Consider the following 115343-nt stretch of genomic DNA (forward strand, 5'->3'; position numbering starts at 1 on the left):
GCATTTTGTTTGTACCTTCCTGGGGAAACAAAGTGGGTCGAGGTTCGGGGTCAGTGCGTGTCGGTGAGCTGCAGGTCGCCGGCGGTGGAGACCGTGAGAGTCCAGCCGAGCGGCACTCGCGCGGTGAAGAATGGGCCCTCGACGATGGCCGGGCCGGCTGCGGTGGCACCCGGCTTCTGGTCGTCGAGCTGGTAGACGGCCACGCTGTCGATCTGTGTGGGAGCCGAACGCACCTGCCGCGTTCCGGCGGCCACTGCGGCGCTCGCCGCTGCCGGTGCTCCGTTGGCAATGGTCGGGTGCGGCAGCCGGTAGGTGGCCTTGAGGGCGAGAATCTCCTCGCCGTTTTCGACCAAAGTCGACCAGTCGAGTTCGCACTCGCTCAGGTCGTGCCCTTCCTGGAACATGTCCTTGCCGGCATCCGCTTGCATGGCGGTGCGTACCGCCGTGATTTCTGCGGGCGAGAAACCGGTGACGCTGGTTTCATACGATTGGGCGATGTCCGAGAAGCTGATGCCGTACGCCGAGAACACCGCGGCGAGGCGCGGCACGAGCACCCGGTTCACCCCGGCGATGCGGGCGGCGCTGCAGGCGTTCATCGGTCCGCCGCCACCGAACGCCGCGACCGTGGTGTCGCCGGTCGGGCTTAGGAGGTCGGCGAAGGAGCGCGCCAGGTGGCTGGAATAGCTGGCCTCCATGCGAATCAGCGCTTCCTCGAGGGTGATTCCGAGCGGGTCGGCAACGGTCTTCATGATGACCGCGCGAGAACGCCCGGCATCGAGGGCCATCTCACCGTTGAGATAGGTGGTCGGGTCGAGAACGCCGAGCAGCAGGTTGACGTCTGTGATGGTCGCCGAGGTGCCGCCGAAACCGAAGCAGGCCGGCCCGGGCGCGGCACCGACGCTGTCCGGTCCAACGGTGATCTCGCCGTTGTGCACGGCGATGATCGAGCTGCCGCCCACTCCGGTGGAACGCACGTCACTCATCTCATAGGAGATGTCGACGCCCTGGATCGATCCGCGCCGGTCGACGGCGATCGCCTTGTTGGAGACGGCGCCGACATCCGTTGTGGTGCCGCCGACATCGATCATGAGCACGTTGTCGAGACCATAGGCCTCGGCGAGAGCGCGTGTGCCCTCGAGTCCGCCGCGGGGTCCGGAGGAGTAAGTCTTGAGCGCGACCGACTTGGCGACGCGCGAGGAGGCACCGTCGTTGCGGTAGATCAACAGCGGGTTCTTCACCTTGTAGGCGCGCAGCCGGTGTTCGGCGCTGTACAGAAAACGCTCGACCGTGGGGTGCAGGAAGGAGTTGAGAATGCCGGACCAGACCTGACGCGGCCGCGACGTGTCGGCGGCGAACTCACGGGAGAACAGGATCGGTACCGAGCCGAGCAGGTGCCGGGGAAAGTTCTTGAGCATGGTGCGCTTGAACAGGTGCTCGCGTTCCGAACTCAGGCCGGCGACGACGAGACGTTCGGCACCGGCGGTGGTCAGCCGGTTGATCTCGGCGACGAGCTGCTGGGAGAGTTCCTCCGGGGTGCCGTCGGCCGAGATGATCCCGATACGGCCACCGATCAGGTCCGTGAACAGCGCCGCCGTCTCGTCCGAGGTTCCGAGCGCCTCTGGCAGGGCGGGATCGTCGGTGATCAGCCCGATCAGCGGGCCCTTGCGCTGCACCAGTGCGTTGGTGCCCTGGGTAGATGAATAGCGGATGTGCTGGGTCGAGTGCAGCAGGTCGGCCAGGTTGGCCTCACCGTAGATCTGCGCCGACGCCTTCGTCATGGCGTCGAAGAGACACTGGGACAGGTCGACCGGGGTGGTCAGGGTCTTGGTGAACGTGAAATCGGTGCCGCTGGCGACGACAATGTCGGTGAGTGTTCCACCATTGTCAATGTTGATCAATCGTTCCATGAGCGCTCCTTTGCGATGCAGTTGTGAGTGATCGACGCTCCCGGAAGAGCCTCTCCAGTAAGAGTGACCCCGCACCCGCACCGTGGCGTGTCCCAGATTGGGACACTGCACGGCTGGCGCTCGCGGGTCGCAGAGGGCATGCTTGCAGAGTCCACAAGGGAGTAGATATGCACAGAGTCGCTGATCGGCGAATCAAGATTGCCGCTGCTCGCGCCGATTTTCTGCGCTTCGGCCACGCCGAGACCCAATCTGTTCCCGGCCTGGTGGCGGCCTCCTGGCAGCGATCCTTCTCGGCCGGCGTCGATGCCGTCTCATCTCAGGCGGCATTCCACAGCGACCTGGATCTCACCGGTCGGCTGATGCGCTGCTCCGAACCGGTCATTGCCCGGCTGAGCGACGAGATGGCCCAGATGCCGCTGTCGATCGTGCTGACCGACTATCGGGCGAGAATTCTGAGTCGGTCAGAGACCGACAAGACGATCGGAACCCTGCTCGACGAGGTGTCGTTGGCCCCGGGATTCAATTATGCCGAGGCGAGTGTCGGCACCAACGGCATCGGCACCGTTCTCGAGTCCGGCCAGCCGCTGTACATCGTGGGTCCCGAGCATTTTCTGGAGCACCTGCAGCCGTTCGCCTGCGCTGGCAGTCCCATTCGTGACCCGCTCACCGGGCGGGTGGAGGGTGTGCTCGACATCAGCTGTCTGAGCGAGGATGCCAGCCCGCTCATGCATTCCCTGGTGCGGTCGGCCGCCCACGAGATTGAGCGCAACCTGCTCGTTGATCGCAGCCAGCGGCAGCAGGCCCTGTTCGAGGCGTACGTGCGGGTGGATGCCCGCACCCGCGGCGCCGTCATGGCGATCGGCGGCACGGTCGTGATGGGCAACGCCGTCGCGCAGAGCCTGTTCGCCCCCGATGAACAGTGGACCATTCATGAGCACGCCCGCTACCTGATGATCTCGCCGGGGCAGCCGATCGACCAGATCGAGCTCTCGTCCGGCAAGATCGTGCAGATTCGTGGCAAACGGGTCGTGGTCGGCCCCGACGTCGCCGGTATCGTCGTCGTCGTCGACATCAAGTCTGAGCCGGTGCTCGTGACGGGGCAGGAACGGCCGGCCGCCGCCGATTTGACCGTCACGCAGCCGATCCCGGCCGCTGCGGAATCGGCAATCCTCAGCGACGCCTCGTCGCTCCTCGGTAAACGGGCCTCGAGCAGCCTGGTCGCGGCGTTTGACGTCGGCGCCGCCCTGCTCGTTCTGGGCGAAGCCGGCGGCGGCAAAGTATCGCTCCTGGCCGAGCTGTATCGTCACGTCGTGCCCGCTGGCCGCACCGTCGTGCACTGTGCCGACGACGTGAATGATCACGGTCTGGGCAATCAGCTCCAGGACGAGCGGTCGACGGCGTCGATTCAGCCCACGCTCTATGTCTTTCGCAATATCGATCGGCTCACCCCGGCAGCGGTCGCCGAACTCGATGCCTTCCTCCGTGAGCGCGCAACGAGCGGCCGGCCGCGGGACGGGGTCGCCGTCACAGTGTCGCAACCCGACCTTCATGCAGATCTGCTTGCGGCTCGGCCCTACACGAGGCTGCTGCACCACTTCGAAACCTCAGTTACCGTCGCACCGCTGCGCCATCGCATCGACGACCTGCCCGATATCGTCACCCGGGTGCTCGCACGGCGGGCTGGCCTCCGCCCCGCCACCGTGAGCGCGGGAGCGATGCGGGTGATTTCCCGGTATCCCTGGCCCGGCAACATCCGCCAGCTTGAACAAGCCCTCGACACCGCCCTGCTCACCCGACCAGTCGGCGCGATTCAAGCCGAAGACCTGCCCGCGTACTGCCATGGCGGCGCCCCGCGGCTTCTGTCGGCGCTGGAAGCGGGGGAACGGGACCTCATCGTCGGTGCGCTGCACAAAGCCGAAGGCAACCGGATGCGCGCGGCCGAGTCCCTGGGGATCGCCCGCTCGTCCCTCTACCGCAAGCTCAAAAGCTTCGGCATTACGGTCACGGAGTCGTAGGCGGAACCGACGGCATCCGCTCGTTTAGGGTCGCGGTACGACCGCTGCCTTGCGAGCACGCGGCGGCGGCGTGTAGTTGCAGGTGTCGCCGGGGCACAGCGTCGGTTTCGTCCTGGAGAAAACACGGGAGAGTTCGCAGCCCACGCAGATACCGAAGGCGGTCTCCAGAAAGAGCAGGGTGAGGCATACGCTGCACAGGGCGAGGGTGACCAGCGGGTCGAGGCCCAGCAATCCCATGGCCAGGCACGACACGAAGGCCATTCCGAGCCCGAGACCCCAGGCGAGCTTCTTCGGTTCGGCACTGACCCATTCCGGCCGTTGGCGGCGTACCAGGAGGGAGGCCAGCATCAGGCTCGGGGTATACCGGGCGCTCACGAACAAGCGCAGCATCATGTCGACCATAAACAGTAATCCGAAGGCGCGCAGTGGCTGGAAGTAGCCGGTGAGCGCTGCGGTCATGAACGCGATGATGCCGAGCAGAAAGAGCAGACCGGCGGCGGCGCGAATCGCACGCTCGTTGAAGACGGGAATGTCGATGCCGTCCACGAGCTCGCCGAAGATTGGGTTCTGGGCTGCCATCGCGTCAGCGGGCAGCCATGCTCGCCCGCACCTCGGCCATGTCGAGGGCCTGCACGCCACGGATCACGTCGTCCAGGCCCGCGGCGTTGAGAGCCCCGGGCTGCGAGAACACCAGTATTTTGTCGCGAAAGGCCATCAGGGTCGGAATGGAGCGGATGCCCGCGGCCGACGCGAGCGCCTGCTCGGCCTCGGTGTCCACCTTGGCGAAGATGACCTCGGGGTACTTCACCGATGCTGCAGTGAAGGTCGGGGCGAAATTGCGGCACGGGCCGCACCATCCGGCCCAGAAATCGACGAGCACGATGGCATTGTCGGTGATGGTCGCGTCGAACGTTTTCTCGGTGATGTCTATGGTGGCCATGGTGTGATTATATACCCATGGGGGTATCTTGTGATGGTGGTCAGGCGTGCGTCCCGCGCAGTCGTACGACCGACCACACAACGACGACGGCAACGAGCACCATGGCGGCGAGGCCGAGTCCGGCGTATCCGGCCAGCGCCAGAATCGGTCCGGCGATCGCGCCGCCGAGCGCGCCGGCCGCGTTCATGGAGAGGTCGGAGAACCCCTGCAGCGACGAGCGATCCTCAATGTCGACGGCCTCGGAAACCAGGGCCGAACCCGCCACGACGGATGCCGACCAGCCCAGTCCCAGAAAGATCAGGCTCAGCGTCATCGTGCCCTGCGACCCGTCACTGAGCCAGGCCACGGTCAGGGCAACCAGCAACATCGACTGCCCGCCGAGGATGACCGGAAGTCGTCCCATTTTGTCGGACAGTGCGCCGAACACGGGGGAGAGGGCGTACATGCCGGCCACGTGCAGGCTGATGGTGAGCCCGACGATCGTGAGGGTCGCTCCGTGGTCGCGCAGGTGCACCGGTGCCATGGACATCAGCGCCACCATGGTGGCGTGGCTGAGCGCGATGACGACAACGGCATACCGAGCCGCCGTATTGCCGCGCAGAATGGTCAGGCCTCCGCTGGCCCGACGGATGCCGGCGCTCGTCGTGCGTGCTGCCAGCGCGGTCAGTAGGGGGTCGGGTCGCAGTCCGAGCGCGTAGACGAACGCCGCGGCGACCGTGGCGGCGAGGGAAAAGGCGAACGCCCCGGTCATCGCCGGAAGTCCGAGGGCCGCGCCGAGTGCTTCGCCCGGTCCGAACAGGTTCGGGCCGAGTACGGCACCGATCGTCGTGGACCAGACCACGATCGACAGATCACGGGCGCGAAAGCGCGAGGTGGCCAGGTCGGTTGCCGCGAAGCGGGCCTGCAGATTCGTCGCGGAGCCGGCCCCGAGCAGCATCAGAGCAAGCAGCAGCAGGGCGAAGGTGTCGACGGAGACCGCGGTGATCGCGAGCACTGCGCCCGCGCCGGCCACGAGCGAACCGGTCGCGAGGGACACGCGACGTCCGCGAGCCTGCGCCAGCCGGGCGAGCGGCACGGCCACGATCGCGGCCCCCAGGGTGCTCATGGTCGCGGCCATGCCCGACCAGGCGCTCGACCCCGACAGCTCGGCCGCGAGCAGCGCACCGAGCGACAGGGTCGCTCCCATGCCGATGCCGCCCAGAATCTGGCCGGTGATGAGTACCCGCACCACGCGCTTCTGCAGGGTGGTGTGCGCAGCCGGTGGCGCCGCCGCGTCGACGTGTGTCGTGTCCTTGTTCACAATCGTTCCCCTTGTTTACGGCCGATACGGACCGGCCCGACCGGTGGCGAGCGCCTGAAAACACTCTAGCGAGCCTTCGCAAACCCGGACTTGCCTCAACGCAGCATACCCCCTAGGGTATAAATGAGTCAGGCCCCAAGCCGCACCGCCCACCGAAAGCAGCTCATGAAGAAGACCCTCGCCGCCCTGGCCATCGCCGTCACCATCGCGCTCGGTCTGGCGGCGTGCTCGGCCGCCATCGAACCGACCCCGCTGGCCGCGGGCACCGTCATCATCGACGTACGCACGCCGAGCGAATACGCGGCCGGTCACCTCGACGGCGCCGTCAACATCGACGTGCAGTCGGCGACGTTTGATGCGGAGCTGTCCGCGCTGCCGGCCGACGGTGACTATGTCGTCTACTGCGCTTCCGGCAATCGGTCGGCCTCGGCCGTCGCCCGCATGACCGACCTCGGCTTCACCGGCCTGACCGACGCCCACGGAATGTCGGACGCCGCGGCATCCACTGGCCTGGAGATCGTCACCGCCCCTTAATTCTCACCCCACCACACCCACCATTGATCAAGGAGACACCATGTGCAGTCCCATTCGTTGCGAAAACTGTTCGAAAATCGGTTGGACCGGCTGCGGCCAGCACGTTGACGAGGTCATGGCCGGCATCCCGGCCAGCGAGCAGTGCACCTGCCGCTAAAGCAGCGGGCGGTCGCCGGCCGCGTCGCCGCAATGAGAATATGGAGTAATGACCGGAACACTCGTGGCCAAGGGCCTGGCCGGCGGCTACGCACACCGCACCCTGTTTGAATCGCTCGACCTCACGGTCGCCCCCGGCGACGTCATTGGTGTGGTCGGTGCCAACGGCGCGGGCAAATCCACGCTGTTGAACCTGCTGGCAGGCCTCGCAGAACCGCAAGCCGGTACCATCTCGCTCAGCCCAGCGGATGCCTTCGTCGGCACGCTCCCGCAGGAACACGAACGCGTTCTTGGCGAGACCATCGCCGGCTACATCGCTCGGCGCACCGGTTGTGCCGAGGCGACCCTGGAAATGGATGCCGCGGCATCCGCTCTCAGTGACACCCAGCCGCGGGCAGACGGACGCGACCCGGCCGACACCTATTCGACCGCCCTCGACCGCTGGCTGGCCAGCGGAGCCGCCGACCTCGACGAGCGGCTGCCCATCGTGCTGGCCGATCTCGGACTTGCGCTCGGCACGACGCTCACCGCCGACAGCCTGATGACCGCGCTCTCCGGCGGCCAGGCCGCCCGCGTCGGACTCGCCGCGCTGTTGCTCTCCCGCTTCGATATCGTGCTGCTCGACGAGCCGACCAACGACCTGGACCTCGACGGACTTGAACGCCTCGAAGCCTTCGTCAGGGCCTTGCGCGGCGGCATCGTCCTGGTCAGCCACGACCGCGAATTCCTCGCCCGCTGCGTCACCCGAGTGCTCGAACTCGACCTCGCTCAGGGCGCGAACCGAGTCTTCGGAGGCGGCTACGAGTCCTACCTTGAGGAACGCGAAACCGCCCGCCGGCATATCCGGGAGAACTACGACGAGTTCGCCGCCAAGAAAGCCGATTTGGTCGGGCGGGCCAGAACCCAGCGCGAATGGTCGAGCCAGGGGGTGCGCAACGCCATGAAGAAGGCACCGGACAACGACAAGATCCGCCGCAAGGCCTCGGCTGAATCAAGCGAGAAGCAGGCGCAGAAGGTGCGGCAGATGGAGAGCCGCATTGCGCGCCTCGACGAGGTCGACGAACCGCGCAAGGAATGGCAGCTCGAATTCACGATCGGGTCAGCCCCGCGCTCGAGCGCCGTCGTCGCGACCCTGAGCAACGCCGAGTTTCACCAGGGCGACTTCGTGCTCGGTCCGCTGTCGCTGCAGGTCAACGGCGGCGAACGCATCGGCATCACCGGCCCCAACGGCGCTGGTAAGTCCACCCTGTTGCGGGCCCTGCTCGGCCGCCAGAAAGCGGATGCCGGCAGCGCTCACCTCGGCCCCAGCGTCTCGATCGGCGAAATCGACCAGGCCCGGGCGCTGCTGGCCGGTACGCGACCGCTCGCCGAGAGCTTCGAACTGCTCGTGCCGGCGCTCTCACCCGCCGAGGTACGCACCCTGCTGGCCAAGTTCGGGCTGAAGGCCGACCACGTGAACCGCCCGGTCGACGAACTGTCACCGGGGGAGCGAACCCGCGCCGGTCTGGCGCTGCTTCAGGCTCGCGGTGTCAACCTGCTGGTGCTCGACGAACCCACCAACCACCTCGATCTCGCGGCGATCGAGCAACTCGAACAGGCGCTCGACAGCTACGAGGGCACACTGTTGCTGGTCACCCACGACCGGCGCATGCTCGCCAACGTGAACACCGACCGGCACTGGCAGGTCGACGCCGGCCAGGTCACCGAGCTCTGATTCTGTAAATCTGAAGACCGAACGGGTTGGCTGCGATGGCGAACGGGCCCATCCACTGAACGACGGCAAAGAAGCACGAGCCGTCACAGCAAATTTGGACTAGGTTATCTGATGTAACTAGCTTAGTTACCTAGTTGTGAGATTCAACTCCCGTATCTTCAGCGTTTCTTCGAGCATCAGAGGCTATTTTGATACCTGATTCACTAACCCAAATCCAATACGACACCATCTACAACGTGTTCTCCCTTGTAATTGCATCGCAACTTTTCACCTCTATTTTTCTGGTCATCAGCCTGCCGCGCGTTTTGCCGCGGTACCGTCAGGCGTTGACAGTCGCAGCCATCGTCTGCGGTATCGCGGCGTACCACTACTTCCGGATATTCAATTCCTTCACCGAAGCATTCGTGACCGAGGCTGTCGGCGGTCGCGGTGATTACGTTCAGGTCGCAGGAGCATCGTTCAACGAGGGATATCGCTACGTCGACTGGCTGCTTACGGTTCCGCTGCTTCTTCTCGAGCTTGTGGCTGTTCTGGCACTGGCTCGCAAAGTGCAAAGCAGTCTGCTCAAGCGTCTCATTCCTGCTGCCGCCCTCATGATCGCTTTGGGATACCCAGGCGAGATGGCGTCGGACAACCTAACTCGGGGCATCTTCGGTCTACTGTCCTCAGTTCCCTTCGCCTACATCCTTTACGTGCTTTTCGTGGAACTGACGAGATCGCTCGCTCGCCAGCCTGCCACAGTGCGCAAGACCATCAGCTTGCTCCGACTGCTTCTGTTGGCAACCTGGGGCGTCTACCCGATTGCCTATCTGCTGCCCGGACTGGGTATCGATGGGTCTGACGCCTGGGTTGGGTTGCAGATCGGCTATTCCGTGGCAGATATCCTGGCAAAGTGCCTGTATGCCCTGATCATCTTCCGCATCGCACGGATGAAGTCATTCTCTGACGATCACGCCTTTGCCGAGGTCGAACTTTCGTTGGAGGAGGCGACGAGCCTGAAGCTGCCTGTCGTTCAGGAGCGGAAGAAATAGTCGAGAGAACCTGCGAAGTCACCGCGCCTGCGCGACTGGCAATCGGTCGTGTGGGCGCGTTTTCGTTGTGTCACACAGCGAGCGTGGGTGCGACCCGGCACTGATCGCTCGTCGAGCGTGCTCGGATCAGCGCGATTGGCGCTTCTTGCCGAGCTTCGGCTGGCCCTTCACCGCGGGGGCGCGGCCCTTGCCCTTGTTCGCCTTCGCCTTGCCGCCACCTGAACCACCTGCACCGCCGCCGGCTTGCCCACCGCGACCGGCAGCTTGTGCCAGCTCGAGCCGCGCGTCGTCGAGAAAGGCAACCCCGATCTCAGTGAGGGTCGTGCTTTTTGCGGCACGATCGAACAGCGCATAACCGAGTTCGGCCTCAACTCGCTTCATCGACGCGCTTAGGGCGTCACGCGAGACACCGAGCGACTGCGCGGCGTGGGTGAAGTCCGGTGCCTCAGCGGCCGCCACGAAATATGCCAGCAGGGTGATGTCCACGTGGTGCCTCTCGTCGGTTGCGCGGGGTGCGCGCCGCCCTCCTAGGCTACGCGGCGAAACCGGCCGACCCCACCGCCGACCCCACGGATGTCCCCATCGATTCACCCCGGGCGAAGCCGCCCGTGCTCAGTACGGTATCGCTGCCGTGGCGCAAACCCGAGCCCGTGCGGCGGAGTCACCCATCGGCGGGGCACCGCGGTCCTCGCCCCAGCGAATCAGCGAACACCCGGCGGGGGCTAGGTGCGGCGCTGCCGACGTGGTTCGCTGGAGACATGACGACCCTGCCGATGTTTCCCCTGGGATCCGTGCTGTTCCCTTATATGCCGTTGCAACTGCGCGTGTTCGAGGAACGCTACTTGATCATGCTGGCCCGGGTGCTTGACTCCGCGCCCGCCGAATTCGGCATCGTTCTCATCGAACGTGGTCAGGAGGTCGGCGGCGGTGAACGGCGCTTCGGTGTCGGCACCGTCGCCCGGGTCACCCAACTGGAGGCGCCGGAGGGCTACCTCAGCCTGGTCCTGCAGGGCGAGCGCAGATTCGAGGTGACCGAGTGGATGCCGGAGGACCCGCATCCGCTCGCCCGCGTGCGGGAGCTGCCCGACCTGGAGTGGGACGACTCGTTGCTACCGCGCCGCAAACAGGCTGAGCATCTTGTTCGTCGCACCCTGTCGCTCGCCAGCGAGTTCGTCGACCAGGAGTGGTCGCCCGATGTCGAGCTCTCCCACGACCCGATCGCGGCTGCCTGGCAGCTCGCCGCAATTGCCCCGGTCGGACCGCTTGACCAGATCGTGCTGCTGCGCTCCGACACCATGGCTGACCTGCTCGAAAACATTATTGAACTCACCGAGGCTGCGGCCGAGTCGTTAGCCTGGTGACCGCCACCGAGGTGTGAGTTTCGCGCCGAAAAGTCGAGGAATGTGCCCCGAACTCACACCTCGTCGGCGAACCTAGACGCCGATGTCGCGCTGGCGCAACGCCAGCGCGGCGAAAGCGGCCAGCACCAGGGAGATCGCGTAGAACGTGACGATCGTCGTCACATTCGCCCCCGAACTCAGCGGGCTGTTGCCGAAAGCCCAGTAGTACGGGCTGAGGTTGTACAGCCAGTGCAGGCTCGCGCTTTGGTTGCCGAGCGCATTGAAAACATAGCCGAGCACCGCCACCCCGGCACCGCTCGCGATGCCGCCGATGCGCCGCCCGGTGAGCGCACCGCCGAGCAGCGCAACGGATGCCGTCAGGAGCGACACCCCGCCGAACAACAGGCTCGTACCGAGCAGGTTCCCCACCTCGATCTGCAGCTCCGCGGAATCGTTGAGCAAGAGAACGACCGCGAACAGCAACGCGGAGAGTGCGAGGATTTTCACCGCGATGGCGCAGAACCGGGCCACCGCCACCTGCACTCGGGTGACCGCGTGCGCCAGGGTGAGCTCGAGCCGCCCCGATTCTTCATCGCCACCGAGCGCGGCGGCACCCCAACCGGTTGCCGCTATGGTCAGCAGCACAAACCCGAGCAGGCCGAACAGGGTGGCCTGGGCGTACCCGGCACCCGTGCCGATCTGGTCGTAGTTGAGGGTTTTGATCAGCTCCGGCGGCAGCTGGTCGATGAGCGCCTGCATGCCCGATGCGCCGCGCATGCTCGGGTAAATCGGCAGGTACAGAAACGCGGCGGCAGCCAGGCCGATGCCCCAACCGACCAGTCCGCGCCAGGAATCGGTGAACACCTTGCCGAACAGGGGCAGCGGCGCGCGGCGCACGTTCAGCGCACGGTCTTGCACGATGCTCACTGCGGCACCAAGGCGGGAGTCGAGTACAGTTTCAACACGGATTCCTCCAGGTCGGGTTCTTCCAACACCAGGTCCCGCAGCTGCAGGACCGAAATGGCTTGAACGAACGACGCGATCTCGCCGCTCAGAGTCGCGACGGCTTCGGCATCATTGGTCGGTGTCAGGGAACAATTGAGGGTCGTCACTCCTTCAAGCCCGCCGAGAAGCGCGGCCAGATCAGTCGGCCGAACACCGCTGGCCACCAGGCGCAGGTGCCGCACTGCGGTGCTGCGCAGTTCCTCCACGCTGTTGATCGTGACGATCCGGCCGTCCCGCAGAATGGCCACCTCGTCGGCGGCCTGCTGAATTTCACTGATCACGTGGGACGACAGAAACACGGTCTGACCGCGGTCGCGAGCCTCGCGTATCATCTTCAAAAATTCCTGCTGCATGAGCGGGTCGAGGCCACTCGTGGGTTCGTCGAGCACGAGCAGCTCCGGCCGGTGCATGAACGCCTGCACGATGCCGAGTTTCTGCTTGTTGCCCTTTGACAACTTGCGCACCGGACGGTCGAGGTCGAGCCCCAGCCGCTCGGCCAACTCCTGCACGTGGCCGGCCGGTACCGGCCCCGAGATGTCGGCGTAGTGGGCCAGCAGGCGTCGACCGCTCGTGCGCCCCTCCAGAATCAACTCACCGGGCAGGTAGCCGATACGCCTCCGCAACTGCGGGCCCGCATTCCGCGAGGGGGTGCCGAGCACCGTGGCTTGGCCGCCGGAAGGGCGAATGATGTCGAGGAGCGCCCGCATGATCGTGGTCTTGCCGGCACCGTTTGGCCCGATCACCCCGAATACCGTGCCGCGGGCAACTTGAAAGGTCACGCCGTTCAGTGCGCGGTTGTGGCCGAACTGCTTCACCAGGTCGACCACGTCGATGGCAGCGTCCGGCGTGTGGCCGGGGCCGCGAACGTCGGTGGTTTGGGTGATTGCAACATGACTCATGACGGCTCCTTGGCTGTGGCTGCGATTTTAGTCCTCGCGTGCACACCAGCCGGTGTCCAAGGGGGTGTTTAATGGTCTGAATGACCGAAATCACGCCAGCGGATGCGCCGCTCCCCGCCTCCGACGCGATCCAGGGCCCCGACGGCCTGGCACGGCCGCGCTGGGCCTCGGTTGATCCGATGCTGCGCGACTACTACGACACCGAGTGGGGCGTTCCGGTTCGGGAGGAACACGCCCTGTTCGAGCGCATCAGTCTCGAGGCGTTCCAGTCCGGATTGTCCTGGGCCATCATCCTGCGGAAGCGTCCCGGATTTCGGGCGGCATTCGCCGACTTCGACCCCGACCGGGTCGCCGCCTTCGACGAGAACGATGTGGCCCGACTGCTGGACGACGAGAAGATCGTACGCAACCGCCTGAAGGTGCGCGCCACGATCACCAACGCGCGGGCCACCGTCGCCCTGCGGGAGCACGGCGGACTGGTCGACTTCGTCTGGTCGTTCCAACCCGACGACACTCCCCGGCCCAAGACGCAGGCCGACGTGCCGACGAGCTCCGCCGCATCCGCTGCGCTGTCGAAAGCCCTCAAGAAGGTTGGTTTCGTCTTCGTCGGCCCGACCACCATGTTCGCGCTCATGGAGGCGATCGGCATTATCGATACCCACCTGCTCGACAGTCATCGTCGCGGCAGCAGCGGGGTGTGGGGCTAGGCTGGGCAAAACTGAATATCGGGCTATATGCACGATGCGGGAGAGTTCGACGCGACAGCGCACGGACACCGAAGGAGCAATCCTCCCCGACAATCTCTCAGGTACTCGTACCGCATCGAACTGGCCACTCTGAAAAGAAGACCGGGCGCGCTTGCCGGTCTCGCCCACGGTGAAAGTCAGTGCTCACGCGCTGGTGAAGCTCTCAGGCACGAGCGACAGAGGGGGAGTTCCCACGCGGCTCAATCGAGCCGCGCACACGCGGCCTGTTCGGCCCTGTCACCCGGAGAACTCATGACCTCGGCCGATTCCACTACCCCAGCCTCCAGCACCGAACGGTTCTCGCCCCTGCACCAGGCACACGTCGATGCCGGCGCGAGCTTCACCGATTTCGCCGGCTGGCAGATGCCGGTGCGCTATTCGAGCGACCTCGCCGAGCATCACGCCGTGCGCAACCAGGCCGGTCTGTTCGACCTCTCGCACATGGCCGAGATCCTGGTCGACGGCCCGGATGCCGGTGCCTACCTTGACTATGCGCTCGCCGGCAAGCTCTCCGTCATCGAGCTCTGGCAGGCCAAATACAGCCTGCTCCTGAACGAGAACGGCGGCATCATCGACGACCTCGTCGTTTACCGCCTCGACGAAACCCGGTTCCTCGTCGTCGCGAACGCCGGCAACCGGTTCGCCGCCTTCGATGCGCTGCTCGCGCGCGCCGTCGACTTCGATGTCGCTGTCGTCGACCAGAGCGACGACTACGCGCTCATCGCAGTGCAGGGCCCGAACGCCCTCGCCATTCTCGACGCTACCGCGGGCGTGACCGACCTGGGTTATGACCTGCGCTTCATGAAGTACTACCGCATCACGGATGCCCTCTTCCGCGGCCACACCCTGCTGGTCGCCCGCACCGGGTACACCGGCGAAGACGGATTCGAGCTCTACCTCGCGGCCGAGCACGCCCGCGAACTCTGGGATGCACTGATGAGTGCCGGCGACGAACACGGGCTGGTTTCCGCCGGGTTGGCCAGCCGCGACACCCTCCGGCTCGAAGCCGGCATGCCGCTCTACGGCCACGAACTCACCCTCACCACCTTCCCGGCCCAGGCCGGCCTCGGCAAGGTGGTCAACCTGAACAAGGAAAACGACTTCGTCGGCCGGGCCGCGAGCGTTGCGGGGCCGGCAGCGGGGGCATCCGTTTTGGTGGGTCTGATCGCCGCCGGCAAACGAGCTGGGCGGGCCGACTATGCCATCTTCCGCAGCCTTGACGCTGAAACCGCCGACGGCGTGATCACGAGCGGCGCCCTCTCGCCGACCCTCGGCTACCCGATCGCTATGGCCTACGTCACCCCCGACCTGGCCCGCCTCGGCACCGAGGTGTACGTCGACGTGCGGGGCACCCGCCTTCCCGCGACCGTCACGTCTCTCCCCTTCTATAAGCGTGTCAAGTAGTCCCGTTCTTCCTCTGCAATCCGTGCAACCTGCGAAAGGCAACACCATGACAGACACATCAACGCTCCAGTACACCGCTGAACATGAATGGGTCCTGGTCGAGGGCAGCATCGCGACCGTCGGCATCACCGCCTACGCCGCTGAGAAGCTCGGCGACGTCGTCTTCGTCGAACTGCCCGAGGTGGGCAGCACGGTCACCGGCGGCACGGTCGTCGGCGAGATCGAATCGACCAAGTCGGTCGGGGAACTGTTCGCGCCGGTCAACGGCACCGTCACGGCCACCAACGACCAGGTGATCGAGAGCCCCGAACTGGTCAACAGCGACCCGTTCGGCGCGGGCTGGCTGATCAAGGTCGAGTTCGAGGCTCTGCCCGCCCTGCTCACCTTTGCCGAGTATTCCGCCCTGATCGGGGAGTAAGCACCAGATGACCCAGGCTTTCGCGCAGCGTCACATCGGAACCGATGACGACGCCCAGTCCCACATGCTCGCTACGCTCGGCTATGACTCGGTCGACGACCTCGTCTCCGCCGCCATGCCCGCGTCGATCCACGCCGACCTGTTCCGGCAGGACGGCGACAGCGCCCTGCCGCCCGCCGCGACCGAGAACGAGGCCGTCGCCGAACTGCGCGCCCTCGCCGGCCGCAACACGGTCAAACGCTCGATGATCGGCCAGGGCTACTACGACACGTTCACGCCCGCCGTGATCAAACGCAACGTGTTCGAAAATCCCAGTTGGTACACCGCCTATACCCCGTATCAGCCGGAGATCTCCCAGGGGCGGCTGGAAGCGCTCATCAACTTTCAGACCATGATTGCCGATCTCACCGGGCTGACCACGGCCAACGCGTCGATGCTCGACGAGTCGACGGCGGTGGTCGAGGGCATGTTGCTCGCCCTGCGCGCCTCCAAATCCGGGTCGCGTCGGTTCATCGTCGACGTGGATGCCTTTTCCCAGACCCACGCGTTACTCACCAACCGCGCCGCCGCCCTCGGCATCGAACTCGCCCAGGTTGCTCTGAACGAGCAGACCACCGCCGAGGACCTCGGCGACTATTTCGGCGTCTTCGTGCAGTATCCGTCCGGCTCCGGTCGCATCTGGAACCCGCAGAACGTGATTGATCTCGCCCACGAACACAAGGCGCTCGCCGTCGTGGCCGCCGACCTACTCGCCCTCACGCTGCTGAAGTCGCCCGGCGACCTCGGCGCCGATGTCGCCGTCGGCACCAGCCAACGTTTCGGCGTGCCGATGGGCTTCGGCGGACCGCACGCCGGCTACATGGCCGTACGCAAGGGCCTCGAACGCCAACTGCCCGGCCGCCTGGTCGGCGTGAGCGTCGACGCGGCGGGACACCCGGCCTACCGCCTGGCCCTGCAGGTGCGCGAGCAGCACATTCGCCGCGACAAGGCCACCTCCAACATCTGCACCGCCCAGGTACTGCTCGCCGTCATGGCCGGCATGTACGCGGTCTACCACGGGCCCGAGGGCCTGAAAAAGATCGCGACCCGGGTGCACGAGCGGGCCGGAGCGCTCGTCGCCGCCCTGCGCGCGATCGACGTCGACGTGCGGAGCGACGCGTTCTTCGACACGATCCAGATCAACGTGCCGGCCGGCGCCGACGAAGTCGTCGCGAAGGCCGCCGCAAGCGGCTACAACCTGCACCAGATCGATGCGAACACCATCAGCGTGTCGGTCGATGAGACCACCACGCTCGCCGACCTCTCGTACATCGTCGGAGCGTTCGGTGGCCGCGACGCGTTCGGCCACGTCGACTTCGACGCCGTGCAGCACGGACTGCCGGGCGACCTCGACCGTGAGAGTGAGTTCCTCACCCACCCGGTGTTCAACACGCACCGTTCCGAGACCAGCATGATGCGCTACCTCAAGCGCCTCGCCGATTACGACTACGCGCTCGACCGCGGCATGATCCCGCTCGGCTCCTGCACCATGAAACTCAACGCGGCCAGCGAGATGGAGGCCGTCAGCTGGCCCGAATTCGCCGGAATCCACCCCTTCGCCCCCAAAGCGGATGTTGAGGGTTACCTGCACCTCGTGCGCCAGCTGGAAACCTGGCTCTCCGACGTCACCGGGTACGACTCCGTCTCGCTTCAGCCGAACGCCGGCAGTCAGGGCGAACTGGCCGGCCTCCTCGCCATCCGCGGGTTCCACCAGTCCAACGGTGACACAGGTCGCACGGTCTGCCTGATCCCGTCGAGCGCACACGGCACCAACGCGGCATCCGCTGCCCTGGCCGGCATGCGCGTCGTGGTCGTGGCCTGCGACGAACTCGGCAACGTCGACCTGGCCGACCTGCACGCCAAGATCGCCGAGCACGCCGCCGATCTGGCCGCGCTCATGATCACCTACCCGTCCACCCACGGTGTCTACGAGCACGAGGTCGCCACCATCTGTGCGGCCGTGCACGACGCCGGCGGCCAGGTCTACGTCGACGGCGCCAACCTCAACGCCCTGCTCGGATTCGCCCGCTACGGCGATTTCGGCGGCGACGTCTCGCACCTCAACCTGCACAAGACTTTCTGCATCCCGCACGGCGGCGGCGGGCCGGGCGTCGGTCCGGTCGCGGCCAAGGCGCACCTCGCGGCGTTCCTGCCGGGGCATCCGCTCGCTCAGAGTGACGAGCACTACCTGCTCGGCAGCGGGGGAGCCACCGCCAACGTCGTGCACGCCGGCGGACCGGTGTCGGCCGCGCCCTACGGCAGCCCGAGCATTCTGCCCATCTCCTGGGCCTACGTGCGCATGATGGGGATCGACGGCCTCAAACAGGCCACTGGCGCCGCCGTGCTCGCCGCCAACTACGTCGCCAAACGCCTCGAGAACAGTTACCCGCTGCTCTATTCGGGTGAGAACGGCCTGGTCGCGCACGAGTGCATCCTCGACCTGCGACCGCTCACGGCGGCCACGGGCGTGACCGTCGACGACGTCGCCAAACGCCTCGTCGACTACGGTTTTCACTCCCCGACCATGAGCTTTCCGGTGGCCGGAACGCTCATGGTCGAACCCACCGAGAGTGAGGATCTCGGCGAAATCGACCGCTTCTGCGACGCCATGATCGCGATCAAGGCTGAAGCGGATGCCGTCGCCGCCGGCCGCTGGCCCGCCGACGACAACCCGCTGCACAACGCCCCGCACACGGCGCAGTCGGTGATCGAGGGGGAGTGGGAGCATCCGTATGACCGGGCGACCGCGGTGTATCCGCTCGCCTCGCTTGTGCGGAACAAATACTGGCCGCCGGTGCGTCGCATCGACAACGCCTACGGCGACCGCAACCTGGTCTGCGCCTGCCCGCCGCCCGAAGCGTTCGAGTAGGCGCTCATCGTGCACCCGCCCGGCGGCGGGTGTGCGCGCATTCTCGGTAGGCTGGGCAGGAGCACACGGGGGAGCGCATGATGACGAGTGAGTCGTTGGGGGCGGGCACGTCGGTACCGCGTGTTCTGTTGACTGCTGACGAGTTGCACCTCGTGCAGGACCACGTGCCCTCCCTGCAGTTGCCGCCGCGGTTCCGTCAGGACTGGACCAGCGATCTGGGCCCGGCTGAGGCCGCAGACCGGGAACAGGCGGCGCTCGCCGGCCTGGTCGCTAAGGGCCTCGTCGCAGCGGATGTCCCGCGTGCACCGATCCCGGCGAATCTGAGCGACTGGCTGCTTGAGTCGTTCCTGGTTTTTCTGTCGCTGCACATGGTTCCGGCTTGGGTGTTCGAGGTGTCCGCGTGGACCCGAGAGTCGACGCTCCTGCTGGTCGCTTCGGCGCGGGGCGGGTTCGGCTCGACACTGGCGCGGGCCCAGAACGTCGAGATCGCCAACGGGCGTGGATCGACCGGTGACCTGGCTGGCCTCGAGTTCGCGGTCGTGCCGTTTTCGCACCTGGCCGACAAACTGGCCTTGGCGATCCCGTCCGGTGGGGAGGCGGGCGGTAACGGGCCGCTGGTGACGATGTCCCTCACGGACAGCCGTGGCGGCATCGAGGTTCTCCGTGCCAATGACTCGCTGCTGAAGGAGGAACTGTCCCGCCGAATCGGCGGCCCCGATGCTGTGCGGGCGCTTTCCGGCCTGGCCGGTGATCTCGACGCGGGATTCGAGTTGCGGCTCTCGCGGCAGGATGGAATTCCGGTTCGGGTGCTGAACTATGTGCGTGGCGCCGCCGGCTGGCGCAGTGTGCACGTAAGGCTTCCGGCCGGATCCGACGGCCTGCCGACGGCAGAACAGGTGGTCGATTCGGGAACCATCACGATTGCCGCCGTGACGCACGCCGCTATTCAGGCGGAAGTCGCCTCCCTCTGTGCAGAAATCACTGTTACGGAGATGGCCCATGAGTGACTTCACGGTCAGCGGCGGCACCAATACCTCCCCCCTTGTTGCGACCTTCGAGGACATGCGCACATTCTCGACCCAGCTCGGCCTGGTGCAGGAGTATCTCGCCACCGAGAGCCTGCAGATCGCGGCCGTGGCGGCCGGCGGTGACCTCCTCGAATCGGCGATCCTCTCGCCCGCCACCTTCGCGGACGCTGAGACCAAGATCCTGCAGGCCGCAGCCGTGTACCTCGTGCAGACTGCCAGGGTGGCGGTGCTGCAACTCTTCATCGACGGCGCCGTCGTCACCTATGAGACGGTGGATTCCGCACTGGCCACGGCCGCAGATGGCCTCTACTTCGTGGGCGGGTTCGCGGTTGGCGTTGTCGTCGTTGCCGGGGCGACGGTCGTGGCCGGTGGGGCAGCGCTCTACGCGGCCGGTGTCGCGGTGGGCTATCAGGTCGCGGAAGTGACTGATTCGGCGGGGGCCGCCGTGGAAGCGATCGGCGACCAGGTGCAGCAGAATCCGTGGCTCCTCGCCACCGTGCTGGTGCCGGGCGATGTGGGGGCGCTCATGTTGCCCGGAGCGAGCGCTTTTGCGTCGGCCTATTCACCAGCGGATGCCGCCGCCGCAGCCAACCGGCGGCTCGCGGACGAGTTCGCGGCCCTGCTCGTAAGCGCCCCGGATGCGGACGCGATCCAGGCCTGGGCGCGCGAGCACACCGACCTGGTGCAGACGATCATCAACTTCGCCCCCGGACTCCTCGCTGGAGCGACCTTCGCCCTCGGCCCAGTGGCCATCGTCGGAACGACTTCCCTCACCGGCGCACCCTGGCCGCCGCTCGACTACGACCAGCTCCTGGAAGGCATCATCGCCGGCGGCGGGCGCTTCGGCGTCTTCGACGACGCGACCGGCCAGCCGACCGTCGCTCCCATCCCCTCGGAATCATTTACGAACGAGGCGGGAGAGATCATCGCGCAGATCGCGCCAACCGACCTATCGACGCTCTTTTTGGGTGCCCAAGAAATCGACGCCAACGGTGATCCCAATGGGGATTCCACTGGCGACTTCTCTGACATTCGGCTGGTGGAACGCGTTGCAGTCGATGGAGTGAAGCACTGGATTGTCCAGATTCCCAGCACCCAGAACTGGGGGCTGGCACCCGGCATCGCCACGAACGACCTACCGAGCGACCTGGCGTCGATGGCGCAGCATCAAACCGTACTCATGGCGGCCGTCAAGCAAGCCATGGAGGATGCGGGTGTGACATCGCACGATCCGGTCATGTTTGCCGGTTTCAGCCTCGGCGGAATCACCGCAGGCCTGATGAGCCAGGACCCCTGGATGAACCAGCACTACAACATCACGAATGTCGTCACCGCCGGTGCATCGATCGGTAACTTCGACATTCCCTCTGACGTCAACGTGCTCTCCTTCGAACACACCGGCGATCTAGTGCCGGCCGGGGACGGGTCAGACAATCCCGCCACGACCAACCAGGTCACCGTGCACGCCGACGCCCCAATGATGGGCGACAACGCGGAACCCCACAACGCGGTCAAGTACGCGGTGACGGCGGGAGAATTTCAAGGTTCGGGCGATCCGAATGCCGGCACGTTCACCACGTCCGCGCAGGGCTTTTTCACGGGAGGCGACGTGACCGTGCATGACTACAAAGCAACACGATGAGGACGCAAACATGAACTTGAGCCGCCGTTCGTTAGTGATGCTGAGCGCAGTCGTGACCGTGGCCGTTGCAGCGGTACTAACCGCCTGCGCATCGCAGAGTGAAAGGGTGCCTCCGACGCCCGCAGCGACGACCTCTGAATCCGGTCGGGGATCGGCCATTAGCCGCGACGATGCTGCGGGGCTCCTCAATGCGGTTCCCGGCCTGACGGACGCCGATATCGGTTCTCATATCTCCGGCTTGTCCACAGAGATCGTCATGGAGGTTTCCGTTGACGACGCGTCCGCGATCACTGCCCCCGGGGTTCTCGATTACGTGCTGCGGGTCGGGTGGGCGACGGCGCTAGCCCAGGAGCCGTCACAACTCAGCCTGACCGTCTGGAACCACGGAACCCGGCTAGATCTCCAAGACCAGGCGAACGTGATATCCGGAGTCGACAGCCCGGCGTTCCCGCTCTTGTACAGTGTGTACCTCGATGGTCCGGAGTATTTGGGTGCGTGGCCGGGCGCGGTTCCCGCCCTGCCGGTAGGTTGAGTTCGGGTAGGAGTCGGCACCTGACAGGGCGACACCGGAACCGGACGACTGGGCTGCCTGCCTGCCTGCCTGCCTGCCTGCCCGCTCGGCGGGCTGAGCCCTGCCCCGCGTCGTTCCAGCATCGCCTTCCTGCGCGTTGCGGTGTGTGATTGACCGCTTGGTGATCTGGATCTAGGCCGGGGCGAGCAGGCCCGGCCACCAGGCCAGCGCGAGCGGGTAGCCGACGAACGAGAGAATGTCGAGCAGCCAGTGCGTCACCACGAGCGGCATGGTGCGGCCCCAGCGGTGGTAGCACCAGCCGAACACCACGCCCATGGCCACGTTGCCGAAAAAGGGGCCCACTCCCTGGTAGAGGTGGTAGCTGCCGCGCAGCACGGCCGAGCTCAGGATGATGGTCCAGGTCCACCACCCGAGCTCGCGCAGCCGGGTGAACAGGTAGCCCACCACGATGAGCTCTTCGAGCAGCGCAGCCTTCAGCGCGGCGAACACGAGGATCGGGATGGTCCACCAAAAGGTATCGAGCGGCGAGGGCACGACGGCCACGGTGAAACCGAGTGCCCGTCCGGCGAGGTAGAGCGCGAGTCCCGGAATGCCGATCACGAGCAACAGCCCGAATCCGCCGAGCAGGTCTCGCCCGGGCCGAGTCAGGTCGAAGCCGAGCCGGGTGAACGGGTTCTGCCCGGGCCGCCAGAGCAGAAACAACACCAGGGCCACCGCTGCTAGCCCGAAGGCGATACCCAGAAACTGGTAGGTGAAGTCGAGCCACTCCCGCGGCGATTGCGACCCGTTCAGCGTCGCCGACTGCTCGGCGAGCGGTGTCGTGTCGGTCAGCCGAGCCACGATCGACACGATCGAGTAAACGGCCGACGCCCCGAGAGACAGGGCGAGCACGATGCCGATCTCCCAGAAAGTACGGGTGCGGTCAAGCCCCGAAAGGCGCAGAACGGATGCTGGCGGCATGGCTCTATCCTGCCAGTGCGGCCACACATTGCCGGTACCTGCGCGGCCGAAGCCACGGCCGATACGAAGTGGATCAGCGCTCCCCCACAGGACTACCCCCAAGCAACATATGTGCAGTTCAGCCCTGCCCAGCGCTCATTAGTTGCGGTAAACATTGCGCGCATGTAACAGTTCACCCGGATGTGCCCATTATGGGAAAAATTCAAACTAGGGTCGTAACAACCCCCCAATCTTGTGTCGGTAGCTCGCGGCCAGAATTGGATTGACTCGACGGGCGTGTGACACGGTCAAGAGCTGTGTCAGACGCTCTTTTGCGCACTGGAGGAAAATTGAAAATCAGGAGAATGGGCATTGTCGCCATCGCTCTCGCGTCGACCGGAGCCCTCGCGCTCTCGGGTTGCGCTGGCGGCACGACATCCGCTGAGGGCGGCTCGATCATCACGACGAACGGCACCGAGCCGCAGATGTCGCTGATCCCGACCAACACCACCGAGGTGGGTGGCGGAAAGATCATCACGTCGATCTTCGCCGGGCTGGTCTCCTACTCTGCGACGGGTGAGATCGAAGACGAGGTCGCCGAGTCGATCGAGTCAGAGGACGGCATCAACTGGACCGTCACCCTCCAGGACGACTGGACCTTCACCAACGACGAGCCGGTCACGGCCTCCTCCTTCGTCGACGCCTGGAACTACGGCGCGCTGGTCACCAATGCCCAGGGCTCGTCCGGCTTCTTCGACAACATCGCCGGCTACTCCGACGTCTCCAACACCAAGGACGACCCGACCGGAGCCACCGATGAATCCGGTGCGGTCCTGCAGATCCCCGACCCCCTCGCCGAAACCATGTCGGGCTTGACGGTCGTCGACGACACCACGTTCACCGTTCAGCTTTCCGGTGCAGAAGCCGACTGGCCCCTCCGCCTCGGCTACTCGGCTTACTCCCCGCTGCCGACCGTGGCGTTCGAGGACATGGATGCCTTCGGTGAAAACCCGATCGGGAACGGCCCCTACGAGCTCGCCGGCGACGACGCCTGGCAGCACGACGTGCAGATCGACCTCGTCACGAACCCGGACTACTCGGGGGTGCGCACTCCCGCCAACGATGGATTGACCATCGTCTTCTTCGCCTCGTTCGATGCCGGCTATGCGGCCGTGCAGGGCGGCGACCTTGACGTACTCGACCAGATTCCCGAGTCTGCCCTCGCGAGCTACGAGTCCGACTTTCCGGACTCCTTCGTGAACGAGCCGGCGGCGGTCTTCCAATCCTTCAACATGCCCTACTATCTCGAGCACTGGTCGGGCGATGAGGGCAAGCTGCGTCGCGCAGCTCTCTCCATGGCCATCGACCGTGCCGAGATCACCGATGTCGTGTTCCAGGGCACCCGCACCCCGGCCACCGACTTCACCTCCCCGGTGATCGACGGCTACTCCGATTCCCTCGAGGGTTCCGAAGTTCTCGAGTACAACCCCGAAGAAGCCGTAGCCCTCTGGGCCGAGGCGGATGCCATCTCGCCGTACACCGGCACCTTCGACATCGCCTACAACTCCGACGGACCGCACCAGGTCTGGGTCGATGCCGTCGTCAACAGCGTCAAGAACACGCTCGGCATCGACGCGGTCGGCAAGCCGTACCCGACCTTCGCGGCCGCAGTCGATGACCGCGAAGCCTCGGCTCTGACCGGCGGCACTCGCGCCGGTTGGCAGGCCGACTACCCCTCGCTGTACAACTTCCTCGCGCCGCTCTACCAGACCGGTGCCGGCTCGAACTACGAAGGCTACAGCAGCGAAGATTTCGACACGCTCCTCAAGGAAGGCGCCGCGGCGTCCAGTGTTGAAGACGCCACCGCCAAGTACGTCCAGGCTCAGGAAGTTCTGCTGCAGGACCTCCCGACCATCCCGCTGTGGTACCAGAACACCTCCGGTGTCTGGTCGGACACCGTGAGCAACGTCGAGTTCGGCTGGGATTCCGTGCCGCTCTACAGCGCGATCACCAAGAACTAACCGTTCGTTCCCAGTCCGTCGTTACGAGAGGCCCGGGGGTCATTCCCCGGGCCTCTCGAGTTCCACTTAATGATTGCGATTCTTCATGCTCCCGACCTCCGCAGTGTCAACCAAGCCCGCGGCGACCTGATGCTCTGGTACACCGGCAAACGTCTTCTCCAGATGATCCCCGTGTTCTTCGGCGCCACGTTCCTGATCTACTTCATGGTGTTCTCCCTCCCCGGAGATCCGATCGCCGCGCTCTATGGCGAACGGCCGCCATCAGACGCCGTCCTGGCGCAGATTCGCGCCGAGTACAACCTCGACAAGCCGTTCATCGTGCAGTACCTGCTCTACATCGGCAACTTCTTCCAGGGCGACCTCGGCACTACGTACTCCGGTCGCTCCGTCTCCGATGTCATGGCCTCCGCCTTTCCGATCACGGCGCGACTGGCCATGCTCGCCCTCGCCTTCGAAGCCGTCTTCGGCATCCTCGTCGGCTTGATCGCCGGCCTTCGCAAGGGCAAACTGTTCGACGCGAGCGCGCTCGTCGTGAGCCTGCTGCTGATCAGCGTGCCGACCTTCGTGATCGGCTTCGTGCTGCAATTCGTGTTCGGCGTGCAGCTCGGCTGGGCCCGCACCACGGTCAGTGGCGCAGCACCGATAGACGAACTGATCCTGCCAGCGCTGGTGCTGGCATCCGTTTCGTTTGCGTACATCGTGCGCCTCACCCGCGCGAGCGTGTCAGACAACCTCAACGCCGACTTTGTTCGCACCGCAACGGCCAAGGGCCTCTCCCGCCCCCGCGTGGTGACCGTGCACGTGTTGCGCAATTCCCTCGTGCCCGTGATCACCTTTCTCGGAGTGGACATCGGCTCGCTCATGGTCGGCGCCATCGTCACCGAGGGAATCTTCAACATCAACGGAGTGGGTGGAACCGTCTTTAAGGCCATTCGCCTCGGCGAAGGACCCACCGTGGTCTCGTTCATCGCCGTGATGGTCGTGATCTTCGTACTCGCCAACCTGCTCGTCGATCTGCTGTACGCAGCTCTGGACCCAAGGATCCGTTATGCCAAGTAAGAATCACGGCGCGCAGCCGCACTTCGTTGCCGCGCTCGAAGATACCCCGCTCGTCGCCATCGACCGCCTCGACGAGACAGCGAAGGCGCGCAGTACCTGGGCAGATGCCTGGGACGCGATGCGTCGTCGGCCCACCTTCTGGATCGCTTCCGGACTCATCGTCCTGATCGTTCTGGTCGCCCTGTTTCCCACCTGGTTCGCCTCGGTCTCGCCGACGCAGTGCCAGTTGTCGGACAGCAACGGGTCACCGCAGTCCGGGCATCCGCTCGGATTCACGTTTCAGGGCTGCGATGTCTATTCGCGAATCATCTTCGGAACGAGTGCCTCGGTGACCGTGGGAATGCTGGCCGCGGCGATCGTGACCCTGTTCGGTCTAATCGTCGGTGCCCTCGCCGGCTACTACGGCGGATTCCTCGACGCGGTCGTCTCGCGGATCGGCGACATCTTTTTCGCCGTTCCGACCGTGCTCGGCGCTATCGTGCTGCTCTCGGTGCTGCCCGACCGCACCCCGGTGGTCATTGCGCTGGTCATCTCGATCTTCGCCTGGCCGCAGGTGGCCCGCATCATGCGCGGCGCCGTGCTCACCGCGCGGAGCTCGGACTATGTCGTAGCTTCGGTCGCGCTCGGCGTGTCGAAGTTCAAGATTCTGCTGCGCCACGTGATTCCCAACGCCATCGCCCCCGTGATCGTCATCGCGACGGTCTCGCTCGGAACGTTCATCGTGGCTGAGGCCACGCTCTCGTTCCTCGGCATCGGCCTCGGACCGGGCACCATGTCGTGGGGGCGTGACATCGGCGAAGCTCAAACCTCCATCCGCACCAGCCCGCAGGTGCTGTTGTACCCCTCGATCGCGCTGTCCCTGACCGTGCTGGCCTTCCTCATGCTCGGCGACGTGCTGCGCGATGCGCTCGACCCCCAGGCGAGGGCACGCCGATGACCCAGTTAGCGACCGAAACCGTGAATCAGATTCCGTCCACCGACTCCGCACCGCTCCTGGAAATCCGCGACCTCGAGGTGGGCTTCCGGACGCAGCGGGGCATCGTGCCGGCCGTGCGCGGTGTCAGCCTCACGCTCTACCCCGGGCAGACCCTCGCCATCGTGGGGGAGTCCGGCTCGGGCAAGACCACGACCGCCCAGGCGATCATCAAGCTGCTGGCCGGCACCGGCCAGGTAACCGGTGGGCAGATTCTGTTCGAGGGCCGCGACCTGACGGCGCTGACCGCAGCAGAGATGCAAAACGTGCGCGGTCGCGAGATCGGCTACGTTCCCCAGGACCCGATGAGCAACCTCAACCCGGTGTGGAACATCGGCTTCCAGGTGGCCGAAGCGATCAGGGCCAACAGCGACCTGCGCGGCAAGGCACTGAAACAGCGCACCATTGAAGTACTGCAGGAGGCGGGCCTGGCCGATGCTGCCGACCGGCTCAAGCAGTACCCGCACCAGTTCTCCGGCGGAATGCGCCAACGCGTGCTCATTGGAATCGGGCTGTCGGCCCGGCCGAAGCTGCTTATCGCCGATGAGCCGACGAGTGCGCTCGATGTCACCGTGCAGCGCCAGATTCTCGATCACCTCGCCACCCTCACCCGGGACTATGGCACGAGTGTTCTGTTCATCACGCACGACCTCGGCCTCGCGGCCGAACGGGCCGAGCAGCTCGTGGTGATGTATAAGGGCAAAGTGGTCGAGTCGGGGCCCTCGCAGGAGATTCTCGCCAACCCGCAGCACCCCTACACCCAGCGTCTCGTGGCGGCCGCTCCGAGCCTCGCGTCACGACGCATCCAGGCCAAGAAGAATGAGGATGCCCCGCCGGCCGAGATCTTCTCGGCCGGCGGTACCGACACCGCCTTGATGCGGCGGGCGACCGACCGCGAACTGGCGGCGTCGGGCAAAGACCTCATCTCGGTCGAGGGCATCACCAAGATGTACCGCATCCGCAAATCCGGGTTGCGCTATACCGAACTGCTCGCCGTGAATGACGTGTCGTTCGGGGTGAAGAAGGGCACCACCACCGCGATCGTGGGGGAGTCCGGTTCCGGCAAATCCACCGTGGCCAAGCTCATCCTGCAATTGGAAAGCACCACGAGCGGGCGGATCGAATTCGACGGGCGTGATGTCGCCGGGTTGACGGGGCGTGAGTTGTTGAGCTTCCGTCGCCGCGTGCAGCCGGTCTTTCAGGACCCGTACGGTTCGCTCGACCCGCAGTACAACGTGGGCAACACCATCGCGGAACCCCTGCTCGCGCACAAGGTGGGTTCCCGCAAGGACCGCCAGCACAGGGTCTTGGAGCTGCTCGACCAGGTCTCCCTGCCGGCCGCAACACAGTTCCGCTACCCGAGCGAGCTGTCGGGCGGTCAGCGTCAGCGCATCGCGATTGCCCGTGCCCTGGCGCTCAAGCCCGACGTGCTCGTGCTCGACGAGGCAGTGTCGGCCCTCGACGTTCTCGTTCAGGGGCAGATTCTGAGTCTGCTCACCGAATTGCAGACCGAGCTGGGACTGACCTACCTCTTCATCACGCACGATCTCGCGGTCGTGCGGCTGGTCGCCGACAATGTGTGTGTCATGCAGAAGGGGCGAATCGTCGAGGCGTCCTCCACCGACGAGGTGTTCGACAACCCCCGCGAGGTGTACACGCAGGAGCTGCTCGCGGCGATCCCCGGCGCGAACTTCGAGTTCGGACGGTAGCCGAACGCTTTCACCCGAGCTGCGGGCCCGACCAGGAAAAAATTTCGGTCGGGCCCGCAGCGTTTTAACAAGATCGCACGAAACCGGCGGTGTGACCCCGCGCTGGAATATGTTGCGGTGGTGCCGTTACTCGAAGCACACGTCGATTTTTCGAGGTCTATACGCAGGATTTGTGCACATTGCCCGCCTTTGACGAAAAAGAATGGAGCTATTTCATAACAGTTCGGTCATTTGATTGGCAAAGTTGGGGTTTCTCTCTAGGGTCGTATCAAACCACGATCGGCCCGCGGTGTCCCGCCGCGCTCCGACGATCATTTTGCCCAGGAGGAATCTTGTCCATCAGAGGAAAACTGTTCAGGAAGAGCCTCAGCGGGGTCGCCGTTCTCGGCGTCGCTGCTCTTGCACTGACCGCATGCACCACGACCGGAAGCACCGACGACAACACGGATGCTGCCAGTGGCGGCGGAACGGTGACCGTCGCGATCGTCAACGACTTCACCTCGTTCAACAACCAGACCCCGCAGGCGAACCTCGACACCAACGGAATCATCGGTTACCTCATGGGCAACTACGGATCGGCCTTCGCCTACATTGACCCCGACTTCAACCTCGTGCGCGAGGAGGAGTTCGGCACCTTCGAGAAGACCAGCGACGACCCGCAGACCGTCACTTACACGCTCAACCCCGACAATAAGTGGTCCGACGGGGAGCCCGTAACGGCCGATGACATGGTGCTGTCCTGGGCGACGCAATCCGGCTACTTCAACAGCGCGACCAAGGACGAAAATGACGAGGTCGTGACCGGTACGCAATACTTCGACCTGGCTGCGAGCACGGCCGGACTCGACACGACGGCGTTGCCGACCGTCAGCGACGATAACCTGTCGATGACCCTGGTCTACGGAACGCCGTTCGTGGACTGGGAGATTGTCAACCCGATCGGCCAGCCGGCGCACATCGTGGCTAAGAAGGCCGGACTCGGCTCGGCAGCCGAACTCACCGAACTGATCATGAGCCTGCCCAAGGGCGACCCGGCCAGCCCGGCCGCAGCCGACCCCACTTTCAAGGCGGCCGCCGACTTCGTGAACACCGGCTATGACGTGACCGCGTTCCCGACCGACCCCGACCTGCTCGTCTCGAGCGGGCCGATGGTGCCGACCGGCTGGACCCCCGGCCAGTCCTTCACGATGGAGCCCAACGAGTTTTATGTCGCTGGCATGAAGCCCAAAATCGACAAGCTGATCCTGCGCGTCATCCCCGACGCGAACGCCGAGGTCACCGCGCTGCAGAACGGCGAGGTTGACATCATGTACCCGCAGGCATCCGCTGATACCCTGACGGCGCTGGAGAACACCGGCGCCGATGTGCTCACCGGCGACCAGCTCTCTTACGACCACGTCGACCTCAACTTCGGCTCCGAGGTCTTCGCTGATCTGAAGGTTCGCCAGGCTTTCCTGAAGACCATTCCGCGCCAGCAAATTCTGGACTCCCTCATCACGCCGATCAATCCAGACGCGGAGGTTCTGAACTCACAGATCTGGGTTCCGGCCAACGAGCCGTACGACGATTCCGTCGCCAATAACGGCTCGAGCGACTATGCCGAGGTGGACATCGAGGGTGCCAAGGCGCTTCTGGCCGGTGCGACACCGACGGTCAGCATTCTGTACAACTCCAACAACCCGAACCGGGTCGATTCCTTTCAAGCCATTCAGGAGTCGGCCAGCCAGGCCGGGTTCACCATCGTCGACAAGGGGTCACCCGACTGGAGTTCGCTGCTGTCTGGCGGCGACTATGAAGCGTCGATCTTCGGTTGGATCAGCCCCGGCGTCGGGTCGGCCGGCATCTCGCAGATCTTCTCGACCGATGGGGGCGGAAATTATAGCCGGTACACGGGAACGAACGATGATGCTCTCCTGACCCAGACGACGCTTGATCCTGACGAGGTGATCGCCATTGAGAAGCGGATGGACAAGCAGATGTTCGCGGATGCCTACGGCCTGCCCCTGTTCCAGCTGCCGGGCGTGTACGGGGTATCCAAGCGCGTGAGCGGTGTCGAGTACATGGGCAACCAAACCGGTCCGTTCTGGAACTTCTGGCAGTGGTCCGTCAATGAGTAGCTAGCTAGTTCCTGCGCAGTTGGGCTTCTGGGTTCGCCCAGAGGCCCAACTCGCGGATGTGGCAGCTCTAAGTCACTGGTGTCCCGCAGTACCGCCAAACCCCTACAGTGAGGTAGCCCGGCATGGTGAGTTTCATCCTGAGACGAATTCTCGTTTCCATCCTCATCCTCATCGCCGCATCGTTTGTGATGTACGTCATGGTCGGTTACTCGGCGCAGCCGCTCCAGGACCTGCTGAGCAGCAGCTCGCCCAACAAACAGCAGCTGATCGACGCCCGCGTCGACCGACTCGACCTTGACGTGCCGCCGCCGCTGCGCTGGGTGCTCTGGCTTGGTGGCGTCGCCAAGTGTGCGATCCCGTTCGCCAATGCCTGCGACCTCGGGTCGACGATCTCCAACGCGCCCGTCGTAGATATCCTCCCCAACGCCCTCGCCGCGACCCTGCAGCTGGTCACGTTGGCACTCGTGCTCGCCATTCTGCTCGGCGTGACGATCGGCATCATCACCGCTTTGCGTCAGTACAGCGGCCTCGACAACACGGTCACCTTCGTGAGCTTCTTCCTCTATTCACTGCCCGCCTTTCTCGTGGCTGTACTTCTCAAGGAATTCATCGCCATCGGCTTCAACGACTTTCTGCGCGATCCCGTGATCGGTGGACTCGCGCTGGTCGTCATCGGCCTCGTCGCTGGTGCCATCTGGCAGTCCCTGCTCGGTGGTGACGGGCTGCGCCGACTCGTGGTGTTCCTCGTGTCGGGACTGGCGACATCCGGTGTGCTCTTATTGATGAGCGCGACTGGCTGGTTCGAGAATCCGGGGCTGGGGCCGATCCCCATCATCATTCTCGTGGCGGCCATCGCCCTGGGGGCCGCAGCCCTGCTGGCCGGGCTGCGCAACCGGCGGGCCGTGATCACCGCCGGCATCAACGGCGGGATCGCCATCGCGGCGTACTTTCTGCTGCAGCCCCTGTTCGATGTGTCGAGCGCCGCCACCCTGTTCATTTTGGCGCTCGCCACGATCGCCGTCGGGCTCCTCAGTGGCTTCCTGGCCGGTGGCTACGACCGCGGCCAGAACATGCGCGTCGGTCTGGTCACGGCACTGTTCTCCGGAGCCGTCGTGCTGCTGGATCGCTTCATGCAGTCCTGGGGCGACCTGCTCAGCGCCACCAACGGGCGACCGATCGCGACGGTGGGTTCGAAAACGCCTGGGCTGTCCGGTGACGTGTGGCTCGCGGGCCTCGACACCTTCGCACACCTCACCCTGCCGACGGTCGCGCTGCTGCTGATCTCGTTTGCCGGCTACACCCGATATTCCCGGGCCGGCATGCTCGAGGTGCTCAGCCTTGACTACATTCGCACCGCCCGGGCCAAAGGCCTTCCGGAACGCACAGTTATCGTGCGGCACGCGTTCCGCAACATGCTCATTCCCCTGACCACCCTGGTGGCCTTCGACGTCGGTGCCCTGCTCGGCGGCGCGATCATCACCGAAAAGGTGTTCGCCATACCGGGCATGGGCAGCCTGTTCAATGCGGGGCTCGAGCGCGGTGATTTGAATCCGGTCATGGGCTACTTCCTGATCGTGGCCGCCATGGCCATCACCTTCAACTTTCTGGCCGATATGGCCTATGCCGGGCTCGACCCGAGAGTGAGGATCCGCTAAATGTCCACACCGATTGGTTTGGGGCCGACACCGCCCGAAGTGCCCGCCGACGAGCTCGCCGTCGCCAGCTCGGTTCCCGAAAGCCAGGGCCGACTGATCTGGCGACGATTTATCGGCAATAAAGTGGCCGTCGCTTCGATCGTGATCCTTCTGGCCATCATCCTGTTCTCCTTTTCCGCCATCGGAATCGGCCCCATTCCCGGCTGGTGGAAGTTCGGGTTCAAGGAGCTCAACGAACAGGTCAACGGTGGTGACCCAACCCTGTCGCTGGTGCCACAGTTTCTCGGGGGCAACGGGGTATCGCTGGGCGAGCATCCGTTCGGCCAGGACCGCATCGGCAAGGACTACTTCGCGATGACCATGCGGGGTATCCAGAACTCCGCCCTCGTCATGGTTGTGCTGGGCCTCATCGCGACCGTCGTCGGCGTGGTGGTCGGCGCGGTCGCCGGGTATTACCGAGGCACGGTCGATGCCGTGTTGATGCGGATCACGGACGTCTTCATTGTGATTCCCGCGCTCGTCATTGGCTCGGTCGTCGGCCACTGGTTCGGCAGCCTCGGCGCCCCGGTGCTCGCGATCATGCTGGGGTTCTTTTCTTGGATGGGTATCGCCCGGCTGGTTCGCGGCGAGTTCCTTTCCCTGCGCGAACGTGAATTCGTCGAGGCAGCGCGGGTAGCCGGGGCATCAGACGCCCGCATCATCTTCAAGCACATTCTGCCCAACGCAATGGGAGTGGTCATCGTGTCGGCGACGCTCATCATGGCCTCAGCGATCCTGCTGGAGACGGCGTTGAGCTTCCTCGGATACGGCATCCGCTCTCCCGATGTGTCACTCGGCCTGCTGATCAGCTCCAACCAATCGGCGTTCCAGACGCGGCCGTGGCTGTTCTGGTGGCCCGGCGCGTTCATCGTGTCGCTCGCACTGCTGGTGAACTTCGTCGGTGACGGCCTGCGCGACGCGTTCGACCCCCGGCACCGCCGGTTCAAGCTCAGCAAGATGCGCGAGACCCGGCCCGAACCGGAGCTGAAGCCGTGATGCCGCGCCGTCGGTGTGCTCTAAGAAATCAGTATCGCCACAACGGATGCCGTAGCGCCAGCCACCAGCACGGCAACGCGACCCCAGCTCCACCCGACCGACACGGGCGTCTGGGCCGCGAGCCCGCCGTCCACCCGGCCGCTTTTCTGCAGGGCATCCCAGCGCGCGCGCACCAGTTGCGCCGCCTCCCCGGACTCACTCCCCGGCAGATCGCCGGGGCGCGGCTCCCCGGTGACGTAGGGCACGGGGTCGGTGGTCTTCCGGCGACCGGCACTGGTCAGGCTGCGGCCGGGAGCCGGCGCGCAGTACACCGCGAACTTACGCCCCGGCGTGTACAGGGTGAGCGCGAACTTGGTATCGACGTGCACGAGCGCCGCCCACGGCACGACGATGGTGCGCAGCGGATTGCGAACGGTCACGGCCGTGTCGCTGACCGTGAGGTCGGGCCGCCACAGTACCTCCCAGACAAAAACCACCACGAACAGGGCCGGAATGACCAGAACTCGATTCTGCGCGGTCGGCAGCAGGAACAGGCTCAGCGCGCTGAGCGCCGCGACCGCCGTGAACACGGCGGCGATGATGCGGTTGAACCGCGAGTAGAAGACATTCGGGTCGGCAGCGACGGGCATGCAGCCATGCTGCCAGATATTGACCGCACCCACCGCACGAGCAGCGAAAGCAGGACCTCATGACCGACCAGGTGACGACCACATTCTCCGGCCCGGTGCTGAAGGTGCGCGACCTGACCGTGCACTTCGGCGTGGACAACGTGTGGGTGCCGGCCGCCCTCAAGTTGAACTATTCGATCGAACGGGGCAAGGTACTCGCCATCGTCGGCGAGTCCGGTTCGGGCAAGAGCGCGAGCTCCATGGCCATTCTTGATCTTCTTCCCGAGAACAGCCGCATTTCGGGCAGCGTCAAGCTCAGCGGCCGGGAACTGATGGGGCTGAAGCCGGCGCAGATGCACAAGGTGCGCGGCGGCCAGATCGCTATGATCTTCCAGGAGCCGATGACCGCCCTTAATCCCGTCTACACGATCGGCTTCCAGATCATCGAAACCCTGCGCGCGCATTTCGGCATGTCGCCCTCAGAGGCCAAGGCGCGGGCACTGGAGCTGCTCGACATGGTCGAGCTGCCCGATCCGCTCAAAGCTTTCAATTCCTACCCGCATCAGTTGAGCGGCGGGCAGCGCCAGCGGGCCATGATCGCGCAGTCCATCTCCTGCGATCCGCAGCTGCTCATCGCCGACGAACCGACGACCGCCCTCGACGTGACCGTGCAGGCCGAGATCCTTGACTTGCTTCGGAGCCTGCGCGACCGGCTCGACAGCGCCATCCTCTTGATCACCCACGACATGGGCGTGGTCGCGGACCTCGCCGATGACATCGCCGTGATGCGTCGCGGTGTCATTGTGGAACGTGGCACGGTCGACCAAATCTTCAACGAACCCACCCACCCGTACACGATCGCGCTGCTGCAGGCCGTTCCGCACCTCGGGCAGCGCGGTGACGAAGCCATCGATATGACGGCGGCGCTCGCCATCGGCACCGACATTGTCGTCGACGCCGTACTCGCCGCGCGCATCGAGGTCAACGAGCGGCTGGCCAACGAGGCGGCCAGCGAGGCGCGACGGGACAAACGTGAAGTGGTCGTCAAGTTCGACGATGTCGTCATCGAATACCCCAAGCACGGTCGCGTCGCGGCCTTTCGCGCCGTCGACAAGGTCAACCTGTTCGTGCGGCAAGGAGAGGTTCTCGGCCTCGTGGGGGAGTCGGGCTCCGGCAAAACCACCCTCGGTCGCGCGGCCATCGCCCTATTGCCGATCACCGAGGGCTCGCTGCACGTGGCCGGCCAGGACATCTCCAAGGCCAGCCGGGACGAGATTCACCGGCTGCACAAGAGCGTCGGCATCGTCTTTCAAGACCCGTCGTCGTCGCTCAACCCCCGGATGCCCATCGGCGACAGTATCGGAGAACCCCTCAAGCTGGCGAAGGGGTTGAAGGGGGCCGGGCTCAGCGCCGAGGTGGAACGGCTGCTCGACAGCGTCGAACTACCGCGCGCGTATCGCAGCCGTTTTCCGCACGAACTGTCTGGCGGGCAGAAGCAGCGGGTGGGTATAGCCCGTGCGCTCTCACTCGAACCGAAGGTGCTCATTGCCGATGAGCCGACCAGCGCCCTCGACGTGTCGGTGCAGGCCCGAGTGCTGCAGCTGATCCAGTCGCTGCAGCAGCAGATGAACTTCGCCTGCCTGTTCATCACCCATGACCTCGCCGTCATCGATGTGCTCGCCGATCGCATCGCCGTCATGCACCACGGGCGCATCGTGGAAACCGGCACCCGCGATGAGATCCTGCGCTACCCGAAAGACCCCTATACCCAGCGCCTGCTCGCTGCGGTACCGATCCCCGACCCGACCGAACAGCGAGCCCGCCGCGAGCTGCGCCGCGAATTGCTGGCTTCCGGCATCAACGACTAGCCGCGTGAGCTCCACCAGTCGGGTTCAGATAATACGGTAGGATAGTACTTTGGGTCACATTATGACCCCTGGTATCCATTCTTCGTCGCGCGCGAGACTCTGCGGCACTCATTCTTCGTAAGGATCTATTTTTATGGCGATTGCTACACGCAATAACCTCCGAAATGTTGCAATCGTTGCTCACGTTGACCACGGTAAGACGACCCTGGTCGACGCGATGCTCAAGCAGACCGACTCCTTCGCTGACCACTCACACGTTGAAGAGCGCGCGATGGACTCGAACGAACTCGAGCGCGAAAAGGGCATCACGATTCTCGCCAAGAACACGGCAGTTTCGTACAAGGGCATCCACGCCACCGACGGTCCCATCACCATCAATGTGATCGACACCCCTGGCCACGCTGACTTCGGTGGCGAGGTCGAGCGCGGCCTGTCCATGGTCGATGGCGTCGTTCTCCTCGTGGACGCTTCCGAGGGACCGTTGCCGCAGACCCGTTTCGTGCTGCGCAAGGCGCTCGAAGCCAAGCTCCCCGTCATCCTGCTGGTCAACAAGACGGACCGTCCCGACGCGCGCATCGATGAGGTTGTGGCCGAAAGCCAGGACCTCCTCATCGGCCTCGCGAGCGACATGGCCGACGACTTTCCCGACCTCGACCTCGACGCCGTTCTCGACGTGCCCGTCGTCTACGCGTCCGGTCGTAACGGTGCCGCCAGCTGGAACAAGCCCGAAGACGGCACCCTGCCCGACAACGACGACCTCGAACCGCTGTTCGACGCGATCCTCAAGCACATCCCGGCTCCGACCTACGATGACACGCACCCGCTCCAGGCGCACGTCACCAACCTCGACGCCTCGCCGTTCCTCGGCCGCCTCGCACTGCTGCGTATCTTCCAGGGCACCATCAAGAAGGGCCAGACCGTGGCCTGGGTGCAGCAGGACGGCACCGTCAGCAACGTGAAGATCACCGAGCTGCTCATCACCAAGGCGCTCGACCGCTACCCGACCGACAGCGCCGGCCCCGGCGACATCGTTGCCGTCGCCGGTATCGAGAACATCACCATTGGTGAGACCCTCGCCGACCCCGACGACGTGCGCCCGTTGCCGACCATCACGGTTGACGACCCGGCCATCTCGATGACCATCGGCACCAACACCTCGCCGCTCATGGGCAAGGTCAAGGGCCACAAGCTCACCGCCCGCATGGTCAAGGACCGCCTCGACCGCGAGCTCGTCGGTAACGTCTCGCTCAAGGTCGTCGACATTGGACGCCCGGACGCCTGGGAGGTGCAGGGTCGTGGAGAACTGGCCCTCGCCATCCTGGTCGAGCAGATGCGTCGTGAAGGCTTCGAACTCACCGTCGGCAAGCCGCAGGTTGTTGTGAAGCGCGTCGACGGCAAGATCCACGAGCCCTACGAGCACCTCACCATTGATGCGCCCGAAGAATACCTCGGCGCCATCACGCAGCTGCTTGCCGCGCGCAAGGGCCGCATGGAGAACATGGCCAACCACGGCACGGGCTGGGTTCGCATGGAATTCATCGTTCCCTCGCGCGGCCTGATCGGTTTCCGTACGCAGTTCCTCACGGACACGCGTGGTACCGGCATCGCCAACGCGATCCTGCACGGCTACGAGCCCTGGGCCGGCACGATCAACACCCGTACGAACGGTTCCATCGTGGCCGACCGCTCTGGTGCGGTCACCCCGTTCGCGATCATCAACCTGCAGGAGCGCATGTCGTTCTTCGTGCAGCCGACCAGCGAGGTCTACGAAGGCATGGTCATCGGCGAGAACTCGCGCGCCGACGACATGGACGTGAACATCACCAAGGAAAAGAAACTGACCAACATGCGTCAGTCCAGCTCCGACACGTTCGAGTCGATGACGCCGCCCAAGCAGCTCTCGCTCGAGCAATGCCTCGAATTCGCTCGCGAAGACGAGTGCGTCGAGGTCACCCCGGCCGCCGTGCGTATCCGCAAGGTGGAGCTGACGGCATCCGCTCGCTCACGTCAGGTGTCGCGCGTCAAGAAGATGGACGCGAACTAACTCGCAGCTCTCCTACGTGAAAACCCCCGCAGCCAAGGCTTCGGGGGTTTTCACGTTAACCCGACAAGCGGATGCCGGTCAGGCGAAGAGGGCCGCGCCCACGTAGCCTCCGTCCGGCGTGCCGGCGGGAACGGCGAACAGGGCACTGCCGACGTGACGAATATACTCGTTGAGCGCATCGTGCTTGGCGAGGTTCAGCTGCACCGTCGTGAACTGGGTCGGTGACCGCTGAAAACTGATGAAGAACAGTCCGGCCTCCAGACGCCCCAGGTCGTCGTTGCCGTCCACGAAGTTGTAGCCGCGGCGCAGCATTTTGGTGCCGTGGTTTTGGGTCGGATGCGCGAGCCGCATGTGCGCTGCGGCTCCGATGAGCGGCTGGTCCTCCCGGCCTGCCAGCGCGAAGTCGGGTTCGCTGAACTCGGTACCGCCGGACAGCGGCGCGCCGACCCCCTTGGTGCGGCCGAACACCGCCTCCTGCTCGCGCAGAATTGAGCGGTCCCAGGTCTCGATGGTCATGCGAATGCGCCGCGCCACGAGGTAGGAGCCGCCGGCCAGCCAGGCCGGTCCGTCGGCCGCTGACACCCAGACCTGGTCGGTGACGACGTCGGGTTCCTCAGCCTTGATGTTGGCCGTGCCGTCCTTGAACCCGAAGAGGTTGCGCGGGGTGGCTTGGGAGGTCGACGTCGACGAGGTGCGCCCGAACCCCAGCTGGGACCAGCGCAGGGCCGCCCGCCCGAACGCGATGCGCGACAGATTGCGAATGGCGTGCACAGCCACCTGCGGGTCATTCGAGCAGGCCTGGATACAGAGGTCACCGTCGCTGCGCCCGTCATCGAGGTCGTCGCGCGGAAAATGCGGCAGCGGCGTCAGATCGGCCGGCCGACGGCCGACGATGCCAAAGCGGTCGACGCCATCCGCTGTTTCGAACAGGGTAGGACCGAAGCCGAACGTGATCGTGAGACCGGCTGGCGGCAGACCCTGCGCCTCGCCGGTGTCTTGCGGGGGAGCGTCGTAGGGGCCGCTGACGGCGCCGTACTCACCCACGTCCCGGCCGGCGCTCATCGCGGCAGCGGCGATGGTCCAGTCCTGCAGCAACTCGATCAGTTCGGCCCGCGTCACACCGGCCGAGACGTCGAACGCAGCGAAGTGCAGGCGGTCCTGCGCCGGCGTGACGATGCCGGCCTGGTGGCTGCCGTAGAACGGGTACACCATCGAAGCGGATGCCGCGCCCGCACCCGACCCCGACCCCAGTGTCGTCGTCGCCGCCAGCGCGACCCGATCCCCGGCTACTCCCAGCCCGATACCGGCGACGCTGGCCCCGGCGAGGCCAAGCAGCCCACGTCGGGACAGTCCTCGCCCCGGACTGGCCGGGTCGGTGGACGCGGTGCGCTTGGCGCGGGTCACAAGACGAGCGCGGCGGTGAGCCGGTTCAGCGGCTCGCCGAGCGCGTTGACCTGGTCGGCGAGGGCGCGAATCTCCGCCGGCGTGAGATCGGTATAGAGGGTGAAACCGTCGCCGATGCGCTCGGCGTCAAGCAGGGTCTGCAGGGCGGCGAACTCGGTGTCGAGCGAGGCGGCCAGGTCGGGGTCCTCCTCCAGCAGAATGTCGCGCACCCCGGCGTAAAGCACCTTGGCGCCGTCGATGTTGGCCTGGAAATCCCAGAGGTCGGTGTGCGACCACGCTTCTTCTTCGCCGGTGACCTTGCCTGTGGCGACCTCGTCGAGCAGGCCGATGGCGCCGTTGGTCTGCTGCGACAGCGTGAAGTTGAGTTCCTGCACGTTCGCGTCGAGGGTCGCGGTGTCGGTGACGAGCTGCTCGGTCAGTGCCGCTCGCTTCTCGGCGCTGTACGGCTCGAATTCGCCTTCGGCGTCGTTCGGCCAGAGGTCCTTCTCGATCGCGTGCCAGCCGGTCCAGTCCTGGCCTTCTTCGAGGTCGGCCTCGCGCAGGTCGAGCTTCGGGTCGAGATCACCGAACGATTCGGCGACCGTCTCGACCCGCTCCCAGTGCATGCGAGTAGAGGCGTACAGCGCGCGGGCCGTCTCGTCATCGCCAGCCAGGTAGGCCGTCGCGAAGGCATCCGTTCCGGTGACGAGCTGGCTGATCTGGTCCTTGACGTAGGACGTATAGTTCTCGTTGGCGGTGTCCACCTGGGCGTCGAGGTCAGTGTTGACCACCGTGCCGGACGCGGACGGCGTGACGGTGAACGCCGCTTTGCCGATTCCGTCGCCGGTCATGCCCGGCTTGCACGCGGTGAAATAGCTGCCCTCGGCCAGTTGCACGACGAGGTCCCGGGTGAGTCCGGGGCCGATATTCTCCGCTTCGCCGACGATACGCAGCCCGTCGTCACCGAGCAGGTAGAACTCCGTGACCTGGTCACCGGTATTGGTGATACTGAAGCTGGCGGCACCGGCGGGCGTCTCGGTGGCCGAGACGGTGCATCCGTCTGCGCTGCTCTCCACCGTCAGCGCCACGCTCTCACCGGTCGGGTTGTTGGCGACACAACCACTCAGTAAGCCAACACCGAGCAGGCTGACGCCGAGCAGGCGGGCAGAACGAATAACACGAGGCATGAAGATCCTTTGACTGGGAAACGTGCGAGCTAGTGCGCGGCGAGGGGCGCTGACGCCGACGCCTGTGGTGTGTGTGTGGCTGGCCGGGTGCTCGTGCGCCCGTGGCGACTCTTGGTGATGAAGAGCGTCAGGGTGGGCACCGCGTAGGCCAGCCAGGCGAACATCTCCAGCCAGGTTGTGGCGGGGGAGAAGTTGAGGGTGCCCTTGAGCAGGGTGCCGTACCAGCTGTCCGGCGGCACGGCGGCGCTCACGTTGAAGGCGAGGGCGTGAAGGCCGGGCAGGATGCCGGCCTCCTGCAGGTCGTGCACACCGTAGGAAAGCACGCCGGCGGCCACGATGATGAGGATGGCGCCGGTGTAGGTGAAGAATTTGCCGAGGTTGATCTTGAGCATGCCGGCGTAAATGAGTGCGCCGAGGCCGATTGCCGTCGCGATGCCGAGGGCTGCACCGAGCAGTGGCATGGTCGTCGCGCCGGTGGCCTGCACGGCGGCCCAGAGGAACAGGGCGGTTTCGATTCCCTCACGGCCGACCGCGAGAAAGGCGACGAGCACGAGGCCGAGGCCGCTGCCGACGAGGTGCTTGTCGATGTTGCCGTGCAGGTGACCCTTGAGGTCGCGGGCGGTGCGCAGCATCCAGAACACCATCCAGGTCACCAGGCCGGTCGCGACGATCGACAGTACGCCCCCGATGGTCTCCTGCGCTGTGAAGGACAGCCCATAGGTGCCGTAGGTGAGCAGGGCGCCGATGCCGAGGGCGAGAAGTACGGCCAGGCCGACGCCGAGCCAGATGCGCGCGAGCACATCACGTCGGTCGATCTTCACGACGTAGGCGATGAGGATCGTCACGATCAGGGCAGCCTCAAGGCCTTCGCGCAGGCCGATCAGGTAGTTTGCGAGCACGGTGGTTCCTCATCAGGTTCGGGCAAAAATTTGGTAAGGCTAACCTTACCTGAGCCGACTCTAGCCCCAATGCCACGATGGTGTCTAGTTATGATGTCAGTTGGGCCGAGAGATCACCCAGTACGACAACTGAGCAGAAACGGTGCGTCAGCCCATGGTCATGTCCGGCAGCGGCGAGCGAATCCTGTTTGTGCACGCCCGTCCCGGTGACGAAGCGGCGCTCACCGGCGGTACCATCGCCCGGCTGCGCGCCGATGGGGCGCGGGTCGTCGTGCTCTATGCCGCAGACGTCGACGAAGCGGATGCCGCCGCAGCCTCCGCGGCGTTGGTCGATCTGGGTGCGCGCAGCTGGTACCGCCTGGCACCGGGCACCCCGGCTGAAATCACCACGGCCGTCGACGCGGCCATCGAGCACCTGGACGCGACCGCCGTTGTCGTCGGCGCCGTGGATGACGATCTGCGAGGCTCCGTGACGGCCGCAGCGCACGAGGTCGGCCTGCCTGTTTTCCTGGCTCGCACGGTGCGTCAGGCGCCCGGTCAGCGCTTGGTGGCAATCGATATCGGCGATCACCTCGCGCCCAAGCTGCGCGCGCTCGGGCGTTTTCCCGCGCGCTGGAGCCTGAACGAACGCACCCGCACCCTCGCCGACGGCAGCACCGCCCTGATCACCGACACCGAAACGTATCAGCGAGCGGATGCCCCGCGCCCGGCCCTCCCGCCGCCGGCCGCGCCCGCCCGCCCCACGCTCACGAACCGATCGCTGGTTGGTCTCGGGGGGCTGCTGCTGGGCATCTTCTTCGGTGTGCTGGGCACCATCGCGCACCAGGCCACCCTGACTCTGTTCGGAGTAGCGCTGCCGATCGGCCTGACCATCGCGTTTATCGGGATCGGTGCGCTGTTGCTCGGCCTGCGCCTCGTGGTGCGGGACCGGTTCGTGGTGGGCTTGGCTGCCGCCGGGTTGCTCCTGACCATTTTCGTGCTGTCGCTGCGGGGCTCGGGCGGGTCGGTACTCGTGCCGGCCGGCCTGCCAGGAACCCTGTGGACTGTCGTGCCGGCGCTCATCGCGGCGTTCGTGCTGGCCTGGCCGAAGCTGCCGCCGCGCGACCGATAAGGGGTCACGACCGGGGGGCGTAGAATCAGGAGTCCGCTCTCGAAGGGAATCCCCAGCCTGTGACGTATGTGATCGCTCTGCCCTGCGTTGATGTGAAAGATCGTGCCTGCATCGACGAATGCCCGGTGGACTGCATTTATGAGGGCGAACGCTCCCTCTATATCCACCCGGACGAGTGCGTCGACTGCGGAGCCTGCGAACCGGTTTGCCCGGTCGAGGCCATCTACTACGAAGATGACCTGCCCGAACAGTGGGCCGACTACTACAAAGCCAACGTCGAATTCTTCGACGACCTCGGCTCCCCGGGCGGCGCGGCCAAGATCGGCGTACTCGCCAAGGACCACCCCGTCATCTCCGCACTGCCGCCGCAGGCTGCGCACTAAGCAAATGTCGTGTTGAAGCCGCTTCCGGACTACCCCTGGGATCAGATGGTCCCCTTTGCCACGCAGGCGAGGCAGCACCCGGACGGAATCGTCGACCTGTCGATCGGTTCACCGGTCGATGCCACCCCCGAGGTGGTGCAGCAGGCGCTGCGCACGTCTTCGGATGCCCACGCCTACCCGCAAACTGTCGGTACGCCCGCCCTGCAGCAGGCGATTATTGCCTGGTATGCCCGCCGTCGCGGTGTCACCGGCCTGCAGCCGAAAAACGTGTTGCCCACGATCGGCTCCAAGGAGCTCGTCGCACTCATGCCGTTCATGCTCGGCCTCGGCGAGGGCGACACGATCGTGCATCCGCTGGCCGCGTACCCGACGTACGCGATTGGGGCCGCAATCGCCGGCGCCACGTCCCTGGCGTCCGATGATCCGGCCGAATGGCCGGAATCGACCGGGCTGATCTGGCTGAACAGCCCCGGAAACCCGGATGGCCGGGTGCTGTCGGTGGACGAGCTGCGGACGGCCGTCGCCCGCGCGCGGCAACTCGACGCCGTCATCGTCAGCGACGAATGCTATGCCGAACTCGGCTGGGATTCCCCGTGGGATACCGAACCGATCCCCAGCATCCTCGACCCACGCGTGATCGAGGGCGACCGACGCAACATTGTGGCGATCTACTCGCTCAGCAAGCAGTCCAACATGGCAGGCTATCGCGCGGCCTTCGCGGCCGGCTGCGGCGGCGTTCTCGGGCGCCTGCTGACCGTACGCAAACATGCGGGGCTCATGCTTCCGGCGCCGCTGCAGGAGGCGATGATCGCCGCCCTCGACGACGACGAGCACGTTGCAGTGCAGAAGAAGCGCTACCGGGCCCGACGTGACGTGCTGCGACCAGCCCTCGAGCAAGCCGGTTTTCGCATCGACCGGAGCGAGGCCGGTCTCTACCTCTGGGCCACGGAAGAACGACCGGCGTGGGAATCCATCGAACGGCTCGCCTCCCGCGGAATTCTGGCCGGACCCGGTCCGTTTTACGGCGATGTTTACCCGCAACACGTGCGGTTCTCGCTCACGGCGACCGACGAACGCATTGCTGCCGCAGCCGCACGCCTTCGTGCCAGCCCCGAGTAGGGGGTCGTCACTGTGGACTTCCACCAACGAACCGCCCGAACTCTTAGCTGATGCAACAGTAGGCGGTCTGGCCGATTAGGCTGTAGTCGCGACAGATTCGACCACAGCAGTTGTACACCTGGCCGGCTCAGTGACGCGTCGCCACATTTCATCCGGCAGTGATACCCGAGGAGGCTCCGTGACCGACGTCGCGCAGCAGACAACATCCGGCGCACCGATGAGCGCTGACCCCAACAAGGTCACCCTCACCTTTCCCGGCGGGAGCGCAGAGTTCCCCATCCTGACCAGTGTGGACGGCGTGTCGAGCATCGACATCTCCACACTGACCAAGAAGACCGGCCTCACCACGCTGGACTACGGTTTCGTGAACACCGCGGCGACGCGCTCCGCGATCACCTACATCGACGGCGATGCCGGCATCCTGCGCTATCGCGGGTATCCGATCGAGCAGATCGCCCAAAACTCGAACTTTCTCGAGACCGCCTGGCTGCTCATCTACGGTGAGCTGCCCAGCGCGAGCGAACTCGCCAACTTTGACGATCGCATCCGTCACCACACGCTGTTGCACGAAGACATGCGACGGTTCTTTGATTCGCTGCCGCACAAGGCGCACCCGATGAGCGTGCTCGCCTCCGGTGTCTCGGCGCTGTCGACGTTCTACCAGGACTCGCTCGACCCGAAGGACCCGGAACAGGTCGAAATTTCGACCATTCGGCTGCTGGCGAAGTTGCCGGTCATGGCCGCTTACGCCCACAAGAAGAGCGTCGGCCAGGCATTTCTCTACCCCGACAACTCCCTGAGCTTCGTCGACAATTTTCTCAAGCTCAACTTCGGCAACATGGCCGAGCCGTATGAGGTCAACCCGGTCGTCAGCAAGGCGCTCGAACGCCTGCTCATGCTGCACGAAGACCATGAGCAGAACGCGTCCACGTCAACGGTGCGCCTCGTCGGTTCGACCGAGGCCAACCTGTTCGCGTCGGTCTCGTCCGGCATCAACGCTCTGTTCGGCCCGCTGCACGGCGGCGCCAACGAAGCCGTGCTGTCGATGCTCGGTGAGATCCAGGCCTCCGGTCAGGGCGTCGAGAAGTATGTCGAACGGGTGAAGAACAAGGAGCAGGGCGTGAAGCTCATGGGCTTCGGCCACCGGGTCTACAAGAACTACGACCCGCGTGCCACCCTGGTCAAGGAGAGCGCCCACGAAGTGCTCGCCGCCCTCGGCGTGCAGGACGACCTGCTCGACATCGCACAGGAGCTCGAGCACATCGCGCTCAACGACGACTACTTCAAGGAACGTCGCCTGTACCCCAACGTCGACTTCTACACCGGAGTCATCTACAAGGCGATGGGCTTTCCGACGCGCATGTTCACCGTGCTCTTCGCGATCGGCCGTCTGCCCGGCTGGGTCGCGCACTGGCGTGAAATGAACGAGGACCCGGCCACCAAGATCGGCCGCCCACAGCAGCTCTACGTGGGGTCCCCGGCCCGCGACTACCCGGTGCGCTAACAGCCACGTCGACGCGGCCGTCGGACGGCTCGCTCCATGGACGTGCCATGGACATGCCATGTCCATGGCATGGACGCGTCGAGGCCGTGCCCGGCTGCGGTCCGGGTTGGTCTGACACCGTGCGGTGCGGTGCGGTGCGGTTCCGCGAAAGCGGATGCCCGGCAGGCCACCGCAGACCACGCTCACGCATCCGTTCTAGTTGCTGGCGGTGTGCATCAAGCCGCGTCACACCGAGGCAACCGGTGTACCCGAGCGAGTTGCTCAAGACCCCTGGTCGAGGTGTCTCGCCCGGTGCGTCGCAGGATGGGTGCTGCCGCCGGTCAAGAGTTGCCCGGTGGGTTTCCCGGAACGTATTCGCGAGGCGGAATATGCACGGGAATACGCTGGGTGAGGGCTCCTAGCCGTGGTGTCCGTAACCGAAAGGTTCGCCATGACTCTGCTCGAGACGACCGCCTCCGCGACACTCGCAACAGCCCCGATTCTGCGTTCCTCAAGGACGCTGCCGACGATCATTCAGGGCGGCATGGGCGTCGGTGTCTCGTCGTGGGAGCTCGCCCGTGCGGTGTCGAAGACCGGGCAGCTCGGCGTCGTCAGCGGCACCGCCCTCGACACCGTCATCGCGCGACGCCTGCAGGACGGCGACCAGGGCGGACACGTGCGCCGCGCCCTCGAGCACTTTCCGGTGTCGGCCCTCGCCGACCGGGTGCTGCGCAAGTACTTTCGCGCCGGCGGTCGCGGCCCGGGAATTCCGTACCTTCCGATCGCCAAGCCGAGCCAGCATCCGCTCGTGAAATCGCTGGAACTCTCTGTCGTGGCGAACTTCGTCGAGGTCTGGCTGGCCAAGGAGGGCCATGACGGCCTGGTCGGAATCAACTTTCTCGAAAAGGTACAACTGGCCACACCGAGCGCAGCCTACGGAGCCATGCTGGCCGGTGTCGACTATGTGCTGATGGGAGCGGGAATCCCCGCCGAGATTCCCGCACTGCTCACCGGGCTGGCTGAGCACGAGACCCGGTCGCTCGATCTGCACGTCGAGAACTCGACTACTCGGTATTCCGTCGAGTTCAACCCACAAGCGCTGACCGGCGGGCAGCTGCCGCCGTTACACCGGCCCCGGTTCTTGGCCATCGTCGCCGCTCATGTGCTCGCCGTGTACCTGACCCGCGAGGAGTCGACCCGCCCTGACGGCTTCGTCATCGAAGGCCCACGAGCCGGGGGACATAACGCACCGCCCCGAGGGCGCGGTTCCCTCGATGATGACGGCCAGCCGGTCTACGGCCCCCGGGACGACGCCGACCTGGCCAAGGTCGCTGCGGTCGGCTTGCCATTCTGGGTCGCCGGCGGTTACGGCACCCCCGACCGGGTTCGGGAAGCCCTTGCGCTCGGTGCTGCGGGCGTGCAGGTCGGCACACTGTTCGCCCTCGCTGCCGAGTCCGGCCTTGATGAGACCCTGCGGGCACAGCTGCTCGGTGAGATCGACGGCCCCGGGCTGCAGATTCGCACCGACCCGCTAGCCTCTTCGACGGGATTCCCCTTCAAAGTCGCGACGTTGCCCGAAACCCTGTCGGATGACACCCTGTACGAAGAGCGACCGCGGCTCTGCGACCTCGGATACCTGCGGGTGCCATACGAACGCACGCCGGGAGTGATCGGCTATCGGTGCCCGGCGGAACCGGTCGCGACTTTTGTGCGCAAGGGCGGCTCCAGTGAAGAGGCGGCCGGCCGTAAGTGCCTGTGCAACGCTCTGCTGGCCAACGTGAGTCTCGGCCAGACTCGACGCGACGGATACCGGGAGGTGCCGCTGGTCACTCTCGGCACCGATTTGGTCGGGGTCATGGCCCTGCGCGCCCGGTACCCGGACGGCTGGTCTGCCGCCGAAGCCGTGGCGTACCTCGAGGCCTGATTCGGACAGCCACCCACCCTCGCTCGGGACCAATCTCGCCCCCCACCGGGGATAGCCAGGCGACTCGTCGTGGGCCACGAGCCTTTCCTTCGATGAATGAGCGGCGCTGAACGTTTGACGCCACTGTCATCTGGCTGTTGCGCCCGCGGGGCGATCGATCCGCGATCGGAGTCGCGGTGCGATCCGGTGTCGCGGTGAAGGCCCGTCGCTTGCGGCGGAAACGGCGTCAAAGCATCCTCTGGGGGACTCCCTGTTGGTTTTGCCCGGTTTAGCGCCAGTGAACGTGACATTTGCTCGTGTCGGTGGTCGGGTGTTGAGTTGAATCATGAACAACCTGGCATTGGAGCTCACCCGGGCGGCGGTCGTTGTGGCCGCGCTCGGCGGGTCCAGCGCCGAGTTCGCCGGTTTGAGTGATGCCGAGGTGCTCGCCGCTCGGGGTCCGATCGCCGCGCTGTTGCGGTTGACGAATACGGCGGCGGCGTTGCTGGCGGGCACGATCGCTGAGCGGTCCCGGCCACGGCTGGGCCAGTCCGGCCTGGCAGCGCGGCACGGGTTTGGCAACCCCACGCTGATGGTGCAGCACGCGACCGGCCTGAGTCGCATCGAGGCCGGTCGGCTGCTGGCGGTCGGGGTGCTGATGCGCGAGACCGAGACGGCCGAACGCCGGGCGGCCGAGGCCCGAGAGGCGCAGCGGGTCGCGCAGGCCGCGGCCGACGCGGCGGCTGCGGCCGCCGCTGTTGCTGCCGCGGAAGCGTTGGACGCGGCGGCTCTCGCTGGGGCTCAGGCGCAACGGCAGGCCGACTGGGAAGCCGCCCAGTGGGAGGCCCGGGAAGCGGATCGGGCCGCGGCCTGGGCCGAGTTGCACCCCGACCTTCCGCTGCCGGAGGCCGTGCCCCGCCCGGTCGGGCCGGTCGTCCGGGTCGTCCCGGTCGTCCCGGTCGTCCCGCCGGTCGCGGTGACGCTGCCGACGCCGCTGGTCGAGGTGGTGGTGGTGCCGTGGCAGGCGCCGATCGTGCACGCCGTCGCGGCCGGCATCTTCTCGCCCGGTGTCGGTGACGCCCTGCTGCGCGGCCTCGGTACCCTGGACCGGGCGATCACCGCCGAGAAGCTCGCTGCCGCGCTGAGGGTGCTGCTGGCCGAGGCTGCGGGGATGAATACCGAGCAGGCCTACAAACGAGCCCGCCGGCTGCGCGACGAACTCGACGCGGCGGGCATTCGCGCGCGGGAGAAGCAGGCCCGGGACGATACCACCTGGTCGCTGTGGCGTCGGGCCGATGGCATGGTGACGCTGCACGCGCTGCTGCCGCCGGAGCAGGGCGAGCTGTGGATGGCGACGTATGACGCGTTGACGAGCCCGCGCCGCGGTGGGGTGCGGTTCGTCGACCCGGAGCGGGCGAAGTGGGCGCAGAGCGTCAAGGACGACCCGCGCACCGTGGATCAGATCGCCGCGGACTCCTTCACTCAGCTGCTCAAGCTCGGCGCCGACGCCGATCCGAACACCCTGTTCGGCGGCCGCCGCCCGGTCGTGCAGGTCATCGTCACCGAACACGACCGCCCCACCACCATCCCTGCCCCGGCCGCGCCAGTCGCCACAGCGGATGCCCGCACCCCCTCACCGAGCAGCGCGACACCGACACCGACACCGACACCGACACCGACACCGACGAAAACTGCCGAGCGCACCGCGACCGGAACAGCCGCAATCACTGGACTCACCGGAATCACCGACACCAACACAACCAGCGGAACGACCGGAACGACCGGGACCACCGGAACGACCGGAACGACGGGAACGACCGGAATTACCGGAACCACCGGAACCACCGGAACCACCGGGACCGTCGGGACCACCGGGAGTACCGGGACCGTCGGGACCACCGGGAGTACCGGGAGTACCGGGAGTGCCGGGAGCACCGGGAGCACCGGGACCGTCGGGGGTGCTACACCCACTGAAACGTTGGCCGGTGCCGGGACTAGAGGGTCGTTCGGCTATCTCGAGGGCAACCCGGCCCCCGTCTCAGCCGAGAGCATCGCCCGACACCTCTGCGACACCGGCTACCTCGGCATCCTGTTCGACCAGGCCGGGCAACCCCTCAACGTGGGACGAGACCAACGCCTGTTCAACCGGGAACAACGCCGAGCCCTCGCCGTGCGCGACGGCGGCTGCCGCTGGCCCGACTGCGACCGACCACCCTCCTGGACCGAAGCGCACCACCTCGAAAACTGGTCGGAGCAGGGACTTTCCAACATCGACCAAGCCATTCTGCTCTGCGCCCTGCACCACCTGCTGCTCCACAACCGGGGCTGGAAAATCCTGCTCCGAGACGACCAATACTGGCTGCAACCCGCCGTCGAAATCGACCCGGCGCAGACCCTCATCGCCCTGCCCAGCAAGAACCCGCTCATGCTGGAGCCGCTCCCGCTCGACTCGCCGCAGTGATGCACCGGATTGCTGCGCCCGAGAAATCCACTGCCTGTTCCCGAGTCAGCGGCACGTTCGGATATAGCCGTCCCGACGTGCTCGACCAACGGATTGCCACGACCAGAGACAGAGCCGCCCGCTTCAGGGCGCCCGTGAGCGGCACGTTTGCTTCCGTGAGGAGTGCACCGTAGTTTTCGAAAGCACATCTGCTTTCAAGGGCAACGAGTCTGAAAAGCAGTGTCTGTGCAAACGGTCCTCAGCTTGGATCTTTTGTCCGGCGGGCCCGTTTCAGCAGCCGGGGCCGCGGGGGTTGGCGTTGCAGTCCTCGGCGACGAGCACGGTGGATTCGTTGGCTGCGACGACGGTGAACGGGGCGGACGGCACCGTCACGATTCCTTCGACGGGTCGCCAGCCGTGGTCGCCGAAGCTGTAGTCGGCGCGGTAATCGACGGTGAGCGAGACCGTGAAGGTGCCCTTGTCGGTGTAGACGTGGCTGGTGGGAGTGGTGGTGAATTCGGCGAGGTCGAGGGTTAGCCAGCTGGCGCCGCCGGTCGCGCTGGAGGTGGTGGCGCCGTCGCCGTAGGTCCAGTGGTAGTTGGTGGGGGTGAACATGACCTGGGCGGGTTGGCCGAGCAGCAGGCCTTCGCCGAGTTGAGCGGATGCTCCGGCCCAGAAATTTGCGGCCAGTCCCACGATGGCCCAGCCGCCGGGTTCCATGCCGGTGGGGGCGGGGTAGGCGGGAAAGTTCTGCAGGTCGGAAACGCGAACGATGGTGTCGGGAGAGCAGACGGTGCACGGGGCAGTTGGGGTGGGATTGGTGGAGAAGGGGAGGAATGATCCGTTGCCGCAGGGGATGGTTTTGATGCCGGGTTTGGCCGGGTCTCCGTTGGCACAGATGCGCGGTGGTGCTGTGGTCACTGTGCCGCCGCGTCCGCGCCGCGGGTGACTCGAGCTGCCCGCACCGGACCCGCCGGAACCCGAACTGGAGCCCGCCGTCAGATCTACACTGCCCCCGTTTGCGACGCCACCCGTTTCGGGTGTGGTTGAGCAAACCCCCGCCTTCTTCTGGGCGAAAGTGCAGTCCATTGGATCCGCGTGGGAGGGCGACGAAGGCGCAAGGGTGAGCGCGATCGTGGCCAAAGCTGAAACTACGAGCAGAAGTTTGAACCGGACCATATTGGGGACTCCGAAATCAGCAGTTGGCGGGAATTCTTATCGGGCGTAACGAAAACAACAATCATCGGCGAGCGCGGCTCGTCGTGTTTGACGACAGATTCACCGGCTGCGTTGACCGTGTCGGACGCGCTGAGGTCAAGACAGAGATAGGTGCGAATCTCCCAGGTGGAATCTGCCAAAGCGCGTGACGACTGAATCGTCATTGAATCAAACAAGGTGACTCCGGTAAAAATCCAGTCCTTTTCCTCCATCAGTCGGCCCGCTTGCTCTGCGCCGTCGTGTTCCGATCCTGTGGTGAGCGCTAAATATTCTTCCCAAGAATCAGAATCCGTTGTACGGGCGGAATCGCCGAGGGAAAGATATTTTGCATAGGCAGCCTCCGCCGCAGCCAGGGCCTCTTCGTTCGACGCGAAGACCGGGGGAGCCTCGGTCGGCGCGGCGGTTGCTTCGGTGACCGGCCTCGCCGTGCCGCTGGATGCGGGAGCGGGAGCGGCCGAGCATCCGCTCAGCGCGCCGAGAGTGAGCGACAGGACAAAAGCAGTGGAAACAGCACGATGCACAACAGCGTGCAGTGGGCGGCGACGCGGCGGAATTCGCATGCGCACACCATAGACCGAATTACTACAATCCCAGTTAAGTTACTAACAGGCTGGCGCTGCCGCTCCAGTAACGCTAGGCGGGCTCGAGGGTCAAGGTGTTGGCCGCATTCTGGCTGATGGCGGCTGGAGTGAACAACCACGCGCGGGTCTCGTGGTCGCGCCAGAGCGGTGCCTGATCGGTGTAGTTGGAGTGGAAGGCGTGACCGGATGCTCCGGTGAGGTTGATCCAGGTGGAGTCGTCGAAGTTTTCCAGGCTGATCACCTGCCGCATCGACGGCACCCAGTCCACCTGATACCCCTGGGTCGCATCCCAACCCACCGCGTTGACGACGGCTGAACCTCCGGCGAGCTCATACGGGCCGCGGTTGAAGAGCCACTCCAGCGGTGCAATGCCCGATTCGCCAAAGCTGGCATTCTTCAGCTCCAGCGTGTGGATGCTGCCCCACTGCCAGGCGGTCGGGTTCGAGCCCATCAGATCGGTGGCCTCCTTCGCCGCATTCGTCATCACCCGCCGCAGCATGCTCTCTTGCCCGACAGTGCCATAGGCAGGGTTAGACCACCATGGGGAATCGGGCTGCCCGAGCAGGCTCGTGACCACCGAGAAGGCGCGGTCGCCGCCCGTGAGAGCCGCTCCATCATCGATCTTGCCGGTGAACATATCGTGCAGGAGCGTGCGCCAGATCACGTTGAAATAGGCGGCCGCCGCGCTGTCGGCGTCGACCTGATAGTCCCAGCCATCGAGCAGCTTCTGCGCCTCGGCGGCGTCACCGCCCAGGCGCACCTGCTGCAGGGCCGGAACGAGAGCAGCCGCGATGGCACTGTAATTGTCAGCCTGAATGTCGCTCATCAACTCCGCTGTCAGCGGGGTTTTCGCGGCGATCAGTTCGTTCAACCGGGCCGTGATCTGATTCGCCCGGTAGCCCAGGTCCCAGTCGGCGGTCAGCAGGTAGGGATTCCCGGGGTCGGCGGCCGCGTTGTTGGCCGTGACGATGTATCCGCTCGGCGGGTTGAACGTGCTCGGCAGGGCGTCGAAGGGAATGTAGCCGGCCCAGCCGTACTGGCTGGTCCAGCCCGGCACGGGCAGGGTGCCGTTGCCGCTGGCCCGAATGGGGATGAGCCCCGGCGCCTGGTAGCCAATATTGCCCTCAACGTCGGCGTAGGTGAGGTTTTGCGCCGGTACGTCGAACAGGGCGGCCGCTGCGCGAAAACTGGTGAAGTCGGTCGCCCGGTTCAGGGCGAAGATAGCGGATGCCGTACGGCCCGGCGTCAGAGCCGTCCACTGCAGGGACAGCTCATACGTGGTCGGTGGTGTGCCCGCCGCTGCTTCCGGGGCCGGAGGAAGTTGCGCAGCCTCGGGAAAATCGCTCGCGATCTGCGGGTAGACGGTGCCCTCGAAGCCGCTCAGGAGCGGGCCATGTTCGGTCGATCGAATCTCGATCTTCACGTCGTCACCGCCGGCGACGGAGATCTTCTCGTCGCGCAGCAGCAGCGGTTTGGCGACACCGTCGAATTCGTAGCTCTCGCCCGTGACCTTTTCGATGTAGAGGTCGGCGACATCGGGGCCGAGGTTGGTGAAGCCCCAGGCAATACGCTCGGTGTGACCGATAATGACGCCGGGCATACCCGAAAAGCTGTACCCGGCAACGTCGAACGGGCACTCCTCGCTGATTGACTGACAGCGCAGCCCCACCTGATACCAAACCGAGGGCAGAGCCGGTCCGCGGTGCGGATCATTGGCCAGCAGGGGCAGCCCGGTGTCGGTGAGTGCACCGGAGACCACCCACGAATTGGAGCCGATCTCACCGCCGGCCGGTCCGAGCAGTTCGGGAACAGAGCTGAGCGAAGCGCGCAGCTCACCGAGAGCCTGGGTATAGGTGTCGGGGTCGACCAGGGCGGCGGGCGTATCCGTTACATCGAGGCTCCGTTCGGCGGCGGGTGCACCGGCTGACGGCGCGGTGACCGCCTGAGTGCCGGTGATGGTGGGGTGCTGGCCGACCGGATAATCGGGGTGCAGCTGGGTCACCTCGGCGGGGGTGAGTGTCGTCGACAGCAGGGCCCGGTCGATCTCATCGTCGAGGTTGGACCGCAGATCCCAGGCCATGGCCTTCAACCACGCCACCGAGTCGGCCGGGGTCCACGGTTCTACCTCGTAGCCGGGATTCTGCACGCTTAACACCGCGTACTCGAGCGACAGGTCGGCGCCCCGATGGGTGTCGAGGTAGGCGTTCACTCCGTCGGCGTAGGCCTGGTAATAGCCGAGCGTGACCGGGTCGAGCAGGGCGACTTCCTGCTCGGCGACGGCCCGCCAACCAAGCGTGCGCACAAACGTGTCGGTGCCGACCTGGCTCTCGCCGAACAGCTCCGACAATCGGCCGCTCGTGACGTGGCGGCGAAAGTCCATCTCCCAGAACCGGTCCTGGGCATGCACATAGCCCTGCGCAATGAACAGGTCGGCCGCGGTCTTCGCCGTGATCTGCGGAATTCCCGCCGAGTCACGAACGACGGTGACCTGGTCGGTCAGTCCCGCGATGTCGACGGTGCCCGCGAGCGTCGGGAACGACCGAGTGACCGTCCATACTCCGAGCCCCGCGGTGACCAGGACCAGGCCGGCCACGACCGCGAGCGCGATCAATAACCGCCGAACCCGTCGGTGCCCCTTGCTGCGCGGTGCGTCGGTGCCCACATCACTCCCTCGTGAATTGCGCGATCCCTACCAAGCGGATGCCGCTACCCGGATGCTAGCGGAACCCACCGACATCCGGTGCGGGTGTTACGCGTGCAGCGCGGCGTTCAGCGTTATTCCGCTGCCGCTGCGGGCGAGTACCTCGACGGCGCCCGAGACGGAATTTCGGCGAAACAGCAGGTTCGGCACGCCGGAGAGCTCGACCGCCTTCACCGTCGCGAACGTGCCGTCGGTGAGTCGGGGTTCGCCAACCAGAACAACCTTGGTGCCGGCCGTGACGTAGAGCCCGGCCTCAACGACGCTGTCGTCGCCGATCGCGATGCCGACACCGGAGTTGGCGCCGAGCAGGGCACGCGCGCCGATCGAAATCCGCTGGGTGCCGCCGCCGGAGAGGGTGCCCATAATGGATGCCCCGCCACCGATATCCGCGCCGTCACCGACCACGACGCCCTGCGAGATCCGGCCCTCGACCATGGAGGAGCCGAGGGTTCCGGCGTTGAAGTTGACGAACCCTTCGTGCATCACGGTGGTGCCGGGGGCGAGGTGGGCGCCGAGCCGCACCCGGGAGGCATCCGCTATTCTCACACCGGCCGGTACGACGTAGTCGAGCAGCGGCGGGAATTTGTCGACGCCGCTCGCCTGGATGCCGGCGCGTTGCAGGGCCGGGCGCAGGCGGGCGAAGTCGACCGGCAGCATCGGGCCGGCATTGGTCCAGACCACGGTGGGCAGGTGCGCGAAAATGCCGTCGAGGTTGATGCTGTTCGGCAGAACCAGAAGGTGGGAGAGCAGGTGCAGGCGCAGATAGGCATCCGAGGTACTGGCCGGCGCCGCAGTCAGGGTGATCTCCACCGTGACCGCTTCGAGGCGCACCGCGCGGCGGGCATCGTCGCCAGCCGCTTCGCTGAGAGAGGCGGGAACAATCCAGCGATCCCGCCCGGTCGGCAGCGCACCGAGTGCCGGGGACGGAAACCAGGTGTCGAGCACGGTGCCGTCAACGGCGATAGTCGCGAGACCATACCCCCAGGCCTGGGTTGATGCGGCGGGCAGGGCGTTTTCGGAAACAACGGAGGGCATACCTCTAGATTAGTAGGGTGACTTCTTCGACTCCGGACCCCAGCGCTCCCGCACCACTCACCGTGCTTGACCTGACGGCCACGTCCATCGAACTAACCAGGCAGATCTGCGACATGGAGTCGGTTTCGGGCGCTGAGACCGACCTCGCCGACGCGATCGTCGCCGCCCTGCAAGGTTTCGACCACCTCGAGATCATGCGCGACGGCGACACCATCGTCGCCCGCACCAACCTCGGTCGTGCCCAGCGGGTCGTCATCGCCGGTCACATCGACACCGTACCGCTCAACGACAACCTGCCCACCCGCTACGAGACGATCGACGGCACCGAGTATCTCTGGGGCCGCGGCACCGTCGACATGAAGGCCGGCGTAGCCGTGCAGCTCAAGCTCGCAGCCGAGCTGAGCGATCCAGGAGTCGACGTGACCTGGATGTGGTATGACCACGAAGAGGTCTCCGACGACCTCAACGGCCTCGGCCGTCTTGCCCGCAACCGTCCCGACCTGTTCGCTGGTGATTTCGCCATTCTCGGCGAACCGACCAGGAGCCGGATCGAGGGCGGGTGCAACGGCAACCTGCGCGTGGAAATTCGCACGTTCGGCCTGCGCTCGCACTCGGCCCGCAGCTGGGTCGGCGACAACGCCATCCACAAGGCCGCGCCGATCCTCAACATTCTGGCCGCCTACCAGGCCCGCGAGGTCGAAGTCGAGGGCCTCGTCTACCGCGAAGGCCTCAACGCGGTCGGCATCACCGGCGGTGTCGCCGGCAACATCATCCCCGACGAATGCATGGTGCACGTCAACTACCGCTTCGCCCCGAGCCGCAGCGGCGACGAGGCCGTCGCCCACCTGCGCGAACTGTTCGCCGGCTACGACCTCACCGTGGTGGACCGCGCCGAAGGCGCCCGGCCGGGTCTCGACGCCCCGCTCGCCCGCGAATTCTTGAACGCCGTTGGCGGTGTCGCCACCCCCAAGTACGGCTGGACCGACGTCGCCCGCTTCTCAGCCCTCGGCGTTCCGGCCGTCAACTACGGCCCCGGTGACCCGCTCAAAGCACACGCCGACGACGAACGTGTGGCCCTGGCCGAGATCACGGCGTGTGAGAACGGTCTGCGCGCCTGGCTGACCGCATCCGTTCGCTAACGCCCGAGAAACCCGTGTTGGGCCCACTTCGTGCGCACCGGCTGCCGGCCGCCTGGCTCGCCCGCTACCGGCTGACCCCGTGGTGGGGCAAAGTGCTCGTGGTCTGGGCTCTGTCGCGCCTGGTCACGACGAGTCTCGTGCTCGTACTGGCAAGCGTGCAGGGCCCGAACGCGTGGACCGGCGCGAGTCCGAAATACACCGATTTCGCCACCATGTGGGACGGCCGCTGGTACAACATCGTCGCGATCGGCGGCTACCCGAGCGTGCTGCCGGTCACCGACGCCGGGCAGATCGGCGAGAGCGCCTGGGCCTTCATGCCCGGATATCCGGTGCTCGCCCGGCTGCTGATGGAACTGAGCACCCTGCCGTGGGCGCCGGTCGCGGTGTTCGTGTCGGTCGCGTTCAGTCTCGGCACCGCCCTGCTCCTCTACCGCCTGATGATACGAGTGCAGTCACCGGCGACGGCGTTGTTCTCGGTCGTGTTGTTCTGCGTTGCCCCGCTGTCGCCGATTCTGCAGTTCGCCTACGCGGAATCGATGTACCTGTTCTTTCTGACCCTCGCGCTTTACCTGCTCCTCGAACGCCGATACTGGTTGCTGTTCCCGGTGATCGCGGTGATGGCACTGACCCGGCCGAGCGGCCTCGCCTTCGCCCTGGCCCTCGGCCTCCACGTGATCTATCGCTTCGTCACGCGTTCCCGCGACCCGTTTGCACCTCGTGAGCGGATGCTGGCAGCATCCGTCGCCGTCTTCAGCGCACTCCTGGGACTGGCCTGGCCCATCACGGCCGGGGTGGTCACCGGCGACCTCATGGCGTACACCGATACCGAGCTGGCCTGGCGGGCGCCGTACATCGGCTATCAGGAACTGGTGCCGTTCACCGCGTGGTTTCAGAGTGGCGTCTGGTGGCTGGGCAGCCCGTGGGGCATCGTGGTGGTCACCGCCCTCATCCTGGCCTGTGCCGTGTTGCTGTTCACGCCGGCGGTGCGTGGGCTCGGCGTGGACCTGCGACTGTGGGTGGCCAGTTACGGCCTGTACCTGCTCGCGGTGTTCTTCCCCCAATCGAGCACGTTTCGGTTGCTCATGCCCATGTTTCCGCTGCTCGGAGCGGCCGCGCTGCCGCGCAGCAGGCTCTACCGGGTGTCGATCGTGCTGCTCTTCATCGCCGGCCAGTGGGGGTGGCTGCTGATCTGCTGGGGCGTGGACGGGTACGACTGGACGCCACCGTAACGAGTGGCGCTCGACCCCGAAACTGACTCGAATTTACGTCTCGGGCCGAGATGGTCGATAATGGACAGACACAGACGAATGGAAGGGGAGTTCATGGCGGCCATGAAGCCACGGACCGGAGACGGTCCAATGGAGGCTGTAAAAGAGGGGCGCCTGATCATCGTGCGTGTACCGCTCGAAGGTGGGGGTCGCCTCGTTGTCTCAGTGAACGACGCCGAGGCCAAGGAACTTCACGATGCACTCGCCGGGGTTGTCGCCGCGGCGAAGTAGCCTCGCGTTCCTCAGCAATACGAAGGGCCTCAGCGACACAAAGGCTCTCAGCGGCACAAAGGCCCTCAGCAACACAAAGGAACGGCTGCGAAAGCAGCCGTTCCTTTGTGTCTGCGTGTCTGCGTTCGGTCAGGCGCGCAGCTTGGTGATCTGCAGCAGCCCGTCGCCAACGGGGGAGAGCGCGCTGATGACGGCGCTCGACGCGGCGATTTCGGTCAGCAGCGTGCGGAACCCGGTTGCGACATCGTCGCGCTGGGCTGGGTCGGCCACCCGGCCGCGCCACAGGGCGTGCGCGACAAGCACCGTTCCCCCCGGGCGGGCCAGGCGCAGGCCATGCTCGACGTATTCGATGACCGACTGCGGGTCGGCGTCGATGAACACGATGTCGTAGGAATTCTCGTTCATGCGTGGCAGAACTTCGCTGGCCTTACCGGTGATCAGGCGCACCCGGTTGGCCGGAATCTTCGCCTCGGTGAAATTCGCCTTCGCGTGCTGCAGATGATCGACCTCGGTATCGATCGAGGTGAGGGTGGCGCCCGGAGCCCCGGTCAGCAACCAGATGCCCGACACTCCGGCTCCCGTGCCGACCTCCAGGATGCTGCGTGCCCCGGTGGCGGCGGCCAGAACGGCCGATTGCGCCCCGACCGAGGGAGCGATCGCGTCGATCCCCAGCTCCAGGGATTGCTGGCGCGCTCGGGCGATGGCTTCGGACTCCACGACACAGTCGTCGGAGAATTTCCAGTTCAATTCAATGTCAGACACAGATAACTCCAGTAGATGATTAGGTCAAGACTAGGGCCGGGGCGCGTGTGGTCTGTGGATGCCTCGCCGGACAGTTATTCTAAGGACATGTTTGGGCTGACTTTCGAGAAGATTCTTCTGATCGGGATTATCGCTGTCTTCTTGCTCGGCCCCGACAAACTACCGCACTACGCCGCCCAACTCGCTCGTCTCGTGCGCCAGTTGCGCGACATGGCCAATGGGGCCAAGGATCGCATGCGCGACGAAATGGGCCCGGAGTTCGACGATCTGGACTGGAAAAAGCTGGACCCGCGCCAGTATGACCCGCGTCGCATAATCCGGGAAGCCCTCGCCGACGAAGACCCCCTCAAAGAACAATCGGCGACGATTTCTCGCGCCGAACCCAATCCAGAGGGCGCCTACCTGAAACGCAAGCGTGCCCGGGAGGCGGCCCTGGCCGCGCTCGAGCCGGCCCCGTTCGATTCTGAGGCCACCTGAAGCCCGTTCGCAAAGGAGATCCGATGTCGAAAAGCCCCCCGACGGTTGTGCGCGTCAAGAAGAAGGTCTACGAAGCCGAACTGGCCCGCCTGCAGGCCGAACTGGTCACGATGCAGCAGTGGGTGAAGGCATCCGGTGCCCGCGTCGTGGTGATTTTCGAGGGCCGCGACGCCGCCGGCAAGGGTTCGGCGATCAAACGCATCACCGAGTACCTCAACCCTCGGGTCGCCCGCATCGTGGCTCTGCCGATGCCGACCGAACGTCAGCGCGGCCAATGGTACTTTCAGCGCTATATCGATCACCTGCCGTCTACCGGTGAGATCGTGCTGATGGACCGCTCCTGGTACAACCGGGCCGGCGTCGAACGGGTCATGGGCTACTGCACCAGCGATGAATACCGTCGGTTTCTGCACCAGGCCCCCCTGTTCGAACGGATGCTGGTCGAAGACGGCATCCTGCTGGTCAAGTACTGGTTCTCGGTGTCGGACCTGGAACAGGAACGGCGCTTTCGGTCACGGCTGAACGACCCGATGCGCCGCTGGAAGCTCTCCGAAACCGACGTGCTGTCGATCACTAAATGGGTGGACTATTCCAAGGCGAAAGACGAGATGTTCGTGCACACCGACATCGCCGAAGCCCCCTGGTGGGTCGTCGAAAGCGAAGACAAGCGGGCCAGCCGGCTGAACGTGATCAGCCATCTGCTCTCGCTCGTGCCCTACGAGAAAACCGACCCGCCGAAGGTGCACATTCCGCCGCGCCCGCCGGCTTCGGACTATGAGCGGCCGCCGCGCGAGGAGAACCACCAGGTTCCCGACCACGCGGCGACACTGGTCAAGCTCAAGGAGTAGCGCGCTAGCGAGGCCGGAGGCCCAGGCTCAGTCCGGCCAGGCCCCTGGCGCGCGTCTTCATGCTGCGGGCGAGCGTCAGGATGGCGCGCGCTGCGGGGTCATCCGGCGCCCCGAGAACCACGGGCAGCCCGGCATCCCCGCCACTGCGCAGGGCCAGGCTCAGCGGAACCTGCGCGAGTACCGGCACGGCCACAGTCTGGCCGACCGACAGACGCCGAGCGACCTCCGCGCCGCCGCCCGAACCGAACAGTTCGAGCAGGCTGCCATCGGGCTGCACCATCGCTGACATGTTTTCAATCACGCCGAACACGCTCTGACCGGTCTGACGGGCCACGATGCCGCTGCGCTCGGCCACATCGGCCGCCGCCGCCTGCGGGGTGGTCACCACGATGACCTCGGCGTGCGGCAGCAGCTGGCCGACCGTGATAGCAACGTCGCCGGTTCCGGGCGGCAGGTCGAGCAGCAGCACGTCGAGGTCTCCGAAGTAGACATCAGTGAGAAACTGTTTGATGGTGCGGTGCAGCATCGGACCGCGCCAAGCGACGGCGGCCGAGGCGTCGTCGATGAACATGCCGATCGAGATGACTTTCACGTTGTGCGCGATCGGCGGCAGGATCATGTCGCCGACCTGGGTCGGTTTGACCGCGAGGCCGTCGTGCACGAGGCCGAGCAGGCCGGGAATGCTGAAACCGTGCACGTCGGCGTCGACGATGCCCACCCGCAGTCCCTCTGCGGCCAGGGCCACGGCCAGGTTCGCGGTGACGGTGGACTTACCGACCCCGCCCTTGCCGCTCGTGATCGCGTAGACCCGGGTGAGCGACTCCGGGCCGAACTGCACGCTGCGTTCCACCTGGCCGCCGCGCAGCTTCTCGGTGAGCGCGGTGCGCTGCTCGCGCGTCATGACGGCGACCTTGACGTTGGCGCGCCCCACGCCCGACACCGCCTCGGCGGCGGCGAGAACATCGCTCTCAATGCGTGCAGCGGCCGGACAACCGGCAATGGTCAAGCGGATGCCGACGGTCACCACCCCCGTATCGCTCACCGTCACCCCCGACACCATGTCCAGCTCGGTGATGGGCTTGCGAATCTCCGGGTCGGTCACTGTGGCCAGAGCGGTGAGAACGCGCGAGCGGATGCTGTCCGGTGTTGACGCCATTGCGGCAGAATTCATGCGGTGGGGCGGCTTTCCTTGGTGCTGGTGCTGGTGCTGTCGGGGTCTGAACGCTCGTCCAGGCGACTGCGCTCGTCCAAGTGACTGCGCTCATCTAAGTGCTCGAGCAAGGTGCGCAGTTCCGCGCGGATGAAGTCCTTCGAGGCCATGTCCTTGATCGCGATGCGCAGAGCCACCACCTCCCGGGCGAGGTACTCGGTGTCGGCGAGGGTGCGTTCGGCTCGCTGCCGGTCCTGTTCGAACTGCACCCGGTCGCGGTCGTCCTGCCGGTTCTGGGCAAGCAGGATCATCGGCGCGGCATAGGAAGCCTGCATCGAGAGTACGAGGGTGAGCGCGATGAACCCGAGGGCGACGGAGTCGAAGCGCCAGGCTTCGGGGGCCAGGGTGTTCCAGGAGATCCAGGCGACGGCGAACAGGGTGAGGCCGAGCAGGAACCAGGGGGTACCCATGCCGCGGGCAATGGCTTCGGTGAAGCGGCCGAACCGGTCCCGACCGACCCGGTTGAGACCGCGACCACTTCGACCGAGGCCCACGATGTTGCCGGTTCTGAGGCCCTTCGGCACGTCCAGACGCAGGTCGGCGCGGTTATTGCGGGCCACGAGGTGTCCTTTGCGCTCCGGGCAGCGGAATGCTGCCGGTTCTCAGCTCGCTGCGTGCGGCAGTACGGCGCCGCACATCATCGTTGCCGTCGTGGCTGCGCCAGTCGTCGGGCAGGAGGTAGTCGAGCACGTCATCAATGGTCACCACCCCGACCAGTCGGTAATTCTCGTCGACCACGGGCACCGAAACCAGGTCGTAGCTCGCCAGGATGCGGCTGACCTCGGCGGCCGACGTGTCGGCGGTCACCGGGTCCAGCCCTGCGTCGAGAAGCGTGCCGAGGCGTTCGTGGGGCGGGTAGCGCAGCATCCGCTGAAAATGCACCATGCCCAGAAAACGGCCGGTGGGCGCTTCGTAGGGGGGCAGGGTGACGCAAATCGCCGCGCCGAGCGCGGGAGCCAGATCGTAACGACGGATGCGCGCGAGCCCCTCGGCGACGGTGGCATCGGCCGAGACGATGATGGGCTCGGTCGTCATGAGTCCGCCGGCGGTGTCCGGGGCGTAGGAGAGCAGAAAACGCACGTCTTCGGCTTCTTCGGGCTCCATCAGGTCGAGCAGTTGCTCACCGCGCTCCTCCGGCAGCTGGGCGATGAGGTCGGCTGCGTCGTCGGGCTGCATCTGATCAAGCACGTCGGCGGCGCGGGCGTCGCCGAGGCTGGTCAGGATGCCGACCTGGTCGCTTTCCGGCATCTCCTCGAGCACATCGGCGAGGCGATCGTCCGGCAGTTCGCCGGCCACCTCGAACATGCGCTCGCGGGGCAGGTCGAGCAGGGTGTTGGCGAGGTCGGCCGGCTTCAGGTCGGAATAGGTCGCAATGAGGTGCTCGGCCGACTGCGCCTGGCCCTTGGTCTCTTTCTCGTGCACCTCGGCCCAGGTCGTGAAGGTTGTGACACCCTTGACGAAGGGTGAGGGGCTGGACTTGGGCCGGCGCACGAACAGCTGGCTGATGGCCCAGTCGGCCTCGGTACCTTCCTTGATGGCGACGTCCTCGATCGTGGCCTCGCCCGAACCGTCCTTGAAGACCACTTTGCGGCCGAGCAATTCGGCGATGACACGCACTTCGCCGCCACGCTGTGCATAGCGGCGCACGTTGATCAGGCCGGTCGTGATGATCTGGCCGCTGCCGATGCTGGTGACCCGGTTGATCGACACGAACACGCGTCGTTTGCCCGGAATTTCCACGATCAGGCCGACAACGCTGGGTGGGTCGTTTTTTCGATATACCACGAGGACATCGCGCACCTTGCCCACGCGGTCGCCCGCAGGGTCGAAAACGGTGCACCCGGCCAGTCGGGCAACAAAAACTCTGGAGGCACTCACCCTATAAATGTAGGGCACTGGCCTGAAAATAATGGCCCGCCACGAACGCGTCGTCATTTCTCCGCAGGGTCAGGTGGGCGTGGAAGAATGGCGCCATGAGCAACCAGAGCCTTTTCTCCCGACGCCGCCCGGTGCTCCCCCCCGTGTTGCCGCGCGGGGAGGTACTCGCCACCTACGCCACCTACGCCGACGCGCAGGCCGCTGTCGACACCCTCGCCAAGGCCGACTTTCCGGTGAAACAGCTCTCGATCGTGGGCAACGACCTGAAGAGTGTCGAACGGGTGACCGGCAAACTCACCTACGGCCGGGTTGCGCTCGCGGGAGCGGCATCCGGTGCGTGGCTCGGAATCTTCTTCGGAATTCTGTTCTTTTTGTTCTCACCGACCGGTTCGAGCCTGCCGTTCGTGTTTGCCGCCCTGATCATGGGCGCCGGGTTCGGCATGCTTCTGGGCATTGCCAGCTACGCCATCAACCGGCGCCGGCGTGACTTCACCTCGACGATGCAGGTCATTGCGACCAGCTATGAGGTCGTCGTCGACCCCGAGCTGGTCAACCGAGCCCGCAACCTGCTCGGTGGCCAACGCGACCCCGAGCCGCCGGTATCGCCCACCACCTCTGAATAGTCACGCGAGAGCGGTGAAGTGCTGCTGCAGCCGGCTCCGGTGACACTTCACCCGCTTTCGCGTCCAGGGTTAGCGCTGCGACGCGGCGATCCACGCCTCGACCTCGGTGGCGGTGCGGGGGATCGCCGCCGAGAGGTTCTCGGCACCCGTCGCAGTCACCAGGATGTCGTCCTCGATGCGCACGCCGATGCCGCGGAATTCGACCGGCACGGTGAGGTCGTCCGGCTGAAAGTACAGTCCAGGCTCGATTGTGAAGACCATGCCCGGTTCGAGCACGCCGTCCATATACATGTCCCGGCGGGCCTGGGCGCAGTCGTGCACGTCGATCCCGAGGTGGTGGCTGGTGCCGTGCACCATGTAGCGGCGGTGCTGCCCGTTCTCCGGCTGCAGTGCCTCTTCCGCGGTGACCGGAAGCATGCCCCACTCGGCGGTGCGCCGGGCGATGACGGCCATCGCGGCGGCGTGCACGTCGCGAAACACCGCGCCGGGGCGAACGATGGCGAGGGCGGCATCCGCTGCTTCCCGCACCGTTTCGTAGACCTGGCGCTGAATCTCGCTGTAGACACCGTTGACCGGCAGGGTGCGGGTGATGTCAGCGGTGTAGTAGCTGTCGAGCTCAACGCCGGCATCGACGAGAATGAGGTCACCGGGAGCGACGACGCCGTCGTTGCGGGTCCAGTGCAGGATGCAGGCGTGCGGGCCGGACGCGGCGATGGTGTCGTAGCCGACGGTGTTGCCGTCGCTGCGGGCGCGGGTGTTGAACACACCCTCGACCAGGCGTTCCCCGCGGGCATGCACGCTCGACCGGGGGAGGTCGGCGATGACGTCGTCGAAGCCGCGGGCGGTGGCCGCGACGGCGAGGCGCATCTGCGCGATCTCCCAGGCGTCCTTCACGAGGCGCAGTTCGGAGAGGTCGCGGGCCAGCGCAGCGTCGGGCTCGTGCTCGGCATTGATTTCGATGCTGAAGGGGGAGTCGGTGGCGTTGCTGCCCAGTACCCGTTCGGCGGCGAACCGCAGACGGGCTTCGTCGACCTGCTCGGTGAAGGCCGGGTCGGATTCCCGCAGCACGAGGGTTTCACTGTCGACCCTGTGCAGCACGCTGGCAAGCTCCGCGATGCCGCGTACCGCCAGGGCCAGGTCGCTCGCCACCTGGGCGACGGATGGGCGCGGGCCGATCCAGAACTCACCGATATCGGGGTTGGCGTAGAACTCGTCGGAGTCCCGGCCGGCCCGTTCCCGAAAGTACAGGGTCGCATCGTGGCCGCCGGCGGCCGCCGGTTCGAGCACGAGCACGGCGCCGGGCTCGCTGTCACTACCCCAGCCGGTGAGGTGGGCGAAGGCGGAGTGCGCACGAAAGGCATAGTCGGTGTCGTTGGAGCGTTGCTTCAGCCGGCCGGCCGGGATGATCAGGCGCTGGCCGGGGTACTGTGCGGAGATACGGGCGCGGCGCGCGGCGGCGAACGGCGCCTGCTCCCGGGCCGACGGCAGTGCGTCGGTGCGCGCGGCCCAGCCGCTCCCGATGAACGATTTGAAACCGGTGGATCCCGGTGTCGTCGAACGGTTCTCATTCGAGCGAGCGGCGGGGACAAGAACGGGAGCAGTGGTATCAGCCATTCCTCCATTCTCGCACCGCACTCTGGGCGGCGGCCGATCACGCGGCTGAAGATGCTGCGACGAGCGGATGCTGCGCGCGCGTCATGCGCTGCGTCCTCCGGTGTCTAGGAGGCCGGCGTTTAGGAGGCCGGCCTCAGTGTCGCCACGATCGGCCGGTGGTCGCTGCCCGCGGCATCGAGGGATTCGACCACCTGCAGCGCGGTCACTGACCAGTTCGGGGTGGCCATCACGTGGTCGATCGGGCTGCCGAGCGGCGCGGGAACGCTCGTGGGCCAGGTGCCGGTCGAGGCCGCACTGGCCGATAAAGCGGCATCGGCACAGTTGCCGAGAACGGCGCCGGCGGCCCCATCGGCCCGCCCCGCCATGTGGTCCAGGGTCGCGTTGAAATCGCCGGCCATGATCACGTTCTCACCCAGGCACTGGGTGGTGAGCCAGTCGAGGTCGCTGCGCCAGTTCGACATCTCGTACTGGATCGGGGCGACCGCGTGCACGGCCACTACGGTCGGGCCGGTCCCGTCCGCCGGTTCGGCCACGACGGTCGGCAGCACGTTGGTGTTGCCGGGCGGGCCGGATCCCGCCGCATTGCTCACAACGTACTCGCCGAGGTCCGGACTGATCAGCAGGGTCGTGGAACGCGCCTTGGAGATCAGGTCGAATGCGAGAGTGTGCACCCACATGGGGCGGCCGGCGTCGCGCATCGCTTCGGCGATCAGAATGCCGGTCTCCTCCGTGGTCTCTGCCAGTGTCACGACGTCGGCGCTTTGCGCCACCGCGAGGTCGGCGATGACCTCCGCTCCCGGGGCATCGCCGAGCGTGTTCCAGCTGAGGCCCGCCACCGAACCGGCATCCGGTTCGATGCTGCCCTCGGTGGCCAGCGCGCTGCTCGCGATGAAACCGCGAGAGGCCAGAATGCCGACATTGGCCACGGCGAACAGGGCGAGCAACACCATCGCCATGCCGAGGGATCGACGCAGTGGGCTGATGAAGCGCAACAGCCCGAGCAGAATGAGCCCGGCGCTCGCGCCGATGACAGCGAGCGCGCGAAACGAGACGAGGTGGGCGACAACCCAGGTGTTGTGCAGGCCGAATGCCTGCGGCCAGGTCAGGACCAGCAGAATAACGGCGGCGCCGATGAAGATCAGGGCGTGAAGGAGACGGGGGAACATTGCTCTGAACCCTAGATCAGATTTCTGGGGAATCCCCAACGACGCAGGCAGCGCGGACCGGCTGCAAGCGGCCAACTAGCATGGGGTCATGGTAGTCGCGCGGCAATTCCAGGGTCCGGTCGACCTGCACGCTCATTCGAGCGTCTCGGACGGTACCGAGACCCCGGCCGAGCTGGTTCGGGCGGCGTCCGCCGCGGGTCTCGGCACCATTGCGCTGACCGATCACGATTCGACGGCTGGCTGGGCCGAGGCATCCGCTGCCGCGCGGCACGAGCACCTCACACTTATTCCCGGAATGGAATTCAGTACCCGGGTGCAGTACGCCAGTGTGCACCTTTTGGCATATCTTTTCGACCCGGCCGACTCGGCGCTGCTGGCCGAAATGACCCGGGTGCGTGCTGCCCGTCTCAGCCGGGCCGAGCAGATGGTCGCCCGCATCGGTGTCGATTACGACCTGAGCTGGGCCGACGTGCTCGCCCAGACGGCTCCCGACGCGACCGTGGGCCGGCCGCACATCGCCGACGCCCTCGTCGCCCGGGGACACGCCCTGAATCGCAGTGCCGCCTTCGCCGATATTCTGCACTGGAAGGCCGGCTATTTTCAACCGCACTACGCCCCGGACCCGCTGCGGGCGATTGAACTCGTGCGCGCGGCCGGGGGTGTGCCGATCATCGCGCACCCCGCCACACGCGGGATCGGCGACGTCGTCTCGGAGGCCCGGCTGACGACCATGGCCGAAGCCGGACTATTCGGTCTTGAACTGGGGCACCGCGAGAACAAGCCAGAACCCACCGCGCATCTCTTCGAACTCGCCGCCAAGCTTGGGCTGCTCGTGACCGGGTCGAGTGACTACCACGGCACCGGAAAACCGAACCGGCTCGGCGAGAACACCACCGCTCCCGACGTGCTCGAGCGCATCATCGCGGAGGGCCGCGGGTCGACTCCCGTCTACGGCTGACTACCGTCTTGATCGGGCCGCGGTGCGCAGCTCAGTGCCTGACCCAGCCGACGGGGTCGCCACGACGGTCGTCGCGGGAACTGCGTAGATTGCTACGGAACCGGTCAGGCATCGCCGGTTTTGGGGCTCTGAGCAGGGAATTTCCGCTGTTGTGAACAACAACGCCCGCCCACCGAGACTGCCAAGGCCGAAGCAAGGGCAGCCCGAGTGCCGGGCGCGCGTGAAACTGAACAGCTGTTAGATGGCGCTGCCGGTCTGCGGCGAGCGACGACGGGTGCGGCTGCGACGCAGCGGAGCATTGTTGCCGTCGTGGTGCTCGGCTCCGCCGCCATCGTGCGTGCCGGCAGCGGGGGTCGCGGCCGGAGCATCCGGGTTGGTGCTCGAACCGACGCGGGTGCGCGACCGGGTGGGCCGGCCGGCATCGTCGGCCACGGGGCTTGTCGCCGCACGGTCGACGTTGCGCGTGGAGTCGCCGCGGCCGGAGCCGCGTCCACCCTCGGAGCGAGCCGGTCGGGCCGCACCGGACCGACCGGCGTCGGAACGGCTTCCCGCACCCGCCGAGCGGGCACCGCCGGAACGGCCGGCGCCGCCGGTACGAGCATCGCCAGCACGCCCTTCATGGGCGCTGGCATCCTTCACCGGGGTCGCTCGCAGGCGGCCTTTCGAGCCGGCCGGGATGTTCAGGTCGGTGTACAGGTGCGGCGACGAGGAATAGGTTTCCATCGGTTCCGGCTGGCCGAACTCGAGAGCCTTGTTGATCAGCGACCACTTGTGCAGGTCGTCCCAGTCAACGAAGGTGACCGCGATACCGGTCTTACCGGCGCGACCGGTGCGGCCGACGCGGTGCAGATAGGCCTTCTCGTCTTCGGGAATGGTGTGGTTGATCACGTGGGTGACGTCTTCGACGTCGATGCCGCGCGCGGCGACATCCGTTGCGATCAGGATTTCTTTCTTGCCACTCTTGAAGCTGGCCATGGCGCGTTCGCGCTGTTCCTGGTTCAGGTCGCCGTGCACGGCGGTGGCGTTGAAGCCGCGGTCGCCGAGTTCCTCGACGAGCTTCGCCGCGGCGCGCTTGGTACGGGTGAAGATGATGGTCTTGCCGCGGCCCTCGGCCATGAGGATGCGGCCGATGACCTCATCCTTGTCCATGTTGTGGGCCCGGTAGACGAGGTGCTCGATGTTGGCCTGCATGAGGCCTTCGTCGGGGTCGGTCGCCCGAATGTGGATCGGGCGGTTCATGAACCGACGTGCCAGCGCCACGATCGGTCCGGGCATCGTCGCCGAGAAGAGCATGGTGTGCCGGGTCGACGGGGTCTGCGCGAAGAGCTTTTCGATGTCGGAGAGAAAACCGAGGTCGAGCATCTTGTCGGCCTCGTCGAGCACCATTTCGCGCACGTTGGCGAGGGTCAGCAGACGCTGGCTGGCAAGGTCGAGCAGGCGGCCGGGGGTCCCGACGACAATCTGCGCGCCGGCCTTGAGCGCTTCGATCTGCCCCTCATAGGCCTTGCCGCCGTAGATTGAGACGATTTTGGTTTTGCGGCCGGCCGCAGCGAGCTCAAGGTCTTCGGAGACCTGCACACACAGTTCGCGGGTCGGAACGACGATGAGGGCCTGCACGCCCGGCTCGGGATCGAGGCCGAGGCGCTGGATGACCGGGAGGCCGAAGCCGAAGGTCTTGCCGGTGCCGGTCTTGGCCTGACCGATGATGTCCTGGCCGGCGAGGGCGAGGGGGATGGTCTGGGTCTGGATGGGGAACGGTTCGAGGATGCCCTTGGCCGCAAGGGAGTCGACCATATCCTGGTCAATATTGAGTTCGGAGAAAGTCACGAATGTATGCCTGTCATTAACTGGAAGCGAAGTGCGCCCGTTTTTGCGTCTCGGGCAGCGGTCGCCGATCCTTGTCGGCGACGTAATTCCACCTTACTGCCCCGTCTGGACCGCAGCCACAGGCGCGCTGTCCTAAGCTAAGCCCGTGGTCTCTCGCGTAGGTTGGCGCCCGCAGCGCAATGAAGCTCCGCGGCTTTCGGCCCGCGGGGGGAATCAGACAACCGAAAAAGTGGACATCAGCTCCCTGGCACCGGACGTGCGGCATTTTCTCGGCCAGGCTGCGTACTGCGAGCTGGGCGAGTTCGAGGCCCTGGCTCGCGCCGTGGCGACCGCGCCGAACCTCGCCGTCAAGGAAGGCCTCAGCGCTGCTGCCGGTCGGGCCCTGAGCAAGCATCACGGCCTGATCACCGAGATTCGTCGTCGTGGTCACGAACCGGCCACGGAGATGGCCCCATTCGTTGTGAACCTCGATGAGTTTCGCCGCAAGACCAGCGGCGCCGACTGGCACGAACTGCTGCTGAGCTGCTACCTCGCCGGCGGGTTGCTCGACGATTTCTTCATTCGTCTCTCCGACGGCCTGCCCCGCGATATCGGGCCGAGGGTGGCACAACTGCTCGGCGAGGATTCCGGCACCGACGTGCTCGTGCACGAACTGCAGACCGCGATCGAAAATGATCTGGCGCTCGGCTCCCGGCTGGCGCTGTGGGGTCGTCGACTCGTCGGCGATACCCTGCTCGTGGCCCGGTCGGCGATGCCGGCCACCGACCTCAGCTCCGACGAGCGCGCCGATTCCGCCGCTGGTGCTGACGCCGCGGCTGCCGCAGGCGCCAGCGCCGAGGCGCGCATCGAACCGGTCTTCACCGAGCTCATCGCCGCGCACACCCGCCGCATGGACGGCCTCGGCCTCACGGCCTAACTGCCGCTGCCCGCCAAGCCCTGACCCGTTACGCGATGTCGGGCGAGCCGGTTTTGGCGAGACGTTGCAGCATCCGCTGGTCGGCGTGAATGCGTCGCCGGCCGATCAGAAGATTCAGCACAACGGACGCCGCTGCGGCCGCGCCGAGGGACAGCCACCAGATCCACCCGCCGGCCCAATTCCAACCCAGCCAGGTCAGACCGACCCATACAGCGGATGCCGTGGCCGTTCCGATGGCCGGAACAAGCACCGAGCCCTGGGTGGACCGACCGGGCAGAAGATAGCGCGCGCCGAGGCCGATGACCGCGCCGAACAGCGCGACGAACAGAAGTTCCATGTGCTCTAGGCGACGAATCCGACGCGGCGCGATTCTTCGCTGCCGAGCTCGACGTAGGCGAGGCCCACGGTCGGAACGATGTACACGCGACCCTTGCTGTCACTGAGCTTCAGATAACCGGTCTGGCCGGAGAGGGCCGCCGCAACGGTCTCCTCGATCTCGGTTGCCGGCTGCGACGTCTCAAAACCGATTTCCCGGGGGGAGTTGAAAATACCAATGCGAATATCCACAGAATTGCCTTTCGTAGCCGTGCGATCAGAGTACGACAGAACGCGCCGCGGCCCGGACAGAGTTCACTGTCGGCGCAACCCGATACCGTTGAATTGTGATCAACCACCACCTCGATGCCGCCCAGCAGGCCGTTCTCGACCTCCCCGACGGGGTGAGCGTTTCGGTGATCGGCGCGCCGGGCTCCGGCAAGACGACGACGCTCGTCGAAGTCGTGGCCGACCGGGTACTGACCCGGGGGTATTCGCCGGGCGAGGTGCTCGTGCTGGTGCCCACCCGCGCCGGCGCGACGGCACTGCGCGACCGCATCGCGCTGCGCCTGGGGGTGCCGACGAACGGGCCACTTGCTCGCAGCGCGAATTCGGTGGCCTTTCAAATCGTGCGTTCCGCTGTTGCGCAGGCCGGCGGGCCGGCGCCGACGCTGCTCACCGGTGGCGAGCAAGACCAGATCATCGCCGAACTGTTGCAGGGGCACCTCGACGACGGGGCCGGTCCGGCATGGCCGGCCACGCTCGGGCCGGATGTGCGCGGTCTGCGGGGGTTTCGCACAGAATTGCGCGATCTTATGATGCGCGCCGTGGAATACGGGGTGACCCCTGGCCAGCTTGAGCGGTTCGCCCTGGGTCGACCCGAGTGGGTCGCGGCCGCCGAATTCATTCGCGGGTACGAAGAGGCCAAGGACCAGGCCCGACCCGGCCAATACGATTCGACCGAGCTGGCCCGCTATGCCGCCGCCATCGTGGCGGGCGCGCCGGCCGGACCAGCTGGAACGGCCCAGCTCGGCACGCTCGCCGGGCTGCGCCTGATCATTCTCGACGACGCGCAGGAGGTCACCCAGGCGACGTTGACCCTGCTGGCCCAGTTTCAGGCCCGAGGGGTGGCGATCATCGCCGTCGGCGATCCCGACATCAGCACCGGGTCGTTCCACGGAGCCCACCCGGATTCCCTCGGTCGCCTCGGCTCGTACCTGGCGGTAAAGGCCGGCGCCAACCTGGCGGCGCCAATCGTGCTGAAGACGGTCTACCGGCACGGGGAGGGCATCCGTGCGGTCATTGCAGAGATCACGAGCCGGATCGGAGCTGCCGCGGCGGGAACCCAGCGCGCGGCGGCCAGCAGGGAGACGGTCGATGCCGACCTGGCGCACGAACCCGAGAATCCTGAACTCCCCGAGAATTCTGAGCTGCTCGAGAATTCTGAGCTGCTCGAGCCGTCGGTGCACACCGTCGTCGCCACCAGCCCGGCCGATCAACTCGCCGTGATCGCCCGGCTGTTGCGTGAACGTCACGTCATCAACGAAACGCCCTGGTCGCGGATGGCCGTGATCGTGCGCACCGGATCGCTCGTGCCGTCGATTTCCAAGGGGCTCGCCGCCCTGGAGGTGCCGACCCAGGTGTCGACGGCGAGCACCGCGCTGCGTGACGAATACGCGGTGCGGGCCTTCATCCTGGCTCTTGAGGTGACCCTCGGTCGCCAACCGCTGGGTCCTGAAGCGGCGATCGACCTGCTGCGCGGCCCGCTTGGCGGGCTCGACCCGATCACGTTGCGCCGGTTGCGCGCCGCGCTGCGTCAACAGGAGCTTGCCGAGCAGCAACCGGGCAACGACGACCGCGCGCCGCGCGCGCCCCACGAACCACGCAGCGCCGACGACCTGCTCGTCGCCGCCCTGCAGAACCCCGAACTGCTCGCCGCCATCGACAACCGCACCGCCCGCCGTGCGGCCGGCTGCGGGGCAAGCCTGCGCCAAGCGAAAATTGAATACCAGGCCGGCGCCACCATCGAAGAGCTGTTGTGGGGCCTCTGGCAGCGCAGCGGCCTCGACCGGGAGTGGAAAGAACAATCCACCGGCACTGGAATCGTCGCCGACGAAGCCAACCACAACCTCGACGCCGTCGTCGCTTTGTTTTCGGCCGCGCAACGCTACGTTGAACGCACCCCATCGGCCCCGCCGGTGCTGTTTCTGGAACACCTCGTCGACACCGATGTACCCGAAGACACCCTCGCGCCGCGAGCCCTCGGCGCGGCCGTGACCGTCTCCACCCCGAGCGGCACCATCGGGCGCGATTTCGACGTGGTCGTTCTGGCCGGCGTGCAGGCCAACGTCTGGCCCGACCTGCGCATCCGTGGCTCCCTGCTCGGCGCGGGCGACCTCGCCCAGCTCGCCTCCGGTCAGGTCGCCCCCGGTCAGCCCGCCGCCGCTGATGCCCGCACCGCGGTACTCCATGACGAACTGCGCATGTTCGCCCAGGCGGCCAGCCGCGCGACGACCGAACTACTCGTCACCGCCGTCAGCAATGAAGAGAACGAACCGTCCGTGTTCCTGCGCTTGCTGCCGCAACCCGAACCTGAGCGCGACATCGACGACCTCGCTCGTTACCCCCTGTCGCTGCGCGGTCTGGCCGGGCGGCTGCGCCGCGACTTGACCCGCGCCATCCGCTCGCCGGCCCGCACCGATTCCGAGACCAGCTCCCGGGCAGCGGATGCCGCGGCCACGCTGGCCCGCCTGGCCCGCGACAGCGTGCCGGGCGCCGCGCCCGACGAGTGGTACGGTTTGGCCGAGCCGAGCACCGTGCGCCCACTCAACGACCCGGAGGCCGGCGACCAGCCGGTGCGCGTGTCGCCGTCGCGCATGGCCGCCTTCGAGACCTGCCCGCTGCACTGGCTGATCGGCCAGGTCGGGGGCGGCAGCTCGAACACCGCCGCGAACCTCGGCACGATCATTCACAAGGTGATGGAAGACGCGACCGACCGCCGGCCCGAAGCGCTCTGGCAGGGGGTGGAAAACCGCTGGAACGAACTCGACTTCGACGCCGACTGGCAGTCGCGGGTACAGAAAGCCGCCGCCCGGGCGCTCACCGATCGACTCGCTTCGTACCTGCTTGATTTTGAACACGGCGGCGGAGAGCTGCTGAGCGCCGAGGGCAGGTTTGAACTCGAGGTGAGCGGTGCCGTGCTTTCGGGCACGATCGACCGCGTTGAACGCCAATTCGACGGACGCGCTGTCATCGTCGACCTGAAAACCGGCAAGGGTGACGCGATCAGTGACAGCGGCGTCGCTGAGCATCCGCAACTCGGCGCCTACCAGCTGGCTTTTCAGGAGGGGGCCATCGACGGCCTCCCCGGGGACATGGCCCTGGCCGGTGCCCGCCTCGTCATCGTCTCCTCCGGCACGGTCAAACAGCACTACCGCAATCCCACCCAGCCCGCATTCACCCCCGAACAGCTCGATGCTTTTCGCACCCGGGTCGGTGTTGACGCCGCCGGCATGGGCGGCGCTACTTTCATCGCCGAGATCACCTCGCACTGCCTCGACCCGCGCAGCCACGGGTCCTGCAAAATCCACGTCATCAAGCAGGTCAGCTCATGAGTCTTGTCACCACTTCCACGCGGGTTTCCGCCCTCGACATTGCCGCGAAGCTCGAACTGCCACCGCCTACCACTGAGCAGCAGGCGGTGATCGAGGCACCGCTCACGCCCACCCTCGTCGTGGCCGGCGCCGGTAGCGGCAAGACCGAGACCATGGCTAACCGGGTGCTCTGGCTCCTCGCCAATGGTCACGCCCGCCCCGACCAGATTCTCGGACTCACCTTCACGCGCAAGGCCGCCGGCGAACTGAGCGACCGCATCAACAGGCGGATCACCGATCTCGACGCGGCCGGCCTCATGCCGGTCACCATCCATTCCGGCGCTGACTCCGACGACGACGGCACCGCCGGCTCCGACCTGTTCAACACCCCGAGCGTCTCCACCTACAACTCCTTCGCCAGTCGGCTGTTCACCGACAATGCCCTGCTGCTCGGTCGGGAACCCGAGTCGGTGCTGCTGAGCGACACGAGCGCCTGGCTGCTCGCCCGGCGCGTTGTCATCGACCACGGTGACGGCCGGCTGGTGCCGTTCGGCAAGAGCGTCGACCTCGTCACCGACGCCGTGCTGCAGCTCAGCCGTTCCCTCGCCGAGAACCCGCCGGCCTGGCAGAGCGGCGCACCGGGCGCCCCGCACGATCTGACGGCCCTGGCCGACAGTTTCGTCTACCTGCCCAACCTGCCCTACGGCAACCCGCGCAAGAAGAAGCCCTACGATTCGGTGCTGGATTCCGTCGCAGCGGTCGCACCGCTGCCGGTGCTCGCCGAGCTCGCCGCCCGCTACAGCAGCGAGAAACGCCGGCTCGGCCTGATCGAATTCTCCGACCAGGTGGCGCTGGCGCTGCAGGTATGCCAGAAGGTCGATGCGGTGGTCGGCCGCTACCGCGACGCGTACCGGGTCGTGCTCCTCGACGAGTATCAGGACACCTCGGTACTGCAGACCGAACTGCTGCACACCCTGTTCCGGGACCACCCGGTCATGGCTGTCGGCGATCCGCACCAGTCCATTTACGGATGGCGCGGTGCCAGCTCCGCAAACTTGCTCGGCTTCGCGCGTGACTTCACTACCGGCCAATTCGGCCCTGTAGTCGCAGCCCCGACCATGTCATTGTCGTTCACCTGGCGAAACCCCGCGAGCGTGCTCGACGCCGCCAACGCCCTGGTCGCTCCGCTGAGCGCGGCGCTGCGCGCCAAACCGGGGGGAATCCAGGTCGAAACCCTGAAGGTTCCGGCCCAAACCCGGCCCGGTGCGGTGAACGCGTTCATGGCGCAAACCATCGCCGAGGAGGCCGGCGCCGTCGCCGACTGGTTCGCGGCCCGGCTGGGCGGTGAGCACGCTCAGGTTGAGCGCAGTGGCGCCATGCTGTTTCGCGCCCGGCGTGAGATGGACTACTTCGCCGAGGTTTTGCGGGCACACGGCGTACGCGCCCATGTGCTCGGTCTCGGCGGGTTGCTGTCGACACCGGAGGTCGCCGACGTCGTGAGCGTGCTGCGGGTGGTGCACGATCCCGCCGCCGGCAGTGAACTCGTGCGCCTGCTCAGCGGAGCGCGCTACCGGGTCGGCGCGCGCGACCTGCAGGCGCTCGCCGGGGTGGCCAGCTGGCTGGCTACCCATGACTGGGCGCAAAAAGCCATCTCGGCCGACCTGCGGGGAAAACTGCGGGCATCCGTTGCCGGTGATGAGACCAGCTCCCTCGTCGACGCGCTCGATTTTCTCGGGACGGCGCCCGAATCCCACAGTCAGTTTGCCGGGTTCAGCGAGCTCGGGCGTGCTCGCGTGCAGTCGGCCGGGCGACAGCTGGCCTGGCTGCGCTCCCGTGCCGGCCTGCCCCTGCTCGACTTTGTGCGCCTGATCGAGCAGGAATTTCGGCTCGACATCGAACTGATCGCGAACGAGGCCAACGATCTGGGCCTCGCCAACCTGTACTCCTTCCACGATACGGTCTCTGCCTTTCTCGACAGCGACGAGCAGGGCACACTGGCGAGCTTTCTGCGCTGGCTGAGGCGGGCTGAGCTGCAGGACGACCTCGGCCCGCGCGCCGAACTTTCCGAACAGGGCACCGTGCAGCTACTCACCATTCACGGAGCCAAGGGCCTCGAATGGGATTTCGTCGCCATTCCCAACCTCGAGGAGAAGAGCCTGCCGGCGGCCTCCCGCGATACGAGCGGCTGGCTGCGTTTCGGCGAACTGCCCTACGCGTTTCGCGGCGACCGCTCCGAGCTGCCAAAACTCGAGGTATCCGGGCACGACACGCAGCTCGACTACGACCTGGCCTTCCAAACGTACAAGGCTGACCTGGCGACGCGCCACGATGACGAAGAACGTCGCCTCATCTACGTGGCCACCACCCGCGCCAAGCAGCAACTCTTGCTGACCGGCTCGTTCTGGGGCCCCGGATCGACCGTGCGAAAACCCAGTCGTTACCTCACCGAACTCGGCGAGGCGGGGCTGATCACCGCCGTGCCCGACACGAGCGCCGAAGCCGACAAACCCGAGTCTGCCGGCGACGGCACCGAACTGTGGCCGTTCGACCCGCTCGGTACGCGCCGCGGGCTGGTGCAAGCCGCCGCGACCCGGGTGCGCACCAGCGAAGCGGATGCCCCCACCCGCTGGTCCCACGCGGTTACCCTGCTGCTCGAGGAGAGGGCCCTGCGGCTGGCCGGTGGCGGGGCTGCCCCCGTGCCCACCCGCATCCCGGCCTCCCGGTTCAAGGACTACGTCGACGACCCGGCCGGCGTCGCCGCCGAACTTCGGCGCCCCATGCCGCAGCGCCCCTATCGGGCCACCCGGCTGGGCACTCTGTTCCACTCCTGGGTGGAGCGTCGGGCCGGCGGTGCTACCGGCACCGACCGCATCGACGCCCAATTGAACGAACTGGACTTCGGAGATGACGACGGATATGCCGGCGGCACCGGCACGCTGAGTGACCTCGACGTGCCGGAGCAGGAACAGTTCGCAGTGCTCCAGGCCACCTTCGAACGTTCAGAGTGGGCCGAGCGCCGGCCGGTCGACGTTGAGATTGAAATTCACCATGTGCTCGCTGACCAGGTTTTCGTCTGCAAGCTCGACGCTGTCTATCGCACCGAAACTGGGTACCAGGTGGTCGACTGGAAGACCGGGCGGGCACCCAAGAATGCCGCCGACCTCGAGCTCAAACAGACCCAGCTCGCGCTCTACCGGCTGGCCTATGCCCGTTTCAAGGGCATCGATCCGAGCCTCGTCGACGCCGTGTTCTACTTCGTCGCCGACGACACCATCATCGCGCCCGAACGGCTCTACTCTGAGGCCGACCTGCTCGCCGCCTGGTCCGGCGCGATACGTCCGGAACGCGGGGAGTCAGAATCGGAATCGACATCCGATTCCGACTCGGAATCGATGGTGAGCCCGGAGAAGTTGTAGCTGTCGGTGTGCATCGCCGCATGCTGGTCGTAATCGCGAGCGGCGCGCGGCATGTGGTCGAGCATGTTCTCCACGTCGCCCACGCTCATGATCGGACCGGTTTCGGGGGAGAGCGGCTGCTGGGTGTGGCTGTGCACCGTGTCGACGAGACCATCGAGCATGGCGACGGCGTCATCGACGATGGTCTGATCGTGGCTGCTGACGCCGTGCAGCAACCATCGAGCCAGTTCCAGCTCGGCGTAGAGCATGGCGCGCTGGGTGATGTGGGTATCGCTGCCCTGGCGGGCGTTCGAGTAGGCGTCGAGGGCGAGTTCGGCGGCATCGCCGCGCGCGGCGAGCAGCCAGTGCAGGTCGCGGGCCGGGTCACCGACGGCCAGGCCGGACCAGCCGAGAATGCCCGAGACGGCATCGTCGGTGATCAGAATGGAATCGGCTGACATCGACCCGTGCACCACGGCCGGGGCGAATTGCCAGAGTGCCTCGTCGTCGGTGGCCTGTTCCCAGCGGCGCAGCAGCGCGGCGGGCAGGTAGCCGGTGTTGGCGGCCCGGTCGATCAGATCGATCGCGTCTTTGCGGCACTGTTCGGCGCTCTGCTGGGGCAGCCCGGCGGTGCCGATGAAAGCGCTCGGCAGGGAGTGGATCGCGGCGATGGCCCGCCCGATCGACCCGGAGACGCCCTCGTGCCCGGTGAGGGCATCCGCATCGAAACTGTCACCGGCGAGCAGCTCGTACACGACCGCGCGCGTGCCCTGAATCGGTGTTTGGCCGACATATTCCGGCACGTCGAACGGCAGCCGGCTGCGATTGCCGGTGGTGAGCGCGCGCAACGCCACGAGATCGGCGGACTGCTCGGTTTCGGCCGACTGGCTCGTGGGAACGCGAATGATCAGCGCCCGCCCGGCCTTGTCGATGACGAGCGCCGAGTCGAACAATCCGTGCGCGCCGGCACTGTGCTTACGGGCGTAGGCCACGTCGAGCCCCGGAACAGCGGAGGTGGCTAACGCGGCTAGAGTGAGTTGAGTTCTGGCCATGCCTACTAGGTTAGATCGACTTGCGGTCTGGTGGTTATTCGCCACGCCACGCCTCCCTACACACGTATACGTTCTCGCAGAGCTCGGAGATAAACCATGTCGTTCACTTTCACGACGGGGTTGCCGCTGTCTCGCCAGGCGGTCGACCGCGACCATCTGAGTCGCGGCCTGCCGGAGCTGTTCGATCAGCTCTGGGCGGATGATTCCACCCGCGTTCTTCCGGTCTGGCACGGCAAAATGCTGCTCGCGCCGCACGATCCCGGCACGGGGCCGCGCCTGGCCCTGCTGCCACCGATGGGCCTGTTGATGAGCCCACAGAACGTCGGCCTGCGCGTCTACCTCGGCCGGTCGCTGCCCACGAATCTGCCCGAAGAATTCGGCACCCGCATCGTCGCCGTGAACCTGGATGACGACGCCGCCGTGCGGCTCGAACCCGACGAGTACCGCTGGGTGGGCCTGCGCACGGTCGCGACCGTGCTCGGCGACCGGGACGCCGGTCTGTTCACCGAAGCCCTGGGGGTGCTCAACTGGCACGCCTCGCACGGGCACTGCCCGCGCTGCGGTGCCGCCACCACGGTCGAAGAGGGTGGCTGGGTGCGTCGCTGCCCCGTCGATAACAGCCAGGTTTTTCCGCGCACCGACCCCGCCGTGATCGTGCTCATCACCGACGCCGACGACCGTATCCTGCTCGGCTCCAACGCCATGTGGGAGAACAACCGCTATTCGCTGCTCGCCGGCTTCGTCGAACCCGGCGAGGCACTGGAAGCGGCCGTGATCCGCGAAATGTTCGAGGAATCCGGCCTCCGAGTCACCGATCCGGTCTACGTCGGATCGCAGCCGTGGCCATTCCCAGCCTCGGTCATGTGCGGCTTCACCGCCCGACTCGCCGACGACCAGCAGGCTCATGACCTGCTGCCGGACGGTGCGGAGATTCTGGCGCTGCGCTGGTTCAGCCGTCAGGAACTGAGCGAGGCCGGCGAGTGGATGCTGCTGCCCGGCCCGTCCTCCATCGCGCACGCCATGATCGAACGCTGGCTCGGCGCTCCACTTTCGGCCGCACCCGAATTGATCCGTCCGTGACGGTGCCCGTCCAGGTCACCACCGATTCGTTGCTGAACGGCCTCGACGAACAACAGCGCATAGCGGCTGAGGCGCTCATCGGCCCGGTGTGCATGCTCGCCGGCGCCGGCACCGGCAAGACCCGCGCCATCACCCACCGCATCGCGCTCGGTGTGCTGACCGGTGCCTACGCCCCCAACCGGGTCATGGCGCTCACCTTCACCAGCCGTTCAGCCGCCGAATTGCGCGGTCGGCTGCGTCAGCTCGGTGCCGGTGGAGTGGCGGCCCGCACCTTTCACGCCGCCGCGCTGTCGCAGCTGAACTACTTCTGGCCGCACGTCGTCGGCGGCCAGGCGCCGCGCATTCTCGACGGCAAGGGCCGCATTCTCGGCCATGCCGCCGAGGCCCTGCACCTCAAAATCGATACGGCCACCCTGCGCGACCTCGCCGCCGAGGTGGAATGGCGCAAAACCAGCGGCCTGAGCATCGAGCAGTACGCGGCCGGCAGCTCCCGCCGCAGCCTGCCGGGCCGGCTCGATATCGACCAGGTCGTGGCTCTGCAACAGACCTACGAGAAGCTCAAAGACGAACGCAAACAAATCGACTTCGAAGACGTACTGCTCGCCATGGCCGGCATGATCGAAGCCGAACCGTCGGTGGCCCTGCAGGTGCGCGAGCAGTACCGGTTCTTCGTTGTCGACGAATACCAGGACGTTTCGCCGCTGCAGCACGACCTGCTCGCGCTCTGGCTCGGTGATCGCCGCGACCTGTGCGTCGTCGGCGACGCCAGCCAGACCATCTACTCCTTCGCCGGCGCCCGCAGCGATTATCTTCTCGATTTTCCCAAGCACTACGAAGACGCCACGGTCGTGCGGCTCGAGCAGAACTACCGGTCGACCGCGCCGATCGTCGCCACGGCGAACCAGCTCATGCGCGGCCGTTCCGGCGCCCTCACCCTGCACGCCGCGCAAACCCGCACCGGTGCCGATCCGACGGTGCGCGGGTATGCCTCCGATATGGCCGAGGCCCGTGGCGTCGCCGAGCAGATTCTGCAGCTCATCGACACCGGCACGAAACCCGAAGACGTGGCCGTGTTGTTCCGGGTCAACGTGCAGGCGGCGCTGCTCGAAACGGCGCTGACCGAGGTGGGGGTGAGCTACCAGATTCGCGGGGCCAAACGGTTCTTCGACCTGCCCGAGGTGAAGCAGGCCGTGATGAGCCTGCGCGCGGCATCCGTTTCCATCATCGGGGAACCGCTGTTCAAATCGGTCAGCGACGTGCTGCGTTCCCTCGGCTGGAGCCAGACTGCGCCGGAGACCCGCGGGGCGGTGCAGTCCCGGTGGGAATCACTCAACGCCCTAATGGGCCTGGTCGACCAGGCCGCCCCCGGTACCACCTTTCGGCAGTTCACCGATGAGCTGATGGAACGGCAGGCCGGCCAGCACGAACCGACGGTGTCTGCGGTGACCCTGGCCACCATGCACTCGGCCAAGGGTCTCGAATGGGACGTCGTGTTCGTGGTCGGACTCAGCGAGGGTCTCGTGCCGATCAGCTACGCGAGCACGTTCGAGCAGGTCGACGAGGAACGCCGGTTGCTCTACGTCGGCATCACTCGGGCCCGACGACGACTCGCGCTGAGCTGGTCGTCGTCGGGCCCGCAGGCTCGCGCAGCGCGGGTACGGTCCCGCTTTCTGGAAGAGCTTGGCAGCCGCACCGTTCGTGGTGCCGGTGGGCAGACCAGGTGACCTTCGCGGTCACGGCGTTCAGACGCAGCGACCGGGCGAACACAGTGGATCGGCCGGTTTCCAGCCGATCCTGTACGAGCCCGGCCACCCGGGCGGCGACTTCAAAGCTCAGCCGCGCGGTTTCACTCGGGGCTTGCCGTGGCGCGAGTTGGCAGGCCATCGCCGGCCAGGCCGGATCGTCGTCGACGTGTGCGAGTTCGAGGCAGGTCAGGCAGGGACCGAGGCCCGGTTCGACGAGCGGTCCGACCCGCACGGCGCTGTCGCTGAACACCACCGGAAGGTGCGGAATGTCGCGGCGCAACCAGCGCCCGTGACGCTCGGGGGAGAAGACATACTGGCCGATCAGCACGGCCAGCTCGGGGTCCTGGCCCGGTGGCGGCTCCTCGATGCCGAGGTTGGCGAGCAGGCTCCGTACACGCAGTGCGGTGGGTCCGACGCCGTCCACGAGCACGGTGCGCGCCGGCGGGGTGACCGGCGTCTCCGCGTCGTCGGCAACGTAGATCAAAACCGGTTCGAGCAGCTCGAGCAGGTGCGTAACCTCGGCAGCGGATGCCCCGGCCAGCGTTCCGAGCAGCATCGCGCCCGATCGATGCACGCCCGCGGCGAGGGCTGACAGTACGGCCTCGTGGGCGACGGTCAACCCGCCGATGGTCACGACAGCCTCGTCCACGCCCAGCTGTACGCAATTCGGTGTGCGCCACACCAGTGGGTATCGAGGATTCAGTCGAAGGGCCATGCCGACATGATGACGCACTTGTCGCGCGCATAATCGGTTCTCCACAGGCGAGTTTGTGCCACAAAGAGGGTGCGGGCGCGCTCACATCGAATATTGGGATTCAGTGTTCACGCGGCCCGCACCTCGATGAGTGGTCGCTAGTAGCGGATGACCACGCGACCGTCGATCTTGCCGCGCTTCATCTCGTCGAGCACCTCGTTGACCTCCTCGATGCGGCGTTCGGAGACCGTGGGGTGAATCTGTCCGCGGGCGTAGAACTGCAGGGCTTCTTCCATGTCCTGACGGGTGCCCACGATGGAGCCGCGAATGGTGAGGCCCTTGAGCACGATGTCGAAGATCGGAGCGGGGAAGTCTCCCGGCGGCAGGCCGTTGAAGACGATGGTGCCGCCACGCCGGGTCATGCCGATGGCTTGGCCGAAAGCTGCCGGGTGTACCGCGGTCACGAGCACGCCGTGCACACCGCCGGTTGCTTTCTGAATGGCCGCGACGGGGTCTTCGTCGCGCGCGTTGACCACGATTTCGGCACCGTGCTTACGAGCGAGGGCGAGCTTGTCGTCGGCGATGTCGACGGCCGCAACGCGCAGGCCCATCGCCTTGGCGTATTGCACGGCGATGTGACCGAGGCCACCGATACCGGAGATGACCACCCACTGGCCGGGACGCGCCTCGGTCATCTTGAGGCCCTTGTACACGGTGACGCCGGCGCACAGCACCGGGGCGATCTCCACCGGGTCGGCGCCGTGGGGAATGCGCACAGCGAAGCGGGAATCGACGAGCATGTACTGCCCGAACGAACCGTCGACGCTGTAGCCGCCGTTCTGTTGGGCTTCGCACAGGGTTTCCCAGCCGGTGCGGCAGTACTGGCAGCTGCCGCAGGCGCTCCACAGCCAGGCGTTGCCGACGAGGTCGCCGATGGCGAGGTCGTCGACGCCCGCGCCGAGGGCAACGATTTCGCCGACACCTTCGTGGCCGGGAATGAACGGCGGGCTCGGCTTCACCGGCCAGTCACCCTCCACAGCGTGCAGGTCGGTGTGGCAGACACCGCTGCTGATTAGTTTCACCAGGGCCTGGCCGGGGCCGGGTGTTGGTACGGCAACCTCATCAATGGTGAGGTGCTGGCCGAACTCGCGCACGACGGCCGCGTGCATGGTCGTCGGCACTCGGGTCGACGTGCTCGTGGTGCTCTCGGTTATTGTCATTGCCAAACTCCTTCGTTTGGGACATTTCGTCCGTTGCACGACGGTAGATCAGCAAAGGTTGCCGCAACGTTGCGGCCCTCGTTGCGGGGTAGGACGAAACCTATTCCTCGTGCGGACGCTCGGCTCCGTCGTCGCGCAGCAGGTCCTCGAGCGCCTGGTCGACGTCATCGAGCACCTCGGGTTCGCCGCGAGCCACGCTCATGAGACGGGCGATCAACCGCTGGGGATCGTCGATGTCCTCCGATGTCGGCAGCAGGTCGGGGTGCGACCAGAGCGCGTCGCGCGCTTCGTTACCCACGGCATCCGTCACGGCCTGCCACATGGCTGCGGCCTCGCGCAGGCGTCGTGGACGCAGTTCGAGTCCGACGAGCGTCGCAAAAGCCGATTCGGCCGGCCCACCAGAGGCCCGGCGGCGCTTGACCGTCTCAGCGATGGCATCCGCTTTGGGCAGTCGGACGGTGGCACGCGCGGTGACGACGTCGACCCAGCCCTCAACCAGGGCGAGCATGGTCTCGAGCCTGGACAGGGCCGAAATCTGCGATTCGGATTTCTGCTGGATGAGTGAACCGTCGACCATGGCTTGCCGCAGGTCTTCGGGGTTGGACGGGTCGAAGCTGCCGGCCAGCTCTTCCAGCCGGCTGGAGTCGATGCTGATGCCGCGCGCGTAGGCGGTGACCGCGCTGGTCAGGTGCAGGCGCAACCAGCGGGCATGCCGAAACAGACGAGCGTGTGCGATCTCACGCACGGCGAGATAGATCTGCACCTGGTCGGCGGGAACGTCGAGGCCGGCGCCGAAATCAGCGACATTCTGAGGGAGCAGAGCGGCCTGTTGCTCGCCGAGCAGCGGAATGCCGACGTCGCCGCCGCTGACGACCTCGCTGGCCAGCTGGCCGACGACCTGGCCGAGCTGCATGGCAAACAGAGTGCCGCCGATGCTGCGCACGAGCTGGCTCGCATTGGCCACCATGCCCTGCATCTCTTCGGGCACCTGCTCGGCGAACACCCGGGTGAGGGAATCGGAGATGCTCGTCGCGACGGGTTCGGCGAGTTGGGTCCACAGCGGCATCGTGGCGGTGACCCACTCCCGACGGGTCATCAGGCGTGGTTCGACGGTGAGTTCGGCCACGGTGATGACGTCATCGAGCCAGAGTGCTGCGATGTGGAAGGCCTGACGCAGCTGCGTCTGCTGCTCATCGGTCGCCGGGAGCTGCCCGTTGGCCGCTCGCTGCTGACCCTGGGTGAGCGCAATCTGCCAGTCCACTCCGGTGCCCTGTGCGTTCATGGCGCCCTGCAGTTGTTGCATGAGGGCGGCGACGCTGGCCGGGTCATTGGGCAGACCGGCAGCACCGGCAAGCTGGCTCGGGTCGATGCCGCTCTTGCCGCTCAGAATGTCGCGCAGCATGTCCCGGAACTCATCGCCGGGGTTGTTATCTCCGGGCTCGCCCGGGTTCTGATCCTTCGGGGGTAAGGAGTCTTCGGCCACTTCAGGCCCCTCTCAGTTGCATACTTCTACGCTAGTGCGAGTAGCCCGCCCGGGGCTGGGAAATATCTTAGGCTGAAGGGCTTGCTGTGCGCCCGTCGCGAACACGGCCAGAAACCTCAACACGGAAGGAGCACGGTGGCTCTCTTCACCGATGACTCACCGGCATCTCAGGGTGCACGGCGTGGTCGCCCATCGATCGGCTGGACGGCACTGTTGATCGCTCTGGTCGCCGGTGTGATCCTCGGCATCATGCCGGCCCCGTACGTCATCGAGCAGCCGGGCCCGGTCTACAACACCCTCGGCTCCGCCACCGACGCCGACGACGTCGAAACCGCGCTCATCACCATTCCCGATGAGACGACCTACCCGACCGGCGGCAGGCTCGACCTGCTCACCGTGTCCCTGCTCGGCAACAGGGAGAACCGCCCAAGCTGGCTCAGCGTCGCCAGAGCCTGGCTCGACCCGAGTGAGGCCGTTCTGCCCATCGACCAGGTTTTCCCCGCGAACGTCAGCACCGAACAGCGGGACGCCAGGGCCAGCGCCGACATGATCAACTCCCAACAGGATGCCATCGCTGCCGCACTCACTCACCTCGGCTACGACTACCCCACGACGGTTTCGGTGGTCAGCCTGCCCGACGGCTCCCCGGCCAAGGGAGTGATCGAACCCGAGGACCAGATCTCCGCTGTGAACGGGACATCGGTGGCCAACGTCGCCGAGCTGCGTGCCGCACTGCAGACCAACGGCGCCGAGACGGCGGCGCGTCTCGACATCGTGCGGGGCGGGGCCGCCCAGACCGTCGAGGTCACCCCGATCGACAACGATGGCACGATCGTGGCCGGGGTCAATGTGACGGTCGCCTACGATTTTCCCTTCGACGTGCAGATCCAGCTCGACAAGGTCGGCGGGCCGAGCGCCGGCATGATGTTCGCGCTGGGCATCATCGACAAGCTCACCCCGGGAGAACTGCAAGGCGGCGAGAACGTGGCCGGCACCGGAACGATCGACCAATCCGGCGCGATCGGCCCGATCGGCGGCATTCAACAGAAGCTCTTTGGTGCGGTTGAGAACGACGCAACCTGGTTTCTCGCCCCCGCCGACAACTGCGATGAGGTGACCGGCAATATCCCCGACGGCCTGACGGTCTTCTCCGTCGCAACCCTCGACGAGGCGCTCACCGTCCTCGACGCAATCAAAACCGGCGCCGATACGAGCGCCCTGCCGAGCTGCCCGGCCGGGTAGCACAGCGAAAAGCTCGCAATGATGACTCTCTCAGGAGCGCCTAAGTAAGATGGAGGTTGACCCTGATCACAGCGTTCTTTAGTGATCGCCCTGTACCTAATGACTGAGCGCAAGAGGCCAATACGTGAGTTCATCAGCAGCCGACAACGCCCCCCGGCGCGGCCGAGCCCCGCTAGCAATCACCGCAGCGATTATCGCGGGGTTGGTGATCCTGTTCTTTATCTTCGCCGGTCTGTATACCGATGTGCTGTGGTTCGACCAACTCGGGTTCCTGAGCGTGCTGACCACCCAGTGGATCGCGGGAACCCTGCTTTTTCTGATCGGGTTCGTCGCCATGGCTGTGCCGGTCTGGGTGAGCATTCAGCTGGCCTATCGCCTGCGCCCGGTCTACGCAAAGCTCAACTCGCAGCTCGATCGCTACCAGCAGGTCATCGAACCGCTGCGCCGCCTGGCGATGTACGGTATCCCCGCTCTCCTCGGCCTCTTCGCCGGTGTCGCTGCCGCCACCCGCTGGCAGACCGTGCTCATGTGGCTCAACCGCACCGAGACCGGGCGCGTTGACCCCCAGTTCAACCTGGACATCTCCTTCTACTTGATGGACCTGCCGTTCTACCAGGCCGTGCTCGCCTTCGCATCCGCTGTGGTACTCATCGCGGCGCTCGTCGCTGTTGCGACGAGCTACCTGTACGGTTCCATCCGGGTGTCCGGCCGTGAGGTACTCATCTCCAAAGCTGCGCGCGTGCAGATCGCCGTCACCGCGGCACTGTACCTGTTGCTGCAGGCCGTGAGCATCTGGTTCGACCAGTACTCCACCCTGACCAACCAGGGTTCCCTCATCACCGGCGCCGGCTACACCGATGTGAACGCCACCATTCCCGGCCGGGCTATCCTTGCCGGAATCGCCGCCGTCGTCGCTCTGCTCTTCATCCTCACGGCCATCATCGGCCGCTGGCGCCTGCCGGTCATCGGCACCGCCCTGCTAATCGTCTCGAGCCTGCTGATCGGCTCGCTCTACCCGTGGGTCGTGGAGCGGTTCCAGGTGGAGCCGAACGCCAAGGCGCTTGAAGCTCAATATATCGAACGGAATATTGATCTCACCCGGGATGCTTATGACGTCGCCGACATCGAGGAGATCCCCTACAACGCGAAGACCACGGCAGAACCGGGTGCCCTCCGCGCGGACGCCGCGACGACCGCGAACATTCGCATTCTCGACCCGGCCCTGGTCAGCGACTCCTTCCGCCAGCTGGAGCAGTTCCGTCAGTACTACCAGTTTCCCGACAACCTCAACGTCGACCGATACATGATCGATGGGGTGTCTCAGGATACCGTCGTTGCCGTGCGCGACCTCAACATCGATGGTTTGAATACCGGTAACACCTGGGTCAACTCGAAGACCGTCTACACCCACGGCTATGGCGTGGTGGCCGCCTACGGCAACCAGCGCTCGGTCGACGGGCAGCCGGTGTTCCTCGAATCGGGCATCCCCACGAGTGGTGCCCTCGGTAAGTACGAACCGCGCATCTACTTCGGTGAGACCTCGCCCGAGTACTCCATCGTGGGTGACAAAGATGGTGCTGACCCGATCGAACTCGACTATCCGTCGGGCGAAGAGGGGGCCGGCCAGACCTACACGACCTTCTCCGGCGACGGCGGACCGAAACTCGACAACGCGTTCAAAAAACTCATCTATGCGCTGAAGTTCCAGTCCGAGCAGATCTTCCTGGCCTCGTCGGTCAACGACCAGTCGGAGATTCTCTACGATCGTGACCCGGTCACTCGCGTGCAAAAAGTTGCGCCGTACCTGACGATCGACTCCGACGCCTACCCCTCTGTCGTCGATGGTCGAGTGAAGTGGATCGTGGACGGGTACACGACTTCGGCGAACTACCCGTACTCGTCGCCGGTGAGCCTCAGTGAGGCCATCGCCGACACGCAGACCCCGCCGCAGCCGTACGCCCTCGACAGCATCAACTACATGCGAAACTCGGTCAAGGCCACCGTCGACGCCTACAGCGGTGAGGTTACGCTCTATGCCTGGGACGACGAAGAACCGCTGCTGCAGACCTGGCAGAAAATCTTCCCCTCGACGCTCAAGCCCATGAGCGACATGAGCGGCGATCTGATGAGCCACGTGCGCTACCCGGCCGACATGTTCAAGGTGCAGCGCGCCATTCTCGGTCAGTATCACGTGACCGACCCTGGGTCGTTCTACTCCAAGGACGACGCTTGGATCTCACCGAATGACCCGGACTCCCCGCCGACCAACCCCACTCTGCAGCCGCCGTACTACCTCACCATGCAGGTTCCCGGATCCGACAAACCGTCGTTCTCGCTGTACTCGACGTTCCAGCCCGAAGCCACCGGTGAATCCAGCCGTAACGTGCTCTACGGCTACCTCGCCGTGGACGCCGATGCCGGGGCCGAAGACGGCGTGCGAGCGGATGGCTACGGTCAGCTCAGACTGCTCAACCTGCCCAAGGACGGCACCGTTCCCGGCCCCGGCCAGGTGCAGAACGTCTTCAACGCCGACCCCACCGTCTCGACCGAACTCAACCTGCTGCGGCAGGGATCCTCGACCGTGCTCAACGGCAACCTGCTGACCCTCCCGGTCGGTGGTGGCCTGCTCTACGTGCAGCCGGTCTACGTGAAGTCCACTGGTGAGACCAGCTATCCGCTGCTGCAAAAAGTGCTCGTGGCCTTCGGCGACCAGATCGCGTTCGAGGACACCCTCGACGGTGCACTCGACGTACTATTCGGCGGCGACTCGGGGGCGACGGCCGGTGATACGGGCGTGCCAGATGACGCCACGACGAACAACGGCGGCGAACCATCGACCGACCCCACCACGGGCAGCACGGATGTGCCGACCGGTTCGACGGGAGACGCCACGACGGATGCTGAGCTCAAGGCTCTGCTCGCCGTCGCCAAGACGGCGCTCGCTGAAAAGGCGGCGGCCCTGGCCGCCGGAAACTTCGCCGACTACGGCACGGCAGACGCCAAGCTGGAAGAGACGATCGCGAGCATGCTCGCCCTCCTCGGCGAGTAACTCCGCCCGCACGACCCAGACAAGCCCCCACCCGTCTCGGGTGGGGGCTTGTCTGGGTTATGCCCATGGTGTTTGATACCTGTAGAGGTTCAATTCTCGGCACCAATTTGCGATATAACTCCAAAGTGGTCGGCCGTGCTTTGAGGGTGTGCTAAATTTGTACTTGTAGCGCGGGGTGGAGCAGTTCGGTAGCTCGCTGGGCTCATAACCCAGAGGTCGTAGGTTCAAATCCTGCCCCCGCAACAGAGAAGTCCAGATCAGATTAAGGTCTGATTCGGCGCAAAACCGGCGTGGCCCTTGGCCATGCCGGTTTTTTTGTACGTCCGGTGGAGTTGCCCCAGCTTGCCTGCGCAGCAGGCGAGCGTTGGCACTCAGACGTCGGCTTGCGGGATGAGCTTCTCGGCGCGGTACCGGTCGAAGAGCGATGTGAAGGAGTCGATCGTGCGGTGGTGCGGGGTGAAACCCGCAAGACGACTCTTGGTGATATCGGTGAAGACTTCGATGTTGCGGCCCAGGTCGGCGTCGGTGTGCCACCACGATGCGATGCGCCCAAGATCCGATTCGACAAGGCCGTGTTGGGCGGCAAGTTCAGCCCAGACCGGTTCCAGGCCGGCCATCTGAACCTCAAGTGGGCGCGGCTCGTCGACAAATCCTTCCGGCTCGACCCCGAAGTAGGCGGCGATCTTCGGCCACATCGCACGCCAACGAAAGACATCACCGTTGACCACATTGAAAGCCTCGTTGACGCCGGCATCTGTTGTCGCTGCCCAGACCATCTGCTCGGCGAGGATCGTCGCATCCGTCATGTCGGTGACGCCGTTCCACTGGGTCGCGCTGCCGGGGAACACGAACGGGATATGCAGGTGCTTGCACAGGGCGGCCTGGGCGGAGAACGTCAGGCCCATGTTCATGAGGTTGCCGACCGCGTGGCCGATCACGGTGTGCGAGCGGTGCACCGACCAGGTGAATCCCTGGCGAGTGGATGCCGCGAACAACTCGTCCTCCTGCGCGTAGTAGAAGTTCGCCACGTCGAGTCGCGGTACGTCTTCGCTGAACGGGGTGTCGGGCATGTCGCCCTGCCCGTAAGCCTCGAACGGGCCGAGGTAGTGCTTGAGACCGGTTACCAGGGCAACGTGACGCACCGGCGCGTGGGCGAGCGCAGCGAGGAGGTCGCGCACCATGCCGGCATTGACCTCGATATTGAGCTCCTCGGTGGCCTGACGGGACCACGCCGTGAAGAAGACCTGCTCGGGCATTTCGTCGGCCAGCGCTCGGTTGAGGTCCGTGGCGGAGCGCAGGTCGGCCTGGATCCAGCGCACGCCGGGCAGCTTGCGACCGCTGCGGCGGGCCAGGGCCAAGACGCGCCACCCCTCGGCGGAGAGCTGGTCGACAACGGCGGATCCGGTGATGCCGGAGGCTCCGACGACGAGGGCGGTGCGGGTGTGGGGCTGAGTTGTAATAGTCATTACTCAGTGCAACCACCTGGGGTGAAGCGTATTCCGTGCCGGTAAGTCGCGAAGCCGGGCAGGCTCCTGCGCGCGGGAGTGTCGCTCCTGACAGGGACCAGCAGTATTTCCCAACGCCGTCGTCAACTGGACGGGCAGGACTCAGCTTTCTCCTAGCAAACTTCGATTACGCCATGCGACCATCCCGAATAGGTTCGAGGCATCATCCCAACTATAAGGAGAGAAAATGCCGTTCCTCACCGTTTCCACCCCAACCGATCCCGACGTCGAACTGCACTATGAGGACGTCGGCGTCGGGAAGCCCGTCGTGCTGATTCACGGCTGGCCCCTCAGCGGCAGATCGTGGGAGGGCCAGGTGCCCGCACTCGTGGACGCCGGCTACCGGGTGATCACCTACGACCGCCGCGGCTTCGGCCAATCAGCACAGCCGTGGAACGGATACGACTACGACACGTTTGCGGCCGACCTCAAGGCCGTGCTTGACACCCTCGATCTGCGCGACGCCACCCTCATCGGATTCTCGATGGGCGGCGGTGAACTCGCCCGCTACGTCGGCACTTACGGCACTGACCGAGTCGCCAAGCTTGTGTTCGCGAGCGCGGTGACGCCGTACCTGTGGAAGTCGGAGGACAACCCTGACGGCGGCGTCGATGCGGGACTGGCTCAGTGGTTCCACGACGGCCTGACCGGCGACCGGCCGGCATTCCTGCACGAATTTCTTCAGATGTTCTTTACCGCCGGTAAGCCGTCGTTGGTCAACAAGCCCAAGGTCAGCTCCGAGCAGATTGCCTACAACCTCGACATCGCAGAAATCGCGTCACCCAAGGGCACGCTTGACTGCACGACCGCGTTTGCGACGACAGATTTTCGCGACGACCTGACGAAAATTGCCGTGCCGACCCTGGTGATACACGGCGATTCCGACACGATCGTTCCGTTTGAGGTCAGCGGCAAGCGCACCCACGAGGCCATACCTTCCAGCGAACTTGTGCTGATCTACAATGCCCCGCACGGACTCACCGTTTCACACAAAGACGAGTGGAACCGGCATGTACTGGAGTTCCTGGGTAAGTAGCACCCACAAGGACGGCCTGTCGCTGGACGGTGACGGGCCTTCTTGGGGGCGTGGCATTCGCTTGTCAGGTGGTGAACGGCGACCCCTGCACGGATCGTTCTCCCGCCGCAATCGGATGACTTGGCGAGAGCGTGCCAACGGGGCCGATCGGTCACGAAAAGTGAGGTAAACTAAAACCACCAACGTAGACAGCTGGATCAGAAATCCTCAATCTGACCACGCTTCTTCGTAGGATGACCGCCATGTCGCGGTTTACGGCGCGGGGTGGAGCAGTTCGGTAGCTCGCTGGGCTCATAACCCAGAGGTCGTAGGTTCAAATCCTGCCCCCGCAACAGAAAAGTTGCGCCACAGGTGGCCCGCCCGTCGGAAGAATCGTCGCAACGATGAATCCTGCGGCTGATGGATCGCCAGAGAATGAAGAGACCAAGCCCAATCTCTCGACCGGAAGTAGGTCCGGTGACTTCGGCTTCGCTTCTCGGCCGATATTTGGCTCTAGTCTGTGGCGGTGCGTGGAATAAGCCAGTTGAGAGCATCGTGCACTTCCTGGACCTTCAGTGGTTTCGTGATGTAGGCATCGCAGCCGGCGTCTCTCGCTCTCGCTTCATCGCGCGCCGTCGCCATCGCCGTGAGGGCAATCACGGGAATGAAGGCCGTCACCGGGTCGTGTTTGAGTAGGGCTGTCGCGGCGAATCCGTCCATACCAGGAAGCTGAACATCCATCAGGATTACATCGGGAAGCTCGCTACGCGCCAGCAACAGACCGCTCTCAGCATCGACGGCTTCCATGGAGGTATGCCCTGCGCCACGCACGAGCAGCTTGGCCAGCCTCATGTTAATCGCATTGTCTTCGATAATCAGTATCTTGCCCACCGGTATCAGTTCCTTGAGCGTCGGGCGCCCGCGGACAGCGCACGCCTAACCTCATCCAGGAAAGCGTGCCGATTAAACTTATTGGCGCCGATAACGCTTACCGGCTGGGACGGGTCGCTGTCGACCGCTGCCGTCTCCTGATGGGTTAGCGCCTTACCCGTAACGACGAGCACGGGGATGTGCTCGGTCGTTGAGTCGTGCTGCAGGGCCAGCAAAACCTGATAGCCGCTGAATTCCTCCATCATGAGGTTCAGGAGAATCAAATCCGGGCGCAGCCGTAAGGCCATTTCAATGGAGTCCTCCTTAGAGGAGGCGCTTTCAATGACGTACTCGGGTCTGGTTAAATATTGGGCGATCACCTCAACGGTTTCGGGATCGTCGTCGGCGACGAGCACCCGGCGTGTACGGCGGGCGTCGGGACTGAGCCCGAGCGCTTCAAGCGCCTGCTGCAGGGCCTCCTGGCTAATGGGTTTCTCCAGCACGGCCGCCGCGCCGTGAGTCAACGCGAGACTCACATCGCCATTACCAGCGATGAGGACTATCGGAACGGCAGCGAACTCCGAGTATTCGTGCAGTCGAAGCAGGAACCCCCAGCCGTCGGCTCCGGTCAAGCGAACGTCGAGGGTGATGACGCTGAGCTGCTGAGTGCGTGAAATTTCCAACCCCTCCTTGCCTGTGCCCGCGACGATGACACGAAAATCTTCCGCCTCGAGCAGGACCTGCAGCATTTGGGCACCCTCAGCATCGTCGTCGATGACCAGGGCGACGTGTTGCTCCGGCGTATTGTCGTCTTCCGCCGTCTGCTGCCGACTCCTGCTCGGCGGGCGTGTTGGTTTGCTGTCCGGACTATCCGTCGACCGGGCTCGGGTGTCGCTGTCAGGTTTGATACTTGTCGCGTCTGCAGACGCCACGGCCCTGTCATCGATAGGTGGCGCCTGCGGTGGATTGCGGTCCTCGTCGGACGCCCCGCTCCTGACCTGAACGTCATTGTCATCACCGTTCGGCGCCGCGTTATGTGGACGCACCACCTCGCCGGCGACTATCGCTTGACCATCTTCCACCGCGCTCGGTGCGCCGCCGGGGGTGCTGTCGAGTCGAGGTGTGTTCCGGGCGACGGGCAGAGTCGGCGCTGGGCCCGAGGTTTCTCTACCCGTGAGAACGGCGTCGGACTCCAAGATCTTTATACCCGCGCCCGACCACTCCGGGGCTTGGTCGTCAGTCGGACCCAACGGAAGCCAGACGACGAAGCTGGAACCCACGCCCTCCTCGCTGGCAACGGCTACGGTCCCCCCTTGAATCTCGACCAGCTGTTTCACAGTGGCAAGGCCCAAACCGGTTCCCTCAAATCGTCGTGCCAAAGAGCTGTCGATTTGACTAAAGGCGAGAAAAAGCTTGGACAAATTCTCGGGAGAAATACCTATTCCGGTGTCATCAACTCGTATTTCCAAAAATGTGTCGACATCACTCTTTGGCAGGGGGAAATCATGAACGGGCCGCGATCCGTCGATCGTCCCTACTGCGTTTCGTGCCACTCGCTTCGCTGACAGTGTTACATCCCCATGGTCGGGAGTGAACTTGACCGCATTTGCGAGCAGGTTGTACACAATTTGTTTGACCTTGCGCCGGTCAAGCAGCGGTGTTCCGACACGGTCCGCAGCCTTGAAGGTGAGCTGGAGGCTGTGCAGAGCCGCCGTATCACGAACGATCGTGAGGCTTTCCTCCAATAAAAACCGGACGTCCACAGGTTCCAGCTCGATATCCACCATTCCCGCCTCAACTTTGGACAGATCGAGGATGTCATTGATCAGGGAGAGGAGGTGAAGGCCACTGGAATGGATATCTCCGGTGTACTCACGCTGCGATTCAGTCAAATCCCCGGCGAAGCCTTCCTTGAGGGCCTCGGAAAAACCGATGATCGCGTTCAGCGGGGTCCGCAATTCGTGGGACATCGTAGCCAGGAACTCCGTTTTCATTCGGTTGGCGCGTTCCAACTCGATATTCGTCTTCTGCAACGCGCGTTCGAAACGCTTACGTTCAGTCACATCACGGGCCGAGGCGAACACGCCCTGCACAACCCGATCTCGATCGTAGAATGTTGCCGCGTTATACGAGACGTCCGTATCATCGCCATTGAGCGCCCGAACTGTAAGTTCATAGTCACTGACCCTGCCCTCGTTGAGCGCTCGTTTGATGGCCGTATCTGCTCGGACGGGGTCGACGAAGAAGTTGCGACACGGAGCACCAATCAATTCATCTCTGGTGCGCCCCGTCAATTCAATCGTCTGCTGGTTTACATCCGAGATGATGCCGTTCGTATCCGTCATCATCAGCGCATCGATGTTGGACTCGATCAAAGATCGGGTATAGAACTGCTGATCCCGAAGCTTTTGATCGAGAGCGGACTGCGCGAGGGCTGCCTGATAGCGCGCCGTATTATCGGTGCTGATGAGCAAATAGCCGATAATTTCGGCGTCACTGTCCCGCAACGCCGAAACCGAAACGGTTGTCGGAAAGCGGCTACCGTCTTTGCGAATTGCCGTGAGTTCATAAACGTCTTCAATTCCCCGGCTCGCTTTGTAGACCATGGTTTCAAATCCCGGCTGAATTGTCTTACCGAAATCCGCGCTCAATTTCGCTGCCCGGGCAGCGATCTCTGCAGGGTCGTGCATGATTCCCGGAACCACCTTGTTGACTACCTCGTCAGCGGTGTAGCCGAGCATGCGTTGAGCGCCCACATTGAAAATCTGAATGACACCCTTCGCGTCGGTAGCGACACTGACAAAATTTGCGCTATTGAAGATCGCATTTTGCAAACTAACGGTTTGTTCCAGCAAATTCTTATCGGCCACGTCCTTTTGAGCGGTGGAATACTCGTCATTGGTGAGGGTCGGCTCTTCGGGGTCCATTCCCTCGTCAGTCGACTGGTTTGTAACTCCGGACTCTGTCATGCCCAGCACCTCTTCCGTAAACAATCGATTGGGAGCTTCAGGGCCACCGTGCCGAGGCGACCCTTTGCCCGCGGCAAGAAGTTCTCGAGTAATTTACCTCACAATGACCTCCAGTGCACCCCATTTGGGGGGCAACTTCACAAGACGCTCCGAAGTGAAGTGGTGCCGTAGCGTTGCAGACATGAGCAATGACGCCAAAGCAATCAATAACACCGAGCTGGCCAATACCGAGCCGGCCAATACCGAGCTGGCCAATACCGAGCCGGCCAATACCGAGCCGGCCAATACCGAGCCGGCCAATACCGAGCTGGCCAGTGCGCGAGCGGCAACCACGTTCGTGGCCGACCTTCTGTGCAGTCTTTCCGACGCCCAACTCGACGCGGATTCTCTCCTCCCAGGCTGGACCCGGCGTCACGTCGTAGCGCACCTGGCCCAGAACGCGCTGGCCGTCGGCCGTCTGGTGAGCTGGGCGGCGACCGGGGTCGAGACGCCGATGTATGAATCCCGTGAGGTGCGCGATCGCGATATCGATGAGACCGCACTCCTCGCCCCAAGCACCCTATGCGCACTGTTCCGCGACACCGCTACCGCTCTCGATGAGGCCTGGCTGGCCCTCCCGGAGTCGCGGTGGTCCTGTGAGGTGCGCGGCGGGCAGGGTCGCGTGGTGCCGGCATCCGCTACCCTCTGGATGCGCACCCGGGAGCTTTGGGTACACGGCGTCGACCTGAACGCCGGTGCGGGGTTCGACGCCCTCCCCGAGCGGATGCTGCGGCGCACGCTGGTCGACGTGGTCGCGTCGTGGCCTGCGGACCGCATCCGTCTCGATTTAACGGCGCCGACCGTGGAGAGCATCGGCGACCAGAACGCTCAGAACTCAATCTCCGGCAGCCTGGCCGACGTCACCGGGTGGGCCACGGGCCGCACAACGCTGGGAATTTCGTCGAGCGAATCACCCGTTCCGACGGCTCCCAACTGGCTCTGAAAGCACACGCGGCCACGATTGTTACTTCTCGACCAGGGTAACTTCGAAGGAATAGAGGTCGGGACGGTAGCAGTGCCGGCCGAACTCGATCGCGCGCCCGGAGTTGTCGAAGGCGGTGCGGTCCATCGTGAGCAGGGCGGAATTCTTCTCAATCTCGAGCAGGCCGGCCTCGTCGTTGGTCGACGTGCGGGCACCGATGTGCTGGCGTGCCACGCGCATCGTCACGCCGCGCGAACGCAGCACCTGGTACAGGCCGTGCGCGACGAGGTCAGCGGCTTCGATGCCGATGAATTCCTTGGGCAGCCAGTTTTCCATCACGGCTACTGGCACGTCGTCGGCCAGGCGCACCCGGCGCAGGTGGAGTGTGGGACTGCCCTCGTCGACGCCGAGACGCTCCGCTGTCCTCACATCCGCTGCCTGCGATTCGAGGGTCAGCAGGTGGGTGGAGGGCACCTTGTGCGTGTTCGTCAGGTCGTCGTAGAGGCTCGTCAGTTCGACCTTGCGGGTCACCTGGCCGTGCACAACCTGCGTGCCGATGCCGCGACGGCGCACGAGCAAACCCTTATCGACGATTTCCTGGATGGCACGACGCACGGTCGGGCGACTCAGGCCCAGCCGCTGGCCGAGGGCGACCTCGTTCTCCAGCCGCGACCCGGCGGGAAGCTCGCCGCTGAGGATGGCCTTTTCGATGCGTTGGGACACCTGAAAATACAGCGGAATAGGGCCGGATCGTTCCAGGTCCATGAACATCTCCATGGGTAAGGTCTTTTTGTCCTGCACGCTCATGGCACCCCTTCACTGTCGAGTGAACTGACCAGCCCAGGGCTTTGGCCAGTTGTCATGACAATATCAGGTCATGCTTTTGTTGATAGTAATTCAAGTACCGAGGCTGGCCACCGCAGCAACGGCGACACGAACGGATGCCGCGGCCTCGGCCGTTTCCGCCGCCGTCGTACCGGCGCCCAGCGTGAACCGCACGGCCGTCTGGGCCACGTCGGCCGACAGGCCCATCGCGGTGAGCACGTGTGAGGGCTCGCTGCTGCCGGCCGCGCAGGCGGACCCACTCGAACAGACGATGCCGCGCTGTTCGAGCTCGAGCAGCACCGCCTCGCCGCTGGTGCCCGGAAAGACGAAGGACGCGGTGCCCGGCAGACGCTCGGTCGGGTGGCCGGTGAGCTGGGCCGACGGCGTTTCGCGCAGCACGGTCTCGATGAATTCGTCGCGGAGGGTGCTCGTGCGGCTCACCGACGCGGCACGCTCCTCGACGGCGAGGCGCAGCGCCACGGCCAGGGCGACCGCACCGGCAACGTTTTCGGTGCCGCTGCGTTTGCCGCGTTCCTGGCCGCCGCCGTGGAGCAGTGGTTCGATCACCAGGCGCCCGCGCAGAAAGACCGCTCCGATGCCGGGGGGAGCGCCGAGCTTGTGCCCGGAGAGGCTCAGCGCGTCGACGCCGAGCCGTGTGACGTTCAGGTCGAGCCAGCCGCCAGCCTGCACCGCGTCGGTGTGGAACGGTACGCCGGCCGCGTGGGTTGTCAGGGCGAGCTCGGCGAGCGGCTGCACCGTGCCGACCTCGTTGTTGGCGTAGTGCACCGAGACCAGGGTGGTGTCGGGGCGGAGCGCGCGGGCCAGGCCGGCGGGATCGACGCGGCCGGCGGCATCCACCGGCAGCACGGTCACCTCGAAACCGTGCAGCCGGCGCAGGTAGTCACACGATTCCAGCACGGCTTCGTGCTCGATCGGGGAGGTCACCAGGTGGCGGCCGCGCGGGGCGCCGAGGGCTATCCCCTTGATGGCGAGGTTGTCGCTTTCGGTGCCGCCGCTGGTGAAGGTGACTTCGCCGGGGCGGCAGCCGAGCGATCGGGCCACGCTGGTGCGCGCCTCCCGTAGGGCGGTCGCCGCCGCCTCGCCGACCTGGTGATGGCTTGACGGGTTGCCGAAACCGCCGGTCAGGTGCGGCCACATGGCTTCGAGCGCCTCCCGACGCACCGGGGTCGTCGCGGCATTGTCCAGGTAAATCATGGGTTCACAGAGCGAACCCGGCCGGCGTGTTCACCCGAATGGCGATATCGAGGCCCAGGTCGAGGGAGTGCACGCTGTGCGTGAGCGCCCCCACCGAGATGACATCGACACCGGATGCCGCGATCTCGCGCACCGTCGCCAGTGAGACGCCACCGCTCGCCTCGACGGTGGCCCGCCCGGCGACCTGTGTGACGCCTTTCAGCAGGTCTTCCGGGCTGAAATTGTCGAGCATGATCGTGTCGATACCGGCGGCGAGCACGTCTTCGATCTGGTCGAGGCGGTCGACCTCCACCTCGAAGTGGGTGGTGTGCGAGAGCTTCGCGCGCACGGCGCGCAGCGCCTCGGTGAGGCCGAGTGGACCGGCGGCGAGCACGGCGAGGTGGTTGTCCTTGGCCATCACGGTGTCGGAGAGGCTGAACCGGTGGTTGTGGCCGCCGCCGTCGCGCACGGCCGCTCGTTCCAGGGCGCGCAGGCCGGGGGTGGTCTTGCGGGTGTCGACGATGCGGGCCTGGGTGCCGGCCGTCTCGGCGACATATCGGGCGGTCAGGGTGGCGATTCCGCTCATCCGCTGTACGAAGTTGAGGCCGATGCGCTCGGCCTGCAGGATGCCGCGGGCCGGGCCGGTCACCTCGGCGAGCGTGGCGCCCGTGCTGAACGGTTCGCCGTCGGTGACGAACCGGTGCACCTCGATGCGGGGGTCGGTCAGCGCGAACGCGGCGGCGAACACGGCGCCGCCGCTGAACACGCCGGGTTCGCGCGCCTCGAGCCTGGCCGTCGCGACGGCGTCTTCGGGAATGAGCACGGCCGAGGTGAGATCGCCCCAGGGGGCGTCCTCATCGAGAGCAGCCTGCACGACGACGGTGATGGCGTGGTTGGTCAGCATGCGATGGCCTCCCGGGCCGGAACGAGTTCGAGGGTTTGCGAGACTGAGCGGGCCAGGTCGGGCCGGGTATCGGGAAAGTCCGAGCGGAAGTGCGCGCCTCGAGACTCTTCGCGCGCCAGTGCTGCGGCCACGAGCAGCCGGCCGAGGTCGAGCAGGTTGCGGTCTTCGAGGGCGGCGACCGAGGTGCTGCTGGCGGGCGGCGCCGTGCACTCGGCGAGGCTGGCCGCGGTACTCGTGAGACCCGCGCCCGAGCGGTGCACGCCGGCGAAATCCCAGAGGAATCGCTGCAGTTTTCGGCGATCGACCAGCGTTGCGAGATCGGCTGGCGATGAACCTGGGGCGGTCTCGGGGAGCAGGCCCGGGATCGTGCTGGTCGAGAGCGAGTGGGGGAGATCTGCCGGCCGGGATGTGCTCGCCCGCCCCGGCTCGCCGAGCGCACGCACCGCGCGGTCGGCGAACACGGCCGCCTCGAGCAGGGAGTTGGAGGCGAGCCGGTTGGCGCCGTGGGCTCCGGTGCGGGCGACCTCACCGACGGCGAAGAGCCCGGGCAGGGAGGTGCGGGCCCAGGCATCCGTTTTGACGCCGCCCATCCAATAGTGCGCGGCCGGTGCCACCGGAATGGCAGCGACGGCCCAGTCGAGTCCGGCCGCCCGGCAGGCGGCGGTAATGGTGGGGAACCGGGTTTCGAGCAGTTCGCGGCCGAGCGCGGTTGCGTCCAGCAATACCGGGGCGCCGCCCTGCCGTTCCATCTGGCGGGCGATGGCGCGGGCGACGACGTCGCGCGGCGCGAGTTCGGCGTCGGGATGCTCGGCGAGCATGAAGCGCTCGCCGCGGGAGCCCAGCAGTACGGCGCCTTCGCCACGCACCGCCTCCGACACGAGGGGGGTGCCGGGTGCTGCGAGGGCGGTCGGGTGAAATTGGTAGAACTCCAGATCGGCGACGGATGCCCCCGCCCGCCATGCCGCCGCTACCCCGTCTCCGGTCGCGACCGAGGGGTTGGTGGTGTGCGAAAAGAGGGCGCCGGCTCCGCCGGTGGCGAGGATGACGGCGTCGGCGTCGATGTTGTGCTGCACACCGTGCGGGCCCAGAACGCGGGCGCCGCGCACTACGCCGTCGTCGACCAGCAGATCGACGAGCATGGTGTGCTCCCGCACGTCGATGGCGGCTCGGCGTCGTACGGTCGCCACGAGCGCCGCTTCGACCGCAGCTCCGGTGGCGTCGCCGCCGGCGTGCACCACCCGCGAGCGGGAATGGGCAGCTTCCAGCCCGCGGGCGACACCGGATTCGTCGCGGTCGAAATCCACGCCGAAGCGGATGAGATCGCGCACTCGCGCCGGTCCCTCGGCACAGAGCACCCGAACGGCGGCGGGGTCGCACAGCCCGGCGCCGGCGCGCAGCGTGTCGAGCACGTGTGCGTCGACGGAGTCGTCCCGGAACAGGGCTGCGGCGATGCCGCCCTGTGCATAACGGGTGTTGCTCTCGGGCAGCACCGACTTCGTGACGAGCACGACGTGGTGGCCGGCATCCGCTGCACGCACCGCGGCGAGCAAACCTCCCAGGCCGCTGCCGATGACGAGGATCGAGAGGGTGTCAGGCGCGGTCCTGTCAGGCGCCGTCATCTCAGGCGCCGACCAGGATCGGCGGCCGGGCCGCCAGCATCCGTTCGAGGGCTACCCGCGCATGTCCGGCGATGTCGGCCGACACGGTGATCTGATTGAGCACCCGGGAGGGCGCTTCGCCGCCGCCGACGAGGGCTTCGAGCACCCAGGCCAGGTAGCCGGCGTGGATGCGGTACATGGTTGAGCAGGGGCAGATCACCGGGTCGAGGCAGAAGATCTTGTGCTCGGGGTGCCTGGCGGCGAGGCGGTTGACCAGGTTGATCTCGGTGCCGATGGCGAAGGTCGTTCCGGCCGGGGCGGCGGCGATGGCCTTGGCGATGTAGTCGGTGGAGCCGGCCGCGTCGGCGGCGTCGACCACAGCCATCGGGCATTCCGGGTGCACCAAGACCCGCACGCCCGGGTGTTCGGCGCGCGCGGCGTCGATCTGCGGCACGGTGAAACGGCGGTGCACGCTGCAGAAACCGTGCCACAGCACGACTCGGGCGGCGTCGAGCTCGGCGGCGGTGTTGCCGCCGAGCGGCTTGGTCGGGTTCCACATCGGCATCTGCGTCAGCGGAACGCCCATGGCCTTGGCGGTATTGCGGCCGAGGTGCTGGTCGGGAAAGAACAGCACCCGCTGGCCGCGTTCGAAGGCCCACTCGAGCACGGTCTGCGCGTTCGACGAGGTGCAGACGATGCCGCCGTGCTCGCCGCAGAAACCCTTGAGGGCTGCGGAGGAATTCATGTAGGTGACCGGAATCACCGGAACCCGGCCGGAGGCATCTGCTTCGCTGCCGTAGAGCGCTTCGAGCTGCTCCCAGCACTCGGTGACGGAGTCGATGTCGGCCATGTCGGCCATCGAGCAGCCGGCGGCGAGGTTCGGCAGGATGACGGCCTGCTCGGGCCCGGAGAGCAGGTCGGCGGTTTCGGCCATGAAGTGCACGCCGCAGAACACGATCGCGGCCGCGTCGGGGCGGCTCTGGGTGGCCTGGGCAAGTTGAAAGGAGTCGCCGACGAAATCGGCGTGGCGCAGCACTTCGTCGCGCTGGTAGAAGTGGCCGAGAACGACCACCGAGTCGCCGAGCACGTTCTTGGCTTCAACGATACGGGCGCTGAGTTCCTCGGGTGACGCGGTGCGGTAGCGCTCCGGCAGCGCGCCCTGCCGGGGGGACCCGGCCGGAATCACATCGCCCATCGACGAACCCGGGCCGTAGCCGGGCGCGGCCGCGTCGAACTCCCACGGCGGGGCGGCCAGGTCGGGGCTGCAGGTGCTGCCGGCGCCCTGGCCGGTACCGATGAGACGAATGGTGGTCTCGACCGAGGGAATCGTCATGGCCGTGCTCCTTGAGAGATGGTGAGAAGAGAGAAAGCGGGTTAGAGCGTCGGCCCGGGCGGATCGTGCTCGCTGGCCCGATCGTCATACCGATACAGCCGCGCTGGCCGATGCCGGGCCCCGGCCACGTGCTGATCGGTGCTGATCACGCTGCCCGACGCCTCGATCGAACGGCGAAAATTGGCCGGGTCGAGCGCCTTCTGCAGCACGGCCTCGTGCACCTCGCGCAGTTGCGCGAGGGTGAACGTGTCACCGAGAAAGGCGTGCGCGATGCGCGAATACTCCACCTTGGTACGCAGCCGCCACAGGGCGTATTCCACGACGCGGTTGTGGTCGAAGGCGAGCGGCGGCAGCGCGTCGGCCGCGAACCAGCGCACGTTCTCCCCAACGGATGCCCGCTCCGCAACCTCCGACCGCACCAGCGCCCAGTACACCACGGAAACCACCCGCAGTCCGGGGGAACGGTCGATATCACCGAAGGTGTAGAGCTGCTCGAGGTAGCGCGGGGAGAGGTCGGTCGTTTCGCGCAGGGTGCGCGCGGCGGCCGAGGCGAGTTCCTCGTCAACCGGCAACCAGCCACCGGGCAACGCCCAAAGGCCGAGAAAAGGGTCGCGGGTGCGGCGCACCAGCGGCAGCCAGAGAGTCTTGTGCCCCGATTTCTCGTCGGGTCGCAGGGCGAAGATCACCGTGGATACGGCCAGGGTCGCCTGAGCGCTGCCGCGTGAGAGCGGGCTCTGCTCGGTCAGGTGATAGTCCAGCACGGAAATCCAGTCGTAAAGGTCGAGGTGACTTTAACTGCTGGTCCCATCATATAGTCAAACTGACTCAAACACCGGGTATGACGAAAACGAATTATGCCTCGCGCGCGGCGGCAGCACGGGCACCGGCCCGGCTGATGCCCATGCCGGTGACGCCCCACAGCGTCACCCGGGCCATCGCTTCGACCGCGATGCGGGGACTCATCTTGGACGACCCGCGCACTCGCTCGACGAAAGTGATCGGCACCTCGACGACGCGCAGGTCGGCACGCACCGCGTGCAGCAACATCTCAATCTGAAAGCAGTAGCCGAGGCTGTCCACGCTGTTGAGGTCCATACGTTCGAGCGCGTGGGCAGAGTAGACCCGGTAGCCGCCGGTGGCGTCCCGCTGCGGAAGTCGCAGCAGTAGGCGGGAGTACAGCGATCCGCCGCGGGAGAGGGCCCGGCGATGCCAGGGCCAATTCTCGATGGCGCCACCGGGCACCCATCGTGACCCCATCACCACGTCGGCCGTGGTCGCAGCCGCCAGCAAGCTCGCGAGTTGCTCCGGCAGATGGGAGCCGTCGGCGTCGAGCTGCACGAGTTGCGTGTAGCCGCGGTCGAGGCCCCAGCCGAATCCGTCGAGGTACGCCGCGCCGAGGCCGGTTTTCTCGGTGCGGTGCAGAACGTGAACGCTCGAATCCTGGGCTGCGATGCTGTCGGCGAGTGCGCCGGTTCCGTCGGGGGAGGCGTCATCGACGACCAGAATGTGCACCAGGGGCACACTCGAGCGCAGCCGTTCCACGATCGAGGCGATGTTCTCGGCCTCGTTGTAGGTCGGGACCAGTACCAGGGTGGTCGGCACAGGAATGGGCATGGGGTTACCTCGTCATTTCAATGATGCGGGTGCGATTGACCAGTGTCGTCTCGGCGACGTGGAATCCCTGGAGCGTGAGCGTGTGGACATCCGTTTCGCGGCGCGACTCGCCACTGCCCGAGTATTGCAGCAGCCAGATGCGGTTCAGGTCAGTAATGGCCGGCAGCACGTCGCTCAGCGGAGCCACCTCGTCCCAGAGCCACCCCGTGTCGGCGTAGCGCCGGGTGAGCGTCACGTCGTGCAGGCCGACGAAAGCATCGGGGTACACGTGCATGGCCAGCCGCGGTACCCGCGACGGACGCACGCTCTGGTCGAACACGACACCGTCACCGGGCGTGGCCCTGGCCGCGATCACATCGGCAACCTGTCGCCAGTCGCTGCCCTCATTCTTGCCGAAGTCACCGCGCTGCACGGCGTAGGCCGGCACGATCGCGGTCAGAAGCGCCGCAACAGCCAGAGTGCGCACCCAGTTCGTGGCGAGTGCGGCCACACCGACGGCTATCACCACGCCCACCGCGGGGGCGCACAGTGAGAGGTAGCGCAGCGAATACATCGGTGTGACCAGTTGGGTGCCCACGAGCAGAATCGCGCTGGGCACCACCAGCCAGACCAGAAAAATCGTCAGTCCGGCGCGCCCCGGAAGGTTCTGGCTGCGATGCGCGCCGGGGCGGCGCAGAAATACCGCGAGAACGGCCACAATGATGAGCGACCAGGCCATGATCGCCACGGGAATGGTGTCGAACCACTGCATGACCGCCGCCTCGGTCACCGTGACCGTCGGTCGTCGGCCGATGAACGCGATCTGTTCGCGCTGCGACGTTCCGATCAGAATGATCGGGGCGGCCAGCAGCAGCCCGAAGACGTTTGCCGCAAGCCAGGCAGCCACGTTGCGCCAGAGTGGATGCCGGCTCGCCGCCAGCACCACGATGACCGCGTGTACCGGAAGCAGCAGTGCCAGGAAGAGGAAGACGTACATTCCGAGGGCGAGCAGCACGGAATAACCCAGCCACAGCATGACAAGTCGGCCGCGGCCGGCGGTGCCGCTGCGCAGCGTGTGCACGAGCAGCACGGTGAGCCAGACCGCGATGGCCGTCGCGATGGCGGTGGACCGCGCCTCGACGCCCATATAGGTGACCCGGGGGATCAGGGCGAAGATCAGTCCGCCGCCGATGGCTACCCGCGATCCCATAAAGAACCGAGCCAGAACGACGGTCCCGGCCGCGGCGATCCCGATCGCGATCGCGCTCGGCAGCCGGGTGGAGAGTTCGGAGGCGCCGAACAGATCGATCCAGCCGTGCAGGAACAAGTAGTACAGGCCGTGAACGGCATCGACGCTGTCAAGCAGGCCGAACAGGGAGGGAAGCGATCGCTCGGCCGACATGATGCTCGCCGCCTCATCGCCCCAGAACGACGGCTGCCAGGACCACGCGACCGAGATCAGGAAGGCCGCGAAGCCGACCAGCCCGGCCGACCGCCCCGGTGTCAGGCCCCGCATCCGGCGTCGCCGCAGCACGACGGGTGCTGCGAGGTGTGGGGCGAGAACGGAGGTCACCATGCTAACTTACCCAGCATTGGTTAACGGGAGCCTTCGAAACCCCCGGAGTTGTCTGCAAACACCAATCCGGTCGCAGGTCGGCCCCGGCGTGGGAGGGCCAGCTAGGCTTTCGCCATGACTCCAGTCGTTGATCCGCACCCCGCCGACGTGCACCACGCAGACGCGGTCGGCGTGGCGGTCGCCCAGTTCGCCCCGAGCAACGACCGGGCGCACAATCGCGCGATACTGCGGCAGCTGGCGACGACCGCCGCCGCTCGCGGAGCCCGGCTCGTGGTCTTTCCCGAGTATTCGGCGTTCTTCGAACCGCGACTCGGTCCGGCGTTTGTCGCCGCAGCCGAAGCGATCGATGGCGATTTCGTGACGGCGCTGGCCGAACTGTCCACCGAGCTCGGAATCCACATCGTGGCCGGCATGCTCGAAACGTGCGAGGATCCGACCCGGTTTTCGAACACCCTCGTCGCCGTCGATCCGGCCGGTCAGCTGGTGGCAACCTATCGCAAACTTCACTTGTATGACGCGTTCGGTGACCGCGAATCGGAGTGGGTGCTGCCCGGTGCGGTGACCGACCCTGAAACGTTCGTCGTCGGCGGCCTCGTGGTGGCGCTGCAGACCTGTTACGACATCCGCTTTCCCGAAGTTACCCGGCGACTCGTCGATGCGGGAGCCACCCTCGTGCTCGTGCCGGCGGAATGGGTGCGCGGCCCGCTCAAGGAGCAGCACTGGCGCACCCTGCTGACCGCTCGGGCGTTGGAAAACACCGTCTTCGTTGCCGCCGCCGATCACACCCCGCCGATCGGGGTCGGTACCAGCCTGATCATCGACCCGATGGGGGTTGCTGTCGCGAGCCTCGGCGAGGCAGCGGATGTTGCCGTCGCGTTCCTGGCGCCGGCTCGTGTCGCCGCGGTGCGTGCGATCAATCCGGCCCTCGCGCTTCGGCGGTTCGCCGTCGTTCCACGCTGATCCGGCCGGGCTGCGAATAGGCCGGGCTGCGAACAGGCCCGGATGCGCACCGGCTAGCGTTCGGTGACGCTCGCCTTGGTCGCGCGGGTCTGAGCGGCCGCTCGGATACCGATGGCCGGTTCCACCTTGGGCGGCAGGTCCGCGTCGACCGCTGCGCTTTCCTCTGCGGTGACGACGAGGCCCTGTGAACTGTTGGCGGAGCGAGTGAGCTGGGCGACCCAGTTCGGATTGATGGTCGGCGCGTGGCCGCCGGCGAACTTGAAGTACAGCGGAATAGCCGGGTGCAGCCAGGCAGAGCTTCGACCGTCGCCGACCACGGCGGCATCACGCCAGGACAACAGAAAGCTCTCACCGCGGCGCAGCTTCTGAACGATGACGAGCTGCAGGTGGGCCAGCATCCGATCTTCAAATTCCACGACGACACGGTCGTACGTAAGAGAACCCATGATTGCCACTTCCATTTCATTGCGATCGGTTGCGCTGAGTGAGAACACTGAGGCCGGAACGAATGAAAGCGAAGCGTGCACTTTGGTGTGGAACCGGGTACTGCTATTCACTGTCCTCCGTTCGGGGGACAAATACAAGGAATTCAGCAAGTACCCAGCACGTGCGCGGCGGACACAATCGGCAGGGGAGCTGCGAATTCCAGCTGGATCAGCACTTCCAACGGGCGTTCGATTTGGCTGAAGTGTCCAGCCCCGGGAATGGTGCTAATCCGACAGGTCGAGATCGCTGCGAGCATCCGCTCGTCGTCGGCGGCAGTGACGAAGACGTCGCGCTCTCCGTGCACGGAACGCACCGGGCAGCGGATCCGGGCCCAGGAGGCGGCCGCGTCGTAGGTGCCAGCCTGCGCGGCGGCCAGGACGAAGGCAGCCGGGCGTACCTCCGTGCCGAGCGCGGCGACAACGGTGGCGTCGATCGCCCGCGGCTGGCTGAAGAGGGGAGCGACCAACCCGCGCAGCAGACCAAGGCCCGAGGCCGCCCGCACCAGGCCGCGACCGATCAAACCGGTGACGCGCAGCATCCGCATGGTCAGCAGCAGTGCCGTGAAGGCGGGCATTACCGAGAACCGGCGAATGGGCTGGCGAACGCTGTCGATGATCGAGAACGATGTGGCCGAGACCAGGCCGACGGATGCCGTCGCCCGCGTTTCACTCGCCGCCAGTTGCAGGGCGATGAACCCGCCCATCGAATGACCCACGACATTCCATTGCGCGTAGCCGAGGGAACGGGCCAGATCGGCGACCAGCTCGGCCATCCATTCCACGCCCAGCGGCGACTCGTCGGCGGGCGCGGGCGAATCGCCCCATCCCGGCAGGTCGGGAATGATGAGATCGGTCAGGTCGCGCGCGGTCGCATCGCCGGCCTGCAGCAGGGGAGTCCACGTCGTCCACGACCCGGCAGCGCCGTGCAACAGGATGGTCGCCGTCGTGCTGACGGTGCGGCGACCGTGGCGCACCCGAACCGTTCCGCCCGTCAGTCGCATGGTGCTCGTAGTCAGGCCGAAGTGGCGGGCGTCAGCATCGAGCGGGAACGGACTGTAGCCCAGCATGGTCGCGGGCGGAGCCGGCTTTGGCCGGGGCGGCGTCGGAACCGGCGCCGGAATCGGCTTCGGAGAGTCGGGTTCGCCGACGGACGTGACGGCCCGGTCTTGGATGATTGGCTGGGTCGAGCGGTTTCGGATCGCTGGTCGGGTCATCAGAATGCTCATGCCTGTAGTTCGGTGCCGCGGTCACAGCGGATTGCCCGCCTGCACGGCAAACCGGCACGGCCCGATGGGAAATGCCGACACGGCGACAAACGCGCAGCCGATTGGCAGGCAGGAATATCGAGTGACTCCAGTCCGTTGCCGCCTGTGGAGACGCACAAACCTGTTGCCTCCCCACGACTGCGAATTATGAAAGAAGTGCCCGTGAAACTGTTTTCCCCGCTGACCCTGGGCGACCTCGAACTTCCCAACCGTCTCGTCATGGCGCCGCTGACCCGCATCCGCTCCGGCCAGTCGGGTGTTCCCGGTGAACTCGTGGCCCTGCACTACACGCAGCGCGCCTCGCTCGGCCTGATTGTCAGCGAAGGCACCTACCCGAGCCACGCCGGCCAGGGCTTTCCCGGCCAGCCCGGACTGGTCGAGCCCGAACAGCTGGCCGGCTGGAAGGCTGTGACCGACTCGGTGCACGCCGCCGGCGGTCGCATCGTCGCCCAGGTCATGCACGCCGGTCGCGTCACCCACGAGTCCACCAACGGTGGCTTCCCGGTTGTGGGTCCGAGCGCAATCGCCATCAGCGGCACCACGCGCACCTACGACGGCAAGCAGGACTTTCCCGTGCCGCACGCGCTGACTGACGACGAGCTTCCCGGCATCATCGCCGAATTCGTGCTCGCATCGAAGAACGCCATCGCTGCCGGATTCGACGGCGTCGAGCTGCACGGTGCCAACGGCTACCTGCTGCACGAGTTCCTGTCGCCTGCCTCCAATGTGCGGGACGACGCCTTCGGCGGCTCACCAGAGAACCGTGCCCGGTTTGTCGTCGACGTGGTGACCGCCGTCACTCAGGCGATCGGCGCCGACAAGGTGGGCCTGCGCATCTCACCCGAACACAACATCCAGGACGCACGTGAAACGGATGCCGCTGACCTTGTCGCCACCTACGGCGCCCTCGTGGATGGGATCGCCCCGCTCGGACTGGCCTACCTGAGCGTGCTCCATGCCGATCCGCGCGGCGACCTCGTGCAGAACCTGCGCGCCCGGTTCGGCGGGGTCTTCCTCGTCAACAGCGGATTCGGCGCCATCACCGCGCGCGACGAGGCCCTCGGCCTCGTGCGGGACGACATTGCCGACGCCGTTGTTGTCGGTCGTGCCGCCATCGCCAACCCCGACCTGGTGCGTCGCTGGCGCGACAACCTGCCGGTGAACGAGCCCAACCCGATTACCTACTACGCCGACGGCGCCCGGGGCTACACCGACTATCCAGCCCTGGCTTCGTAACCCCGCGTCCCCCCCCCCCCCTCACGTGGGTGGGGTGCATAACTCCTGCAATTCGTCTGGCGGCGGTGCAAGTTCCGCGTCATTGCGGCGTTGAGAACCGGCTGGCGCAGAAAGTGCAGGAGTTATGCGCGGGGCAGGGCCGCCAGCTGGGCCGAGGCCTGCTCCAGCAGTTCAACCTTCTTGCAATAGGCGAACCGCACCAGGGGCGCGTACTCGGCCCGGTGGGTGGGGGAACAGAACGCGGTGATCGGTACCGCGACCACTCCGGCCAGCTCCGGCAAACGGCGACAGAGCTCGGCGCCGTCCGAAAAGCCGAGAGGGGAAGCGTCGGCCACGATGAAGTACGAGCCTTGAGGCACGCTGATGTCGAAGCCGGCCCTCTGTAGCCCGGTCGCGAGTACGTCCCGCTTGTGCTGCATCTCCGCGGCGATTGTGGCGAAGTAGGCGTCGGGCAGGTCGAGCCCCACCGCGATGGCCGGTTGAAACGGGGCAGCGTTCACGTAGGTGAGAAACTGTTTGACCGCCAGGATTGCCGTGACGATGGCAGCGGGGGCACTGAGCCAGCCGACCTTCCAGCCGGTAAGGCTGAACGTCTTGCCGCCCGAGGAGATGGTGACCGTGCGCTCCCACGCTCCCGGGAGGGTCGCGATGGGAATGTGCGGCGCGCCGAAGGTGAGGTGTTCATATACCTCGTCGGTGACGATGATCGCGTCGTGCCGGTGGGCGAGCTCCACGATCAGCTCGAGGGTGGCCCGGGGAAAGACCGCGCCGGTGGGATTGTGCGGATCGTTCACGATGATCAGCCGGGTGCGGTCGGTGACGGCGGCGCGCAGCGCATCGAGGTCGGGCTGAAAGTCGGGGGCGCGCAGCGGCACGGTACGATGGATGCCGCCCCCCAGGCCGATCAGTCCGCCGTAGGCATCGTAGAACGGTTCGAAGGTGACCACCTCGTCGCCCGGTTCGATCAACGCCAAAATCGTGGCGGCAAGCGCCTCCGTGGCCCCGGCAGTGACCAGGACTTCACTGCCCGGATCAACGGTCAGGCCGTAGAAACGCTGCTGGTGCCGGGCGATCGCGCCAAGCAGCACCGGCTGGCCGCGGCCGGGCGGATACTGGTTCATCCCGTCGCTGATCGCCTGGCGGGCCGCCTCGAGCACCAGAGCCGGCCCGTCTTCATCCGGAAAACCCTGGCCGAGGTTGATCGCCTGGGTGCGCACCGCGAGCGCGCTCATCTCGGCGAAGATACTCGCTGCGACGCTGCCGTCCTCGGCGAGCAGCCCCGCCCCGCGCGCTGTGCGTCGCCAGGCGCCGGAAATATTGCGTGTCTGGTCTGCCGGTGAGGAGTGCTGCATGGGTTCCAAACTATCGCCTCGGCAAGGTCTCGGCTCGATCATTGAATGCTCTCAGGGCGTACATACCGAACGTTCAGGTTCGGGCGCAAAGCTGGCAACGCTTGGAAGGAGCACCCGATGACCGATAACACCAAGGATTCCGGCACCACCCCCGATCCGGCCGATGATGCCGCCGCGTTCGCCGTGACTGAGTCCGGCGAGGCAACCCCACCCACTTCGCCGGCCGCCCCGACCGGTCCGCCGGCTCCGCCCGCGCAGCCCGCCGACGCACAGCCCGACGCACAGAGCGCCGACGCCGCACCGGTCCGAAACACAGCAGACCAGGCGCAGACCATCGCCTACCCGACGGATGCCTTCGGTCGACCGATCGAGACCCCCACAGCGTCGACGTCCCCCTACGCTCCGAGTGTCGCTCCACCGACCTACGCCACCGCGAATACTTACCCCACCGACTCCTCTTCAACGGACGCCTACCCCGGGCAGCCGTTCCCCGCCGCCAAATCCCGGGAGCCCGGTCGACGCAAGGGCAGCGTGGCTCTGATCGCCGCGCTCGCCATCGGCGCCCTCGTCGGCGGATCGTCCGGAGCCGGCATCACCGCCCTCATAATGAGCAACCAGAACAATGGCGTGCCAGTCAGCCAGGCGGCCGGTCCCAGCAATGTCGTGGTCAATGACAGCACGAGCGTCAACCAGATCACCGCCGTCGCCGCAAAGGCCTCGCCAAGCGTTGTTACCATCGACGTCGCCAATGGTGCCTCCGGCGGTACCGGATCCGGCGTCATCCTCACCGAGGACGGCTATGTCCTCACCAACACGCACGTCGTCACCCTCGACGGTGCAGCGTCGGACGTGACCATCGAGGTCAAGAGTAATGACGGCAAGCTGTACACCGCCACACTCGTCGGAACCGACCCCATCTCCGACCTCGCCGTGATCAAACTCACCGACGCCAGCGGCCTCACCCCGATCAGCTGGGGGGATTCTTCCGAGCTCAACGTCGGCGACAGTGCCATCGCCATCGGTGCCCCCCTCGGTCTGTCCGGCACGGTCACCGACGGCATCGTCAGCGCTCTCAACCGCAGCATCACCGTCGCGAGCTCGGCCGCGCCGAGCTCGCCCGACGAAACGGTGCCCGACGAGGGCCAGAGCCAGAACCCGTTCTTCTTCGACTTCCCCGACCAAAACGGTGAACAATCGCAGGGTTCCCAGTCGGCCACCGCCAGCATTGCGCTCCCCGTCATCCAAACGGATGCCGCCATCAACCCGGGAAACTCCGGAGGCGCCCTGCTCAACGGCCAGGGTGAGCTGATCGGCATCAATGTTGCCATTGCGAGCGCCGGCACCACCACGGCATCGTCGGCGGCGGGCAGCATCGGTGTCGGCTTCTCCATCCCGTCGAACTTCGCCAAGCGCATCGCTGATGAGATCATCGCCAACGGAGCGGCCACCCACGGCCTGCTCGGGGCGAGCGTTAAGGACGCCTCGAGTTCCACCAGCAGCACGGTGGGCGCCCTCATCGTCGAAGCCACCTCGGGTGGGGCGGCCGAGAAGGCCGGTCTGGCCGAGGGAGACGTGGTCACCAACTTCAACGGTGTGCCGATCACCGATTCCATCGACCTCACCGCGCAGGTTCGGGTGCTTCCGGCCGGCGGGACCGCCGACCTCACCTATGTGCGGGACGGCAAATCGATCACCGTCTCGGTCACGGTCGGCGAGCTCGCCAGCTAAGCACGCGCTCCTTCCTGCGCTCTTCCCAGCACGACCGCACAGAACGCGTCGCCGGCTCGCCGGCGGCGCGTTCTGCGCGTGTGGCACCGGGCGTTCACCCAATTGCCGGGCTGGTAGGCTCGGTCGTCCTACCCAATAACCGGAAGGCTGGCCAGCCAGGTGCACCAACGCGGTACAGGACTTCCTCCCGGAGTGTCGTATGTGATGCCCGTGCTCAACGAGGCGACGCACGTACGGGCCGCCGTCGAGAGCCTCCTGGCTCAGGACTACGACGGACCGTTTGAGGTGACCCTCGCACTCGGGCCGAGTATCGACGGAACGACCGAACTGGTCGAGGAAATGGCCGCTGTCGACGCGCGCATCCGCGTGGTACCCAACGATGTCGGCTCGACCCCGGCCGGCCTGAACATCGCCATCCGCGCCTCCCGGTATGCCGTTGTCATTCGCGTGGACGCCCACTCCGTACTGCCTCCCGACTATGCGCGCATCGCGGTCGAGACGCTCGAGCGTACCGGCGCCGACAACGTCGGCGGCATCATGGATGCCCGCGGCATCAGCGCTTTCGAGCGGGCCGTTGCCCGCGCCTACGGCACCCGCATCGGCCTCGGCGGCACGCCGCACCACGTCGGTGGCGCGGAAGGTGCCGCCGAAACCGTGTACCTCGGCTGTTTCCGCACCGAGAGCATCCTGAAGGTCGGACTGTTCGACGAGGGCGTCAAACGCGGCCAGGACTGGGATTTGAACCGTCGTCTCCGCGAAGCCGGTGGCCAGGTCTGGTTCACCCCACTCTTGCGCGTGCTCTATCGCCCCCGGCCGACCCTGGCCCAACTGGCCCGGCAGATGCTCTCCACCGGGCTCTGGCGTGGCGAGCTGGCGCGGCGCTATCCGGCGGCCAACGGCATCCGTTACTTCGTGCCGCCCGCCATGGTGCTCGGTGTCGCTGTCGGCCTGCTCCTGGGGATCGGGGGGATCGTGCAGGCCATGCTCGGTGCTGTGCCGTGGCTGCTGCTCGGGCTGGTCGTACCCGCCGGTTACCTGCTCATCGTCGTTATCGCGACGATCGCGGTGGCCAGGCCGGACGGATTTCGTGCGTCACTGCACTTTCTCGTAGTCTTGCCCTGCATCCACTTCTGCTGGGGAATCGGATTCGTGCTCGGCTATCTCAAGCTCACCACCAACATCACGGCACACACGGGAAGGTGAGCAGATGACCAGTTCGCCCCAGATCTCGCCCAACCGGCAAGACCGACCGGAGTCGATCGCTCAGCTGCGTGCCGTCGCGCAGCCTCCCGAGGTGCGCCTGCGCGCCAACGCGGAGCACTGGACGGCGAGCCTGTACCTGCGCGACCTGTCGCCCTACCTCACCTGGATGCTGCTGAAGACGCGGATCTCGGCCAACGGCGTGACCGCGCTCATGATCCTGGCCGGCTGGTCGACCGCCGGTGCATTGCTGATCCCCGGAATTTGGGGCGCCCTGCTCGCCCTCGCGCTCAGCCAGGTTCAGATGCTCATCGACTGCAGCGACGGCGAAGTCGCGCGGTGGCGCGGCACATCATCGCCCGCCGGGGTATTCCTCGACAAGGTCGGTCACTATTCAACCGAGTCGCTCATCCCGATCGCGCTCGGAATTCGCGCGGCCGCCTACCCGTTCGAGTCGCCGAACGATTTTCTGTGGACCAGCCTGGCGCTGCTGCTCGCGCTCATCATCGTGCTGAACAAAGCCCTCAACGATATGGTGCACGTCGCCCGGGCCAACGCCGGCTTGACGAAACTCGCCGACACCCACGGCGAGAAGACACCCACCTCAAGCGTGATCGCCCGGGTGCGCCGACTCGCCCGTTTTATGCCCTTCCACCGGCTGTACCACTCGGTCGAACTGACCATGGTCATCTTCGCCGCGGCCGTCCTCGGGCTGTTCCTCGGGCAGCCGCTGGTTGACCGGGCCGTACTCATCGTTCTGGTGCCGCTCGCATTCTTGTCGCTCATCGGTCATTTCGTGGCCATTATGGCGTCCAAGCGTGTCCGTTCCTGAAGCTGACGCCGACCTGCCCACCGTCGGCGTCGTGGTGCTCACCCAGGGCACCCGGCCGGCGGATCTTGATCGGGGCATCCGCTCGGTGCTGGCTCAGCAGGATGTGACCCTCGACGTGGTCTGTGTCGGCAACGGCTGGCAGCCGGCCGACCTGCCCGTCGGCGTGCAGGCGCTCTCTCTGCCGACCAACCTCGGCATACCTGCCGGCCGCAACCGCGGGGTGTCCAGGGTCACCGGAGACTACCTGTTCTTTCTCGACGATGACGCGAGCATTCCTGACCCGCATTTTCTTCGGGACGCGATTGCGCAGCTGCGCGCCGACCCGACCATCGGGCTGCTGCAGCCGCGGGTCGAAGACCCGACCGGGGTTCTGTCGCCGCGGCGCTGGATTCCCCGCATTCGCAAGGGTGAGGCCACCACGCCCGGACCGGTGTTCTCGGTCTGGGAGGGCGCGGTGCTGCTGCCGCGCGTCGTTTTCGACGCCACCGGCGGCTGGGCTGAACCGTTCTTCTACGCCCACGAAGGCATCGAACTGGCCTGGCGGGTCTGGGATCAGGGTCGGGTCGCCTGGTATGCCGGCGACCTCGTCGCCCATCATCCGGTCATTCTGCCCACCCGGCACGCCGACTACTACCGGCTGAACGCCCGCAACCGGGTCTGGCTGGCCCGCCGCAATTTACCGGCCCTGTTTGTGCCGCTCTACGTGGGTTCCTGGACGGCGATCCAGGTGCTGCGCTGGGCGCCCGCCAACCGGCCCGCCCTGCGCGCCTGGTTCGGCGGCTGGCGCGAAGGGTGGCGCAGCGACCCGGGGCCGCGGCATCCGCTGCGAGCGCGCACGGTCTGGCGCATGACCCGCGCGGGGCGACCGCCGATCATCTAACGAAAGGTAGTCTGGTTCGGTGGTAATTCGGAAAGACGTCAGGCGTGCAGTCAAACTGGTCAAGGATGTTGTGGCCTCCCGCAAGGCCCAGCACAAGCTCCGCGGCCCGCTGAAATCAAGAGAGCTCCGCGCCGACAACCACTTCAAGATCGCCGTGTACTTTGCCGACGGACCGGTCAACATGTACCAGATGCGGCAGTGGTATCAGCCGCTCGCCACACTCGCTAAGACCTGGCCGGTACTCGTGCTCAGCCGCACCGGCGGCGGCACCCTCAAACTCATGGACG

At 65.9% G+C, this 115343-nt stretch carries 92 protein-coding genes, 2 tRNA genes, 1 pseudogene and 1 riboswitch (2 of these 96 running past the window's edge); of the genes and pseudogenes, 52 read left to right on the forward strand and 43 right to left on the reverse strand.

The genetic code is table 11. The features are described 5' to 3' along the window. A protein-coding gene (locus tag E3O25_RS12605; protein WP_092108280.1) for an acetone carboxylase subunit gamma crosses the window boundary here: on the reverse strand, positions 1-4 show its 5' portion. The gene continues 464 nt to the left of window position 1, outside the view; 4 of the gene's 468 nt are visible here — the first part of the coding sequence; the start codon lies at positions 2-4; its stop codon lies beyond the left edge, outside the window. A 46-nt stretch (positions 5-50) separates the two neighbouring features. Then, positions 51-1907, reverse strand: coding sequence for a hydantoinase/oxoprolinase family protein (locus tag E3O25_RS12610; RefSeq protein WP_134361303.1), 1857 nt, complete (start codon positions 1905-1907; stop codon positions 51-53). A 167-nt stretch (positions 1908-2074) separates the two neighbouring features. Between E3O25_RS12610 and E3O25_RS12615 the strand changes: the two genes are divergently transcribed. After that, positions 2075-3922, forward strand: a complete 1848-nt coding sequence (locus tag E3O25_RS12615) for a sigma-54-dependent Fis family transcriptional regulator (protein WP_134361304.1) — start codon at positions 2075-2077, stop codon at positions 3920-3922. 24 nt (positions 3923-3946) lie between these two features. On the opposite strand, the gene E3O25_RS12620 is transcribed toward E3O25_RS12615, so the two are convergent. Genes E3O25_RS12620 through E3O25_RS12630 form a run of 3 tightly spaced genes read right to left on the reverse strand, consistent with a single transcriptional unit; the run spans position 3947 to position 6162 of the window. After that, on the reverse strand, positions 3947-4501 hold the full coding sequence (locus tag E3O25_RS12620; protein ID WP_241983888.1) for a DUF4395 domain-containing protein: 555 nt from the start codon (positions 4499-4501) through the stop codon (positions 3947-3949). Positions 4502-4505: 4 nt separating this feature from the next. After that, on the reverse strand, positions 4506-4862 hold the full coding sequence (locus E3O25_RS12625; protein ID WP_134361305.1) for a co-chaperone YbbN: 357 nt from the start codon (positions 4860-4862) through the stop codon (positions 4506-4508). 40 nt (positions 4863-4902) lie between these two features. Beyond that, entirely contained in the window at positions 4903-6162 is a 1260-nt protein-coding gene (locus E3O25_RS12630; RefSeq protein WP_241983889.1) for an MFS transporter, read from the reverse strand. 123 nt (positions 6163-6285) lie between these two features. Here E3O25_RS12630 and E3O25_RS12635 point away from each other — a divergent pair, with 123 nt between their 5' ends. The 3 genes from E3O25_RS12635 (at position 6286) to E3O25_RS12645 (ending at position 9597) form a co-directional block, all read left to right on the forward strand. Next, complete coding sequence (locus E3O25_RS12635; protein WP_198410989.1) at positions 6286-6696, forward strand: rhodanese-like domain-containing protein; 411 nt, start codon at positions 6286-6288, stop codon at positions 6694-6696. A 205-nt stretch (positions 6697-6901) separates the two neighbouring features. Further along, positions 6902-8566, forward strand: a complete 1665-nt coding sequence (locus E3O25_RS12640) for an ABC-F family ATP-binding cassette domain-containing protein (protein ID WP_092108290.1) — start codon at positions 6902-6904, stop codon at positions 8564-8566. Positions 8567-8802: 236 nt separating this feature from the next. Next, complete coding sequence (locus tag E3O25_RS12645) at positions 8803-9597, forward strand: bacteriorhodopsin (protein ID WP_241988587.1); 795 nt, start codon at positions 8803-8805, stop codon at positions 9595-9597. A 126-nt stretch (positions 9598-9723) separates the two neighbouring features. On the opposite strand, the gene E3O25_RS12650 is transcribed toward E3O25_RS12645, so the two are convergent. After that, on the reverse strand, positions 9724-10083 hold the full coding sequence (locus tag E3O25_RS12650) for a LysR family transcriptional regulator (RefSeq protein ID WP_092108294.1): 360 nt from the start codon (positions 10081-10083) through the stop codon (positions 9724-9726). A 272-nt stretch (positions 10084-10355) separates the two neighbouring features. Between E3O25_RS12650 and E3O25_RS12655 the strand changes: the two genes are divergently transcribed. After that, positions 10356-10958, forward strand: a complete 603-nt coding sequence (locus E3O25_RS12655; protein WP_134361307.1) for an LON peptidase substrate-binding domain-containing protein — start codon at positions 10356-10358, stop codon at positions 10956-10958. 72 nt (positions 10959-11030) lie between these two features. Here E3O25_RS12655 and E3O25_RS12660 read toward each other — a convergent pair whose 3' ends face one another. Next, complete coding sequence (locus tag E3O25_RS12660; protein ID WP_241988588.1) at positions 11031-11864, reverse strand: ABC transporter permease subunit; 834 nt, start codon at positions 11862-11864, stop codon at positions 11031-11033. After that, positions 11861-12841 (reverse strand): ABC transporter ATP-binding protein, encoded by a 981-nt coding sequence (locus E3O25_RS12665; RefSeq protein WP_092108298.1) that lies wholly within the window; start codon positions 12839-12841, stop codon positions 11861-11863. Before E3O25_RS12665 ends, E3O25_RS12660 begins: the two co-directional genes overlap by 4 nt. A gap of 80 nt (positions 12842-12921) precedes the next feature. Between E3O25_RS12665 and E3O25_RS12670 the strand changes: the two genes are divergently transcribed. From E3O25_RS12670 to E3O25_RS12700, 7 genes are all read left to right on the forward strand, one after another. After that, positions 12922-13548, forward strand: a complete 627-nt coding sequence (locus E3O25_RS12670) for a DNA-3-methyladenine glycosylase I (RefSeq protein WP_092108300.1) — start codon at positions 12922-12924, stop codon at positions 13546-13548. Between the two features lie 27 nt (positions 13549-13575). Next, positions 13576-13671: riboswitch (glycine riboswitch) on the forward strand. Positions 13672-13839: 168 nt separating this feature from the next. Further along, positions 13840-14991 (forward strand): glycine cleavage system aminomethyltransferase GcvT, encoded by a 1152-nt coding sequence (gcvT, locus tag E3O25_RS12675; RefSeq protein WP_134361308.1) that lies wholly within the window; start codon positions 13840-13842, stop codon positions 14989-14991. A gap of 46 nt (positions 14992-15037) precedes the next feature. After that, positions 15038-15409 carry a glycine cleavage system protein GcvH gene (gene gcvH, locus E3O25_RS12680; RefSeq protein ID WP_134361309.1) on the forward strand — a complete coding sequence of 124 codons (372 nt, stop codon included), beginning with the start codon at positions 15038-15040 and terminating at the stop codon, positions 15407-15409. A gap of 7 nt (positions 15410-15416) precedes the next feature. Further along, positions 15417-18317, forward strand: coding sequence for an aminomethyl-transferring glycine dehydrogenase (gene gcvP / locus E3O25_RS12685; RefSeq protein ID WP_134361310.1), 2901 nt, complete (start codon positions 15417-15419; stop codon positions 18315-18317). A 128-nt stretch (positions 18318-18445) separates the two neighbouring features. After that, entirely contained in the window at positions 18446-19324 is an 879-nt protein-coding gene (locus E3O25_RS12690) for a hypothetical protein (RefSeq protein ID WP_134361311.1), read from the forward strand. Then, a complete protein-coding gene (locus E3O25_RS12695; RefSeq protein ID WP_092108310.1) occupies positions 19317-20987 on the forward strand; it encodes a hypothetical protein in 1671 nt (556 codons plus the stop codon). Before E3O25_RS12690 ends, E3O25_RS12695 begins: the two co-directional genes overlap by 8 nt. Before the next feature lie 10 nt (positions 20988-20997). Continuing rightward, positions 20998-21519, forward strand: coding sequence for a hypothetical protein (locus E3O25_RS12700; RefSeq protein ID WP_134361312.1), 522 nt, complete (start codon positions 20998-21000; stop codon positions 21517-21519). Positions 21520-21690: 171 nt separating this feature from the next. Here E3O25_RS12700 and E3O25_RS12705 read toward each other — a convergent pair whose 3' ends face one another. Next, the gene (locus tag E3O25_RS12705) at positions 21691-22479 is read right to left on the reverse strand and encodes a CPBP family intramembrane glutamic endopeptidase (protein WP_134361313.1); all 789 of its coding nucleotides are present in this window, start codon (positions 22477-22479) and stop codon (positions 21691-21693) included. A 344-nt stretch (positions 22480-22823) separates the two neighbouring features. Between E3O25_RS12705 and E3O25_RS12710 the strand changes: the two genes are divergently transcribed. From E3O25_RS12710 to E3O25_RS12740, 7 genes are all read left to right on the forward strand, one after another. Next, complete coding sequence (locus E3O25_RS12710; RefSeq protein WP_241983892.1) at positions 22824-24479, forward strand: ABC transporter substrate-binding protein; 1656 nt, start codon at positions 22824-22826, stop codon at positions 24477-24479. A 129-nt stretch (positions 24480-24608) separates the two neighbouring features. Then, the gene (locus tag E3O25_RS12715) at positions 24609-25538 is read left to right on the forward strand and encodes an ABC transporter permease (RefSeq protein ID WP_092108637.1); all 930 of its coding nucleotides are present in this window, start codon (positions 24609-24611) and stop codon (positions 25536-25538) included. Then, a complete protein-coding gene (locus E3O25_RS12720) occupies positions 25528-26475 on the forward strand; it encodes an ABC transporter permease (protein WP_092108318.1) in 948 nt (315 codons plus the stop codon). Before E3O25_RS12715 ends, E3O25_RS12720 begins: the two co-directional genes overlap by 11 nt. Further along, positions 26472-28220, forward strand: coding sequence for an ABC transporter ATP-binding protein (locus E3O25_RS12725; RefSeq protein ID WP_134361314.1), 1749 nt, complete (start codon positions 26472-26474; stop codon positions 28218-28220). The genes E3O25_RS12720 and E3O25_RS12725 overlap by 4 nt, the downstream gene beginning before the upstream one ends. 332 nt (positions 28221-28552) lie before the next feature. Then, positions 28553-30337 (forward strand): ABC transporter family substrate-binding protein, encoded by a 1785-nt coding sequence (locus tag E3O25_RS12730; RefSeq protein WP_092108322.1) that lies wholly within the window; start codon positions 28553-28555, stop codon positions 30335-30337. A 122-nt stretch (positions 30338-30459) separates the two neighbouring features. After that, complete coding sequence (locus tag E3O25_RS12735; RefSeq protein WP_092108324.1) at positions 30460-31992, forward strand: ABC transporter permease; 1533 nt, start codon at positions 30460-30462, stop codon at positions 31990-31992. After that, positions 31993-33027, forward strand: a complete 1035-nt coding sequence (locus E3O25_RS12740) for an ABC transporter permease (RefSeq protein WP_134361315.1) — start codon at positions 31993-31995, stop codon at positions 33025-33027. Positions 33028-33047: 20 nt separating this feature from the next. On the opposite strand, the gene E3O25_RS12745 is transcribed toward E3O25_RS12740, so the two are convergent. After that, positions 33048-33656 carry a PH domain-containing protein gene (locus tag E3O25_RS12745; protein ID WP_092108328.1) on the reverse strand — a complete coding sequence of 203 codons (609 nt, stop codon included), beginning with the start codon at positions 33654-33656 and terminating at the stop codon, positions 33048-33050. A 59-nt stretch (positions 33657-33715) separates the two neighbouring features. Here E3O25_RS12745 and E3O25_RS12750 point away from each other — a divergent pair, with 59 nt between their 5' ends. After that, a complete protein-coding gene (locus tag E3O25_RS12750) occupies positions 33716-35503 on the forward strand; it encodes an ABC transporter ATP-binding protein (protein ID WP_092108330.1) in 1788 nt (595 codons plus the stop codon). A 133-nt stretch (positions 35504-35636) separates the two neighbouring features. Continuing rightward, a complete protein-coding gene (gene typA / locus E3O25_RS12755; protein WP_092108332.1) occupies positions 35637-37547 on the forward strand; it encodes a translational GTPase TypA in 1911 nt (636 codons plus the stop codon). Between the two features lie 78 nt (positions 37548-37625). On the opposite strand, the gene efeB is transcribed toward typA, so the two are convergent. The 3 genes from efeB to efeU are packed head-to-tail and all read right to left on the reverse strand — an operon-like array spanning position 37626 to position 41016. Beyond that, entirely contained in the window at positions 37626-38951 is a 1326-nt protein-coding gene (efeB, locus tag E3O25_RS12760) for an iron uptake transporter deferrochelatase/peroxidase subunit (RefSeq protein WP_092108334.1), read from the reverse strand. Beyond that, complete coding sequence (gene efeO / locus E3O25_RS12765; RefSeq protein WP_134361316.1) at positions 38948-40117, reverse strand: iron uptake system protein EfeO; 1170 nt, start codon at positions 40115-40117, stop codon at positions 38948-38950. The genes efeB and efeO overlap by 4 nt, the downstream gene beginning before the upstream one ends. 29 nt (positions 40118-40146) lie before the next feature. Beyond that, positions 40147-41016, reverse strand: a complete 870-nt coding sequence (efeU, locus tag E3O25_RS12770; protein ID WP_134361317.1) for an iron uptake transporter permease EfeU — start codon at positions 41014-41016, stop codon at positions 40147-40149. 142 nt (positions 41017-41158) lie between these two features. Here efeU and E3O25_RS12775 point away from each other — a divergent pair, with 142 nt between their 5' ends. From E3O25_RS12775 to E3O25_RS17775, 6 genes are all read left to right on the forward strand, one after another. Continuing rightward, the gene (locus E3O25_RS12775) at positions 41159-42127 is read left to right on the forward strand and encodes a hypothetical protein (RefSeq protein ID WP_134361318.1); all 969 of its coding nucleotides are present in this window, start codon (positions 41159-41161) and stop codon (positions 42125-42127) included. A gap of 59 nt (positions 42128-42186) precedes the next feature. Continuing rightward, positions 42187-42510 (forward strand): ferredoxin, encoded by a 324-nt coding sequence (gene fdxA, locus E3O25_RS12780; RefSeq protein ID WP_092108342.1) that lies wholly within the window; start codon positions 42187-42189, stop codon positions 42508-42510. 9 nt (positions 42511-42519) lie between these two features. Beyond that, on the forward strand, positions 42520-43629 hold the full coding sequence (gene dapC, locus E3O25_RS12785; protein WP_277871548.1) for a succinyldiaminopimelate transaminase: 1110 nt from the start codon (positions 42520-42522) through the stop codon (positions 43627-43629). 217 nt (positions 43630-43846) lie between these two features. Then, on the forward strand, positions 43847-45133 hold the full coding sequence (locus tag E3O25_RS12790; protein WP_092108639.1) for a citrate synthase: 1287 nt from the start codon (positions 43847-43849) through the stop codon (positions 45131-45133). Positions 45134-45563: 430 nt separating this feature from the next. Beyond that, positions 45564-47036, forward strand: a complete 1473-nt coding sequence (locus E3O25_RS12795) for a nitronate monooxygenase (RefSeq protein ID WP_241988589.1) — start codon at positions 45564-45566, stop codon at positions 47034-47036. A 325-nt stretch (positions 47037-47361) separates the two neighbouring features. After that, positions 47362-49476, forward strand: coding sequence for a DUF222 domain-containing protein (locus E3O25_RS17775; RefSeq protein WP_134361319.1), 2115 nt, complete (start codon positions 47362-47364; stop codon positions 49474-49476). Positions 49477-49746: 270 nt separating this feature from the next. Here E3O25_RS17775 and E3O25_RS12805 read toward each other — a convergent pair whose 3' ends face one another. From E3O25_RS12805 to dapD, 4 genes are all read right to left on the reverse strand, one after another. Continuing rightward, complete coding sequence (locus E3O25_RS12805) at positions 49747-50376, reverse strand: PKD domain-containing protein (protein WP_134361320.1); 630 nt, start codon at positions 50374-50376, stop codon at positions 49747-49749. A gap of 230 nt (positions 50377-50606) precedes the next feature. Continuing rightward, complete coding sequence (locus E3O25_RS12810; protein ID WP_134361321.1) at positions 50607-51233, reverse strand: hypothetical protein; 627 nt, start codon at positions 51231-51233, stop codon at positions 50607-50609. A 73-nt stretch (positions 51234-51306) separates the two neighbouring features. Then, positions 51307-53916 (reverse strand): penicillin acylase family protein, encoded by a 2610-nt coding sequence (locus E3O25_RS12815; RefSeq protein ID WP_134361322.1) that lies wholly within the window; start codon positions 53914-53916, stop codon positions 51307-51309. 87 nt (positions 53917-54003) lie between these two features. Next, entirely contained in the window at positions 54004-54990 is a 987-nt protein-coding gene (dapD, locus tag E3O25_RS12820) for a 2,3,4,5-tetrahydropyridine-2,6-dicarboxylate N-succinyltransferase (protein ID WP_134361323.1), read from the reverse strand. A gap of 17 nt (positions 54991-55007) precedes the next feature. Here dapD and dapE point away from each other — a divergent pair, with 17 nt between their 5' ends. From dapE to E3O25_RS12835, 3 genes are all read left to right on the forward strand, one after another. After that, positions 55008-56129: a succinyl-diaminopimelate desuccinylase gene (gene dapE / locus E3O25_RS12825; RefSeq protein WP_092108352.1), complete on the forward strand. Its 1122-nt coding sequence runs from the start codon at positions 55008-55010 to the stop codon at positions 56127-56129. 17 nt (positions 56130-56146) lie between these two features. Beyond that, positions 56147-57358, forward strand: coding sequence for a hypothetical protein (locus tag E3O25_RS12830; protein ID WP_241988590.1), 1212 nt, complete (start codon positions 56147-56149; stop codon positions 57356-57358). Positions 57359-57451: 93 nt separating this feature from the next. Continuing rightward, positions 57452-57628: a DUF3117 domain-containing protein gene (locus E3O25_RS12835; protein ID WP_092108645.1), complete on the forward strand. Its 177-nt coding sequence runs from the start codon at positions 57452-57454 to the stop codon at positions 57626-57628. A gap of 129 nt (positions 57629-57757) precedes the next feature. Here the strand turns inward: E3O25_RS12835 and E3O25_RS12840 are convergent, their stop codons facing one another. Further along, positions 57758-58390, reverse strand: a complete 633-nt coding sequence (locus E3O25_RS12840; RefSeq protein WP_092108354.1) for an O-methyltransferase — start codon at positions 58388-58390, stop codon at positions 57758-57760. 87 nt (positions 58391-58477) lie between these two features. On the opposite strand from E3O25_RS12840, the gene E3O25_RS12845 reads away from it, so the two are divergent. Then, on the forward strand, positions 58478-58867 hold the full coding sequence (locus tag E3O25_RS12845) for a sec-independent translocase (RefSeq protein ID WP_092108356.1): 390 nt from the start codon (positions 58478-58480) through the stop codon (positions 58865-58867). A gap of 23 nt (positions 58868-58890) precedes the next feature. Further along, on the forward strand, positions 58891-59715 hold the full coding sequence (ppk2, locus tag E3O25_RS12850) for a polyphosphate kinase 2 (RefSeq protein WP_092108358.1): 825 nt from the start codon (positions 58891-58893) through the stop codon (positions 59713-59715). Positions 59716-59719: 4 nt separating this feature from the next. On the opposite strand, the gene E3O25_RS12855 is transcribed toward ppk2, so the two are convergent. The 3 genes from E3O25_RS12855 to E3O25_RS12865 are packed head-to-tail and all read right to left on the reverse strand — an operon-like array spanning position 59720 to position 62803. Further along, positions 59720-60871, reverse strand: a complete 1152-nt coding sequence (locus E3O25_RS12855; protein ID WP_092108360.1) for an Mrp/NBP35 family ATP-binding protein — start codon at positions 60869-60871, stop codon at positions 59720-59722. Positions 60872-60882: 11 nt separating this feature from the next. Further along, positions 60883-61485: a DUF1003 domain-containing protein gene (locus E3O25_RS12860; protein ID WP_174721743.1), complete on the reverse strand. Its 603-nt coding sequence runs from the start codon at positions 61483-61485 to the stop codon at positions 60883-60885. After that, entirely contained in the window at positions 61472-62803 is a 1332-nt protein-coding gene (locus E3O25_RS12865; RefSeq protein WP_092108362.1) for a magnesium transporter MgtE N-terminal domain-containing protein, read from the reverse strand. The genes E3O25_RS12860 and E3O25_RS12865 overlap by 14 nt, the downstream gene beginning before the upstream one ends. Positions 62804-62898: 95 nt before the next feature. Here E3O25_RS12865 and E3O25_RS12870 point away from each other — a divergent pair, with 95 nt between their 5' ends. Next, entirely contained in the window at positions 62899-63426 is a 528-nt protein-coding gene (locus tag E3O25_RS12870; RefSeq protein WP_092108364.1) for a general stress protein, read from the forward strand. A gap of 69 nt (positions 63427-63495) precedes the next feature. Here the strand turns inward: E3O25_RS12870 and E3O25_RS12875 are convergent, their stop codons facing one another. Together E3O25_RS12875 and E3O25_RS12880 are read right to left on the reverse strand one after the other, a co-directional pair. Beyond that, entirely contained in the window at positions 63496-65040 is a 1545-nt protein-coding gene (locus E3O25_RS12875) for an aminopeptidase P family protein (RefSeq protein WP_092108366.1), read from the reverse strand. A gap of 119 nt (positions 65041-65159) precedes the next feature. Continuing rightward, positions 65160-66206 (reverse strand): endonuclease/exonuclease/phosphatase family protein, encoded by a 1047-nt coding sequence (locus E3O25_RS12880; RefSeq protein ID WP_134361324.1) that lies wholly within the window; start codon positions 66204-66206, stop codon positions 65160-65162. An 88-nt stretch (positions 66207-66294) separates the two neighbouring features. Here E3O25_RS12880 and E3O25_RS12885 point away from each other — a divergent pair, with 88 nt between their 5' ends. Next, complete coding sequence (locus tag E3O25_RS12885) at positions 66295-67164, forward strand: PHP domain-containing protein (RefSeq protein WP_092108370.1); 870 nt, start codon at positions 66295-66297, stop codon at positions 67162-67164. Positions 67165-67401: 237 nt separating this feature from the next. Here the strand turns inward: E3O25_RS12885 and E3O25_RS12890 are convergent, their stop codons facing one another. After that, the gene (locus E3O25_RS12890; protein WP_092108372.1) at positions 67402-68991 is read right to left on the reverse strand and encodes a DEAD/DEAH box helicase; all 1590 of its coding nucleotides are present in this window, start codon (positions 68989-68991) and stop codon (positions 67402-67404) included. Positions 68992-69220: 229 nt separating this feature from the next. On the opposite strand from E3O25_RS12890, the gene E3O25_RS12895 reads away from it, so the two are divergent. Further along, entirely contained in the window at positions 69221-69907 is a 687-nt protein-coding gene (locus E3O25_RS12895) for a ferritin-like fold-containing protein (protein WP_134361325.1), read from the forward strand. 28 nt (positions 69908-69935) lie between these two features. Here E3O25_RS12895 and E3O25_RS12900 read toward each other — a convergent pair whose 3' ends face one another. Both E3O25_RS12900 and E3O25_RS12905 read right to left on the reverse strand, forming a co-directional pair. Then, complete coding sequence (locus E3O25_RS12900; protein WP_092108376.1) at positions 69936-70244, reverse strand: hypothetical protein; 309 nt, start codon at positions 70242-70244, stop codon at positions 69936-69938. A gap of 5 nt (positions 70245-70249) precedes the next feature. Continuing rightward, a complete protein-coding gene (locus E3O25_RS12905; RefSeq protein WP_092108379.1) occupies positions 70250-70474 on the reverse strand; it encodes a DUF3107 domain-containing protein in 225 nt (74 codons plus the stop codon). Between the two features lie 95 nt (positions 70475-70569). Here E3O25_RS12905 and E3O25_RS12910 point away from each other — a divergent pair, with 95 nt between their 5' ends. Both E3O25_RS12910 and E3O25_RS12915 read left to right on the forward strand, forming a co-directional pair. Beyond that, positions 70570-73836 (forward strand): ATP-dependent DNA helicase, encoded by a 3267-nt coding sequence (locus E3O25_RS12910; RefSeq protein WP_241988591.1) that lies wholly within the window; start codon positions 70570-70572, stop codon positions 73834-73836. Then, positions 73833-77057, forward strand: a pseudogene (locus E3O25_RS12915) (UvrD-helicase domain-containing protein); the annotation flags it as partial. The gene E3O25_RS12910 and the pseudogene E3O25_RS12915, both read left to right, overlap by 4 nt. Before the next feature lie 50 nt (positions 77058-77107). On the opposite strand, the gene E3O25_RS17550 reads toward E3O25_RS12915, so the two are convergent. After that, a complete protein-coding gene (locus E3O25_RS17550) occupies positions 77108-78262 on the reverse strand; it encodes a phosphotransferase (RefSeq protein ID WP_092108385.1) in 1155 nt (384 codons plus the stop codon). A gap of 96 nt (positions 78263-78358) precedes the next feature. Between E3O25_RS17550 and nudC the strand changes: the two genes are divergently transcribed. Together nudC and E3O25_RS12930 are read left to right on the forward strand one after the other, a co-directional pair. After that, complete coding sequence (nudC, locus tag E3O25_RS12925) at positions 78359-79342, forward strand: NAD(+) diphosphatase (protein ID WP_134361327.1); 984 nt, start codon at positions 78359-78361, stop codon at positions 79340-79342. After that, entirely contained in the window at positions 79339-81066 is a 1728-nt protein-coding gene (locus E3O25_RS12930) for an ATP-dependent helicase (protein WP_241983896.1), read from the forward strand. Before nudC ends, E3O25_RS12930 begins: the two co-directional genes overlap by 4 nt. Before the next feature lie 873 nt (positions 81067-81939). On the opposite strand, the gene adhP is transcribed toward E3O25_RS12930, so the two are convergent. Beyond that, the gene (adhP, locus tag E3O25_RS12935; RefSeq protein ID WP_092108649.1) at positions 81940-82950 is read right to left on the reverse strand and encodes an alcohol dehydrogenase AdhP; all 1011 of its coding nucleotides are present in this window, start codon (positions 82948-82950) and stop codon (positions 81940-81942) included. A gap of 151 nt (positions 82951-83101) precedes the next feature. Further along, positions 83102-84403, reverse strand: coding sequence for a zinc-dependent metalloprotease (locus E3O25_RS12940; RefSeq protein ID WP_092108651.1), 1302 nt, complete (start codon positions 84401-84403; stop codon positions 83102-83104). Positions 84404-84619: 216 nt separating this feature from the next. Here E3O25_RS12940 and E3O25_RS12945 point away from each other — a divergent pair, with 216 nt between their 5' ends. The 3 genes from E3O25_RS12945 (at position 84620) to E3O25_RS12955 (ending at position 89018) form a co-directional block, all read left to right on the forward strand. Continuing rightward, positions 84620-85726 carry a PDZ domain-containing protein gene (locus E3O25_RS12945; RefSeq protein WP_092108391.1) on the forward strand — a complete coding sequence of 369 codons (1107 nt, stop codon included), beginning with the start codon at positions 84620-84622 and terminating at the stop codon, positions 85724-85726. Between the two features lie 124 nt (positions 85727-85850). Further along, positions 85851-88775 carry a UPF0182 family protein gene (locus E3O25_RS12950; RefSeq protein WP_174721744.1) on the forward strand — a complete coding sequence of 975 codons (2925 nt, stop codon included), beginning with the start codon at positions 85851-85853 and terminating at the stop codon, positions 88773-88775. A gap of 169 nt (positions 88776-88944) precedes the next feature. Then, positions 88945-89018, forward strand: a tRNA-Met gene (locus tag E3O25_RS12955). 128 nt (positions 89019-89146) lie between these two features. Here the strand turns inward: E3O25_RS12955 and E3O25_RS12960 are convergent. Next, complete coding sequence (locus tag E3O25_RS12960; RefSeq protein ID WP_134361328.1) at positions 89147-90241, reverse strand: SDR family oxidoreductase; 1095 nt, start codon at positions 90239-90241, stop codon at positions 89147-89149. A 226-nt stretch (positions 90242-90467) separates the two neighbouring features. On the opposite strand from E3O25_RS12960, the gene E3O25_RS12965 reads away from it, so the two are divergent. Next, positions 90468-91316 (forward strand): alpha/beta fold hydrolase, encoded by an 849-nt coding sequence (locus E3O25_RS12965; protein WP_134361329.1) that lies wholly within the window; start codon positions 90468-90470, stop codon positions 91314-91316. A gap of 258 nt (positions 91317-91574) precedes the next feature. Continuing rightward, positions 91575-91648, forward strand: a tRNA-Met gene (locus tag E3O25_RS12970). A 160-nt stretch (positions 91649-91808) separates the two neighbouring features. On the opposite strand, the gene E3O25_RS12975 is transcribed toward E3O25_RS12970, so the two are convergent. After that, positions 91809-92186, reverse strand: a complete 378-nt coding sequence (locus E3O25_RS12975; RefSeq protein ID WP_092108397.1) for a response regulator — start codon at positions 92184-92186, stop codon at positions 91809-91811. A gap of 5 nt (positions 92187-92191) precedes the next feature. Further along, positions 92192-95092: a hybrid sensor histidine kinase/response regulator gene (locus tag E3O25_RS12980; RefSeq protein WP_134361330.1), complete on the reverse strand. Its 2901-nt coding sequence runs from the start codon at positions 95090-95092 to the stop codon at positions 92192-92194. Between the two features lie 223 nt (positions 95093-95315). On the opposite strand from E3O25_RS12980, the gene E3O25_RS12985 reads away from it, so the two are divergent. Beyond that, on the forward strand, positions 95316-96116 hold the full coding sequence (locus E3O25_RS12985; RefSeq protein WP_134361331.1) for a maleylpyruvate isomerase family mycothiol-dependent enzyme: 801 nt from the start codon (positions 95316-95318) through the stop codon (positions 96114-96116). A gap of 21 nt (positions 96117-96137) precedes the next feature. On the opposite strand, the gene E3O25_RS12990 is transcribed toward E3O25_RS12985, so the two are convergent. The 8 genes from E3O25_RS12990 to E3O25_RS13025 all read right to left on the reverse strand — a co-directional run bounded on the left by E3O25_RS12990 (position 96138) and on the right by E3O25_RS13025 (position 105118). Next, complete coding sequence (locus tag E3O25_RS12990; protein ID WP_092108403.1) at positions 96138-96902, reverse strand: GntR family transcriptional regulator; 765 nt, start codon at positions 96900-96902, stop codon at positions 96138-96140. A gap of 90 nt (positions 96903-96992) precedes the next feature. Continuing rightward, complete coding sequence (locus E3O25_RS12995; RefSeq protein WP_092108405.1) at positions 96993-98135, reverse strand: cysteine desulfurase family protein; 1143 nt, start codon at positions 98133-98135, stop codon at positions 96993-96995. Between the two features lie 4 nt (positions 98136-98139). Beyond that, a complete protein-coding gene (gene nadC, locus E3O25_RS13000; protein WP_134361332.1) occupies positions 98140-99018 on the reverse strand; it encodes a carboxylating nicotinate-nucleotide diphosphorylase in 879 nt (292 codons plus the stop codon). Beyond that, entirely contained in the window at positions 99012-100637 is a 1626-nt protein-coding gene (gene nadB, locus E3O25_RS13005) for an L-aspartate oxidase (RefSeq protein ID WP_134361333.1), read from the reverse strand. The genes nadC and nadB overlap by 7 nt, the downstream gene beginning before the upstream one ends. 1 nt (position 100638) lies before the next feature. Then, a complete protein-coding gene (gene nadA, locus E3O25_RS13010) occupies positions 100639-101949 on the reverse strand; it encodes a quinolinate synthase NadA (RefSeq protein ID WP_134361334.1) in 1311 nt (436 codons plus the stop codon). A gap of 41 nt (positions 101950-101990) precedes the next feature. Then, complete coding sequence (locus E3O25_RS13015) at positions 101991-102710, reverse strand: NUDIX domain-containing protein (RefSeq protein WP_241988592.1); 720 nt, start codon at positions 102708-102710, stop codon at positions 101991-101993. A 91-nt stretch (positions 102711-102801) separates the two neighbouring features. After that, positions 102802-103563 (reverse strand): polyprenol monophosphomannose synthase, encoded by a 762-nt coding sequence (locus E3O25_RS13020; protein ID WP_134361335.1) that lies wholly within the window; start codon positions 103561-103563, stop codon positions 102802-102804. A gap of 4 nt (positions 103564-103567) precedes the next feature. Beyond that, positions 103568-105118 carry a glycosyltransferase family 39 protein gene (locus E3O25_RS13025; protein WP_134361336.1) on the reverse strand — a complete coding sequence of 517 codons (1551 nt, stop codon included), beginning with the start codon at positions 105116-105118 and terminating at the stop codon, positions 103568-103570. 114 nt (positions 105119-105232) lie between these two features. Here E3O25_RS13025 and E3O25_RS13030 point away from each other — a divergent pair, with 114 nt between their 5' ends. Continuing rightward, a complete protein-coding gene (locus E3O25_RS13030; protein ID WP_092108418.1) occupies positions 105233-106078 on the forward strand; it encodes a carbon-nitrogen hydrolase family protein in 846 nt (281 codons plus the stop codon). Between the two features lie 53 nt (positions 106079-106131). Here E3O25_RS13030 and E3O25_RS13035 read toward each other — a convergent pair whose 3' ends face one another. Both E3O25_RS13035 and E3O25_RS13040 read right to left on the reverse strand, forming a co-directional pair. Beyond that, entirely contained in the window at positions 106132-106524 is a 393-nt protein-coding gene (locus E3O25_RS13035; protein WP_241983898.1) for an ATP-dependent DNA ligase, read from the reverse strand. A 143-nt stretch (positions 106525-106667) separates the two neighbouring features. Next, the gene (locus tag E3O25_RS13040) at positions 106668-107777 is read right to left on the reverse strand and encodes an alpha/beta fold hydrolase (protein WP_166806025.1); all 1110 of its coding nucleotides are present in this window, start codon (positions 107775-107777) and stop codon (positions 106668-106670) included. Positions 107778-107975: 198 nt separating this feature from the next. On the opposite strand from E3O25_RS13040, the gene E3O25_RS13045 reads away from it, so the two are divergent. Next, the gene (locus tag E3O25_RS13045; protein ID WP_198410990.1) at positions 107976-109064 is read left to right on the forward strand and encodes an alkene reductase; all 1089 of its coding nucleotides are present in this window, start codon (positions 107976-107978) and stop codon (positions 109062-109064) included. A gap of 122 nt (positions 109065-109186) precedes the next feature. Here E3O25_RS13045 and E3O25_RS13050 read toward each other — a convergent pair whose 3' ends face one another. Continuing rightward, a complete protein-coding gene (locus E3O25_RS13050; RefSeq protein WP_134361338.1) occupies positions 109187-110416 on the reverse strand; it encodes an aminotransferase class I/II-fold pyridoxal phosphate-dependent enzyme in 1230 nt (409 codons plus the stop codon). Positions 110417-110533: 117 nt separating this feature from the next. Between E3O25_RS13050 and E3O25_RS13055 the strand changes: the two genes are divergently transcribed. From E3O25_RS13055 to E3O25_RS13075, 5 genes are all read left to right on the forward strand, one after another. Continuing rightward, positions 110534-112144, forward strand: coding sequence for a S1C family serine protease (locus tag E3O25_RS13055; protein ID WP_134361339.1), 1611 nt, complete (start codon positions 110534-110536; stop codon positions 112142-112144). Between the two features lie 192 nt (positions 112145-112336). Further along, positions 112337-113347 (forward strand): glycosyltransferase family 2 protein, encoded by a 1011-nt coding sequence (locus E3O25_RS13060; protein WP_255576204.1) that lies wholly within the window; start codon positions 112337-112339, stop codon positions 113345-113347. A 4-nt stretch (positions 113348-113351) separates the two neighbouring features. Further along, positions 113352-114176: a CDP-alcohol phosphatidyltransferase family protein gene (locus tag E3O25_RS13065; RefSeq protein ID WP_092108428.1), complete on the forward strand. Its 825-nt coding sequence runs from the start codon at positions 113352-113354 to the stop codon at positions 114174-114176. Then, the gene (locus E3O25_RS13070) at positions 114163-115056 is read left to right on the forward strand and encodes a glycosyltransferase family 2 protein (protein ID WP_092108430.1); all 894 of its coding nucleotides are present in this window, start codon (positions 114163-114165) and stop codon (positions 115054-115056) included. Before E3O25_RS13065 ends, E3O25_RS13070 begins: the two co-directional genes overlap by 14 nt. A 19-nt stretch (positions 115057-115075) precedes the next feature. After that, positions 115076-115343: the 5' portion of a CDP-glycerol glycerophosphotransferase family protein gene (locus tag E3O25_RS13075; protein ID WP_092108432.1), read on the forward strand. 1007 nt of this gene lie beyond the right edge of the window; the window shows 268 of its 1275 coding nt (coding positions 1-268); it begins with the start codon at positions 115076-115078; the stop codon falls past the right edge of the window.

The sequence above is a fragment of the Cryobacterium sp. TMT1-3 genome, from assembly GCF_004402315.1.
Lineage (GTDB): Bacteria > Actinomycetota > Actinomycetes > Actinomycetales > Microbacteriaceae > Cryobacterium > Cryobacterium luteum.

What these genes read in the sequence shown, in the direction of transcription:
- E3O25_RS12610 (WP_134361303.1), bottom strand. Translation starts at nt 1,907, where the DNA reads ATGGAACGATTGATCAACATTGACAATGGTGGAACACTCACCGACATT.
- E3O25_RS12615 (WP_134361304.1), top strand. Translation starts at nt 2,075, where the DNA reads ATGCACAGAGTCGCTGATCGGCGAATCAAGATTGCCGCTGCTCGCGCC.
- E3O25_RS12620 (WP_241983888.1), bottom strand. Translation starts at nt 4,501, where the DNA reads ATGGCAGCCCAGAACCCAATCTTCGGCGAGCTCGTGGACGGCATCGAC.
- E3O25_RS12625 (WP_134361305.1), bottom strand. Translation starts at nt 4,862, where the DNA reads ATGGCCACCATAGACATCACCGAGAAAACGTTCGACGCGACCATCACC.
- E3O25_RS12635 (WP_198410989.1), top strand. Translation starts at nt 6,286, where the DNA reads ATGAGTCAGGCCCCAAGCCGCACCGCCCACCGAAAGCAGCTCATGAAG.
- E3O25_RS12640 (WP_092108290.1), top strand. Translation starts at nt 6,902, where the DNA reads ATGACCGGAACACTCGTGGCCAAGGGCCTGGCCGGCGGCTACGCACAC.
- E3O25_RS12655 (WP_134361307.1), top strand. Translation starts at nt 10,356, where the DNA reads ATGACGACCCTGCCGATGTTTCCCCTGGGATCCGTGCTGTTCCCTTAT.
- E3O25_RS12665 (WP_092108298.1), bottom strand. Translation starts at nt 12,841, where the DNA reads ATGAGTCATGTTGCAATCACCCAAACCACCGACGTTCGCGGCCCCGGC.
- E3O25_RS12670 (WP_092108300.1), top strand. Translation starts at nt 12,922, where the DNA reads ATGACCGAAATCACGCCAGCGGATGCGCCGCTCCCCGCCTCCGACGCG.
- gcvT (WP_134361308.1), top strand. Translation starts at nt 13,840, where the DNA reads ATGACCTCGGCCGATTCCACTACCCCAGCCTCCAGCACCGAACGGTTC.
- gcvH (WP_134361309.1), top strand. Translation starts at nt 15,038, where the DNA reads ATGACAGACACATCAACGCTCCAGTACACCGCTGAACATGAATGGGTC.
- gcvP (WP_134361310.1), top strand. Translation starts at nt 15,417, where the DNA reads ATGACCCAGGCTTTCGCGCAGCGTCACATCGGAACCGATGACGACGCC.
- E3O25_RS12695 (WP_092108310.1), top strand. Translation starts at nt 19,317, where the DNA reads ATGAGTGACTTCACGGTCAGCGGCGGCACCAATACCTCCCCCCTTGTT.
- E3O25_RS12700 (WP_134361312.1), top strand. Translation starts at nt 20,998, where the DNA reads ATGAACTTGAGCCGCCGTTCGTTAGTGATGCTGAGCGCAGTCGTGACC.
- E3O25_RS12705 (WP_134361313.1), bottom strand. Translation starts at nt 22,479, where the DNA reads ATGCCGCCAGCATCCGTTCTGCGCCTTTCGGGGCTTGACCGCACCCGT.
- E3O25_RS12710 (WP_241983892.1), top strand. Translation starts at nt 22,824, where the DNA reads ATGGGCATTGTCGCCATCGCTCTCGCGTCGACCGGAGCCCTCGCGCTC.
- E3O25_RS12715 (WP_092108637.1), top strand. Translation starts at nt 24,609, where the DNA reads ATGCTCTGGTACACCGGCAAACGTCTTCTCCAGATGATCCCCGTGTTC.
- E3O25_RS12720 (WP_092108318.1), top strand. Translation starts at nt 25,528, where the DNA reads ATGCCAAGTAAGAATCACGGCGCGCAGCCGCACTTCGTTGCCGCGCTC.
- E3O25_RS12725 (WP_134361314.1), top strand. Translation starts at nt 26,472, where the DNA reads ATGACCCAGTTAGCGACCGAAACCGTGAATCAGATTCCGTCCACCGAC.
- E3O25_RS12735 (WP_092108324.1), top strand. Translation starts at nt 30,460, where the DNA reads ATGGTGAGTTTCATCCTGAGACGAATTCTCGTTTCCATCCTCATCCTC.
- E3O25_RS12740 (WP_134361315.1), top strand. Translation starts at nt 31,993, where the DNA reads ATGTCCACACCGATTGGTTTGGGGCCGACACCGCCCGAAGTGCCCGCC.
- E3O25_RS12745 (WP_092108328.1), bottom strand. Translation starts at nt 33,656, where the DNA reads ATGCCCGTCGCTGCCGACCCGAATGTCTTCTACTCGCGGTTCAACCGC.
- E3O25_RS12750 (WP_092108330.1), top strand. Translation starts at nt 33,716, where the DNA reads ATGACCGACCAGGTGACGACCACATTCTCCGGCCCGGTGCTGAAGGTG.
- typA (WP_092108332.1), top strand. Translation starts at nt 35,637, where the DNA reads ATGGCGATTGCTACACGCAATAACCTCCGAAATGTTGCAATCGTTGCT.
- efeO (WP_134361316.1), bottom strand. Translation starts at nt 40,117, where the DNA reads ATGCCTCGTGTTATTCGTTCTGCCCGCCTGCTCGGCGTCAGCCTGCTC.
- E3O25_RS12790 (WP_092108639.1), top strand. Translation starts at nt 43,847, where the DNA reads ATGAGCGCTGACCCCAACAAGGTCACCCTCACCTTTCCCGGCGGGAGC.
- E3O25_RS12795 (WP_241988589.1), top strand. Translation starts at nt 45,564, where the DNA reads ATGACTCTGCTCGAGACGACCGCCTCCGCGACACTCGCAACAGCCCCG.
- E3O25_RS17775 (WP_134361319.1), top strand. Translation starts at nt 47,362, where the DNA reads ATGAACAACCTGGCATTGGAGCTCACCCGGGCGGCGGTCGTTGTGGCC.
- E3O25_RS12810 (WP_134361321.1), bottom strand. Translation starts at nt 51,233, where the DNA reads ATGCGAATTCCGCCGCGTCGCCGCCCACTGCACGCTGTTGTGCATCGT.
- dapD (WP_134361323.1), bottom strand. Translation starts at nt 54,990, where the DNA reads ATGCCCTCCGTTGTTTCCGAAAACGCCCTGCCCGCCGCATCAACCCAG.
- E3O25_RS12835 (WP_092108645.1), top strand. Translation starts at nt 57,452, where the DNA reads ATGGCGGCCATGAAGCCACGGACCGGAGACGGTCCAATGGAGGCTGTA.
- E3O25_RS12845 (WP_092108356.1), top strand. Translation starts at nt 58,478, where the DNA reads ATGTTTGGGCTGACTTTCGAGAAGATTCTTCTGATCGGGATTATCGCT.
- ppk2 (WP_092108358.1), top strand. Translation starts at nt 58,891, where the DNA reads ATGTCGAAAAGCCCCCCGACGGTTGTGCGCGTCAAGAAGAAGGTCTAC.
- E3O25_RS12855 (WP_092108360.1), bottom strand. Translation starts at nt 60,871, where the DNA reads ATGGCGTCAACACCGGACAGCATCCGCTCGCGCGTTCTCACCGCTCTG.
- E3O25_RS12870 (WP_092108364.1), top strand. Translation starts at nt 62,899, where the DNA reads ATGAGCAACCAGAGCCTTTTCTCCCGACGCCGCCCGGTGCTCCCCCCC.
- E3O25_RS12875 (WP_092108366.1), bottom strand. Translation starts at nt 65,040, where the DNA reads ATGGCTGATACCACTGCTCCCGTTCTTGTCCCCGCCGCTCGCTCGAAT.
- E3O25_RS12880 (WP_134361324.1), bottom strand. Translation starts at nt 66,206, where the DNA reads ATGTTCCCCCGTCTCCTTCACGCCCTGATCTTCATCGGCGCCGCCGTT.
- E3O25_RS12885 (WP_092108370.1), top strand. Translation starts at nt 66,295, where the DNA reads ATGGTAGTCGCGCGGCAATTCCAGGGTCCGGTCGACCTGCACGCTCAT.
- E3O25_RS12900 (WP_092108376.1), bottom strand. Translation starts at nt 70,244, where the DNA reads ATGGAACTTCTGTTCGTCGCGCTGTTCGGCGCGGTCATCGGCCTCGGC.
- E3O25_RS17550 (WP_092108385.1), bottom strand. Translation starts at nt 78,262, where the DNA reads ATGGCCAGAACTCAACTCACTCTAGCCGCGTTAGCCACCTCCGCTGTT.
- nudC (WP_134361327.1), top strand. Translation starts at nt 78,359, where the DNA reads ATGTCGTTCACTTTCACGACGGGGTTGCCGCTGTCTCGCCAGGCGGTC.
- adhP (WP_092108649.1), bottom strand. Translation starts at nt 82,950, where the DNA reads ATGCACGCGGCCGTCGTGCGCGAGTTCGGCCAGCACCTCACCATTGAT.
- E3O25_RS12940 (WP_092108651.1), bottom strand. Translation starts at nt 84,403, where the DNA reads ATGCTGCGCGACATTCTGAGCGGCAAGAGCGGCATCGACCCGAGCCAG.
- E3O25_RS12960 (WP_134361328.1), bottom strand. Translation starts at nt 90,241, where the DNA reads ATGACTATTACAACTCAGCCCCACACCCGCACCGCCCTCGTCGTCGGA.
- E3O25_RS12965 (WP_134361329.1), top strand. Translation starts at nt 90,468, where the DNA reads ATGCCGTTCCTCACCGTTTCCACCCCAACCGATCCCGACGTCGAACTG.
- E3O25_RS12980 (WP_134361330.1), bottom strand. Translation starts at nt 95,092, where the DNA reads ATGGACCCCGAAGAGCCGACCCTCACCAATGACGAGTATTCCACCGCT.
- E3O25_RS12985 (WP_134361331.1), top strand. Translation starts at nt 95,316, where the DNA reads ATGAGCAATGACGCCAAAGCAATCAATAACACCGAGCTGGCCAATACC.
- E3O25_RS12990 (WP_092108403.1), bottom strand. Translation starts at nt 96,902, where the DNA reads ATGAGCGTGCAGGACAAAAAGACCTTACCCATGGAGATGTTCATGGAC.
- E3O25_RS12995 (WP_092108405.1), bottom strand. Translation starts at nt 98,135, where the DNA reads ATGATTTACCTGGACAATGCCGCGACGACCCCGGTGCGTCGGGAGGCG.
- nadC (WP_134361332.1), bottom strand. Translation starts at nt 99,018, where the DNA reads ATGCTGACCAACCACGCCATCACCGTCGTCGTGCAGGCTGCTCTCGAT.
- nadB (WP_134361333.1), bottom strand. Translation starts at nt 100,637, where the DNA reads ATGACGGCGCCTGACAGGACCGCGCCTGACACCCTCTCGATCCTCGTC.
- nadA (WP_134361334.1), bottom strand. Translation starts at nt 101,949, where the DNA reads ATGACGATTCCCTCGGTCGAGACCACCATTCGTCTCATCGGTACCGGC.
- E3O25_RS13020 (WP_134361335.1), bottom strand. Translation starts at nt 103,563, where the DNA reads ATGCCCATTCCTGTGCCGACCACCCTGGTACTGGTCCCGACCTACAAC.
- E3O25_RS13025 (WP_134361336.1), bottom strand. Translation starts at nt 105,118, where the DNA reads ATGGTGACCTCCGTTCTCGCCCCACACCTCGCAGCACCCGTCGTGCTG.
- E3O25_RS13030 (WP_092108418.1), top strand. Translation starts at nt 105,233, where the DNA reads ATGACTCCAGTCGTTGATCCGCACCCCGCCGACGTGCACCACGCAGAC.
- E3O25_RS13035 (WP_241983898.1), bottom strand. Translation starts at nt 106,524, where the DNA reads ATGGGTTCTCTTACGTACGACCGTGTCGTCGTGGAATTTGAAGATCGG.
- E3O25_RS13040 (WP_166806025.1), bottom strand. Translation starts at nt 107,777, where the DNA reads ATGACCCGACCAGCGATCCGAAACCGCTCGACCCAGCCAATCATCCAA.
- E3O25_RS13045 (WP_198410990.1), top strand. Translation starts at nt 107,976, where the DNA reads ATGAAAGAAGTGCCCGTGAAACTGTTTTCCCCGCTGACCCTGGGCGAC.
- E3O25_RS13050 (WP_134361338.1), bottom strand. Translation starts at nt 110,416, where the DNA reads ATGCAGCACTCCTCACCGGCAGACCAGACACGCAATATTTCCGGCGCC.
- E3O25_RS13055 (WP_134361339.1), top strand. Translation starts at nt 110,534, where the DNA reads ATGACCGATAACACCAAGGATTCCGGCACCACCCCCGATCCGGCCGAT.
- E3O25_RS13065 (WP_092108428.1), top strand. Translation starts at nt 113,352, where the DNA reads ATGACCAGTTCGCCCCAGATCTCGCCCAACCGGCAAGACCGACCGGAG.